At 37.9% G+C, this 102,143-nt stretch carries 93 protein-coding genes, 1 pseudogene and 1 riboswitch; of the genes and pseudogenes, 84 read left to right on the forward strand and 10 right to left on the reverse strand.

Features of this window, described 5'->3' with window-relative positions; translation table 11 throughout:
- Positions 1 to 325 precede the first annotated feature (325 nt).
- Positions 326 to 934 (forward strand): annotated as a pseudogene (gene fic / locus CUS89_RS01320) (protein adenylyltransferase Fic).
- Positions 935 to 1,005: 71 nt separating this feature from the next.
- On the opposite strand, the gene mprF reads toward fic, so the two are convergent.
- Both mprF and CUS89_RS01330 read right to left on the reverse strand, forming a co-directional pair.
- Positions 1,006 to 3,591, reverse strand: coding sequence for a bifunctional lysylphosphatidylglycerol flippase/synthetase MprF (mprF, locus tag CUS89_RS01325; protein WP_104870743.1), 2,586 nt, complete (start codon positions 3,589 to 3,591; stop codon positions 1,006 to 1,008).
- A gap of 24 nt (positions 3,592 to 3,615) precedes the next feature.
- Complete coding sequence (locus CUS89_RS01330; protein ID WP_104870744.1) at positions 3,616 to 4,332, reverse strand: alpha/beta fold hydrolase; 717 nt, start codon at positions 4,330 to 4,332, stop codon at positions 3,616 to 3,618.
- 210 nt (positions 4,333 to 4,542) lie between these two features.
- Here CUS89_RS01330 and CUS89_RS01335 point away from each other — a divergent pair, with 210 nt between their 5' ends.
- The 19 genes from CUS89_RS01335 to CUS89_RS01425 all read left to right on the forward strand — a co-directional run bounded on the left by CUS89_RS01335 (position 4,543) and on the right by CUS89_RS01425 (position 25,957).
- The gene (locus CUS89_RS01335) at positions 4,543 to 5,172 is read left to right on the forward strand and encodes a lysozyme family protein (RefSeq protein WP_104870745.1); all 630 of its coding nucleotides are present in this window, start codon (positions 4,543 to 4,545) and stop codon (positions 5,170 to 5,172) included.
- An 80-nt stretch (positions 5,173 to 5,252) separates the two neighbouring features.
- Entirely contained in the window at positions 5,253 to 6,110 is an 858-nt protein-coding gene (locus tag CUS89_RS01340; protein ID WP_104870824.1) for a DUF368 domain-containing protein, read from the forward strand.
- A 243-nt stretch (positions 6,111 to 6,353) separates the two neighbouring features.
- Complete coding sequence (locus CUS89_RS01345; protein WP_181055280.1) at positions 6,354 to 8,723, forward strand: cation-translocating P-type ATPase; 2,370 nt, start codon at positions 6,354 to 6,356, stop codon at positions 8,721 to 8,723.
- Positions 8,724 to 8,891: 168 nt separating this feature from the next.
- Positions 8,892 to 10,733: a DNA primase gene (gene dnaG / locus CUS89_RS01350; RefSeq protein WP_104870746.1), complete on the forward strand. Its 1,842-nt coding sequence runs from the start codon at positions 8,892 to 8,894 to the stop codon at positions 10,731 to 10,733.
- 23 nt (positions 10,734 to 10,756) lie between these two features.
- Complete coding sequence (rpoD, locus tag CUS89_RS01355; protein WP_010735787.1) at positions 10,757 to 11,866, forward strand: RNA polymerase sigma factor RpoD; 1,110 nt, start codon at positions 10,757 to 10,759, stop codon at positions 11,864 to 11,866.
- 288 nt (positions 11,867 to 12,154) lie between these two features.
- Positions 12,155 to 14,203: a cell division site-positioning protein MapZ family protein gene (locus CUS89_RS01360; protein WP_104870747.1), complete on the forward strand. Its 2,049-nt coding sequence runs from the start codon at positions 12,155 to 12,157 to the stop codon at positions 14,201 to 14,203.
- 298 nt (positions 14,204 to 14,501) lie between these two features.
- Positions 14,502 to 15,365, forward strand: a complete 864-nt coding sequence (locus CUS89_RS01365; RefSeq protein ID WP_104870748.1) for a CvfB family protein — start codon at positions 14,502 to 14,504, stop codon at positions 15,363 to 15,365.
- A gap of 105 nt (positions 15,366 to 15,470) precedes the next feature.
- Positions 15,471 to 15,944 (forward strand): ferric iron uptake transcriptional regulator, encoded by a 474-nt coding sequence (gene fur, locus CUS89_RS01370; protein WP_104870749.1) that lies wholly within the window; start codon positions 15,471 to 15,473, stop codon positions 15,942 to 15,944.
- Between the two features lie 96 nt (positions 15,945 to 16,040).
- On the forward strand, positions 16,041 to 16,928 hold the full coding sequence (gene xerD / locus CUS89_RS01375) for a site-specific tyrosine recombinase XerD (protein ID WP_104870826.1): 888 nt from the start codon (positions 16,041 to 16,043) through the stop codon (positions 16,926 to 16,928).
- Positions 16,929 to 16,947: 19 nt separating this feature from the next.
- On the forward strand, positions 16,948 to 17,316 hold the full coding sequence (locus tag CUS89_RS01380; protein ID WP_104870750.1) for a GNAT family N-acetyltransferase: 369 nt from the start codon (positions 16,948 to 16,950) through the stop codon (positions 17,314 to 17,316).
- Positions 17,313 to 18,083, forward strand: a complete 771-nt coding sequence (locus tag CUS89_RS01385; RefSeq protein WP_271553911.1) for a segregation/condensation protein A — start codon at positions 17,313 to 17,315, stop codon at positions 18,081 to 18,083. The genes CUS89_RS01380 and CUS89_RS01385 overlap by 4 nt, the downstream gene beginning before the upstream one ends.
- Positions 18,067 to 18,642 (forward strand): SMC-Scp complex subunit ScpB, encoded by a 576-nt coding sequence (scpB, locus tag CUS89_RS01390; RefSeq protein WP_104870751.1) that lies wholly within the window; start codon positions 18,067 to 18,069, stop codon positions 18,640 to 18,642. The genes CUS89_RS01385 and scpB overlap by 17 nt, the downstream gene beginning before the upstream one ends.
- A complete protein-coding gene (locus CUS89_RS01395) occupies positions 18,642 to 19,358 on the forward strand; it encodes a pseudouridine synthase (RefSeq protein ID WP_104870752.1) in 717 nt (238 codons plus the stop codon). Before scpB ends, CUS89_RS01395 begins: the two co-directional genes overlap by 1 nt.
- Positions 19,359 to 19,442: 84 nt before the next feature.
- Positions 19,443 to 19,565: riboswitch (FMN riboswitch) on the forward strand.
- 127 nt (positions 19,566 to 19,692) lie between these two features.
- On the forward strand, positions 19,693 to 20,304 hold the full coding sequence (locus tag CUS89_RS01400; protein ID WP_104775666.1) for an ECF transporter S component: 612 nt from the start codon (positions 19,693 to 19,695) through the stop codon (positions 20,302 to 20,304).
- Between the two features lie 538 nt (positions 20,305 to 20,842).
- Entirely contained in the window at positions 20,843 to 22,366 is a 1,524-nt protein-coding gene (locus tag CUS89_RS01405; protein ID WP_104870753.1) for a YfcC family protein, read from the forward strand.
- A 379-nt stretch (positions 22,367 to 22,745) separates the two neighbouring features.
- Positions 22,746 to 24,086 (forward strand): M20 family metallopeptidase, encoded by a 1,341-nt coding sequence (locus CUS89_RS01410; RefSeq protein ID WP_104870754.1) that lies wholly within the window; start codon positions 22,746 to 22,748, stop codon positions 24,084 to 24,086.
- A 219-nt stretch (positions 24,087 to 24,305) separates the two neighbouring features.
- On the forward strand, positions 24,306 to 24,542 hold the full coding sequence (locus CUS89_RS01415; protein WP_104870755.1) for an addiction module antitoxin: 237 nt from the start codon (positions 24,306 to 24,308) through the stop codon (positions 24,540 to 24,542).
- Positions 24,539 to 24,946: a type II toxin-antitoxin system death-on-curing family toxin gene (locus tag CUS89_RS01420; protein WP_104870756.1), complete on the forward strand. Its 408-nt coding sequence runs from the start codon at positions 24,539 to 24,541 to the stop codon at positions 24,944 to 24,946. The genes CUS89_RS01415 and CUS89_RS01420 overlap by 4 nt, the downstream gene beginning before the upstream one ends.
- A 279-nt stretch (positions 24,947 to 25,225) precedes the next feature.
- On the forward strand, positions 25,226 to 25,957 hold the full coding sequence (locus CUS89_RS01425; RefSeq protein ID WP_181055281.1) for an alpha/beta hydrolase: 732 nt from the start codon (positions 25,226 to 25,228) through the stop codon (positions 25,955 to 25,957).
- A 259-nt stretch (positions 25,958 to 26,216) separates the two neighbouring features.
- Here CUS89_RS01425 and CUS89_RS01430 read toward each other — a convergent pair whose 3' ends face one another.
- Positions 26,217 to 26,438 carry a ferredoxin gene (locus tag CUS89_RS01430; RefSeq protein WP_104870758.1) on the reverse strand — a complete coding sequence of 74 codons (222 nt, stop codon included), beginning with the start codon at positions 26,436 to 26,438 and terminating at the stop codon, positions 26,217 to 26,219.
- Positions 26,439 to 26,467: 29 nt separating this feature from the next.
- Between CUS89_RS01430 and CUS89_RS01435 the strand changes: the two genes are divergently transcribed.
- The 18 genes from CUS89_RS01435 (at position 26,468) to CUS89_RS01535 (ending at position 45,811) form a co-directional block, all read left to right on the forward strand.
- Complete coding sequence (locus tag CUS89_RS01435; RefSeq protein WP_104870759.1) at positions 26,468 to 27,487, forward strand: helix-turn-helix domain-containing protein; 1,020 nt, start codon at positions 26,468 to 26,470, stop codon at positions 27,485 to 27,487.
- A complete protein-coding gene (locus tag CUS89_RS01440; protein WP_104870760.1) occupies positions 27,474 to 28,865 on the forward strand; it encodes a RecQ family ATP-dependent DNA helicase in 1,392 nt (463 codons plus the stop codon). Before CUS89_RS01435 ends, CUS89_RS01440 begins: the two co-directional genes overlap by 14 nt.
- A gap of 84 nt (positions 28,866 to 28,949) precedes the next feature.
- Positions 28,950 to 29,585 carry an SAG1386/EF1546 family surface-associated protein gene (locus CUS89_RS01445; RefSeq protein ID WP_104870761.1) on the forward strand — a complete coding sequence of 212 codons (636 nt, stop codon included), beginning with the start codon at positions 28,950 to 28,952 and terminating at the stop codon, positions 29,583 to 29,585.
- 125 nt (positions 29,586 to 29,710) lie between these two features.
- Entirely contained in the window at positions 29,711 to 30,391 is a 681-nt protein-coding gene (cmk, locus tag CUS89_RS01450; RefSeq protein WP_104870762.1) for a (d)CMP kinase, read from the forward strand.
- Positions 30,392 to 30,524: 133 nt separating this feature from the next.
- Positions 30,525 to 31,757: a 30S ribosomal protein S1 gene (gene rpsA / locus CUS89_RS01455; protein ID WP_104870763.1), complete on the forward strand. Its 1,233-nt coding sequence runs from the start codon at positions 30,525 to 30,527 to the stop codon at positions 31,755 to 31,757.
- A gap of 212 nt (positions 31,758 to 31,969) precedes the next feature.
- The gene (gene der / locus CUS89_RS01460) at positions 31,970 to 33,280 is read left to right on the forward strand and encodes a ribosome biogenesis GTPase Der (protein WP_010735768.1); all 1,311 of its coding nucleotides are present in this window, start codon (positions 31,970 to 31,972) and stop codon (positions 33,278 to 33,280) included.
- A 246-nt stretch (positions 33,281 to 33,526) separates the two neighbouring features.
- Positions 33,527 to 33,802 carry an HU family DNA-binding protein gene (locus CUS89_RS01465; RefSeq protein WP_002290178.1) on the forward strand — a complete coding sequence of 92 codons (276 nt, stop codon included), beginning with the start codon at positions 33,527 to 33,529 and terminating at the stop codon, positions 33,800 to 33,802.
- Between the two features lie 260 nt (positions 33,803 to 34,062).
- Positions 34,063 to 35,109, forward strand: a complete 1,047-nt coding sequence (locus CUS89_RS01470; RefSeq protein ID WP_104870764.1) for a hypothetical protein — start codon at positions 34,063 to 34,065, stop codon at positions 35,107 to 35,109.
- Complete coding sequence (locus CUS89_RS01475) at positions 35,110 to 36,369, forward strand: tetratricopeptide repeat protein (protein ID WP_104870765.1); 1,260 nt, start codon at positions 35,110 to 35,112, stop codon at positions 36,367 to 36,369. It abuts the gene before it with no gap.
- A 5-nt stretch (positions 36,370 to 36,374) separates the two neighbouring features.
- Positions 36,375 to 36,935: a YpiB family protein gene (locus CUS89_RS01480; protein WP_104870827.1), complete on the forward strand. Its 561-nt coding sequence runs from the start codon at positions 36,375 to 36,377 to the stop codon at positions 36,933 to 36,935.
- Between the two features lie 287 nt (positions 36,936 to 37,222).
- Positions 37,223 to 38,557: a sensor histidine kinase gene (locus tag CUS89_RS01485; protein WP_104870766.1), complete on the forward strand. Its 1,335-nt coding sequence runs from the start codon at positions 37,223 to 37,225 to the stop codon at positions 38,555 to 38,557.
- A 13-nt stretch (positions 38,558 to 38,570) separates the two neighbouring features.
- The gene (locus CUS89_RS01490) at positions 38,571 to 39,281 is read left to right on the forward strand and encodes a LytR/AlgR family response regulator transcription factor (RefSeq protein ID WP_181055282.1); all 711 of its coding nucleotides are present in this window, start codon (positions 38,571 to 38,573) and stop codon (positions 39,279 to 39,281) included.
- A 448-nt stretch (positions 39,282 to 39,729) separates the two neighbouring features.
- Complete coding sequence (locus tag CUS89_RS01495; RefSeq protein WP_104870768.1) at positions 39,730 to 40,098, forward strand: DUF7006 family protein; 369 nt, start codon at positions 39,730 to 39,732, stop codon at positions 40,096 to 40,098.
- 850 nt (positions 40,099 to 40,948) lie between these two features.
- Positions 40,949 to 43,069, forward strand: a complete 2,121-nt coding sequence (locus CUS89_RS01510; RefSeq protein WP_104870771.1) for a BspA family leucine-rich repeat surface protein — start codon at positions 40,949 to 40,951, stop codon at positions 43,067 to 43,069.
- A 38-nt stretch (positions 43,070 to 43,107) separates the two neighbouring features.
- Complete coding sequence (locus tag CUS89_RS01515) at positions 43,108 to 43,635, forward strand: hypothetical protein (protein ID WP_104870772.1); 528 nt, start codon at positions 43,108 to 43,110, stop codon at positions 43,633 to 43,635.
- 66 nt (positions 43,636 to 43,701) lie between these two features.
- Positions 43,702 to 44,463, forward strand: coding sequence for a hypothetical protein (locus CUS89_RS01520; protein WP_104870773.1), 762 nt, complete (start codon positions 43,702 to 43,704; stop codon positions 44,461 to 44,463).
- A gap of 2 nt (positions 44,464 to 44,465) precedes the next feature.
- The gene (locus CUS89_RS01525; protein WP_104870774.1) at positions 44,466 to 44,783 is read left to right on the forward strand and encodes an LPXTG cell wall anchor domain-containing protein; all 318 of its coding nucleotides are present in this window, start codon (positions 44,466 to 44,468) and stop codon (positions 44,781 to 44,783) included.
- A 530-nt stretch (positions 44,784 to 45,313) separates the two neighbouring features.
- Complete coding sequence (locus CUS89_RS01535) at positions 45,314 to 45,811, forward strand: hypothetical protein (RefSeq protein ID WP_104870776.1); 498 nt, start codon at positions 45,314 to 45,316, stop codon at positions 45,809 to 45,811.
- Positions 45,812 to 46,086: 275 nt separating this feature from the next.
- On the opposite strand, the gene CUS89_RS01540 is transcribed toward CUS89_RS01535, so the two are convergent.
- The gene (locus CUS89_RS01540) at positions 46,087 to 46,968 is read right to left on the reverse strand and encodes a YitT family protein (protein ID WP_104870777.1); all 882 of its coding nucleotides are present in this window, start codon (positions 46,966 to 46,968) and stop codon (positions 46,087 to 46,089) included.
- Between the two features lie 242 nt (positions 46,969 to 47,210).
- Here CUS89_RS01540 and CUS89_RS01545 point away from each other — a divergent pair, with 242 nt between their 5' ends.
- The 14 genes from CUS89_RS01545 to lepB all read left to right on the forward strand — a co-directional run bounded on the left by CUS89_RS01545 (position 47,211) and on the right by lepB (position 60,482).
- Positions 47,211 to 47,582 carry a nucleotide pyrophosphohydrolase gene (locus tag CUS89_RS01545; RefSeq protein ID WP_104870778.1) on the forward strand — a complete coding sequence of 124 codons (372 nt, stop codon included), beginning with the start codon at positions 47,211 to 47,213 and terminating at the stop codon, positions 47,580 to 47,582.
- Complete coding sequence (locus CUS89_RS01550; RefSeq protein WP_104870779.1) at positions 47,569 to 48,774, forward strand: CCA tRNA nucleotidyltransferase; 1,206 nt, start codon at positions 47,569 to 47,571, stop codon at positions 48,772 to 48,774. Before CUS89_RS01545 ends, CUS89_RS01550 begins: the two co-directional genes overlap by 14 nt.
- A 267-nt stretch (positions 48,775 to 49,041) precedes the next feature.
- Entirely contained in the window at positions 49,042 to 49,497 is a 456-nt protein-coding gene (locus CUS89_RS01555; protein ID WP_010735761.1) for a hypothetical protein, read from the forward strand.
- Between the two features lie 298 nt (positions 49,498 to 49,795).
- Positions 49,796 to 50,071 carry a hypothetical protein gene (locus tag CUS89_RS01560; RefSeq protein WP_071866377.1) on the forward strand — a complete coding sequence of 92 codons (276 nt, stop codon included), beginning with the start codon at positions 49,796 to 49,798 and terminating at the stop codon, positions 50,069 to 50,071.
- A gap of 12 nt (positions 50,072 to 50,083) precedes the next feature.
- Entirely contained in the window at positions 50,084 to 52,180 is a 2,097-nt protein-coding gene (locus CUS89_RS01565; protein WP_104870780.1) for a cation:proton antiporter, read from the forward strand.
- A gap of 224 nt (positions 52,181 to 52,404) precedes the next feature.
- Entirely contained in the window at positions 52,405 to 54,291 is a 1,887-nt protein-coding gene (locus CUS89_RS01570) for an ABC-F family ATP-binding cassette domain-containing protein (protein WP_104775657.1), read from the forward strand.
- A 10-nt stretch (positions 54,292 to 54,301) separates the two neighbouring features.
- Positions 54,302 to 55,249 (forward strand): thymidylate synthase, encoded by a 948-nt coding sequence (locus CUS89_RS01575; protein WP_104870781.1) that lies wholly within the window; start codon positions 54,302 to 54,304, stop codon positions 55,247 to 55,249.
- A 14-nt stretch (positions 55,250 to 55,263) separates the two neighbouring features.
- Entirely contained in the window at positions 55,264 to 55,776 is a 513-nt protein-coding gene (locus tag CUS89_RS01580) for a dihydrofolate reductase (protein ID WP_104870782.1), read from the forward strand.
- A gap of 507 nt (positions 55,777 to 56,283) precedes the next feature.
- Entirely contained in the window at positions 56,284 to 57,126 is an 843-nt protein-coding gene (locus CUS89_RS01585; protein WP_104870783.1) for a DegV family protein, read from the forward strand.
- A 236-nt stretch (positions 57,127 to 57,362) separates the two neighbouring features.
- On the forward strand, positions 57,363 to 58,259 hold the full coding sequence (locus CUS89_RS01590; protein WP_104870784.1) for an SGNH/GDSL hydrolase family protein: 897 nt from the start codon (positions 57,363 to 57,365) through the stop codon (positions 58,257 to 58,259).
- Positions 58,252 to 58,908 carry a YpmS family protein gene (locus tag CUS89_RS01595; protein WP_104870785.1) on the forward strand — a complete coding sequence of 219 codons (657 nt, stop codon included), beginning with the start codon at positions 58,252 to 58,254 and terminating at the stop codon, positions 58,906 to 58,908. The genes CUS89_RS01590 and CUS89_RS01595 overlap by 8 nt, the downstream gene beginning before the upstream one ends.
- 32 nt (positions 58,909 to 58,940) lie before the next feature.
- Positions 58,941 to 59,459 carry a peptide-methionine (S)-S-oxide reductase MsrA gene (gene msrA / locus CUS89_RS01600; protein ID WP_104870786.1) on the forward strand — a complete coding sequence of 173 codons (519 nt, stop codon included), beginning with the start codon at positions 58,941 to 58,943 and terminating at the stop codon, positions 59,457 to 59,459.
- Positions 59,456 to 59,683, forward strand: a complete 228-nt coding sequence (locus tag CUS89_RS01605; RefSeq protein WP_104870787.1) for a YozE family protein — start codon at positions 59,456 to 59,458, stop codon at positions 59,681 to 59,683. Before msrA ends, CUS89_RS01605 begins: the two co-directional genes overlap by 4 nt.
- A gap of 247 nt (positions 59,684 to 59,930) precedes the next feature.
- Positions 59,931 to 60,482 carry a signal peptidase I gene (gene lepB, locus CUS89_RS01610; protein WP_104870788.1) on the forward strand — a complete coding sequence of 184 codons (552 nt, stop codon included), beginning with the start codon at positions 59,931 to 59,933 and terminating at the stop codon, positions 60,480 to 60,482.
- A 55-nt stretch (positions 60,483 to 60,537) separates the two neighbouring features.
- Here the strand turns inward: lepB and CUS89_RS01615 are convergent, their stop codons facing one another.
- On the reverse strand, positions 60,538 to 60,936 hold the full coding sequence (locus tag CUS89_RS01615; RefSeq protein ID WP_104870789.1) for a VOC family protein: 399 nt from the start codon (positions 60,934 to 60,936) through the stop codon (positions 60,538 to 60,540).
- An 88-nt stretch (positions 60,937 to 61,024) separates the two neighbouring features.
- Positions 61,025 to 61,477 carry a hypothetical protein gene (locus tag CUS89_RS01620; RefSeq protein ID WP_146103400.1) on the reverse strand — a complete coding sequence of 151 codons (453 nt, stop codon included), beginning with the start codon at positions 61,475 to 61,477 and terminating at the stop codon, positions 61,025 to 61,027.
- A gap of 227 nt (positions 61,478 to 61,704) precedes the next feature.
- Between CUS89_RS01620 and CUS89_RS01625 the strand changes: the two genes are divergently transcribed.
- The 12 genes from CUS89_RS01625 (at position 61,705) to CUS89_RS01680 (ending at position 75,004) form a co-directional block, all read left to right on the forward strand.
- On the forward strand, positions 61,705 to 62,349 hold the full coding sequence (locus CUS89_RS01625) for a helix-turn-helix domain-containing protein (protein WP_104870791.1): 645 nt from the start codon (positions 61,705 to 61,707) through the stop codon (positions 62,347 to 62,349).
- 764 nt (positions 62,350 to 63,113) lie between these two features.
- Positions 63,114 to 63,890: a phosphotransferase gene (locus tag CUS89_RS01630; RefSeq protein WP_104870792.1), complete on the forward strand. Its 777-nt coding sequence runs from the start codon at positions 63,114 to 63,116 to the stop codon at positions 63,888 to 63,890.
- Positions 63,891 to 64,010: 120 nt separating this feature from the next.
- Positions 64,011 to 64,871 (forward strand): ribosome biogenesis GTPase YlqF, encoded by an 861-nt coding sequence (ylqF, locus tag CUS89_RS01635; RefSeq protein ID WP_104870793.1) that lies wholly within the window; start codon positions 64,011 to 64,013, stop codon positions 64,869 to 64,871.
- Entirely contained in the window at positions 64,864 to 65,631 is a 768-nt protein-coding gene (locus tag CUS89_RS01640; RefSeq protein WP_104870794.1) for a ribonuclease HII, read from the forward strand. The genes ylqF and CUS89_RS01640 overlap by 8 nt, the downstream gene beginning before the upstream one ends.
- A 56-nt stretch (positions 65,632 to 65,687) precedes the next feature.
- Positions 65,688 to 66,545 carry a DNA-processing protein DprA gene (gene dprA, locus CUS89_RS01645; protein WP_104870795.1) on the forward strand — a complete coding sequence of 286 codons (858 nt, stop codon included), beginning with the start codon at positions 65,688 to 65,690 and terminating at the stop codon, positions 66,543 to 66,545.
- 126 nt (positions 66,546 to 66,671) lie between these two features.
- Entirely contained in the window at positions 66,672 to 68,750 is a 2,079-nt protein-coding gene (gene topA, locus CUS89_RS01650) for a type I DNA topoisomerase (protein ID WP_104870796.1), read from the forward strand.
- A gap of 22 nt (positions 68,751 to 68,772) precedes the next feature.
- Entirely contained in the window at positions 68,773 to 70,098 is a 1,326-nt protein-coding gene (trmFO, locus tag CUS89_RS01655) for an FADH(2)-oxidizing methylenetetrahydrofolate--tRNA-(uracil(54)-C(5))-methyltransferase TrmFO (protein ID WP_104870797.1), read from the forward strand.
- 236 nt (positions 70,099 to 70,334) lie between these two features.
- On the forward strand, positions 70,335 to 71,273 hold the full coding sequence (gene xerC, locus CUS89_RS01660) for a tyrosine recombinase XerC (RefSeq protein WP_181055283.1): 939 nt from the start codon (positions 70,335 to 70,337) through the stop codon (positions 71,271 to 71,273).
- A gap of 24 nt (positions 71,274 to 71,297) precedes the next feature.
- On the forward strand, positions 71,298 to 71,846 hold the full coding sequence (gene hslV, locus CUS89_RS01665) for an HslVU peptidase proteolytic subunit (protein ID WP_086283352.1): 549 nt from the start codon (positions 71,298 to 71,300) through the stop codon (positions 71,844 to 71,846).
- Between the two features lie 11 nt (positions 71,847 to 71,857).
- The gene (gene hslU, locus CUS89_RS01670; RefSeq protein ID WP_104870799.1) at positions 71,858 to 73,255 is read left to right on the forward strand and encodes an ATP-dependent protease ATPase subunit HslU; all 1,398 of its coding nucleotides are present in this window, start codon (positions 71,858 to 71,860) and stop codon (positions 73,253 to 73,255) included.
- Between the two features lie 15 nt (positions 73,256 to 73,270).
- Complete coding sequence (codY, locus tag CUS89_RS01675; RefSeq protein WP_010735738.1) at positions 73,271 to 74,062, forward strand: GTP-sensing pleiotropic transcriptional regulator CodY; 792 nt, start codon at positions 73,271 to 73,273, stop codon at positions 74,060 to 74,062.
- Positions 74,063 to 74,128: 66 nt separating this feature from the next.
- Positions 74,129 to 75,004: an aldose 1-epimerase family protein gene (locus tag CUS89_RS01680; protein WP_104870800.1), complete on the forward strand. Its 876-nt coding sequence runs from the start codon at positions 74,129 to 74,131 to the stop codon at positions 75,002 to 75,004.
- Positions 75,005 to 75,142: 138 nt separating this feature from the next.
- Here CUS89_RS01680 and plsY read toward each other — a convergent pair whose 3' ends face one another.
- The gene (gene plsY / locus CUS89_RS01685; RefSeq protein WP_010735736.1) at positions 75,143 to 75,778 is read right to left on the reverse strand and encodes a glycerol-3-phosphate 1-O-acyltransferase PlsY; all 636 of its coding nucleotides are present in this window, start codon (positions 75,776 to 75,778) and stop codon (positions 75,143 to 75,145) included.
- Between the two features lie 97 nt (positions 75,779 to 75,875).
- Here plsY and CUS89_RS01690 point away from each other — a divergent pair, with 97 nt between their 5' ends.
- From CUS89_RS01690 to CUS89_RS01720, 7 genes are all read left to right on the forward strand, one after another.
- Positions 75,876 to 76,301, forward strand: coding sequence for a CoA-binding protein (locus CUS89_RS01690; protein ID WP_104870801.1), 426 nt, complete (start codon positions 75,876 to 75,878; stop codon positions 76,299 to 76,301).
- A gap of 261 nt (positions 76,302 to 76,562) precedes the next feature.
- Positions 76,563 to 78,608, forward strand: coding sequence for a DNA topoisomerase IV subunit B (gene parE, locus CUS89_RS01695; protein WP_104870802.1), 2,046 nt, complete (start codon positions 76,563 to 76,565; stop codon positions 78,606 to 78,608).
- An 11-nt stretch (positions 78,609 to 78,619) separates the two neighbouring features.
- The gene (gene parC, locus CUS89_RS01700) at positions 78,620 to 81,070 is read left to right on the forward strand and encodes a DNA topoisomerase IV subunit A (protein WP_104870803.1); all 2,451 of its coding nucleotides are present in this window, start codon (positions 78,620 to 78,622) and stop codon (positions 81,068 to 81,070) included.
- Positions 81,071 to 81,342: 272 nt separating this feature from the next.
- On the forward strand, positions 81,343 to 83,574 hold the full coding sequence (gene pflB, locus CUS89_RS01705; protein ID WP_104870804.1) for a formate C-acetyltransferase: 2,232 nt from the start codon (positions 81,343 to 81,345) through the stop codon (positions 83,572 to 83,574).
- A 199-nt stretch (positions 83,575 to 83,773) separates the two neighbouring features.
- Positions 83,774 to 84,535 (forward strand): pyruvate formate-lyase-activating protein, encoded by a 762-nt coding sequence (gene pflA / locus CUS89_RS01710; protein WP_104870805.1) that lies wholly within the window; start codon positions 83,774 to 83,776, stop codon positions 84,533 to 84,535.
- 84 nt (positions 84,536 to 84,619) lie between these two features.
- Positions 84,620 to 85,546: a manganese-dependent inorganic pyrophosphatase gene (locus CUS89_RS01715; protein ID WP_104870806.1), complete on the forward strand. Its 927-nt coding sequence runs from the start codon at positions 84,620 to 84,622 to the stop codon at positions 85,544 to 85,546.
- A gap of 98 nt (positions 85,547 to 85,644) precedes the next feature.
- The gene (locus CUS89_RS01720; protein ID WP_104870807.1) at positions 85,645 to 86,496 is read left to right on the forward strand and encodes a DUF1803 domain-containing protein; all 852 of its coding nucleotides are present in this window, start codon (positions 85,645 to 85,647) and stop codon (positions 86,494 to 86,496) included.
- A 141-nt stretch (positions 86,497 to 86,637) separates the two neighbouring features.
- Here the strand turns inward: CUS89_RS01720 and CUS89_RS01725 are convergent, their stop codons facing one another.
- Together CUS89_RS01725 and CUS89_RS01730 are read right to left on the reverse strand one after the other, a co-directional pair.
- Complete coding sequence (locus tag CUS89_RS01725) at positions 86,638 to 87,249, reverse strand: hypothetical protein (protein ID WP_104870808.1); 612 nt, start codon at positions 87,247 to 87,249, stop codon at positions 86,638 to 86,640.
- Positions 87,250 to 87,387: 138 nt separating this feature from the next.
- Positions 87,388 to 87,936 (reverse strand): DUF2179 domain-containing protein, encoded by a 549-nt coding sequence (locus CUS89_RS01730; protein WP_104870809.1) that lies wholly within the window; start codon positions 87,934 to 87,936, stop codon positions 87,388 to 87,390.
- A 137-nt stretch (positions 87,937 to 88,073) separates the two neighbouring features.
- Between CUS89_RS01730 and CUS89_RS01735 the strand changes: the two genes are divergently transcribed.
- The 5 genes from CUS89_RS01735 to CUS89_RS01755 all read left to right on the forward strand — a co-directional run bounded on the left by CUS89_RS01735 (position 88,074) and on the right by CUS89_RS01755 (position 92,322).
- The gene (locus tag CUS89_RS01735) at positions 88,074 to 88,460 is read left to right on the forward strand and encodes a hypothetical protein (protein ID WP_104870810.1); all 387 of its coding nucleotides are present in this window, start codon (positions 88,074 to 88,076) and stop codon (positions 88,458 to 88,460) included.
- A gap of 8 nt (positions 88,461 to 88,468) precedes the next feature.
- Positions 88,469 to 89,230: an alpha/beta fold hydrolase gene (locus tag CUS89_RS01740; protein ID WP_104870811.1), complete on the forward strand. Its 762-nt coding sequence runs from the start codon at positions 88,469 to 88,471 to the stop codon at positions 89,228 to 89,230.
- Positions 89,231 to 89,390: 160 nt separating this feature from the next.
- The gene (locus tag CUS89_RS01745) at positions 89,391 to 90,359 is read left to right on the forward strand and encodes a LacI family DNA-binding transcriptional regulator (RefSeq protein WP_104870812.1); all 969 of its coding nucleotides are present in this window, start codon (positions 89,391 to 89,393) and stop codon (positions 90,357 to 90,359) included.
- 62 nt (positions 90,360 to 90,421) lie between these two features.
- Entirely contained in the window at positions 90,422 to 91,114 is a 693-nt protein-coding gene (locus CUS89_RS01750; protein WP_104870813.1) for a hypothetical protein, read from the forward strand.
- Positions 91,115 to 91,266: 152 nt separating this feature from the next.
- Positions 91,267 to 92,322 (forward strand): zinc-binding alcohol dehydrogenase family protein, encoded by a 1,056-nt coding sequence (locus tag CUS89_RS01755; RefSeq protein WP_104870814.1) that lies wholly within the window; start codon positions 91,267 to 91,269, stop codon positions 92,320 to 92,322.
- Between the two features lie 81 nt (positions 92,323 to 92,403).
- On the opposite strand, the gene CUS89_RS01760 is transcribed toward CUS89_RS01755, so the two are convergent.
- Entirely contained in the window at positions 92,404 to 93,069 is a 666-nt protein-coding gene (locus tag CUS89_RS01760) for a YitT family protein (protein ID WP_104870815.1), read from the reverse strand.
- Between the two features lie 514 nt (positions 93,070 to 93,583).
- Here CUS89_RS01760 and CUS89_RS01765 point away from each other — a divergent pair.
- The 8 genes from CUS89_RS01765 (at position 93,584) to CUS89_RS01800 (ending at position 102,097) form a co-directional block, all read left to right on the forward strand.
- Positions 93,584 to 93,799 carry a hypothetical protein gene (locus CUS89_RS01765; protein ID WP_104870816.1) on the forward strand — a complete coding sequence of 72 codons (216 nt, stop codon included), beginning with the start codon at positions 93,584 to 93,586 and terminating at the stop codon, positions 93,797 to 93,799.
- A 127-nt stretch (positions 93,800 to 93,926) separates the two neighbouring features.
- Positions 93,927 to 95,465 carry an ABC transporter permease/substrate-binding protein gene (locus CUS89_RS01770; RefSeq protein WP_104870817.1) on the forward strand — a complete coding sequence of 513 codons (1,539 nt, stop codon included), beginning with the start codon at positions 93,927 to 93,929 and terminating at the stop codon, positions 95,463 to 95,465.
- Positions 95,462 to 96,409: an ABC transporter ATP-binding protein gene (locus tag CUS89_RS01775; protein WP_104870818.1), complete on the forward strand. Its 948-nt coding sequence runs from the start codon at positions 95,462 to 95,464 to the stop codon at positions 96,407 to 96,409. Before CUS89_RS01770 ends, CUS89_RS01775 begins: the two co-directional genes overlap by 4 nt.
- Positions 96,410 to 96,826: 417 nt before the next feature.
- Complete coding sequence (locus CUS89_RS01780) at positions 96,827 to 98,311, forward strand: helix-turn-helix domain-containing protein (protein WP_104870819.1); 1,485 nt, start codon at positions 96,827 to 96,829, stop codon at positions 98,309 to 98,311.
- Between the two features lie 330 nt (positions 98,312 to 98,641).
- Positions 98,642 to 100,114 (forward strand): helix-turn-helix domain-containing protein, encoded by a 1,473-nt coding sequence (locus CUS89_RS01785; RefSeq protein WP_104870820.1) that lies wholly within the window; start codon positions 98,642 to 98,644, stop codon positions 100,112 to 100,114.
- Positions 100,115 to 100,491: 377 nt separating this feature from the next.
- Positions 100,492 to 100,830 carry an LPXTG cell wall anchor domain-containing protein gene (locus tag CUS89_RS01790; protein WP_104870821.1) on the forward strand — a complete coding sequence of 113 codons (339 nt, stop codon included), beginning with the start codon at positions 100,492 to 100,494 and terminating at the stop codon, positions 100,828 to 100,830.
- 41 nt (positions 100,831 to 100,871) lie between these two features.
- Entirely contained in the window at positions 100,872 to 101,474 is a 603-nt protein-coding gene (locus CUS89_RS01795; RefSeq protein WP_104870822.1) for a hypothetical protein, read from the forward strand.
- 98 nt (positions 101,475 to 101,572) lie between these two features.
- Entirely contained in the window at positions 101,573 to 102,097 is a 525-nt protein-coding gene (locus CUS89_RS01800) for a hypothetical protein (protein WP_104870823.1), read from the forward strand.
- Positions 102,098 to 102,143 lie beyond the last annotated feature (46 nt).

Below are 102,143 nucleotides of genomic sequence, written 5' to 3' on the forward strand. Positions count from 1 at the left end.
GCTTAATTTGACAAATAATAAAATATAAAACCTGTGGACAAGATATTTACTCGAATATCTTGTCCAATGGTTGTAATAGAAGTGTTAAGTACCGACAAATAAGCGAGCAAACTCGAAAATTTCTTTGAATTTTTGGGTTTCTCGCTTTTTTTGAGGGCGAAATCTTCGAACAACATTTTATGCGAATTTAGTAGGTACAAGACGACTAGTATCCTTGTTGCTTGTTTCCATCGCTTTTTCTTGTTTTTGCCATGCCTATAGATTTGTTATAATAGATTTATCTCTGTTTCTAAAAACTATGACAAAAAGTTAAGGAAGACATTTAATGATTTTAGAAAATAAATTAGGCTTGACTAGTCAAGTTGAGTTGGCAAAAGCTGAAGAAAAAATCAGTAAGCAAAAAGCAAAAAAATTATATGATTTTGGAAGGATAGATGAATTAGAAATTGGAACGTTCAAAGGGGTGAGCGAAATCCATGACTATTTATTTTCTGAAATCGATGATTTTGCTGGGGAAATTCGCTCAGTAAATATTGCAAAGGGAAATTTTCGTTTTGCGCCGGTCATGTATTTGGAGTATTCTCTCAAACATATTGACCAAATGCCACAGGCTACTTTTGAAGAAATCATCAAAAAAAATATGTAGAGATGAACATCGCTCATCCTTTTCGTGAAGGGAACGGTAGGAGTACTAGAATTTGGTTAGATATCATTTTTGAAATCGGAGATACAGAAAGTGGTTGACTGGAATCTAATTGACAAGTCTGATTATTTATCTGCAATGGAACGTAGTCCGATCAATGACTTAGAGATCAGCTATTTGATTTCTAACGCGTTGACGGATAAGATTTCCGATCGTGAACTTTATATGAAAGGGATCGATGTGAGTTATTTTTATGAAGGTTATTCTGAATATACGATTGATGATCTATAAAAGAAGGGAAAGGTTTGTGAATAAACAAAAAACGCCTGATTTTGACTAAAATAGCAAAATCAGGCGTTTTTTTATTTACGAAACCATTTTTTTAAGCCATTCAAAGGCTTTGTTTTTTGATCAACGGGCGCATTATCGATAATCAATAACGTGATCATCACATAAGCGATCCAGCTATCTCTTGAATAGAGTGTATAGCGAGACTTCCAGTTGGTGGCGTATTTATCTTTGTATTCTCTCAACCCTTGAAAAGAATAGAAATGGGAGCCAAACTCATAGACTAAATAAGCAATTCGTTCTTGGATGAAACTTTTCCTTGAAGTCCCAACATTAGACAAGGGAGCCATACCTAAATTGAACCATTGGATATTTTCTTCCTTCATATATTCAAAGAGGTGGATGAACAAATAGTCCATGCTGCCAGAAGGAGCAGTCTCTGGATCATAGCGCATCAAATCAATCGTTCCGATCTTATCGTTCGTATAAGTCGGCATGATCGAAGCAAAAGCGACCAGTTCACCCTGTTCGTTTTTGACGACTGCAATCGGTGCTCGCTGTAAATAGTCTTCTGAGAAGAAGCCTAATGAAAAACCTTTTTCTTTGCGGCTACCTAACCAACGATCAGAGATTTTTTTAAGCTCAGAAATTTGTTGGGAAGAAAATGGCGGTTGAAGCACATCAAAGGTAAATCCTTCTCGTTCGATCCGGTTTAATATTGCACGTGTACCTTTCATTTTTTTCCCAGAAGTCGTGAAGTCGGCTAATGAAACATGACCTTCTTCCCCCATTTTGATAAAGTCGTAGCCAAATTCATGAAGGATCATAACTAGTTCTTCGCTCGTTTCATAAAAGACTGGCAAGTAGCATAAGCGATCTGTTTCTGCGATAAATGCTTCGATAGCTTCTGGAAAATCTTCTTTTTTACCGGAAGGATCGCCCATCACCACACATTTATTGTTATAACTAGCAAATTGTAACAAGACGGTTGCTTCCCCGTTTTTTTCATAGGTAAACATTCGTTTATCTTTCAAGAAAATCAGCTGACTATCTGAATTACCGCCGTAAGTTTCCAAAATCGCGGAGGCAGCTGCTTCATCTAATTCTTGTCCGACTTGCGCTTTTTTACCTTGGAGATAGTGGACGAACAAAATCATGATAAAGGCCACTGCCAAGATTGCTAGAAAACCAGACAACCAAATTTTTTCTGACGGAAACAGAAAAAATGAAATAAACCGATGATTACGATGAGGGAAAGTGGGCATATTATAAACACCGATCACGATATATAAAACGGTCAACGCCCCTATGATCAACCCATCGATCGTCAACCATTCCCACGAGTAGATAAATTGATCTCTGAACAATTCATTACGTGAAGCGATCACGATACCTAATAGCAATAGCAAGAAAATAATACCAGTGGTACTTAGATCATTCAGCCCAACATAAACTAATGAAATAAGGATCAGAAAAATGGTTGGCCAGTAGACCCGTTTGACTCTAGCTGCGATGCCTCGTCCCATGATGACAAACAAGAAGCCTAACAATATGCTTGGAAATTGCATAATAAAATGCATCTTTATGGGATTGATATGATGCAACCAACGAAATTCAGTAAATGCTTGCGGGATCGTTGCAGAAAGAACCAACATGATACCGGAAAAATACATCAAGACCACTAAGATTTTCCGGGCAATCTGAGTCGCTAATTGCTTTGGAATACCAGAGTATCGTTGGTCGATCGATACACCGACATTTTTAAAGAAGAAAATCAAGCCAATGAAAAATGGAATAAAGTAATAGAAGATCCGATAAAGCAAGATCCAGATCACGACGGTTTCTTTAGGGATGCCCAGAGCCGATAGACCAAAGATCATCATCACATCAAAACTACCGATTTCTCCAGGGATCATTGAGATGATCCCGATAACTGATGCGGCAATGAATAAAGGAATCGTTTGCCATAGATCAATAGGGATCTCCATCAAATAGCCGACTGCAAGAAAAGTTCCTAAGACACCCGTCCATTCCAATAAGGAAACAAGTAACAACTGACCTTGAGATTTAATTGAAAGACCGCCGACGTAACCTTCTTTTTTGATTGTTGTAAAAAGAAAAACGATGGGGAAATACAGACCCCCAGCAATCAACCAAATCCAATACTGTTTAAGAAACGGAGCGACAGGTGTAAAGAAGACCATGAAAAACGAAACTAAACTATACAGAGATAAACCAGCCATCAGAAATAAAAAAACTTTAGATAAAGCTTGCATGACTTGTTTGCTGTCTTTTCTTTGACCATACAGTTCGGATCGTAATCCGATGCTGACGAATCCACCAAACCCAGCAATGTTATTGATGGTATTGATCATCCAGCTTGTTTCAAATAAACATAATGGCTTTTGCTTTTGGTCTAGTAACTTGTTAAAAATCAAATCATAACCAATCATTGGTAGAATGGAGATCAACCCAATCAAAAACATCAGTCCGATCTTCCAAAGTGGGATCGTGGAAAAAGTTTGAGCTAATTGGTCCGCAGACAACAAGGTACTGATGGTCATCAATTCACGAATAATAATTACTAATACGGAAATCAAAAAAATCGTTTTGATAAGTCTCAAGTGGCTTTTGAACCACTGTATGATGTGCTTGAACAAAAAATCACCTACTATTTTTCAAATTTATTTTGTCAAGAAGTCTAAAACTTCTTGATTGAAGCGTTCTGGGTTTTGCCGAGCTAATTGATGCCCTTGTCCGGAGACGAGGACAAATGAAGCATTAGGGATCGTTTTCGCTAAATAAAGCGAATGTTTAAGTTTGATGACATCTTTTTTGCCGACGATGATCAGTGTTGGGCAAGTGATTTTTTCTAAATGTTCTGTCGTAAGACCGATATCATGAAGCAATAAATCAATGACCAACAAATGCTGACGTAATTTTGGCTGAAACAATGAGCGCAACCAAACAAAGAAATAGTGAAAAGCACTGAGTAATCGAGAGGACCAAAGGACCCCATCCAACCGTGTGTTGCCCGAGTTCAAAATCAAGCGATTGACTCTATCTGGATAATTGCTTGAAAAAACTAAAGCAAGATTGGCCCCATCACTAAATCCCAAGATATTTGCTTGAGGGATCTGTTCTAGTAGCATGACAGTCAATAAATCATCTGCCATCAAACGAAAATTCAACGTTCCCGCTTGATTTGTCGAATGTCCATGTCCACGACTATCGATAAGATAGATCGTAAAATATTTTTCTAAAAGAGGAACTTGTTCTGAAAAAAAATCACCGCTCCCGTCATTTCCATGAAGTAGCAAGAGGGGAAACCCATGCCCACTTTTTTCATAATAGATGTCAGTTCCATCTGCCATTTTTGCAAATTTCTTTTCTTTTTTCACGTTTATCACCTACTATTTTGAATTATAACGCTCTTTATCTATTTTAGAAATCGAAACTCTGTAAAATGAACGATCATTTTCGTAAGATGAAAGGGAAAATGAAACATTCATTTTTTATTAAATTAAATAAGAAAAAACAGAGAAAAAATAGCCAAGAATGAAAAGAAATAGTAAGATAAAAAAAGATGTCAAATAGCTAGGTGGGTTTGGATGAAGAAAAAAAGAAAATCAATCTTCCGTATGATCGTAGGTCTATTTGTCTTCGCGATTCTGGCAATGATTCTTTTTCTATTAGGTAGAACGTATCAATCGATCAAACGAGTGGAAAACTATCAAACAGAGATTTCGACAGCATTAGAGAAGTACCACATGCAAGAACATGAGAATCTAGTGAAGGCAATCATACTTACTGAATCAAGAGGAAATGGTGTCGATTTGATGCAAAGTTCGGAAAGTGCCTATGGACAGATGGGTGCGATCACGACACAAGCGGGAAGTATTGACCAAGGGGTGAAATACCTCTCAGAAATGATAGCTGAAGCGCAAGCGTCAGGTTGCGATCTTGCGACAGCGATCCAAGCATACAATTTTGGCAAGGATTATATTGCTTACGTCAAAGAAAGAGGCGGAAAGAATACAGTCGATTTAGCTGAAGAGTATTCCAGAGATGTGCTGAGTCCGCTTTTAGGGAATAATGATAAAAAAACCTATCGCTATTGGCGAATCCAATCATTGCTTCATAATGGTGGGTATTTATACCATAATGGTGGTAATATGTTTTATGCGGATGTGGTGAAGATGAATCAGCAGTTGCTTGAATGGTACGAAAAAATCTTTTAAGTCTGTTGATCGAACCAACTGCAAATCAAAGTAATACAAAAAATGAATACAATGAAAAGAAAGAGGGAGTGCTTGGACGAGTGGAAGAAAATCAAAAAGTAATAGAGAGAAAAGAGAACACATCAAAAGATTGGGGACTACGATTCTTCAAGGGGATGTTTATCGGCTCAGGTTTTATTTTGCCAGGAGTGAGCGGGGGAGCTTTAGCAGCAGTGTTCGGAATGTACGAACGGCTGATTTCTTTCTTAGCCCATATCACTAGAGACTTTAAAGAAAACGTCTTATTCTTTTTACCAGTTGGGTTAGGCGGAGTCACTGGCGTGTTCTTATTGTCCTTTTTAGTCAGTTTTTTACTAGGTGCCTATGAAACAACGATTTTGTGGTTTTTTGTAGGATGTATCGCCGGAACGGTGCCTGCTTTATGGAAAGAGTCAGGAAAAAAAGGCCGAAACAACACAGATCTCATTATTATGGTCGTAACATTTATTTTAGGTTATCTTTTCTTGTTATATGGTGCCCGTTTATTTGATGGTCAAGTAGAACAAAACGTCTATACTTGGCTGATGGCAGGAGGTTTGATTGGTCTTGGAATGATCGTTCCAGGATTAAGTCCATCGAATTTTTTGGTTTACATGGGACTGTATAAAGCGATGGCTGATGGCTTTAAAGAAGTTCGTTTAGAAGTGATCATTCCTATTGCAATCGGTGGAATCGTTTGTGTTCTAGGTCTTTCAAAGGTAATGGACTTTATTTTCTCAAAAGCTTATAGCAAATTATTCCATTTTATTCTAGGTATTGTTTTTGCATCCACGATCATGATCATTCCTACAAATTATAGTGGTTTGGGAATTTTAGGCATTTTGGCATGCCCAGTGCTATTCATTGCTGGTGCTGCACTAGGCTGGTGGATGAGCCGTTTAGAAGAGCAGTATAAGTAAGGGAGTCACAAGAAGAAAAGTCACTTATGTTTTTTAGTCGATTGTTCAAGTCAAGGACAAATGACGATAGAGACTATCTTCGATCACCTCCAAAAGAAGCACAATATGAGATAGAAAAATAGAAAACAGATCCGCTGTTTTTTGATTTTTCTATCTTTTTTTAAAACTAAAAAAAACGAGTTGTTTTTAATCGTAGAAACAGCTAGACTAATTGAAGTGATTATTTTTGAAAGTTGGCGTGATATGGAAATGAAAGAATTAAAGGGACTTACAGAAAATGAAGTGAGTCAAAGATCTGCCTCTGGTCAGCAGAATGATTACCAAGAGGATGCAACAAAAAGTACGAAACAAATTTTCAGCGATAATATTTTAACATTATTCAATTTTTTGAACTTAGGTATAGGAATCTGTTTATTACTAGTTGGGGCTTATTCGAACATGGCTTACTTAGCCATCATTTTTGTGAATATCACCATGGGGATCTATCAGGAAATCCATGCGCGAAACCTTGTGCGACGTTTATCGATCGTCTCACAAGCGGAAGTAACCGTCATTCGTGATGGGAAAGAGAAGATGATCCCAACGAAAGAATTAGTTTTAGGCGATCTTGTGAAAATCGGTGCGGGTGAACAGATCCCCTCAGATTTACAAGTGATCAGTGGACGGGCAGAGGCAAATGAAGCCTTACTGACTGGTGAATCAGATTTGATCGTCAAAGAGTCAGGGGCTGAATTACTTTCAGGTAGTTACCTTACTAGTGGCTCTGTGTTTGCTACAGTTATCCGTGTTGGAGCAGATAATTATGCTGTCCGCTTGACCAACGAAGCAAAAACACACAAAGAAATTCGCTCGGAACTTGTGGAATCAATCCGCAAAGTATCGAAGTTTACAAGTTTTGTGATCATTCCTTTAGGGATCATCTTATTTTTGGAAGCTTTGTTCATTCGAAATGCATCGATCCAACTATCAGTCGTTGCTTCTGCGGCAGCCTTATTGGGAATGTTACCAAAAGGATTAGTGTTATTAATCAGTATTGCTTTGACGACTGGTGTAACGAAACTAGCGAAAAAACGGATCTTGGTCCAGGATATGTACTCCATTGAAACACTGGCACATGTAGATACATTATGTCTTGATAAAACAGGGACGATCACCGAAGGGAAAATGAGCATCCAACGAGTTGAACCTTTAAATGATGCTTACGAAAAGATGATTCCTACCATTATGGGCACATATTTAGCTGAAAGTAGCGATAACAATGTCACGATGCGCGCGTTGAGAGAGTATTTCGAGATTTCTAATCGCTATGATGTCGGAGAAAAATTAGCCTTTTCATCTGACCGTAAATGGGGCGCAATGGAATTTCCTGAACTAGGTGTGGTCTATGTTGGTGCTCCTGAACGGTTAGTGCCAGAAAATCGGCTGCCAGAGAGTTTAGTTGAAGCCCAAGCAAACGGATTTCGTGTATTAATGTTAGGACTTGCTCCTAATCAAACGTTGTCTTCAGGTGATCCTCAAGGGGTAGAACCGATCGCTTTGTTTGAGATCGATGATCCTATCCGAAAGAACGCGCAAGAAACCTTAGCTTATCTGCACGAAGAAGGGGTAGACTTGAAAGTGATTTCTGGAGACAATCCTTTTACAGTCTCAAATATTGCGCGACGTGCGGGACTGCCAAACTATCAGTCTTATGTTGATCTTTCCGATTTGACGGAAGAAGCAGAAGTCAGAAAAGCTGCTCATCAATATACAGTTTTTGGGCGAGTGAGTCCGCAACAAAAGAAACTCTTAGTCAATGAACTGAAAGCAAGTGGACGAACAGTTGCTATGACTGGGGATGGCGTGAACGATGTATTGGCTTTACGTGAGGCCGACTGTAGTATCGCTATGGCAGAAGGAGACGGAGCCACACGACAAATTGCTAACCTTGTCTTGTTGGATTCTGATTTTACGACATTGCCCGAAGTATTGTTTGAAGGGCGCCGAGTCGTGAATAACGTGACGAAAGTTTCTGGCATCTTCTTTATTAAAACGATCTACTCATTTATTTTATCGATTCTATGTGCAGTGACGGCTATTGGATTTCCTTTTATCCCGATCCAGATCACATTGATCGACCTTGCCATCGAAGGGTATCCATCTTTCTTCTTATCATTTGAGAATGACAAACGAAAAGTCGATTATCGCTATCTACCAACTGCGCTAGTCAATGCGTTACCTAATGCATTACTTGTTGCTTTCAATACCGTTGCAATTTATTTGATCGGTCATAGTCAAGGTTGGGCTGCTAGTGAAACAACGACCTTGATGTATTATTTATTGATCGGTATCAGCTGTCTGGCAGTGATCAAAGCCTGCTTGCCATTCAATCCACTACGGATTTTCTTAGCAGTCACCACAGTGGTCGGTATTTATGTTGCTGCGATGCTTTTCCATCATTTATTAGAAGTCAATCTTGGATTAGGGAATACTTGGCCTTACTTTGTTGGCTTTATGCTTTTGAATGTGCTATTACGTTTAGGTTATTGGAAATTAGGCATACAAAACAAATTATTGGATAAAGTAAATGCAAATAAAACTCCTCATACTCATGTGGAAGAAAATGTCATATAATCCAGTATCTATCACTTGAAAAAGTATAGGATTATGGTACAATGAAACATGTATAATTGTGTCCTTTAAAATCGCACTGATTTTCGTTAGTGCGATTTTTTACCGGTTATTCTCCTGAAATGTCTTGTCGCTGAGTATGAGATATCAACTAATGCAGGGGGTGAGAATATGGCTCAAAGGATCCCTCAAGAGACCATTGAGACGATTCGTAATCAAACGAATATCGTTGAGGTGATTGGGCAATATGTCCAGTTGAAAAAATCCGGGAAAAACTATTTAGGTCTCTGCCCTTTTCACGAAGAACGCACACCTTCATTTTCGGTTGCGGAAGATAAGCAGATTTTCCATTGCTTTGGTTGTGGAAAAGGCGGGAATGTCTTTACGTTTCTTCAAGAATTGGAAGGTTTGTCTTTTCCAGAAGCAGTGGTCAAGGTCGCTGATTTAGAACAGATCCAGCTCGAAGATCAGTGGCGACAACAAACGCTGACTGCTCAAACTGGAGATTCAGCTACCGGTAAACTGATCGCGGCTCATGAAAAAGCAGTAGAAGTTTATCATCACATGTTGTTGCACACAAAAGTAGGTGAGCCAGCGCTAAACTATTTACTCGAACGTGGTCTGACCACCGAATTGATCGAAGAATTCAAGATCGGTTTTGCGCCAAATGAACGCTCATTTTTACAACAAGTGTTCCAAAATGAAGACTATTCTGAGGAAGTACTCAAACAGTCCGGCTTGTTTGTTACACATGATGATGGCCGGATGTCGGATCGTTTTTATCAACGGATCATGTTTCCTCTTCGTAATGGTCAAGGTCGGACGATCGGGTTTTCTGGTCGTTACTTGGCTGGTGAACACGATACAAAAGATCAACCAAAATATTTGAACAGTCCTGAAACGGATCTGTTCAACAAAAGACAAGTTCTATTCAACTTAGACAAAGCGCGTAGTGAGATCCGCAAGTCGGGTGAAATCTTATTATTCGAAGGGTTTATGGATGTTATCGCTGCATGGCAAGCGGGTGTGAAGACTGGGTTAGCCTCCATGGGAACAAGTCTGACGACTCAACAGATCCAGCAGATGGAAAAACTGACAAAAGAATTAGTGTTTTGTTATGATGGTGACCGTGCGGGTGTAGAAGCTACGAACCGAGGAATCGAACTATTACGTCAAAATAGTCGAATGCAACTATCCGTCGTAGCGATCCCAGAAAAGCTCGATCCAGATGAGTACTTGAGAAAGTATGGGGAAGAGGCTTTTCAAGAATTAGTTTTGCACGGACGAGAGACCATTTTTGCTTTTAAATCGCGTTATTTGAAGCAAGAAAAAAATCTAGAAAATGAAAAAGATAAAATTGAATATCTTGAAGCGGTACTAAGTGAATTGAGTAAAGTTGTTTCGCCAATCGAACAAGACATGTATCTAACGCAGTTATCAGCAGAATTCCAGCTGAGTCGAGAAACGATGCAAAAGCAAATACGTGATCTGCGCCGAAAGAATCAACCAGCTACGCAAGAACAAGCACAACCATCGACAGAGCCAGTGTCTGTAAAATCTGGAACGATCAGACAAAAACGACCATTATCTCAGGTTGAAAAAGCAGAACAAATGCTATTGTACCGTGCGTTCAAAGAACTTGCTGTGCGTAATCTACTCAAGGAACAAGGCGTTCAATTTATTCATGATACTTATGCAGAAATCTATTTTTTGTTTGATGCGTTTGTATCTCAAAATGGAGAATTCAAACTTGCGGAGTTTTTAGACTTCTTGCAAGATGAAAATTTAAGGCGGATAGTGGTCGAGATCGAATACATGCGAATGGCTGAAGAAAGTACGCCGCGTGAGATCCAAGACTTACTGAGAGTGATCAGTAAATCGGGCTTAGCTGAAGAAATCATAACAAAAAAACAGATGCAGCAAGAAGCACGACGTACAGGGAACAAACAGTTGGAATTGGAATTGACGATTGAGATCATTAATTTAACGAAACAGTTAAAACAAGCCGAATAGCTACTTAAAGGGGGCCTTCTTTTATGGCAAATGGAACAGATGTTAAAAAATATGAAGCAGCAGTGGCAGCGTTCATTAAAGAAAATAAACCAAAAGGGCAAGTGATTTATGATGATCTATCAAATAAACTTGCGACACCATTCACTTTAAATGCAGACGAGATGGATAAGTTGATCCAAAAAGTAGAGGACGCAGGTATCAGCGTCGTTGACGAAAATGGTGAACCATCGATCCATAGTCTGAAAAGTGCTGAGAAAAAAGCAGAACAAGCAAAAACAGAAGATCTTTCTGCACCGACAGGCGTTAAAATCAATGATCCTGTTCGGATGTACCTCAAAGAAATTGGCCGCGTCTCCCTTTTAACTGCAGAAGAAGAAGTAGCATTAGCATTGAAGATCGAAGAAGGTGACCAAGAAGCGAAACAACGCTTAGCTGAAGCCAACCTTCGTTTAGTTGTAAGTATTGCCAAAAGATATGTGGGTCGTGGGATGCAATTTTTAGATTTGATCCAAGAAGGAAATATGGGATTGATGAAAGCTGTTGAAAAATTTGACTACCGTAAAGGGTTCAAATTTTCTACCTACGCCACTTGGTGGATCCGTCAAGCAATCACACGTGCGATTGCTGACCAAGCCCGTACGATCCGTATTCCAGTGCATATGGTGGAAACCATCAATAAATTGATCCGTATCCAACGTCAATTATTACAAGACTTAGGAAGAGAACCAACGCCTGAAGAAATCGGTGCTGAAATGGATCTTCCTACAGAAAAAGTACGCGAAATCTTAAAGATCGCTCAAGAACCTGTCTCATTAGAAACACCGATCGGTGAAGAAGATGATTCACATTTAGGTGATTTTATCGAAGACCAAGAAGCAACTAGTCCTGCGGAACATGCAGCGTATGAATTATTGAAAGAGCAATTAGAAGATGTCTTAGATACTTTGACAGATCGTGAAGAGAATGTCTTACGTTTACGTTTTGGCTTAGACGATGGTCGTACACGTACGTTGGAAGAAGTGGGTAAAGTCTTTGGCGTGACCCGTGAACGTATTCGACAAATCGAAGCAAAAGCATTAAGAAAGCTTCGCCATCCATCACGCTCAAAACAATTGAAAGATTTCTTGGAATAATCAAGAAACGATTTTTTAACGAAAAAACAGGTTATTTTGTCTAAATGCCTATAAACCCTCAAAGTGGAGCTTTATCCAACTGTTGAGGGTTTGTTTTTTATCGAACAATCCAAAGGACTTTCAACAAACGGTCGTTTAAATAGGATAGTTCATTACGTTCGTTATTTATTTTTTGTTAAATGACTTATTTGTTTTTTTATAAAATCCTTAGGATATCCTATTGGCGTGTGGATTAGATTATGGTAGATTTAATGGTAGCGAAAACCTAGTAAAGGAGCCGATCGCTAAGTGATAAAAAAATGTCCAAAATGTGGATCAGAAAAATTCAAAGATCAACCAAAATGTCCAGAATGTGACTTTGAACCACAACAAGATGAACTGACACAATTACCCCAAACAGATGACAATCAATCGTTAAAAGAAACAGCTGAGGAAGTTTATCCAGACAGTATCGTGAATGATCCAATCGAATGGTCAGAACTAAAAGATCTACCATTGGAATCTGTCATGGAACTATTTGACTCAACTGACACGAATAATGGATCACTGGATGAACAGGCAGAGAAAAAAGAAACTACTAGTCTTAACGAAGAAAAGACAGAAGCGGACGTCGCTGCTACATCTGAGCAAATAGAAAAAGAGCAACAGAAAAAACGAGTGGCTGAATTAAAAGAAGCAGTAAACAATGAAGAAGAAAATTCTATTCTAGCTGCTTACATCAAGGCACATCGTGAAGATACGACTGAAGAACACGCAAAAGAGCTGCTTCGAATGATCGAAACGGCGGCAGCAACGGGTGAGGATTCAGTCGATATTCGCTTGTCGGAAAATACAACTGAGCAAGTTTCTCCTGAAAAATCTCAAGAGGATGCAACAAAAGAGCCACCAGTTGAAGAAACAACAGAAGAAACAATCATTGAAGATACTTTGGTCGAAGATTCTTCAACAAGTACAGAAGAACAAATAGACGTAACTACAAATATAGAAGAAATCGCCCCAGTTTTTACGGAAGAACCTATAGAATCGACTGAACCGATCGAAGAGGAAAGTTCTAAGGTTGAGAGTACGAAAGCTGATTCAAAAGATGCATCGCAACCAAAAGAAGCTCCTGAAACAATTGAACTGGTGGAAACACAGCCGGAACAGACAAAAATTGAGGAACAAGAAGCAAGCAGTGCGTCCATCAAAAAAGAAGAATTGCCAAATGAACGAGGACCAAAAAAATCCAAAAAACGACTGTACCTGACGAGTGCAGTAGTACTTTTACTTGGTGCAGGTGGTTGGATGTATTATGATCATCAGCAAAAAGTCCAAGCAGAAATCGCTGCTGAGACCCAACGTAAACAAGATAAAATGGCTGATTTACAATCAGATTTAGCTGCGTTTTATTTAGATGATGATGAACAGTTCATTCGTACAAGTATGATCAATCAAGACTTGTCAAAATTAAGGGCATCATTGAATGAGGTCAAAGATGAAAAAGGTTATGCAGATCTGGAAAAAACCTTTGAAGATATCCAATCAAAGATCAAACAGGTCCAAACGGTCAATGAATGGTTTGTTACACCCGTTATCGCCGATGATCAACTGATCGCAGAACCAAAATTGAAAGCTGACCAAGCAATCCAAAGTTTGGAAACAGAAGATACAGCATTTGGTCAATTGATCGACAAAGCGACAAATGAAGCAACCACACAGTATCAACAACTTCAAACAGCAAAAGAAAAAACTGCTGTGGTTTATGCAGATGGTCAAGTTAAGGATTCAGCAACGAGAGAGCAGTATGACACAGCAAAAGCAGAAGTGGCGAAAGTAAAAAATGCAGAATTAGTCAAAACACTTGTGACCGAATTGGACAAAGTCAATGAAACTTTGTCGAAAAAAGAAGAAGCGAAGAAAGCAGAAGAAGCGAAGAAAGCAGAAGAGGCGAAAAAAGCCGAAGAAGCGAAACAAGCGCAGGCACAAGCTGAAGCACAAGCAGAGGCAGCTGCTCAACAAACTGAGTCGACACAGACAACGCCAGCGACTAACTCTGCAAACCGTCCAATCATGGAAACGAGAGCCAGTGATGTCGCAGATGCTTCTAATCCTGCTTGGAATTGGGCACCAGGAGTTAAAGAAAGTGTGATTGCGACAAGTATTGCACGAGGATACATCGTAGAGGGTGGCTATCGATTAGAGAAAGCTCGCATCGAAAACGGTGAAGGTTACTACAACCTTTATGCGACTTCAACTAAATCGTCATTGATGAGTGGCATCGGCGAAAGCGCACTACCATTTTATATTGTCACGATCAATTGTAAAACTGGTTGGTTTGGCGGAAACGGTAGTAACTAGAGCAGTCGTAGTTAGCCATAGAATGACATAGCGTTCTATCAAACTAGTTAACTATTCCCTCAAAGCGAATCAACAATGGTCCCGAAGCAATTTTTCGGAAATATAACTTTCTATCATAACGTCAAGAATAGGCCTTAGAATCCAAAAATATGAGGATATTTTCGGGTTTTATGGCCTATTTCAGTTGAATACTTGTATCTCAACCTTTTATAGAGAATCTCTATCCATAAACATGGCGTTATGTTATGATAGCAAAGAAATGTTGGGATACAAAGGCCTTTTAGAAAAGGAGAAAAAGATGAACGAATTATTAGCAAATGTCTTTACCGCAATGGTGATTGACGAAAATGAAAAAAATTATTTTGTCCAAAAAAATGGACAAACTTTCCGTTTGAGCAAAGAGGAAGGTGAGCATACGATCGGTGAAGCAGTCGAAGGGTTTGGTTACCAGAATCAAAAACAAGAAAATCGTTTTACAACGGTGATACCAAAGAGTCGCATCGGACATTATGCCTTTGGAACAGTCACTTCTTCAAGAAAAGATCTAGGTGTCTTTGTTGATATTGGTTTACCGGACAAAGATTTTGTTGTTTCATTGGATGAGCTACCTACAATGACTGAGTTGTGGCCCAAAAAAGGGGATCAGTTGATGATCGCTTTACGAGTGGACGCAAAAGATCGCATTTGGGGAAGTCTAGCAGAAGAAAGAATCTTCAAATCACTAAGTAAGCATGGCGCAGAAGACTTGAAAAATAAAAACATCTCAGGAATCGCTTATCGCTTGAAGCTGACTGGCACGTATCTGCTGACGGATGATTTTTATATTGGTTTCATCCATCCTTCAGAACGTTACCGCGAACCACGCTTAGGTGAAAAATTAGAAGGGCGTGTAGTTGGTGCAAGACCCGATGGTGTGTTGAATATCTCTTTGAAACCACGTGCACACGAAACGATTTCTGATGATGCGCAAATGATCTTGACGATTTTAGAACGTTCGGCAGATCAACAAATCGCATTCACTGACAAATCAGATCCAGAAGAGATCATGCGTGCATTTGGGATCAGCAAAGGGGCATTTAAGCGTGCAATTGGTAATTTATTGAAACAAGGATTGATCAAACAAGAAAATGGCGTGACGAAATTAGCAAAAAAATCTAATTGAGAATAACTTGCATGTTTTTCTCGTCTAGCTTATAATAATTTTAATCTAGAACGGTTGATCAGATATCTTAATTATAATCATTATAAATTGTTGGGGTTGAGAAAAATGGGCATGAACACAATGTCAGTAATGAAAAAAACAAAACAACAGCTACATGAATCTGGGTTTAAACTGACCCCACAACGCGAAGCAACCTTGCTCGTCCTCTTAGAGAACGAAAAAGAACACTTGTCAGCAGAAGAAGTGTTCTTCTTAGTCAAAAAGAAGAACTCAGAGATCGGTTTGGCTACAGTTTATCGAACGTTGGAGATTCTAACGGATCTAAAAATCATCGACAAAGTTAGTTTCAATGATGGTGTGGCTCGATATGATCTCCGAAAAGAAGGAGCCAAGCATTTTCATCATCATCTCTTGTGCTTAGATTGTGGAACGATCGAGGAAGTCGAAGAAGATTTACTGAGTGAAGTTGAACAAGTGATCGAACAGCGCTATCACTTTTTTGTCAAAGATCATCGTTTGACCTTTCATGGTATCTGCCAAGAATGCTATAATAAGAAAAAAGAAAGAAAGACCGTCTGAATTGATAGACGGCTTTTTCTTTGAAGTGTCTACTGAAAAATAGACTACCGAAACCAAGGGCTATCTGATATGATAAAGAAGCATGAGGTGAGAATGATGGAAGAAGAAATCAATGAATATCTTCGCTATTTAAGTATCGAGCGTGGATTATCGTTCAATACTCGAAAAAGTTATGAACGAGACTTGAATCAATACTTGCGCTATCTGAAAGAACACGAGATAACCTCTTGGCAAATGATTGATCGATTTGTTGTCATCCAATACCTAGAAACGTTGCACGAAGAAAATAAGGCTTCTGCAACGATCACACGTATGATCACAAGTTTAAGAAAATTCCATCAATTTTTGCGACAAGAACGGTACACAGAACAAGATCCAATGCAACATATCGAGACACCGAAGAAAGCCCAAAAGTTACCAAGTACGTTATCTTTAAAGGAAGTAGAACGGCTGATCGAAACACCTGATACAACGAAAAGTTTAGGGATCAGAGATCGTGCGATTTTAGAAGTCATGTATGCGACCGGGATGCGAGTGAGTGAGTTAGTCGGGCTAAAGTTAGGCGACTTGCACTTATCTTTAGGGCTGGTTCAGACCTTAGGTAAAGGCGATAAAGAGCGGATCATTCCTTTAGGCGATTATGCGATCCAATGGTTAGAACGATATTTGGATGAAGTCCGTCCTTTACTAGTCAAAAATCCATCTGAAACCCACGTTTTTTTGAATCATCATGGTTCAGGTCTCTCTCGACAAGGGATATGGAAAAATCTGAAACAACTGGTCCGTGAAGCGGGGATTTTCAAAGATGTGACCCCTCATACGTTAAGACATAGTTTTGCGACACATTTACTAGAGAACGGAGCAGATTTACGTACTGTTCAGGAACTATTAGGTCATGCAGATATTTCAACGACACAGATCTATACACATATCACGAAAAAAAGAATGACAGATGTCTACAAGCAGCATTTCCCAAGGGCTTAGTTTATAGGATGGTGAGAAAATGTTAACACATTATCGTAAAGAAAACCGAAAAATCGCGATGGGACTATTGAGCTTTCATAAAAAGTTGAACGCAGAATCAAGTTTACTAAAAGAAATCGATACGTACGAATCTGCTGAAGATTATGAACTTTTTTTCTATACACCAGAAGATTCTACAAATATCCAAGGAATCATTGGTGTGCATTGGAATGAAAAAGATCAGATGACGATTCACGATATTTCGTTGAATCCTTCATATCGGGGGGAGAATATCGGGTTTCAAATGTTGAATGAATTGCAAGAAAAATACCCCGATGTGTTGATCCATCCAACGGATATCACGGAAGCTTATTTAAGTAGATGGATCAAGGAAAATAAGAAAGAGTGAATGATGTGACAGAAATCAATATCAAGTTAGATGTCTTTGAAGGTCCATTAGATTTACTCCTTCATCTGATCCAAGATATGTCGATCGATATTTACGATATACCGATCGCCACTATTACGGAACAATACATGAATTATATCCATACGATGAAGACGCTTGAATTAGCTGTAGCAGGAGAATATCTCGTCATGGCAGCAACACTGATGGCAATCAAAAGTAAAACGCTGTTGCCTATCCAAGAAGTGCACCAGGACGAAGAAGAATTTTGGGAAGAAGATCCTCGTGACGAATTAGTCAATCAGCTGTTAGAATACCGCAAATTCAAGTATGCAGCAGAGAAACTTACTGAAAAGGCAGAAGAACGTAGCTTATATTTCACAAAAGAACCCTCTGCAATCGATGAGTTGTTGGGACAAGAAAAACCATTGAAGCGTGGGCAAGTGAAAAAAATCGATTTATTCCAAGCCATGCAGAAAATTTTAGAACGAAAGAAATTTGCTCAAAAAGAGGAAAAAACGATTGCACCTGATGATGCAACGATCGAAGAACGAATGACATTCATCCAGCAGCGGATCGTCTCTCAAAAAAATGGCTGTTTGTTTGAATCTTTTTTTGAAACACCTTCTAGAAACGAAGTCGTCACAACATTTTTGGCGATCCTCGAATTGATGAAAAACGGGCAGATCGTAGCTCAGCAAGAAAAAAATTATGAATCAATCATGCTTTATCCAGCAGTAGGAGATACACAACATGACGAAATTAAGTGAACTTGAAGCAATCCTATTTATAGTAGGTGAAGAAGGAACGACAATCGAGGAATTGAGTGCCTTATTGACCTATACAAGAGAAGAAACGACTGCTTTAGTGGCAGAACTGGCAGCTAGTTATGACGCAAATGACAACACAGCGTTACATCTTTTTGAAACTGAAAAACAAATCGTGCTGACGACGAAAAAGGAGTTAGCACCGATCGTCAAAAGATATGCGCAAGGGACATCGAATACCTTGTCACAAGCAGCCATCGAAACACTAGCAATCATTGCATACAAACAACCGATCACGAGAAGTGAGATCGAGTTGATTCGTGGTGTTCAAGTTTCTGGTGCGATCCAACGCTTGACTGCACACCAATTGATCGAAGAAAAAGGGCGAGTCGATGGACCAGGCCGCCCGATCCTTTACGGGACCACGAATCATTTTTTAGATTATTTTGGTCTGAGATCGCTAAATGATCTACCCGATATTCAAGATATCGAACGTTCACTGGAAGAAGACGCACCCCTTGATTTATTTTTTGATGGCGTGCATGAAGGAGAAAACGAATAATGGAAAGATTACAAAAAGTAATTGCTCACGCAGGAATTACCTCTCGCCGTAAAGCCGAGGAATATATTTTGGCTGGTCGAGTAAAAGTAAATGGTCAAGTCGTCAAAGAACTTGGCGTGAAAGTTGGCAAACACGATACAGTGGAAGTCGACCAAGTGCCGATCTATCAAGAAGAATATGGCTACTATATACTTTATAAGCCAAAAGGGGTCATTTCTGCAGTCGCAGATGACAAGGGTCGTAAAGTAGTGACAGACCTATTGCCAATGGTCAAAGAGCGCATCTATCCAGTAGGACGATTAGACTATGATACTTCTGGCATCCTTTTATTGACGAATGATGGTGATTTTGCGCAACGATTGACGCATCCGAAGCATGAAGTCGATAAAGTATATGTTGCCAAAGTCAAAGGGATCGCCACTAAGTCAGCGCTGAATCCATTGACAAAAGGAATCAAAATTGAAGGAAAGAAAACGTCACCTGCAAAGTATGCAATTTTATCTGTTGATCCTCATACGAACCATAGTATCGTAGAATTAACGATCCATGAAGGCCGTAACCACCAAGTAAAAAACATGCTTCAAGCAGTTGGCTTACCTGTACAAAAATTAAAAAGAGAAAAATATGGTGAATTGACCTTACAAGGTTTGCGTCCTGGTGAGTATCGTGAACTGAATAAAAAAGAAATCAGTCAGTTATTGAATCAATCAAAATAAAAAACTTACTTTTTGTAAGAGTAAATACCTTGCTTTTTTGTTATGATATAAGTATAATGAAATAGTAAACAAAAATTAGATATGGTTCGTCTTCAGGGGCAGGGTGAAATTCCCGACCGGTGGTTATAGTCCACGACCTACTTTTACGAGTAGCTGAATCGGTGAAAATCCGATACCGACAGTAAAGTCTGGATAAAGAAGATAGAGCTTATTTGGCATACGTGTGTACAAATGACTCTAACTCTATTTTCCCCTGCGAAAATAGAGTTTTTTTGTTTGTGTTTACGTGGTTGAATAGTTCGCTGAAGAGGAATCCCAACAGGAGGATTTCAACATGAAGAACACCCGAGTACAAAAAATGGTTGCGGTCGCATTATTTGCTGCAATCGGATTGGTTTTGCAATTTTTCTCATTTCCAATCATGCCAACATTTAGCTTTTTGAAAATCGATTTTAGTGATATCCCAGTTTTGATCAGCATGTTTTTATTTGGCCCGTTAGCGGGGATCGTTACAGCGTTTTTACGTTCGATCTTACATTTGATCATGACCGGTTTTAGTCCAGAAAATCTAGTTGGCGACGTAGCTAGTTTCTTTTCAACAGCGGTCTTTACTTTACCGATTTTCTATATCTTCAAAAGAAACAAATACCAAAAAGGAAAAAATCAAATTTTAGGCGTGATCAGTGGAACACTTGCACTAACTGTTTTCATGAGTATTGCGAACTATTTTGTGATCACACCTCTTTATTTAACATTTTTAGGCCTAAACGCAACACAAATGTTAGGTATGCCACTGGCAAATTACATTCTGATCGGTATCGTACCATTTAACTTGATCAAAGGCTTTATCGTTAGTGTAGCATTCCTTGTCTTACACGCGAAACTGCTACCATGGTTGAGCAGAAAACAACACCAATTAGAAAAACGGCATAGCGTTGTAAAATAAAATAAACGACTCTTTTAAAAAGAGTGCGATATAGTTTAATATTGAAAATAAAAGACTTGAAAGTGGTAATCACTACTTTCAAGTCTTTTTATACTTTTTAGTTATTTATATAGAGTCTAATCAAGCTAATTTAAACGATAAAAGGTGATCAATTGAATGTATTTTCTTAAATCACACCTATTTTTTAAAGTTTTTCTTAATATTTTGTTATGAAAAAAAATTCAATAACTGACATTGTGTAAGCGTTTTATAAATCGTGTCTGAGTATTTTTTGGCTTTTTGTATAAAAATGTATTTTATACGTTTTTGCGTGAAATTCTTCTCCTTTTGTTTGTTAGATGGACCTGATATAATAGACGACGGAAACGCTACAATTAGTATGAATAAAGCATTTCAACTAAATAATCAAAGGAGGGACAATAAACGAGGGTTTTGAATAAAACTTCTCGAATCTACTAGTTATTATTTTTGTTCTTATCATCTTTTTGATAAAATACCGATGTGTCAAAGATTTTTGAAACGAGAAAGGAAGAAGAAAATGGAACAAACAACGAAGAAGAAATTTCAAATGCCTTCAGCGTACTCGGTCTTATTCATTATTATTGCCCTTATCGCTGTACTCACATGGTTCATCCCGGCAGGACATTACAGTGTGGATGAAGCAGGTAATATTATTGCAGGGTCTTACGAAAGAGTCCAACAAAACCCACAAGGACTTTGGGATATATTTATGGCGCCAGTCAACGGAATGTTGGGTGTACCAGCGGGTGAGTTAACGAAAGAAACACCTGCGGCAATCCCAATTTCATTCTTTATCTTGATTGTTGGTGGTTTCTTAGGGATCATCAATAAAACCGGCGCATTAGATGCTGGGATCGCAACTGTTGTGAAACGCTTCAAAGGAAAAGAAAAAATGCTGATCCCTGTATTGATGCTTTTATTCGCTTTAGGTGGATCAACTTATGGAATGGCAGAAGAAACGATTCCATTCTATGCCTTATTGATCCCTGTCATGATGGCAGTTGGCTTTGATACAGTCACAGCAGTAGCCATCGTATTGGTCGGCTCTCAAGTGGGTTGTTTGGCATCAACAGTTAACCCATTTGCAACAGGAGTTGCCTCACAAGCCGTTGGTATTTCAATGGGTGAAGGAATCGGTCTACGTTTCTTTATGTTCGTTGTCTTACTAGCAATCTCTATTGTTTATGTTTATCGTTATGCGTCGAAAATCGAAAAAGATCCAACCAAATCTTTAGTATATAACCAACGCGAAGAAGACATGAAACATTTTGATATCGAAGCAATCAATCGTCAAGAAATGATCACGAAGAAACAAAAACATGTCAATGTATTGTTCTTCCTTACTTTTGGTATCATGATCATTAGTTTGATTCCTTGGACAACATTGAATGAAAACTTCACTATTTTTGAATCATTGACAAACTGGTTGACTGGTCTACCAGTAGTTGGAACTGTTTTAGGTAAAAACATGTTGCCTCTAGGTGATTGGTATTTCCCTGAAATCACAATGTTATTCTTAGTAATGTCAATCGTTGTGGCAATCACTTTTGGTATGAAAGAATCTGATTTTGTCAAAGAATTCTTAGCAGGTGCTTCAGACTTGATCGGTGTAGCAATCGTTGTTGCTGTTGCTCGTGGTATCCAAGTAGTAATGAACAATGGTTTGATCACAGATACGATCTTACACTGGGGAGAACAAGGATTAAGCTCATTGTCATCAAGTGTCTTCTTGATCCTTACATTTATCTTCTACATCCCTATGTCATTCTTGATCCCATCAACTTCAGGCTTAGCAGCTGCTACAATGGGAATCATGGGACCAATGGGAGAATTTGCTGGTGTTGGTAAAGATCTAGTAATCACTGCTTACCAATCAGCATCTGGTTTAGTGAACTTGATCACGCCAACTTCTGCTATCGTAATGGGTGCAATCGCCATTGCCCGCTTTGATATTTCCGTTTGGTGGAAATTCACTGGGAAGTTGATTGCCATCTTATTCGTTGCCATCTGTGTGATCTTAGGTGTAGCAGCAATGTTCTAACCCTAGACAAATGACAGACAAAGTTCTATGATAAATGAAGAAGCAATAGTTATTGATTGAATGAAGACACATTGATCCTTTATTCATCATGCACGATGTATCACTTGTATGTAAGAGATCGTCGGTAGAAACAAGGTCTTTGAAAAAATGAGTTACCCTGTTGATGGAATGGTGACTGATGTGTTCAGCTCCAAGAAATAAGCGACAAAACCCGAAACTAGGTTTTTGGGTTTTGTCGCTTATTTCCGAAGGAGTTGGCCTTTGCACAGAGAGTTTTGCAGATACATTAGTGTGTTAGCGACATCAAACAGTTGAACCTGTGGATCAAAGTTATAGTTTCTGCCACAATCTTTTTTTAAATAATGAGGAGGCAAAGTTGATGAAACAATTTGTAACAGAACAACATCATGAACAAGCATTAGAATCATTAAGTGAGTTGATCAGAATTCCTTCTGTATTGGATGAATCTGATTCTGGTGAGGGACATCCTTTTGGGAAAAAAGTTGTAGAAGCTTTAGATAAAGTGTTAGAAATCAGTGAAGGATTAGGATTCAAAACATTTAAAGACCCTGAAGGCTACTACGGTTATGCAGAAGTTGGCTCAGGAGATGAGTTATTTGGGATCTTATGCCATATGGACGTTGTTCCTGGCGGCGATGAAAAAAACTGGGAATCTAAACCTTTTGATCCAACGATCAAAGATGGTTGGTTAGTTGGCCGTGGCTCCCAAGATGATAAAGGTCCGTCAATTGCTGCAATGTATGCAGTCAAAGCATTGATGGATGCCGGGGTAGAATTTAATACGCGTATTCGTTTTATCTTCGGAACGGACGAAGAAAATCTTTGGCGTTGTTTAGATAAATACAATGAAAAAGAAGAAGGAATCACACAAGGCTTTGCACCAGATGCAGAATTTCCTTTGATCTATGCAGAAAAAGGCTTGCTACAAGCTTACTTGACAGGTCCTGGCACAAATGAATTCTCTGTAAATGCTGGTGGGGCGTTAAACGTAGTGCCGGATTCAGCACCATATTCAGGCGAAAAATTGGCAGAAGTCAAAGCAGCGTTAACGAAACACAACTTCGATTTTGACGATCAAGGTGACTCGATCACAGTGCTAGGAAAAAGTATCCACGCAAAAGATGCCGCAGAAGGTGTCAATGCCATTTCTCGTTTAGCGATTGCTTTATCAGAAGTCTTTGATTTTGCGCCAATCGCGTTTTTAGGACAATTAGTCCAAGAAAATGCAACCGGTGAAAATGTAGTCGGAAAGACTGTTGACGAACAATCTGGTGAGTTGACGATGAACTTCGCTAGTCTAGAAATCACACCTGAACAAACAAAAATCGGGGTGGACATGCGTATTCCTGTAACTTTCAAAAAAGACGAGCTTGTCGAAAAATTGACAGAAAAAATCAAAGCATACGATTTATCGTATGAAGAATTTGATTTCTTGGATTCATTATACGTTCCTTTGGAGAGCGAATTGATCCAAAACTTATTAGGAACGTACCGTGATATCACAGGGGATATGACTGAGCCATTTGTTTCTGGTGGAGCAACCTTTGCGCGTACGATGAACCAATGTGTCGCTTTCGGTGCAATGTTCCCTGATACACCAGACTTCATGCACCAAGCCAATGAACGATGGGAATTGAGCAGCATGTACAAAGCGATGGAAATCTATGCAGAAGCGGTTTATCGCTTGTGTGGGAAGTAAAACATAGTTAGTCAAGAAACGAATAAGAGTCATAAAAAATATCCGCCACTATTTTGAGAAACTTTGTCAGAATAGGGGTGGATTTCTTTACCATCTAAACATCCATAATTAAGCAACAAGAGTAATAGCTATTTCTCATACTCAGAAATTTTTTGGAATGTAGATACTATGATAATATGTATCTACATAAAATATATTATAAACAGAAAGGAAAAAATAATGGACAAAATTCGTAAATATAAAATCAGAAAATCTGGAAATAGTGATGTAACAACAATACCAAATGAAGTAAAAGAATATATTGGAGTTAAAACTGGAGAGTCTATTAGTTACATGTTTGATACAGATGGGGCAGTTAGGATAGTAAAAGCACAAGAGGAAATTGATATTGATACTATTGTCGACTCTGTGATGAATCAATATGATCAAGCATTGAAAGATTTGGTCGACCTATGATATATTTGACTTCAAAACACATCATAAAGATAAATGCTAAAGTAATTTTAGCATATTCTCAAGGTGAAACAATCGGTATAAAAGATGCAACTGCACTAGATATGGCAATAAATCGACCTGCACAGTCAGTTTTTGGCAGAGATTTTTATCCTACGATATTTGATAAAGCATCTATACTTACAATCAATTTAGCTACAAAGCATCCTTTTCATAATGGTAACAAACGTACAGCATTTGTATCGATGATTACATTTTTGCAAGCGAATGGATATACAACAACTTTTACCCAGCAAGAGGCAGTTAAATTCATTTTAGATATTACTACTAGTAAAAAAGAATTTGATGAATTAAAACGAACTGTCTCGACTTACCTAACTCGGTCAGGAAAAGTTAATCCAAAGTAGTTTCCACATCGATTTTTCAGTTGATTGATCGTTTTCTAGAGTAAATGAGGCGAGTTCATGCACAACAGTGAATACATAAATTGAGTTTAATATAACAATGTAGGAAACCACCCCTATTTTGAGAAACTTTGTCAAAATAGGGGTGGATTTTCATTGTCACTTGTTCCTCTTTTCAAAGATAACCAATAATAACATCTTACATAAAATCATTTGCAATTTTACCGTATTTTATTTAGTGTTATAGAAGTATCAAATGAAAGATGACGGAAGGTGATGTTTTTGAAAATATTCAAAAGAGTCCTGATAGGATTAGTGATCGTGCTTGGATTGGGTGCTGTTGGGGGTTATTTTTATTGGCAACAAAGTGTGTATGAACCATCAACTCAAGCAGAGCAATCATTTAAGCAAGGAGTAGATAAAGACGATTATTTATTATTCGAATCGCAAAAATCGACGGAACATCCAATGGTGATTTTTTATCCTGGTGCGCTCGTTGAACCAGAAAGTTATAGTATATGGGCAGAGCAACTAGCAGAAAATGGCTATACGGTAGCCATTGCTAAGATGCCTTTTGAACTAGCGATCCTGAGTGGCAACAAAGCAGATAAAATCAGAGAGGACTTCAAAGATCAAGATTTTGTGATTGGAGGACATTCTTTAGGTGGGGTAATGGCAAGTCGTTATGCGAATGCGAACATGGATGATGAACGATTAAAAGGTGTTTACTTCATGGCAAGTTATCCAGATGAAAAAGGCACGTTGTCAAAAACTGATTTACCGGTCATCAGTATTACCGGAAGTGAAGACGAAGTGATGAACCAAGAAGCAGCTGATGAAGCAAAAGCTTATTTACCTGAACAAACAGAATTTGTTTCCATTGCTGGGGGAAACCATGGCGGATTCGGTAGTTATGGTCATCAAAAAGGTGATGGTGAAGCAACAATCAGTAATAAAGACCAACAAACAGCAATCGTTACGACTATGATGAATTGGCTGAACCAAATCAAGTAAGAGCGTCACTTTTCGAAACGACGAAAAGGAATGATCAGCTAGTGATAGAACATGTTACAAGCTGATAGACGGATCTAGACGACGCAAAGTAAGCTCATAGAAAAATAAGGCATCGTCCACAAAAATTTCAAGCAGCATTTTCGTGGATGACGCCTTATTACTTGAGGATAAATACGATTACCTCATCTATTTTTGGTGTGATCGAAATAACAAGTAGGTCATCGGACAGTCTCGCTAAAAGTTTGTTGTAAGAAAGCGATCAATTTTCTCTTTCCAATAAGATTGCTCGAACCGGACATTTTTGATAAGCTTTGGTTACATTAGCTTCTTCTAAAGGCTGAACGAATTGTTGATGTGCTTCTGGCTCTTGTGCAAATAGGACGATTCCTTCTTCATCATAATCAAAGATATCAGGCGCCTCGATTTGACAGAGACCACATGCGATACAACGTTCAGGAACTAATTTACATAATAATGACATATTCACCATCCTAACGTAAGGGGATTACTATGACTGAGTTTATTTTATCTTTATTTTCTTCAAGTGACAAGTTACGAGCAAGCTCACTCTATCAATTATTAAGTGGGAAGCGTACTTCCTCGGTACTACTTTTTGGCTTTTTTCAGCGCTTATTAGTTGTTCATGGCTGTTTTCCTTTACTTGAACAAGCAACGTTTGATAAACAGATCCAACAGATGATAGATGAGGGATTATTAAAGTGGGAAGAGCAAGAGTTGCAATTGATGGAAAAAGGGAAAATGGGAAGAAAGAAAGAATCCCTCACCGGACTACACTACGATAAGTATGGACGTACAGCTACTACTAGTTGGCGTTTGCTGAAATTCTCTGTACAAGTCGTCTCTCATTTATCCGCAAATGAAACAGCTTATTTACCAGTAGAGACGGGACCTTTTTATTCTTATCAGGTTAAAAAATGGTTGAAAGAAGCAACGTGTACCAAAACGGAGCTGGTGGCTCAAATATCAAAGGAACTTTCTACTATTTTTGCTCTGATGCCAGACGAACAAGCGAACTTCTTAGCAAACCAATTTTCTGGTAAAAACCAAACAGGTTTACTCGCGTACCAGCTGACTACCCTTGAAGATGGCGTAGCACAGCAACTATTCCAAGATCGATGTATCCATCGCTTATTAGCGATTATCGAACAGCATGCAGATTTCTTGTTATACGATTTGCTGGCACCATTGCTTAGACAAAATTATAATCAAAGCATGTTGACGACAAGAGCACTGATTTTATCTGGGGATTCAGTGGAGCAGGTGATGATGAAACGAGGACTGAAGAAAGGGACGATCAATGATCATTTGATCGAGTGGGCCATTTTTTTTGATGATTTTCCTTTTGAACGTCTGATCCATTCGGAGACAAGAAGATCTTTAGCTTCTTTGGATCGATCGCTTCTCACGCTAAGATATAAAGACCTTGTAGGACAAGCGGTCGATTACGGAGAATTCCGACTGGCACAAATCGAGACATTTAAAGGAGGGGATAATAATGGAATTGCTTGATCCATTAAAACAGTACTTTGGGTTTCCCTCTTTTCGCCAAGGGCAGGAAGAGATTATTTCTACGTTATTGAATCAAAAAGATGTTTTAGCGATCCTGCCAACTGGTAATGGCAAAAGTTTATGTTATCAGTTGACTGGCTATTTGCAAGATGGGATGGTACTGATCGTTTCTCCTTTACTCTCTTTGATGGAGGATCAAGTAGGGCAATTGCAAAAACGAGGAGAGAAAAGGGTGGTTGCCTATAATAGCCTACTTTCCAAAAGTGAAAAACAGTACGTGTTAACACATTTATCCAAATATAAATTTGTTTTTGTCAGTCCCGAGATGTTGCATCAACCAGAAGTACTTCAAGCGCTGAAGCAACAAAATATTTCGTTATATGTAGTCGACGAAGCCCATTGTGTCTCACAATGGGGCATTGATTTTCGACCTGAATATCAATCTCTCGGAAGAGTTGCAAAAGAGTTAGGTTCACCAACTACCTTAGCCTTGACTGCAACAGCCACACAACCAGTACAAGAAGAGATCGAAAATATTCTCTTTCGCACAAAACCTGTTCTCGTCAATCATTCAGTAAATCGAGAAAATATCTCGTTATTTGTTTTTCATACAGATGAAAAAGAGCAGCAATTACGAGAGTTGATGGCACAAGCTGATGGTGCGATGATCATTTATTGTGCGACTAAAAAAGAAGTCGAACGTCTTTATCAATTGTTCCGCAAAGACTATGCTGTGGGGTATTATCACGGAGGGCTAGATGCTTCACAACGCCGGCAACTCCAACAACAATTCAGTCAAAATCAATTGCAATTTTTGATTGCGACGAATGCATTTGGTATGGGGATCGATAAAGCAGACATCCGATATGTCATCCATTATGATCTACCGGATAGTCTGGAAAACTATATGCAAGAAATTGGTCGAGCAGGCAGAGACCAGCAACCCAGTAGCGCCGTGTTGCTTTACCAACCAGGAGACGAAAGAATCCATTACTTTTTCCAACAATTGTCTAAAGAACAACGCCAGATTTTCGAGGAACATGTGTCAACTGGACAGTCAGAGGCGACTCATTTTGATGAGATCCAACAAAAATGGCTTATGGTAGTAAACGAAATGCAAAGTCCTGATACGTGGCTTCGACAATTAAAAAAACAAGAGCAAGTGAAAATCAAGCAACTACAACAGATGCTTGATTATATCCATGAAACGACCTGTAGACGAGAACGACTGATGGCTTATTTCGGTGAAACTCTCAAAGAGAAACCTAAAGACTGCTGTGATCGAGATGGCGCGTCATTATTTCTAACTGAAACAGGACAAATAAGTCCAACCGTAGAAGCAAAAGACTGGCAAACGATTTTACTAAATTTATTTTAAAAAAATGGTGCGAGGTATTTTTTTCGTACAATCAAGATTATCCTATGGTATAATAACTAGGAAAGAATTTAGGAGGTCAATAAGGTGAGTAGAAAAGATAGACATCAATCATCAGAAAATAACGAAACACAAGAACCATGGGAACAACCAATTTACGATACAGAGGATGAAGCATCTTCAAGAAGTACGCAAAGACAGCAAAAGAAAGGGAATACCCTGTTCTTATCGCTATTTTTGATTTTGTTAGTTTTATGTATTGCAATCCCAGCAGGAGCTTACTTCTGGATCAGAAACGGATCAAGTAACAGTGCTACCGCTGCATCTTCTTCCTCTACGACTTCATCGATCGTAGAAAGTTCGACTGTAGAATCAACTGTAGAATCGACGACAGTTTCTAGTGAACCGACTGCTGATACACAATCAGTTGCTGGAGAAACAACACCAACAAGTGCTGTGACACCAGAAACGACACCAACTTCAACAGTGACGGAACCAGAACAAACGACACCAACTACTGTTGCACCAGAAGAAACAACTCCTACTTCAACACCAGAAGCAGGTGCAGGTGTTTCAGGTTCAACAACAGTTGTTCAAGCTGGTGAAGGTCCTAGACAAGTAGCAGAACGCGCAGGCATTACAGTCGACCAATTGTTCCAATTGAACGGAATCGATCCAAACAACTACATGTTATATCCAGGACAAGAACTTAGAGTCCAATAATTGGAGTTAAAAAGATAATACTGAAGAGTTGTTTTTCCTCAGAGTATCTTCATAAAATGTAATTAAATAAGGAGCAGTGGCTTGAGCCACAGCCCCTTTTTTTTGAGAAAAGGGAGTTATGAAAAATGACACGAATTAGTATCGCAATTGATGGTCCTGCCTCTTCAGGTAAAAGTACGGTAGCTAAAATCATCGCAAATGAATTGAACTATATCTATACAGATACGGGAGCGATGTATCGTGCAGTCACTTACTTGGCCATCAAACATCACATTGCTTTTTCAGCTGAAACAGAATTAGTCGATTTGATCAACCAGAATCCTATTTCATTTGAGCAAATGGCGGATGGTCAACATGTCTTTGTAGCTGGACAAGACGTTACTTCAGATATTCGACAACCAGACGTTACACGAGCGGTCTCTGAAGTTGCTGCGCATTCAAAAGTACGCGAAGCTCTTGTTGCGATCCAGAAAAAAATCGGTGAAGATGGTGGTGTCGTGATGGATGGACGAGATATCGGTACCGCTGTTTTACCAAAAGCCGAAGTGAAAATTTTCTTAGTAGCCAGCGTGTCTGAACGAGCACAAAGACGACACAAAGAAAACCTCGAGAAAAATATTCCGACAGACTTAGAAGAATTGACAAAAGAAATACAAGCCCGTGATGAATATGATTCTACTAGAAAAGTTTCGCCCCTGAAGCAAGCAGAAGATGCGATACGGATCGATACGACCGGTAAATCGATTCAAGAAGTTGTCCAAGAGATCAAAGAAGTGATTCAACAAAAAGGATATTCTCTTGACTAAATAGAAAAAAAGCGAAGAATCCGACCATTTTAAGGGAAAACAAACGAAATCGCTTTATTTTTTTTTAATAATCAATTAAACTATAGGCAGTACCGTAGTTAACGGCAGAATGTTGGTTAGGAGGACAAGTGTTATGACAGAATTTGAACAAAATCAGACAGATAACAACCAATCTATGGAAGATGCAATGAATAGCGTTCAAGAAGTGAGCGTTGGCGATGTCGTCAAAGGAGAAGTTTTAGTCATTGAAGACAAACAAGCCATCGTTGGAATCGAAGGAACGGGTGTTGAAGGCGTAGTTCCTGCAAAAGAATTATCTACTTTACCAGTTGAAGATATCAACGAAGTGGTAAAGGTTGGCGATACGTTAGATCTAGTCGTGATCAGCACGATCGGTAAAGACAAAGAAAACGGAAGTTACCTTTTATCAAAACGACGCTTAGATGCGAAAAAAGTTTGGGAGGATATCGAAAAAGATTTCCAAGCTGGCAACATCATCGAAGCACCAGTGACAAATGTAGTTAAAGGTGGTTTAGTTGTCGACGTCGGTGTTCGTGGGTTTGTTCCGGCATCAATGGTAGAAGATCATTTTGTCGCTGATTTTTCTGAATACAAAGGAAAAACGATGACATTCAAAATCGTTGAAATCGAACCATCAGAAAATCGCTTGATCCTTTCACACAAAGCAGTCGTTGAAACAGAAAAAGAAGCACAGAAAAAAGAATTATTATCAACTATCCAAGAAAATGACGTGATCGAAGGACGCGTTGCTCGTATCACAGATTTTGGTGCGTTTGTTGATTTAGGCGGTATCGATGGATTAGTACACGTTTCTGAGATCTCTCACGGACATGTCGCTAAACCAGGTGATGTTTTAGCTGTCGGGGATGAAGTGAAAGTAAAAGTTCTTTCAATCAATCCAGAACAAGGTCGTATTTCATTATCGATCAAAGACACGCTGCCTGGACCTTGGTCAGACATCGAAACAAAAGCTCCAGTAGGCGCTGTGCTTGAAGGTAAAGTGAAACGACTAACTAGCTTTGGTGCATTTGTTGAAGTGTTCCCAACAGTTGAAGGACTTGTTCACATTTCACAAATCTCACACAAACATATCGCGACACCACATGAAGTGTTACATGAGGGCGATGATATCCAAGTGAAAGTTTTAGAAGTCAATCCAGAAGAGCATCGGATTGCATTAAGTATCAAAGCATTAGAAGAAAAACCTGCTTCTGATAAAGAACCAAAAGAAGTTGAGTCGTATGAATTACCTGAAGAAAACACAGGATTTACGATGGGCGACATCTTAGGCGAAGCTTTAAAAGGGGAAGTAGAAGAAACAGCAACAGATGATTCTGAAAAATAAATGAATGATCGTTCCCAAAACGCGAATTTACAGTGTCAAGGGAAGTTGTACATGTGTAAAACAAGTGGTCTGGGGATTACGCCCCAGACCATTTTCTATTGTAATAGGCAGTGATCCAGAAAAATACTGGAATGTTCACCGATCTAAGCTTGAAAGTTCGTGAAGTATTCGGTACACTAAGTGAGATTGGAAACATGTGAGGAGGAAAAAATATGGCAAATCCAACAATTGCAATCGTTGGTCGCCCAAACGTCGGTAAGTCGACGATTTTTAACCGTATCGCCGGTGAGCGTATTTCGATTGTCGAAGATACTCCAGGAGTTACTCGTGATCGTATTTATGCTAAAGGGGAATGGTTAGGTCGTGATTTCAGTATCATTGATACTGGTGGGATCGACTTAGGCGATGAACCATTTATGGATCAAATCAAGCACCAAGCAGAAATCGCAATCGATGAAGCAGATGTGATCGTCTGTGTGGTGAGTGGCCGCGAAGGCATCACTGATGCAGATGAAGTCGTAGCAAAAATTTTATATCGCAGCAATAAACCGGTGATCTTAGCCGTTAATAAAGTCGACAATCCTGAAATGAGAAATGATATCTATGAATTTTATGCACTAGGTCTAGGTGATCCATATCCAGTATCTGGAAGTCATGGATTAGGGATCGGGGATATCTTAGATGAAGCAGTGAAATTCTTTGATGAAGAGGCGGAAGAAGAAGAGGATGATACCATCAAATTCAGTTTGATCGGTCGCCCGAATGTAGGGAAATCTTCCTTGATCAATGCGATCCTAGGTGAAGACCGAGTGATCGTTTCGGACATCGAAGGAACGACGCGTGATGCTATCGATACGCACTTCGTCTCAGAAGACGGTCAAAAATTCATGATGATCGATACAGCTGGTATGCGAAAACGTGGAAAAGTTTATGAAACTACAGAAAAATATAGCGTGATGCGTGCAATGCGTGCGATTGACCGTTCAGACATCGTTTTAATGGTCTTGAACGCAGAAGAAGGCATACGTGAACAAGACAAGCGAGTCGCCGGCTATGCCCATGAAGCGGGCCGTGGCGTGATCATCGTTGTCAATAAATGGGACCTAGTCAAAAAAGAAACGAACACGATGCGTGACTTCGAGCAAGAGATCCGTGAAGAATTCCGTTACTTAGACTATGCACCGATTCTATTTGTTTCAGCAGTGACTAAGCAACGACTAGAACGTTTGCCTGAAATGATCGAAGAAGTCAGCATGAACCAAAACTTACGTGTTTCTTCAGCAGTCTTGAATGATGTGATCATGGATGCTGTAGCGATCAACCCGACGCCGACGGATAAAGGTAAGCGATTAAAGATTTTCTATGCAACACAAGTGGCTGTCAAACCGCCGACCTTTGTTGTTTTTGTCAATGAAGAAGAATTGATGCATTTTTCTTATGAACGCTTTTTGGAAAATCAAATCAGAAAAGCATTTACGTTTGAAGGAACTTCGATCCGAATCATTCCACGTCGAAGAAAATAGGCATTTTACCATAGTGTACCGTTTTTTTCAAAAAAAATAAGCATATTTTTGTATTACGTTTTTATGACTAAAAAAAGCGGTTAAATAATGCCAAAAACCTTGCTATTAAGCGGTTCATATGATATCGTGATAACAGAATATTGAAACTTAATCAATATTTCTTATAAACTTCTGGACCACTCAGAAAGTTTTTAAACTAAAATGATGTTCCTATCATATCTCTTGTTGGAGGAGGTGAATCTATCCATGGCAAATAAAGCAGAATTAATCGAAAAAGTTGCTTCAGCTACAGATTTAACTAAAAAAGACGCAACTGCAGCAGTTGACGCTGTATTTTCAACTATTCAAGATGCTTTAGCTAACGGCGAAAAAGTTCAATTAATCGGTTTTGGTAACTTTGAAGTACGCGAACGCGCGGCTCGTAAAGGACGTAACCCACAAACTGGTGAAGAAATCGAAATCCCAGCTAGCAAAGTACCTGCATTTAAACCAGGTAAAGCATTGAAAGACGCTGTTAAATAAGACAGTTGACAAAAGCGCTTGTGGCTAAGGCTACAGGCGCTTTATTTTTATCTGATTGGATAAAAAAAAGGGCAAAAGAGGGACAAAAAGTAGCAAAAAAGTAGCAATCAAAGGTTTCAACATACATATTGAACGCCTATACATATCAAAAAAATGAAATGAATTTGGTCGTAAGGTGCTATCCATTACTTTACTCAGTTTCCTTATTCTTTTTTTATTTTACTTACTAATGGTAAAATAAAAGAAAAGGGGAGGGCAACATGGAGTTATCCTATCGCTACCAACAAGAAGACACAACGATCTTTTATGGTGAGACGTTTGTTAGTCAGTTAAAAAAAGAAGCCATCGATCAATCGATCCTATTTTTGACGAACCAACGTTATTATGATCTATACGCTGAGAAAATGACACAGTCATTCACGAACAAGTTAGCTATCGATTGGTACATTTGTGGAAATATACAGTCTAATAAGTTATCTGAATTGCATAGCCTCTTGTCATTTGCTAGACGCTACCCCGAAAATCAACCACTTTTAGTGATTGGTTTTGGCAATGAAGGGATCATGGACTTGGCGGGTTTTTTTCAAAAACACACGTATCTTCAGACCACACTTTGGTTGATCCCCGTTTCGATCCGTTCCATGGCACGAGCACTAAATCCACTATGCGAGATTTTACATGAGCCTAACCAAGTGGCTCTTCAAACGACGAACCTTCCAGAACGGATCATTTACGATCGAACAATCAGTGAAAAACAAACGGAAGGGAAACAAATCGACTTTTTGATTTTAATTTGTTGCGGATTAGTCTGTGATCATCCGTTTCTTCAGAATCTTTATAAAAATTATCCTACTCGCGAAAAACTATTCAATCGTCCTTTTGCCGGTATGCTAGAAGAAATCATTTATTTTTATCAAGAAGACGCTGAACAAGTGGCAAATTATGGTAAACTATTTGAGCAAGCTTTTTATCTGACTGAAAATAGTCATTTGCTTTCCGCCAGTATGAAAAAATTTCTAGGTATCTTGATGCAACTTATATGGAATTCAGAAATCAAGCCGCTTTCTTTCCAATTGAAGAATTTCTTTATCTGGTTGCAACATCTAGGCTATCCGATTACCTGGCCGGAGGAGCTATCCAAAATGGATTATCTTGAAAATGTGCTAGTTTTAGCAGAAAAGAGCAAAAAAATTCTCGTTTTGGAAAAAATTGGTATAATAGGTGGATATCAATTGCCAAATGAGCAAGAACTATTGAAAACAATGGCGACCTATGAACGGATCGTCCAAGAGATTAGAGGGATTTAGATGATAACGAATAGTGAAAAAATGCTACAAGCATTAGCAGACGAAAATTTGACAGAAGCAAATGAATATTTGGCAAAGGCGCTCCAAGAAGATCCAGCTGATGTCTTACAGGAATTAGGAGAAGAATTATTAGCCATCGGTTTTTTAGAAGAAGCAAAGGCAATTTTTGAGCATCTGCTAACTGTATCGCCTGAAAATGATGAATGGAATATTCCGTTGGCAGAGATTGCCATTGAAGACAATGAGATCGATCAGGCATTTGACTATTTAGAAAAAATCCAACAAGATAGTGAATACTATCCGCAAGCGTTACTAGCAATCGCCGACTTGTATCAAGTAATCGGTATTCCTGAAGTAAGTGAAGCTAAATTGAAAGAAGCCGCAAAATTATTACCTGAAGAACCATTGATCCAATTTGCATTAGCTGAATTGTATTTTTCAGTTGACCGCTTTAATGAAGCTTCCGCCCTTTACGAAATGTTGTTAGCGAATGGTATAGAAGAAATTTCTAGTATTTCCATGCAAGAACGCTTAGGACAATCGTTGAGTATGCAAGGGGATTTTGAAGCAGCAATCCCACCACTAGAAGCTGCTTTAGCTGAAGAACGGACAGATGATCGTTTGTTCCAATTAGCGTTCACGAATCTACAATTACATGAGAACGAAAAAGCTATCAATTATTTGCAAGAATTACGGGAATTGAATCCACAGTATCAATCCTTATATCTGTATCTAGGACAGGCGCTTCAAGAAGAAGAGATGATCGAAGAAGCACAACAAGTCTTAGAAGATGGTATCAAAGAGAACCCATTCCAAGTGGAACTTTATCACTTGGCTTCTGAAAATGCGTTCCGTTTACATGATAAGGAAAAAGCAGAGAAGCTACTACTTGACGCATTGAACGTTGGTGATAAGCAAGATGAAACGTTGCTGACGTTAAGTAATCTTTACTTGGATCAAGAACGCTATGAAGAGGTTGTTCAGACAGTCAACCAAATGGAAGAAGTTGCTAATCCATATGCAGAATGGAACCTCGCTCATGCCTATAATCAATTAGAAGATTTTGCGGTAGCAGCAGTCCATTATGAACAAGCAGCCAATGAATTAGATCATGAACCAGATTTCTTGAAAGAATATGCTTTATTCTTACGTGAAGAGGGTCAATTAGCGAAAACACGGGAATTATTGGAACGATATTTAACTTATGAACCAGGAGATATGGAGGTATTGTCGCTATTAGATGATTTAACAGAGAGGTGATGAAAATGTTGATTGATGTTAAAGAAAAGAAGAATTTCTTAACTTGGATGGTTAACCATGTCTCTTTCAGTCGCAGAGAAGTATTTTGGATTTTGAACTATCTGGCAAATCATGAAGCAATCTTACACAATGTACGTTTTGTTGAAGGTGCAAACTTAACAAGACGTGGTTTACAGATCACCGATCTTTCATATGAAGGTGAGCCGATGAAGCTATTTTTAGATGGAAAGGAATTTACTGATACTGATCAGATTTTCCATGAAATCCGTTTGAATTGGAAAAATCCACTCTATGTCGAATGCCTTTTTGAAAATGCGTGGCAAACGAAAGAATATTTAGCAATCATCGAAGATAACCCGTTAGCCTCATGGGAAGATGCAATCAGTGAAGAATCAACAGAATTAGTCGAGCATTATTTCCAAGAAAAAGAGCAAGCAGCAAAGCTAAGCATGCTTTACCAACAAATCGATCAGGCACTAGAGGAAGGCAATAAAGATGCGTTTCTTGAACTATCAGATGAAGTGAACCGCATGATCCTTCAAGCGCCGCAGAAGAGTAAGAGCTGAGTCATTAGAAAAATAACTGATAGTAGTGGGTAAGGTATTCGTTGAATACTTTATCCACTATTTTATAGTTTTATTATCTGTTGAATATATGGTATAAAGATTTACTTTAGGAAATCAATAAATCGAAAAATTAATAAAAGCCCCCTATGAAAATCGCTTCCTTAATTACTTTCGTGTATACTATCGGTAGATTCGTTCATACGTACAAATAATCTTGATTAGATGCTGAGAAATTGTATAGAATCTAGTCAAAGTAAACAATATTTAAAATTAAGGGAGTATCAGCCATGGATTATTTATCATTTTTCTTTTGGTTTATTGAGAATGGATCTTGGGTAGCAGGGATCTCAATCTTAAGTGAAAGAAAATTAGGATGGAAGTTAACAGGTATAATGACCATCAGCTTTATCCCAATGTTCTTTTTGAGAGTATTATCTCCAATGACTAAAACTAATGGAATTGGTACTATTATGTCACTATTACTTTTTGTTATTTTTATTTTACTTGTATTTTATAAAACAAAAAAAATAGTCACAAGTATTTTTATTTGTTCAATACCTATGATTTTACAAATGAGTTTTATTTTTGTTGCTAATTTATTATTATGGCTATTATATGATGTAAATAGTATTCAAGAATCTTCTCAGATATTAATAATTACAATCGTAGAAGTTTGCTTATCAGCTTTAGCTTCAATAGGAGGCTGTTTAATTGTTAAAAACCTAATGAAAAGATATTTAATCAATGAGTTATTAGAAGGAAAGTACGGTCCTCTATTTATTTTATTTCCAATGTTAGGTGTCATCATATTTTCAATGAATTTCTATTTTGTAAAAAGTACGAATTTCTTAGGTGACAGTAGTATCAGAGGAAACATCATCCTATTTACAATTTTTAGCATCGTTCTATTACTCGTTGTGTTCATTCTTTTTAGAGTGATTTTCAATAACTTGAAAATTGAAAATGAACGAAAACAGAACCAGCAACTCAGTATATACATGAAAGAGTTGGAAAAACAAAATGATGAAATTCGAAAGATACGACATGATTATCTCAATATCATGACAACGATGTCTGGATATTTAGAACAAGAAGATGTAAAAGGATTGCAAGTCTACTTTTCTGATAAAATCAGACCATTGGGAGAAAAAATCGAAAAAAATGATGCACAACTAGGACGTTTGACTTATATAAGAATCCCAGAAATCAAAGCTATTTTAGCAACCAAACTATTGCAAGCACAAAAATCAGAGATTCGTTTGATCGTTGATATAGTTGATCCAGTTGAAAATTTTCATATGGATACACTGAAATTAAGTCGTGCACTTGGTATTATCTTGGATAATGCCATTGAAGCAGCGAGAGAATCCGAGATACCTCAATTGGACATATCTTTTGTAGAAAAAAAGAATGAGCATTTTATTCTCGTTAAAAACACGTATCGAGAGACTCCCCCTATACATTTGATCTTTAAACAAGGCTTTTCTACAAAAGGGGAAAATCGAGGGTTGGGATTAAGTAATCTTAGAGAAATCTTCTCTGATTGTGAGAATGTGAGTCTTAATACGTATGTGGACGATGAAAAACATTTTTTCTTTCAAGAAATTTCGATTAACTACTAAAGAGGAGCAACCCATGATAGAAATTTTTATTTGTGAAGATGAAAAAGATCAGAGAAGAAAATTAACAAATTTCATCCATGACTATATAAATGCTGAAGGATACGATATGAGGATTTCCTTAGCAACAGCCAATCCACAGGAGATTTTAGCCTATGTAGAAAAACATCAGCCCAGTGGCCTATACTTTATTGATATTGATTTGAATACGACAATCAATGGCTTACAGATGGCTTCAAAAATCAGAGAAAAAGACAAGGATTCGTTTATCGTATTCGTCACTACACATGTTGAATTGATGCAGTATACATTCAAACACAAATTAGAAGCATTAGATTTTATCAACAAAGGTGAATTTAAAGAAATGAGAAAACAAATAGTTGAAAATATAGACTATGTCCACTCGTACCAAAAGTCAGTCAATGAAGCATTGACGTTCAAAATCGAAATGAACAACCGAACGATCACAGAAAAACTAGACAATATCATGTTTTTTGAAACATCAGGTAATAAGCATCGCGTAATCATGCATGCGCAAAATCGACAAATCGAGTTTTACGGTAGCCTAAATGAAATTGAAAAACAAGTAGATGTATTTTATCGCTGTCATCGCTCTTTTCTTGTCAATAAAAACAATATTAAAGAAATCGATAAAACCAATCGTGAGCTTATCATGAAAAACGGGGAAGTCTGTTTAGTCTCATCTAGAGTAATCAATAAATTGTAATACGAATAACAAATCAATTACTTAGTCAAGCACTTAGGAATTCCTGAGTGCTTTTTTTTATTAATTGGGTTTCTAGTTTTTGTGCTTTGGGAAATAACATATTTTATAAAAAAAATTCTACTATAAGATAGTACAGTATATGAAGATGAAGACAGATTCTATCTGTTGAAAGTAACCAGTAAAGTGAGGGAAGAAGATGACAAATTTTATTAGCAGAATTTGGGTATTATTTATGATATGTGTGTTTTATACAACTTTTTCTGCGTTTATTTTAGTTTCAACTTTAATTTCTTTGATAAGTAGTTTTTTCTAGTTCTAGATAGCGTGGATCAATACTAGAAAAAGTCGATTTTTTAAATCATATAGTTTCATAAAAACAAAAAGCAGAGGGGAGCATAATGTAAGAACAGAATAGAAATATTCTTATTCTACGTTGTGAAGAAAATACATGGATCAATTAACATTTGAAAATTACATAAATTACTATACTGGAGTTTTAAATAAATACAAGGCAAACTGTCCGATACTGTGCCAATATGCCGAGGAGAGGTTGGAAGAATTGAATCGAATAATGAATCTGCCAGTAAATGATACATTACAATCTGCTTTTTTTAAAGCAATCACTTTAGATGTAAAGATACAATTGACAGATATATGGTTAAGTGGAGAGCGATTCGGACATACAGATACGGAAATCATTCATCTGATCGAAAAAGAATATGTATCTTTTAATCTGGAAATATGCGGATATGAGAGAAAAGGAGTGCCACCATACTCACTGATTTTTATGAGTGAAACATCGGTTAAGAAATTTTAAGGATACGCAACAATGGGTTTAGTTTAAATGACTTATGAAATAAAAAAGGATGTATTATATGAAAAAATTATTAATCATTTGTAGTGTGCTGTTTCTTCTCTTTGTAGGCTGTCTGATTTTATCTTTTCTATTATTTAGCAATAATCAAGAGGTTGCGATAGCAGAAATCCAGAAGATGGATATTCTAATAAATCAAGAAAATAATCGGTTTACAGCAATTAAGGAAGTAGTCACGAACACTAAATAAATGGTGGCTGTTGTAATCTATTTATTAGGGGCTGTCTTGGTGGGGTTAATGATCTATAAACAAAAAAATAAAGGTTAAAGTGTTGTTCAAAAGCTATTGTTTGGATGACAACGGAATTTTATGAATAAAGTGGAAGATACGTTTAGGATGTCCTGAGCGCATCTTTTTTTTTATTTAGGAAGACTTCTTCGTTGTTTGTGTAGGTAAGAGAGGATAAATAAAAAAAGGTGTTAAGATTTCAAATGTGAAACGAGCAATGGGGGAGTAATAAAGAATGAAAATCAAAAGATTACAAAATATAGTATTCCTAATTCTAATGTTTGTTGGGGTATTTTGTTTAAGTTGTATCATTGTTTCCCAACTAGATTTTTACCGGGCGATTACTGAAATTTTAAGGATAAAAGGATCAGACGAGAGTAATTATGGAATACTGTTTCACTATTTCGATATGTGGAAAATTATTTGGCTGTTTGCGACAACATATATCACAAGTTTTGGCACTGTCTATGTGATCAGTTATTTGTTGATCATAAGCTACAATAAATGGCAACGTATAAAGTAAAACATTATGTGTAGGTGAACTTTCGGAGAGGAGACCGATGAATGATGGATAAGAAGAGAAAAAACACATATGAGGTTGCGATTATTGGGTTCGTACTCATGAATCTTTTACTTTCTAACTTTACACCGATCGTAGTGTCTCTGGAAGAAAATCTCACACAATCTACATTGGATTCCTCAGAAGAAAGTACTACGGATTCCTCAGAATCCTTAGATGAAAGTATGCAGCCATCTGAAGAAGAGGAGAACTATGAAGAAGATTCTACTGAAAAAGTAGAAGAAGAACCTCCGACGATTTCGACGACAGAAACAAGTGAACTTAGTAGTACACAAGAAGTATTTACACAAACGACGCAAATCGCAAGCGGAACTATTGGTACTTCCACTTGGCAACTTGATGACTCTGGTGAAGTATCTGTAGGAGATGGTGATTGGACAAATTGGACACCTGGAGCTACATCGCCATGGATTAGTTATGCTAGTCAAATCAAGAGTATTAATTTTTCGGGACAAATAGTGGCAGGCAAGTATATATCAAATTTATTTAGAGATTTAAGCGAATGTATGACGATATCAAACTTAGGTAATTTGAATACTATCAATACGATTTCTATGTCTAATATGTTTTACGGTGCTAGAAAATTAAGCAATCTTAGTTTAAAAGATTTAGAAACTGAGAATCTACAGTCTATGTCTAGTATGTTTAGAGATACCGGCAGTTTAGTAGAGATTGATTTAAGTATGTTACAGCTTACAAATGTAACAGATATGACAAGCATGTTCCAGGATGAAGATAAAAATGGTTCGAGTAAATTGGAAAAAGTGACATTTGGCATATTAAATACAAAAAGTTCTGTGAAGATGAATAGTATGTTTAGAAATGCTAGAAAGCTAAAAAAAGTAAATTTAAGTTCTTCAATCATAGGCATAGGAAAAGAAAAGAAGGTTTCTGTCGCAAATATACATCATATGTTTAAAAATAATAATTCGTTAACTTCTGTGAATCTTAGTGGTTTAGACACTAGTAAAGTAACTGATATGAGTGAGCTGTTCTATGGGACTAACTCATTAAAAAAAATAATTACCAGTAGAGAAGAAATAGAAGACATAGATCTTGAAGGTTTAAATACTAGCAATGTAACAGACATGAACGGTATGTTTTATGGGATGAGTGCAGTGAGAAGTTTAGATTTGAGTAATTTTATTACAAATAAAGTGACAAATATGAACAGTATGTTTTATGGGATGAGTACATTGAAAAGTTTGGATTTAAGCAAATTTGATACTGGTGAAGTAATAAATATGAACGGTATGTTCTATGGAATGAGTGCAATGAAAACTTTGGATTTAAGTAATTTTAATACTAGTAAAGTGACAAATATGAACTATATGTTTTGTGGAATGAGTTCATTAACAGAAATAAATTTAAGCAGTTTTTACATTGATACAATGATGACTATGGAAAATATGTTTTTCGATACTAATATTCAAATATTAAGGCTTAGTAAACATTTTTCCTTTAAAAAAACCGCACAATTACCCTCGATACAACAAACTAATGAATATACGGGTTATTGGCAAAATATCGGTAGCGGAACAGTTGACCGCCCTACAGGTACACACGTGCTAACATCAGACCAATTAATGGATAAATATAATGAAGAAATCAGTGACACATATGTGTGGCAAAAACCAACTACATCAGATTGGATCAATGTGACATTTCCTCTTAAAGTATCGTATGGTACTTCTGATAAAAAAGAAGATGGATATCACATTACCTCCGATGATTTTCAGATCACGAACCATTCTGAGTTGCCTGTGAAAGTATCTGCAAGTCGTTGGGACACGGATAGTGATAGTGATAAAAAGGTAGAAGAAATACAGTCTTTAAATATTGCAACTTCGCAAGGCGTGTCTATTGGTCTAGTACAAGATGGCGGAGATGTTTTGAGTAATATGAGTTCTATGTTAGTTTTATCCTCGCCTAATCCACAAGAAGGTGATTGGTCAGATGAGGATGATATAGGTACTTTCCGTTTTACAGGTAGGCTTAGTAATTTATTCGACGCTACGGAAACGAAAAAAACTAATGGCCAGCTTACACTTGAATTTGAAGTTTTAAATCCAGGAGGACCAGATGCGAAACCGCTAGAAGAATAACTTATGTCACTAGGAATCAATTTGAAAAGAGGAGAACCATGATTCATTCACAAAATGCGAATAATAAAAACAAAGTACGAAAAACACTCGACAAGTTGTTGTTACTGCTACTTTTTCTAACAATTGCTGGAGGGCTATATTGGTATTTATCTATTAAGCCTACAACTATTGTAAGTGGGATTTTTCCAAGTGCAAAAGCAGCTCAAAAGATTACCCCTGATGAAATGAAAGACTACGCCCAAAAAGAGGTTGATAAAAGTAATGTAACAATCAATGTTCATCCCAAAGTGAGTGTACAGGAGAATGGAACGAGTGCGACCATGTGGGTGCAAAACATTCCAATCAATATGACTGGACAACAAGCAATACTACAAGATAAGGAAACTGGCGAAGTTCTTGCTGAATCTGGTTTGATTGAACCTGGTGAAGAAGTAAGAACGATCGAACTTACTAAAAAAATGACCAGTGGAACTTATAACGGTGTGATTTTAATTGAGTTTTATGATCTAGAAAAAAAAGAGCAAATCGGAGAAACTTCTGTAAATGTTCAGATCAATGTGGAATAATTTTCTCTTCATAGAAAATTAAATAAATATATATATATTAATACAGGCAAGCAAAGGAGAATAGTAATGAAAAAAGTAAATTTAGTCGCAAGTTTAATGGTAGGAGCATGTTTAACAACAAGTTTGATCAATAGTTTCGAAGTAATGGCAGCTTCAAATGAAAACAATATCAATAATAATGGCGATGGCGATAATAAAACGGATGGGAAAATTGCCGTAGAAGGTACTCTTGGTCCAGATAATACAAATCCAGATATTGAGGAGCCTGGTGAAAAAGATGATTTAATCAATGTTACTATCCCAATAAAAATAGCTTATTGGACTGTAGAAGACACAGAGGACGTGACTAATAATCACAACTCAATTGTGTCAAGCGAGCATACAATAACTAATAACTCATCCAACCCAGTAAAGATTGATGTGTCAAATTTTGAGTTTGAATCTGACCCAGAGTCTCAAAGCAGGCCAGAGAAAAATTTTGCTAGTTTAGGAATTATGGCAACGTACGAAAAAGGAAAAGAAGTAAATGAAGATGAAGGGGAAGAAGAAGGAAATGAGCAAGTTAAAGCTGATATTAACTTGGTGTCTGCTGGCGTTTTACAAAATGTGAAGGGTAAAGCATTTATGGTTTTAGCATACCGTGATGCTTCTGCGAATAGTCAATGGTATCAAGGTTCACATATCGGTACTTTTAGTTTTAATGGAGAGGTTTCTCAATCTGAAGAAATTGAAGAAAAAATATTTAATCGTGCATCTATACCGACTGTTATAAAGAGTGATTTGCAATTGTCGTTCACAGCATTGGAAAAAAATGGTCAAGAATATTAAATATGAAAAAAATTGTATATGTTTTGTTAACTATTGTGATTATCTTTCAACTAGGAATTACAAAGGTTCAGGCAGAGATACAGTCAGAAATACAAGTCATTGGACGAATAGGTAGTAAGGAAGAAAGTCTAAGTAAACAAAATGATGAAAATGAACTAAAAGAGACATTGATTATTAATAGTGGTAAAGCTAATAGTAAATATTTGCCTAAAACAGGCAGTGATAGTAGTTTCTTTTTAATATTGATTGGTGCCATCTTTTCGTGGCTTGTATTATTAAATAGAATTAAGAATGATACTCACTCATACAACAAAGTATGACAATATTTCTTCTAAAATTGTTGTATCGATCTTTAAAAAATAATCCTATCTTCCACCAAAGAAAATCCAGCTTACGAGACAATGTTTAAGTTGGATTTTCGATTGATTAAAAAGGGTACAAGAGGTCATTTAGTGACTCTTTAAGAAAACGGCTGATAGAATTCTAGGTGAATAGTTCAAAAATGAAATAGAATCCCATAAATGGAGCATGACATTATGAAGGAAAATATACATAGATTTAAAAAAATAAAAACTTTTCATTTTAAGCACTGGATCAATTACTTGGTTATATCTACACTTTTTATATACACAGTGGTGTCTTGGCTTTTGAATGTCTATGGCGCAAATTTTTCGTATTTTCTGGTAATGAAGGTGAATTTAAGAAAATATTTTTCGGGGAAGCGTATAGGGGATACAAATAATACTGAGAAACTTATATCCGTTTTTTGATCATCAAGGAACTTATTTTTATCATAGTAACAGGGTTATCGATTTAATAAAGTAAATGAACAACTATTACGGAGGACAAAATGAAAAAATTATTTGGTAGTCTATTTATACTTGGATTTTTGATGTTGATTAGTGGATGTGGGAATCCTGGAACAGCGAAGGATCTCAAAGTAAATGATGAAGTGACAGTAACAATCAGAGATCTTCAAGCGAATGATTGGGTGGTGGAAGGGTTAGATGATAAAGCAGATTATAAGCTGATCGCTTCTTTTTCGGATCATGTGATTACTTTTAATATTGATACATCTACGGGTAGGTGGAAAGAGATAGAGAAAGATTTAGCAAAATCAATGGCAGAAGAACTGACATTCGAATTTGAATATAGCTTAAAAGGAAATAAACTAATTAGAAAAATTGATGATAGTGGTGAAAAAGTGGAATATAAAGTAGCAAAAGAAGATGACAAGATTCTGTTAGTACCAGTTAAAGAAAGTGAGAATAAGATTACGCTTTCCTACAAGGAGAAAGAGACAGACTCTCCTAAAAACTGTTTCTCATTAAGTGGAAATCAAATCTAACAATATCTGGATAAATAAAAGCTTGTAAATTTACTTTTTGGGGAGTAAATTTACAAGCTTTAAGTACCTTGCTTAATTAATAATTTTAAAGGTAAGCTTGTCGAATAACATATATTCGGTTTTAGGAAGCACAAAATAACTAATCGCCTAGGTACTTCTGAATGTACTGAGGATATCTCTAAGTAGACAGTTGCAACTCCTTGATCACGAAGTACGCAGAACTACGTTATTCTATATACGTAGAGAGCTTCAGTATCAGGTTGCTTGATTCAAAATCATTCTGTTATTTTTTTAAATCGCTTCGTTTGTGGTTTGAGATACGTAAAGCCTTCTCCTTCCACTTCATGGACATTTAGAATTGAAAGAAAGGCATGTTCGTCAATTTCATGAATGATCCGTTTTACTTCGTTCAGTTCCCTTGCACTTACCACCATATAGATCATTTTTTTGTCCACACCAGAAAAGCCGCCTTCTCCGTGCAAGAATGTGACGCCACGTTGTAAGCCAGTCATCAATAAAGGCGCGATTTCCTCACTTTTATTTGAGACCACCAGAATTCCTTTGGCGGAGTAGCCGCCATCAAGGATAAAATCGATGACACGACTGAAAACATAGGAAGCGATCAAGGTGTACATCATCCGTTTCAAATCGATATAAGTTAATGAAGCAAGTAAAACCATGACATCAAAAGCTAAAAGGGAGCGTCCCATAGATATCCCATGATTTTTTTCAAGGATTCGAGCGATGATGTCACTTCCTCCTGTAGTACCACCCATACGATAAACGATCCCACTGCCGACACCGGCAATCAGTCCTGCAAGTAAAGAGACGATCAACAAATCATGTTCTAAGTTGACTTGTAAGGGAATTCTTTGCCAAATCCATAAGAAGACAGAGAGCGAGACAGTACCTAAGATAGTATAGGCGAGGGCGCGTTTTCCTAAGATTTTTCCGCCTAGCAAGATCAACGGAATATTGATCAATAAATTAGAATAAGCCGGGTCGACATGAAAAAGAGCATGCAAAATTAGGGTAATACCTGAAACTCCACCCTCAGCTAGATGATTTGCGATATTCAAATAGACTAGCCCAAAAGCGTAAATACTTGTTCCTAAAATAATAAGAAAAATTTCTTTCATTGTTTTCAATGATGTCATCGAATCCCCACTTTCTACTATTGATATGATTCATTAAGCAACAAGCGGAAAACCCTAGACATAAACCTAGGGATTAGGAAACTGAGCCTTCTTTTTTTATATTTATAGACCGAGTTGGCTTGATGCTAATAATTTATTAAGTATACCTAACATAATGTAGCATGTATTCTTTGTTTTCACAATTGCACTTCTTGCGGTTTTGCTGTAAAGTTTTTTAGGAAGAGATGATTGGAGGGTTCTTGATGAAAGAAGAGCGTTCGCTAAAAAGTATGCAAGAAGAGGTCGATGCGTACATCCAGCAATTTAAGGTTGGCTATTTTTCGCCATTGGCGCAAATGGCACGTTTGACCGAAGAAATGGGTGAGTTGGCACGAGAGGTCAATCATTCGTATGGGGAAAAAAGTAAAAAAGCAACAGAACCTAGTAATTCAGTGGCAGAAGAGTTGGGTGATGTCTTGTTTGTGACAATGATCATGGCAAACTCGTTAGGGATTGATCTGACAACAGTATTTGAAAAAAATATGGAGAAGTTCAATCAAAGAGACCATCATCGTTTTGCTCGAAAAGATGAGGAACAGCCAGAGGATAGAAGGAGTAAAAATGAGACTAAGTGAATTACCGATCGAATATAAAAAAGCAATCCCAGTATTAAAAAAAATCGAGGCAGCTGGATTTGAGGCGTACTTTGTTGGTGGTAGCGTACGGGATACGTTACTCGGACAAAAAATTCACGACGTAGATATTGCTACTAGTGCGTTTCCAGAAGAAATCAAGCAGTTGTTTCCAAAAACGATCGATATCGGGATCGAACATGGAACGGTTCTCGTCTTACATGAAGAGGAGCAATATGAAATCACGACGTTTCGTACGGAATCGACTTACCAAGATTATCGACGTCCTGACAGTGTTTCATTTGTTCGTACATTAGAGGAGGATCTAAAACGCAGAGACTTCACGATCAATGCTTTTGCTTTGAAAGAAGATGGTGAGATCATTGATTTATTCGACGGGTTGGCTGATTTGGAAAATCAGGTCTTACGAGCAGTTGGACGACCTTTTGAGCGATTTCATGAAGATGCTTTACGAATGATGCGTGGGATCCGTTTTGTGAGTCAGCTAGGGTTCAAATTGGAAGAAGAAACGGCCAAGGCGATCGAAGACAACCATGCGTTATTGGACAAAATCTCTGTTGAGCGAATGAATGTTGAATTTATCAAAATGCTTTTAGGGGATTTTCGTAAAAACGGCTTGATGGCATTTGTCGAAACAAAATGTTATATCTATTGTCCGCAATTAAAAGAAGATGGTGAAGCATTATTACGATTTGCTGATTTACCGTCTGTGCCATTAAAAAAAGAAAGTCAAGCTTGGGCATTATTACTCAACCAACTCGGCAGATCAGAGCAAGAGGTGGCGCCTTTCTTAAAAGCATGGAAATGTTCCAACCAAATGATTCGAGAAGTCCAACGTTTGGTTAAAGGATTGGCGAAGCGACAAGAACGCCGGTTAACACCTTTAGAGATCTATCATCTTGGAAAAGACGCCTCGCTGGATGTGGAAGAATTGATGATCTACTTTAAGCAAAACCCCGATATGACAAGTGTGCTAGATATCTATGATGCACTTCCTATCAAGACAATGGGTGAGTTGGCGATTGATGGCAAGGTATTATTAGCTACAAGTGAGAAAAAACCAGGTAAATGGGTCAGTGAAGCATTAGCACTCGCGGAGTCAGCGGTAGTAAATGGCTTGGTAGAGAATGAACAAACTGCATTATTAACCTATCTGAATGAACAACAAAGCTAGACAACTGAATCGAAACAGTGGGTGAACAAGATTTGTGTGCATATCATTTATTTGCTCACGTCGATAAAATGAGGGGCAAGAGAGTTATCTATAGGAGCGTCTGTCTTTTTTACAAGACGTTTTTCATGTCCCTTTTCTCCTTTGGATGAGGATTGTTATCAAAAAAAGCTGACAGAAAAGCAAACATGAGAGATGACCGCTTTTGTTGTTTTATGCTAAACTAGTAATGAAACAGAATATAATGCGTCAAAAAAGGAGATTTTTTTAATGAGCAAAGAAATGACAGCGCTAAAATTTTATTTCCGTAACGGCGAAACATGGACGATCAATCGTCGTCATATCGGCGACCTTTGGATCAAACAAATCACTACAAGTTTTGGTCGTATCAATGGGAGCGAATTTATCGAGATCCATCCATGTGCCGGTTTTAAAATCGAGATCTTCCATGAGGGAGATTCAGTAGCTACTCATGATATCAATCTAGGTGGTTTAGAGATGGGTATGTTCAATCGTGCATTGAAATATGAAGATATCGAACGTATGGAAATCTTGTATCGCAACGGTACACCTGATCTTGTATATTTCCCTTACTTGGACAAAGGAACAGAGGGATTAGATAATCAATACCAATCAACAAAAATCAGTGAAAAAACTGGTAACTTATACATTGTGATCAACCCAGAACAACGTGTTGACGATGTTTATGGCGAATACTTCGAATAGGATCGAAGGACATTGTACAAAGTAGTTTTTTTAGAAATAAAACAGGGAAGTCTGTGGCATAAATCATAGGATCTCCCCTGAATTGAAAAGGAGCACATACAAAACTGTTGAACAGATTTTGTATGTGTTTTTCTTTGCCATTATTTATATAATTACAGTTGATATTTTAAAGTGATTGGACTAGAATGAGTCTCTGGGATTGAAACAAATACTTCACTGCAAAAGTAAAAAGGTTTTAGTTGCATTCTTAAAACTTTTTGCTATAATTGGTGCAGTTTGAATATAGGAGATCTTGAAAATGAGAGAGAGTTTTGAAGAACAAAAGAAACGACTGGTTGAACACTATGGTACTTTTTCAATGGAAGATCGTCGTCAAATCTTATGTAAGTTGCGTAAAAGAAATATCTTGATGTATCGTCAATTGGGACGCTTGAAACACGAATTGCTCCGTTTAGAATCAAAACGTGTGCAATGTGAGTTGGATGGTCGAGTGACCCAAGCGGAAGTTGTTGAAAACAAAATTTTAAAGAAAAAAGAGCAGTATCTGAAAGTTCTTGCACAAAATAAAAAATAAAGGGGATCAAGCATGGAATTTGCAGAGTTAGTGATTGTTTTTGCAGTCACGATCACGCTATCCAACATAGCAAGTCGTATCTTGCCGATGATCCCTGCACCACTGATCCAAATATTTCTTGGCGTGGTTTTAGGATTGACCGAATGGGGTGAATCCATCAATTTTGAACCTGAATTATTTTTAGTGATGATCATTGCCCCCTTGCTTTTTAGAGAAGGAGAAAAAGCGGATATCGCCTCGATCTTGAAAAATTTCGATACGATATTGTTTCTCGCTTTTGGTGGGGTGATCTTGACTTTGATTGGCGTCGGAGCAACGTTGTCGTTTCTATTGCCAAGTGTTCCTTTAGCCGCTTGTTTTGCTTTTGGTGCAGCTTTAGGTCCGACAGATGCGGTGGCAGTCAGTTCGCTGTCCAATCGTGTGAACATTCCCAAAAAAGCTATGCATATTTTGGAAGGTGAAGGGTTACTGAATGATGCATCTGGCGTTACAGCCTTCCAATTTGCCTTAGCCGCTTTGATCACTGGGACGTTTTCTGCGGTAAACGCAGGCGTGACATTGATTTTATCAAGTATTGGCGGGGCAGTCGTCGGCTTTTTACTTGTCTGGATGAAAAGAAAAATCATTGGTCTGATTGAGAAAGCATCTGCACGTGACGTGACAGGCTACTTGTTGATTGAATTGTTGTTACCTTTCTTAGCATATGTTTTAGCCGAAGTATTTCATGTTTCAGGAATTATTGCAGCAGTGGTTGCAGGGGTATTACAAGCCTCAGGATTTAAAAAAATCTCAGTCTTTGATGCGGAGTTGTCAACTTTGTCGAATAGTACATGGACAACGATTGCCTTCACATTGAATGCACTGGTATTTATATTTTTAGGAATCGAACTGACACAAGTGTTTACACCTGTTTGGGGTGATGGCTTGTATTCGAATAGTTTGTTGCTAATGATCATCTTATTGATTTCGATCATGCTGTTCGTCATTCGCTTCGTTTCAATCAGCTTGTTTTATATATTCAAGGGCGGTTTCCAAAGTCTCAAGAAACAACTGAATGAAGTGTTGATCTTAACATTTGGAGGAGTAAAGGGAACTGTCAGTTTAGCAACTATTTTTATTTTGCCATTTACAATCAACCAAATGGCATTCAATCAGCGTTCATTACTCTTGTTTTTGACTGCGGGGGTTATCTTAGTCACATTGATTATCGGGATCATTGTCTTGCCGATGTTGACCGAAACAGAAGAAGCAGCAACGACTGATCTAAAAGCCTTGATGATCTTGGAAGAAGTGATTGAAACATTACGCTTAGAAAAAGAAGCGGAAGAACCAGGATCAAAAGCATATTTAGCGATAGAAGCAGTGATTGAGACCTATCAAGACAGAATCAGTGAACTCTACTTATCTGATTTGAGTGGAGATGAAAAGCAAGAAGTCCAAGAGATCCAAGCGTTGATTCTATCGATTGAACGGGATGGCTTGGATGAAAGATATCGTTCTGGGAAGCTATCTTCTAATGGTTATCGTTTTTATTCAAGATTCCTTGCTAACTTTGAACAGTCGATCACAAGTCAAATTTTATCGTTCATTGGTTTTTGGTTCATTGTAGTACGTCGATTGATGCGGATCATTCTCCATCCAAAAATGTTTTGGCAAAGACGGCAAAGTGATCGCCAAACCATGATTTCTGAGAAAGATATCCAAGAAATTCGAGAGACGTACCAAAAAAATACGCAATTGATCATCGAAAGTTTGGAGAATCTAACGGACGTGTATGATGAATCAATGATTGGCTTTTTCATTGAACAACGAAAAGCTCAAGGAATTCGGATGATGAGTGGTAATCTGATTTCCTCTTGGATGATCCAACAAGATCGTTTGTTTACGAAAAAAATGCTAAGAGGTTATTATTTAGAAAGAAAAGTCATCGATGAATATGAAGTAGCAGAAGAGATCACGACTTTTTCTGCGAATCAATACAGAAGAAATATCAACCTGTTGGAGTCTTATACGATGAATCAGCCAACAGATCGTTTTTCATTCCGGTTTGCTTTCCAAGCGAAGGCGAAAAAATTTCAATTAAAGCAAAACCATGAGAGGAAGTTGTGATAAAGCACAGCTCCTCTTTTTTTGATGAGGTGAGGACAGAAGTGTTTTAACTTAACAACTAAGTTCCAGATAGAAAGTCATTTTTTGAATACCGTGTATCCACTTTTATGAAGTGAGAGAAGACGTATCGTAAACTCTATACCAAAAAATAGAATAATCGAAAAAAAAACTATCTGTTAAACAATTGTTTTATGTTACAATATCCAAGATAAGGGGGAGTACTGTTGAAAGAGCTAAAAATAACTGACCTCAAAAAAACATATGGAGAAAAAGAATTGTTTGATCAGATTTCCTTTTTGATCCATGAACATGATCGCATTGGGTTGATCGGTACTAACGGAACTGGTAAAACAAGTCTTTTGAATATCATTGCTGGACTTGACAGTGGAGATGGCGATCAACAGACGGTTTTTTATCCAAATGATTACCGTATCGGTTATTTGTCACAAACCGATTCTTTTTCAGAAGAAGATACGGTTTTACAAGCTGTTTTTCAAGGGAACAGTCCGTTGATCCAGACTGTACGACTCTACGAGGAAGCTTTGATTTCCTTGGCTGAAAATGGCGATGATGAAGCAGTCCAAAAACAGTATGCGTTGGCAGAAGAGCGAATGAATAAAGAGGATGCTTGGACAACGGATACAAATGCCAAGATCATTTTACAAAAATTAGGGATCAACCAACTAGAAAAGAAAATCGGTGAGCTTTCTGGTGGGCAAAAAAAACGTGTGAGCTTAGCGCAAGTTTTGATCGATGAACCGGATCTTTTATTACTTGATGAGCCGACGAACCACTTAGATTATGCAGCGATCGAATGGTTGGAATCTTATTTGAAACAATATCGGGGTGCCTTATTGATGGTGACCCATGATCGTTATTTCTTAGATCGTGTCACGAATCGGATCTTTGAACTTGCCTTTGGGAATCTTTATGAATATAAAGGCAATTATGAAGCCTATCTTATTGAAAAAGCCGAGCGAGATCGTGTCGAAGTCGAACAAGAAGAAAAGCGCAAACGTTTGTATAAGCAAGAACTTTCTTGGATGCGAGCGGGAGTACAAGCTCGTGGGACGAAACAGCAGGCACGTATCAATCGCTTTGAAGATTTGAAAGAAAACTTATATCAAGTCAATCATGATACGGATATCGAACTAAATATCGCGACCCAACGCTTAGGTAAAAAAGTGATCGAGATCAAGGATGGTTCGTATTCGATTGAAGGAAAACCATTGCTCCAACACTTGGATCTATTGATCCAATCAAGAGAGCGACTAGGAATCACCGGAGAGAACGGTGCTGGGAAGTCGACATTGTTGAATATCTTAGCAGGGAAATTATCTTTAGATAGTGGTGTCTATACGATTGGTGAAACCGTTCGGTTAGCTTACTATACACAGGAAAATGAAAAAATGTCTCCGGACAAACGAATGATTGCTTACCTGCAAGAAGCAGCAGAAGAAGTCCAAACTGCGGATGGGACACAAATTGGTGTCGCTGAACTTTTGGAGCGGTTCTTGTTTCCTCGGTTTATGCACGGAACATTGATCCGTAAACTATCCGGAGGAGAAAAGCGTCGGTTATATCTACTCAAATTATTGATCCAACAACCTAATGTTCTATTGTTAGATGAACCAACGAATGACTTAGATATCGCTACTTTAACGATCTTGGAAGATTATTTTCGCACATTCCCAGGGGCGGTGATCACTGTTTCTCATGACCGTTATTTCTTGGATAAGGTAGTTGACAAACTATTGGTTTTTCTAGGGGATGGCAAACAAGAGCTTTATTATGGTGATATGTCTAGCTATTTGGTCAAACGCAAAGAAGACCAACAAGCGCAACCAGACAAAGTCAAAACGAAGATCGAAGAAAAAAAATCTGAGTCAAAGAAAAAACTCTCATACATGGAACAAAAAGAATGGGCAACAATCGAAGATGATATTGCAGAACTAGAAAATCGTTTGGATGAATTGCAAGAAGAGATGAACCATCAAGGGGATGATTTCACACGATTGCAAGAATTACAAAAAGAAGTAACCGCAACTGAGGAACTGCTAGAAGAAAAAATGTCACGTTGGGAATATCTAAGTGAATGGGCAGATAATTAGGAGGGATAAGATGGAGCAAGCATATCTTGATTTAGGGAAAAAGTTGTTATCTGAAGGACATGTAAAAGGTGATCGTACGGGAACAGGTACATTTAGCTTATTTGGTTATCAAATGCGGTTTGACCTTCAAAAGGGCTTTCCATTATTGACGACAAAACGTGTTCCTTTTGGTTTGATCAAAAGCGAACTGTTATGGTTTTTAAAAGGAGATACGAATATCCGTTATCTTTTACAAAATAATAACCATATTTGGGATGAGTGGGCATTTGAACGATATATCAAGAGTGAGGACTATCAAGGACCTGATATGACAGATTTTGGACATCGTAGCTTGACTGATCCAGAATTCAATAAAGTCTATCAAGAAGAAAGTAAAAAATTCTGTGAAAAAATAGTAGCCGACGAAGAATTTGCAGAAAAACATGGAGATCTTGGTCATATCTATGGGTACCAATGGCGCCATTGGGAAACCAAAGAAGGTGGCTTCATCGACCAAATCAAAGAAGTGATCGAAGCAATCAAACAGACACCTGATTCAAGACGCCTGATCGTTTCAGCTTGGAATCCAGAAGATGTACCAAGTATGGCTTTGCCTCCTTGTCACACAATGTTCCAATTCTATGTGAATGACAATAAACTAAGTTGTCAGCTGTACCAACGAAGTGCCGACGTATTTTTAGGTGTACCATTCAATATTGCTAGCTACGCTTTACTGACACATCTTATTGCACATGAGACTGGATTAGAAGTTGGCGAATTTATCCATACTTTAGGCGATGCACATCTTTACTCAAATCACGTAGAGCAAATGAAAGAACAATTGTCTCGTGATGTACGTCCATTTCCGACGTTAGTGTTGAATACAGAAAAAGAGTCTGTGTTTGATTTTGAAATGGATGATATCAAAGTTGAAGGATATGAGCCGCATCCTTCAATAAAGGCACCTATCGCGGTCTAAGAAAGGATGAGAAAATGTTCGCTGCAATCTGGGCACAAGATGAAAATGGCCTGATCGGAAAAGAAGATAAACTTCCTTGGCATTTGCCGAATGATTTGAAATTTTTTAAGCAAATGACCGAAGCGAATGTATTGATCATGGGACGAAAAACATTCATGGGGATGGGCGGTAAGCCACTCCCTAATCGTCAAACGATTGTTTTGACAAGAGACCGTGAGTTTACAGCCGAGGGCGTACTAGTGATGCATGATGTCAACGAAGTATTAGCTTATGAGAAAGAAACAGATGGGATTTTATTCGTTGCTGGAGGATCAGCAATCTATGAAGAGTTCTTACCTTACTGCACGATTTTGTATCGTACAGTGATTCATCATTCTTTCGAAGGAGATACGTATTTTCCTGCTGTTGACTGGGAAGCATGGTCATTGATCAATATCAGTCCGGGAGAAATAGACGAAAAAAATAGTTATGCGCATCAGTTTGAGACATATAAACGTAAAGAAGAACACGCAACAGAAGAAATATAAATGCTTGTTTCAGATATAGATCCAAAGCAGAAGAAACCTCAAAGGATTTTTTGATCATCCAGGTTTCTTCTGCTTATTTTGTCGTTCCACAAAAAAGAAGAGGAATAAATAAAAATTGACTAGTATCATTTTGTTATAAGGTTGTGACATTAATTCTCTCATGCCACCTGAAACCGAGCAAATGGTGTTTTTTTAAGTTGACCTTCAATATTAAGCTAAAAATGGTGAAATATGAAAAACTACTTTTTAATTTTCTATCTTACTACTCAAGTCAAAACGCTTCTGGCACAACCTAAATAAACGGTATTCCAACAGCAACCTTTCAAAAATAAGCATGAAATCCCAAAATATGAAGAATCATTTCGTTTTTTTCACGCTTATTCTCGGAGCTGACAACTTCTATCACAACCTCAACGAATTTGATGAAAAAACAGAAGTTCTTTGGTATACTGAAAGAGGACCAGCCTGAAAATGCTAGGCACTTTGTGAAAGAAAGAGTGTGAAATAATGACAAACGTAAAAATAGTAACAGATTCTTCTTGTACAATGGAAAAAGCAGTACGAGATCACTTGAATATTCATGTTATGCCATTATCAATTATGATCGATGGCGTTGTGTATCCTGATGACGATCAACTAGGTGGAGAAAAGTTCATGGAAATGATGGCCAAATCGAAATCATTACCTAAAACAAGCCAACCGCCGATCGGTGAATTCATTTCAACGTACGACGAATTAGGTCAAGATGGTAGTGAAGTGATTTCCATCCATATGACAAAAGGATTAAGTGGAACGGTTGAAGCCGCAAGACAAGCAAGCAACTTAACAAAAACAAATGTGACAGTCATTGATAGTGATACGACTGACCAAGGCTTATCTTTCCAAGTGATCCGTGCGGCTGAGATGGCCAAAGAAGGTAAATCAGCAGACGAGATCCTTGCTGAGATCGAGAAGATCAAAAATAATACAAAACTTTATATCGGTATCTCCACCTTGGATAACTTGGTAAAAGGTGGAAGAATCAGTCGTGCGACTGGTTTATTATCAAGTATGTTGAACATTCGTGTGGTGATGAATTTTGCTCATTCAGAACTGATCCCTGTGACAAAAGGTCGTGGGAAAAAGACTTTCGACAAGTGGTTCGATAGCTTGAAAAAAGAACTAAAGGCTCTGCCGAACGTTCGCCAAATTGGTATTTCTCATGCAGGTGCGACAGACCTTGCTCGAGAATTTGAAGAAGGCTTGAAACAATTGTTTCCCGATATGGATATCCCAGTATTGCATACAAATCCAGTGATTGCTACCCATACAGGGAAGAATGCTTTTGCAATCATGTATTATGTGGATTGATAAATGTAAAATAAGTAATCAAAAGGCAGATCATTTGAAGACAAAAAAATGTGTTTTTTGATCTGTCTTTTCGTTAAGCGTTACTAGCGTAAGGAAGTGAGGAGGAGAAGACATGTTGAGATGCCCCACTTCCTTTAGCAGATGAGAAACAGCCTCTTTCTTTTTTCAGAAAAGGGCTATTTTTTTAATCGAATTTTTGGTAATATAAGAAACAATCATGGTCTAGAGGTGAAACAATGAAACGAATAAAACAACAATGGTTGATTGTTTTGATCCCTTTGTTCACCGCAGTTTTTCTCTTTGTCGGACTCTCCTTGAGTGTACCCAAAGCACAGCCTTTGTTAAAACCGGCAGCATCGGTTACTTCTGAAAGCAATCAAAAAGAAAAGTTACACTATGTAGCAATTGGCGATTCTTTGACTGAAGGAGTAGGCGACCAGACGAAACAAGGTGGTTTTGTTCCGTTAGTCGCAAATGATATAAAAGACAGATATGGTTTAACAGCCATTGAAATTGAAAACTACGGTGTAAATGGCGAACGAAGTGATCAAATCTTAAAAAGATTGAAAAAAAATGAAGAAATCCAAAGCAATATCAAAACCGCAGACATTATTACCTTGACTGTCGGTGGGAATGATTTAATGAAAGTGATCCAAAATAATCTTTTTGGTATCAGTATTCGCTCATTCAATAAACCAATCAAAAATTATCAAGAAAACGTCCAAGCAATCATTGAAGAGATACGAGGGTTGAATAAACAGGTACCGATCTATATTTTAGGGATCTATAATCCATTTTATTTGAACTTTCCTGAAATCACGGATATGCAAACGATCGTGGATAACTGGAATGAAGGAACACAGCAAGTAGTTAATGAATCAGAAAATAGCTATTTTATCCCGATCAATGATCTACTTTATCAAGGATTGAATCAAGAGGTCGGAATCACCGAAGCTTCTGAACAGTCCACTTCTAGTGATAGTTCGAACGGGACAAGAAATAATGTGTTATATGAAGAAGATCATTTTCATCCTAATAACTTAGGCTATCAATTGATGGCTAATGCCGTGAGAGATCAATTGATCGAAACGCATGAAAAATGGCTGGTCAAGGAGGGAAACAAGGATGAATAAACGAAATTCATTAGCAAAAAATCCAAAGAAGCATAACTACTGGAAATACGCATTTCTGATTTTATTAGGTCTTATCATTGGTTCAACGATTTTCTTAGGCACGCGGATATTCGCCAATCGTGAACCTGATTTGCCGGAAGTACCAGCTATCACAGAAAGGCAAGGCGATCCGGTATTGACGATCAATACTCAAAAAGAAAAGGTTAACCAACTGATCAGCTTTTTCTTGACAGATTTTCAAGAAGGACAAGATATCAAGTATAAATTTTATTTAGAAAACGAAGCATTGCTTAATGGGACATTTGAAGTGTTAGGATTTCCCATCGACTTTTACTTGTATTTTGATCCTTATGTGATGGAAAATGGCAATGTTCAATTAAAAGCAAAAAGTTTATCCATCGGTACATTGAACTTACCGATCAGAGATGTGATGAATATGATCAAACGAAATTACAAACTACCTGAATGGATCGAGATCAATACGGACGACTTAACGATCATGTTACGCTTGGATCAATTCCGTATGCAAAATGGGATGTATATCAAAGCGGATAAAATCGACTTAGTCAATGACGATATCCGATTTAGTTTGTATTTACCAAAAGATTCCTCAACGACGGAAGAAACGACCGAATCAAGTACCAATTAAGCAACATTTCGATATTAAGGGAGGAATCAAGCATGGAACGAGCAATATTTGCAGGCGGATGTTTTTGGTGTATGATCCAGCCTTTTGATACATTACCAGGCATCCATACGATCATGTCCGGTTACACTGGTGGGCATGTACCAAATCCAACGTACGAACAAGTGAAAGCCAAAACAACAGGACATACTGAAGCAGTAGAAATCTTGTATGATCCTGAATTGATTTCATACGAAGCATTACTTGAGCTTTATTGGCAACAAACGGATCCTACAGATGCTTTTGGTCAATTTGAAGATCGAGGCGATAATTATCGACCTGTGATTTTTTATACTACAGAAGAACAATGTCAAAAAGCTGAAAAAAGCAAACAGCAACTTGCTGCAAGTGGTCGCTTTATTGATCCAATCGTTACGACGATTGAGCCGGCGAAGACCTTTTATTTAGCAGAAGATGAGCATCAAGATTACTACAAAAAAAATCCTGAAAACTTTGAGCGTAATCATGCGCGACGTGCGGCATTTATTGCTGCCAATTGGGAGGGGAATGAATGAATCGCAGTTTCTACCACTATCTGATGACTCTTCGTGGAGGGAAACCTTCAGATGCACTGTCAACTTTTGCAACTGAAGCTGGAAAAGATATCCAGTTTCCAAAACATAGTACAAGTTATGAAGAAATCTCTGATTATTTAGAAATGAATGTTGATTATTTGCCCTCTATGGATATCTTTGATACTGCTTGGGATCATTATTTAGAGAACAATCATCTCACCTGATCATTTGATCGTGCAGAGACAACGACTGAAAAAGAGACGAGACAAGTACTGCTTTAGAAAAATTTTTGAATAGTCCGATTTGATCGAGTGATTTTTGACTATTCAATTATTTCTAAAACAGTGTACGTTTGTCCGTCTTTTTTTGCACCTGTTTACAGATGACTATTGAACCATTCGCTTTTTCTGTGTTTATTCTATATAATGAGAATAATAGGTTAAGATTTTACGAGGGATGGATTGATGGGCTTTGACAAAGAAGCAGCGTTATATTGACCGTTTTTGGTTATTTATTAAATTTTTACTTTGTTCCATAGTGATTGCATTTATTTTGCGTGGGTTTATACTGATTCCAGTACCAGTGGAAGGAAACTCGATGGAGAATGTCCTCAAACAAGGGGATATGGTCGTTATGGAAAAATTTTCAGAAATCAGACGATTTGATGTGGTCGTTTTCCAGCTTTCAGATGGAACGATCTATATCAAAAGAGTCATTGGTCTACCGGGAGAAACCGTTAGTTATGAAAAGGACCAACTAAAAATCAACGGCCAGCCAGTCGAAGAACCTTATTTAAGTAAAAATATCCGTTCGGACCATGAAAATGCACCTTATACCACCGATTTTACTTTGGAAGAATTGACAGGGTATGCAGAATTGCCTGAAGATAGCTACTTTGTTTTAGGGGATAATCGCCGTGTTTCAAAAGATAGTCGTTCATTTGGGACAATAGCTAGAAATGAAATATTAGGAAAAGCGAGATTCGTGTATTACCCATTGAGTGAGATCAAATGGATCAGATAAAATAAAAGAAGAAGACTTTCCAATAATAACATGCTGGAAAGTCTTCTTTTTTTGATTACATTTTCATCCACATTGGTTCCAATGTATTTCCATCAGGATCCTGTACTTCAAGGGAGAACATTTCTTCTTCTGGCATACCCATATCGACTGTATGGTAGCTACCGCCGTTTTCTTTTGCGATCTCACCAAAACGTTTGACCTCGGCAGCATTTGTTAAACTAAAAGCGATGAGTGCGCCACTTGTTGTTTTTGTGTCTGCGATTTCTTTATCTTTCAAGAATTTTTTGTAAAAGTCATGTGTTAAGAGCATGATCCAAAATGTGTCATCCCAAACCATGGCACTTGCTTCCTCAGTTGAAAACTCTTTATTTTGTTTGAACCCTAATTTTGTATAGAATTCGACAGACCGACCAACATCTTGCACAGGGAAATTGACAAAAACCATTGTGTTCATCTTGCTACAGCCCCTTTCAATTTTCCTCTATCATGCGCTCATTGGTAAGCGTTGTCAAAGTATTTAGCTTGGGGAAGAATTTCTTATTTTATTGGACGTATCCGCTAAAAGTATAATCAACAGTACTATAAAACTCATAATAAAATCTTGAACTTTGATCTGTCATACTAAGAGTACTAGAAATCGTAGAGTTCGCTGGAACGAAATGTGTTTTTAAGACGGCATGATTGGCAGAATTTCTCATTCGAATTTCTAAGGTTCCGCGACCTTGATTGTGGAAGTAATAATTATACGTATTTCTTCCTAATATATTGTAGTTAGAATATAAATAATATTTGCCACTATAAGTGCCAGACATTGAACAACGTCCTGACGAAGCTACGTTCCAGTTTGCCGTTGGCACATTGGCTCCTCTGACCAGGGAAGGGGTCAAGTTGATTAAACTAGATTCTGGTTGTGCGGCTTCAACACTTAACTGACCTGCATCTACTGACTGTTGTGGAGTGGACAAACCAAATAATAAGAAAATAGTAGAGAACATAAATATTTTTTTCATAAGTACTCCTTTTTTGTTATTTTTTAGTGAACGTTCACCTCTTGATAATAAGTGTTTTGTTTCACATTTTCAATAGCAAGAATCCTTGTTTTACAAGGTGTCACAGATTGTGACATCAAATAATCAGAAATATATCGATTCGTTTCAATAATTCGCTTTTAAGTTCTTTTATGAAATGGTTATAATGAGAGATAGAATAAGGAGGCGATGTTGTGGATTTTGGTAAAATATTAAAAGAAAAAAGGCATCAAGCAGGAATTACACAGGAAGAATTGGCAAAGAGATTAAATGTTAGTCGTTCAGCTATTTCTAATTGGGAAATCGGTAGAAATTACCCAGACATACATACACTAGTGGAAATATCGACAAGCTTAGGTGTGTCTTTAGACGAACTATTGGAAAATTCGACTATGACTGACACGATGATTGATACTACTAAAGAAATTGAGGTGAATCAGAAAAAAAAGCGAGGGAAATTGTTTTTTGTAGTAGCACTTTGTTCAATTGTGTTAGTCATGTCGCTTTTATTTTTTTCATTTTCTAAGCAGCCGAGGATTGTCTTGAATGCAGTTGAAAACGCCCATTCAGAAGATGTAGCGCTCTTTAATAAAGAAGACATCAAAGATATTACTCTCAAAGACAAGAAAATGACTGTTCTTTTTACTATGCCTAAAGACAGTGAATATGTTGGCTACTATGTTGACGGAAGTGATCAAAAAGGACTTGTAAATCTTGATATATATAAGACTTCTAATTCTGATGTAAACCAGCGGAAATTGGTACATGATGGACTGATTGAAGTAGATTTAGATATGTTTTCAAAAGTGAATACAATCAGTGTGAATTATAAAAAATAAAGCGTACTGCAAGAAGTAAATAAAAAATAGCTGTATGAGGAGAAATGAAGGAATTCTATCAGTAAAAGGTCAGTATTGAAAAATAAAAATCTTCTAAAAAACTTTTAGAAATCAGGTGGATCTTCTTGTCAACGAGCTGTGTACTTCGAGTCGGATCAAGTTAGAAAGTAGGCTTCATGAAACGAATCGTTCAGTCGATTCTTTTGCGAAGCTTACTTTTTTTGTTTACTAAAGTTATTTTTCTATTGGTTTCTTTCTATCATGCGCTGATTACTCGTTTAACTATTTCAAAAACTGATTCATGACGTACGTCAAAAATCGACTAGGAATCAGAAACATGAAGTATTCCTCTTGTGGGTAAAACCTATAAAATATTTTCACATGGTTACGGTATTCGATATTCCATCCTCAGCAAATATTTTTGTCCATTTTACAACATATTCAGGCTTGTACTAAGCATTCCATCAGTCAGTTCCTTGATTTCAACTTCTGTAGGACGGCTTTCTTGAATAAATTTTCCACAAATTTAGCATGAATTTCTTCCTTTAGGATCTCGCATCATAGGTAGTTACATTTTCTGAGATGAGTATGAATAGAAGAATTGAATCAATAGTAAATTTTTTTGGGGGTCGTAAACATTCTCTTTGTTTGACTTTCATAAAGGAGAAACTGCTAGTTAAGTGAATGTTTATCTTCCCAATTATGGAACATGAGGTGGGATCAATATGGTAAACTGAGAAAAAGAGTCGAAAGCGAGGCGCTAGATGATCGAAAAGAAACCAAAAGGAAGAGACGGTGTAGTGATCCAAGAAGAGCAAGTGATCCGTCCTAAAAAAGTCTGGTCGGAGGATGTTCAAAAATTTTTAAGTTACCTAAGAGACAAGGGCGTAACTTATGTGCCAGAACCATTAGGCTATGATGGGGAGGGAAATGAAGTGGTATCTTATCTCGTAGGTGAGGTCTATGATTACCCATTACCACCTCAATTATTGACGGATAGTGCCATTTGTTCCGCTGGTCGCTTGCTAAGAGATTTCCACGACCAAAATCGAGCATATCTTACTTCATTAAGTGGCGCAGAACCATGGATGCTCCAGTCCTTCGGTGAGCGTGAGGTAATGTGTCACAATGATTTTGCGCCATATAATGTGACAACGGAAAATGGTATAGCCATTGGCATCATTGATTTTGACACGATCACACCGGGATCAAGGATCTGGGATGTAAGTTATGCAGCATACCGCTGGGTACCTTTAGAGATGAATCAAGGAGAGCCAATCACGGATGAAACGTGTCATCGTTTGAAAAAATTTATAGAAGCATACAGACTAGATGAGTCCGAGTATCCAAATTTGATTCCTACGATGATCGAGCGACTTTCTTATATGATGGACTTCATCACTAAAGCAGCGAGTCGCGGGGAAGCGAATTTTCAAAAAAATATTCAAGAAGGCCATCTAAAAAAATATGAGCAAGATATTCAATGGTTGCTCGATAATGAGAAAAAAATTCTTAGAAAGTTGCAAAATGAAAAAACTTAAGAATAAGCCGTTTGATTTTTAGTTTTTTTCTTGTATACTCCTAGAAGTGTAGTTCATTCAAGTACTGTATAAGTAAAGAGCAACTTTTTTAGATTTTAAGTTTTAGAGGAGGAAACACCAATGACTATTCAATGGTTCCCAGGACATATGGCGAAGGCCAGACGTGAAGTTTCAGAAAAGATGAAATATGTTGATATCGTCTTTGAGTTAGTTGATGCACGACTACCTTTATCTTCACGTAATCCAATGTTAGATCAGATCATCCAACAAAAACCAAGACTTGTTTTATTGAATAAAGCTGATCTAGCTGATCCGCAACAAACAAAATTATGGCAACAATACTTTAGAAAACAAGGGCATCAAGCCTTAGCGATCACTGCTCAAGAAAGTAAAGGAATCAAAGCGTTGATTCCGGCGGCAAAAGAAGCATTGAAAGAAAAGCGAGAAAGAGATGCAGCTCGTGGTATCAAACCTCGTGCAATCCGTGCGATGGTCCTAGGGATTCCCAATGTAGGAAAATCGACACTGATGAATCGTTTAGTTGGCAAAAAGATTGCACAGACAGGGAATAAGCCTGGGGTCACCAAAGGACAACAATGGCTTCGTTTGGGAAGTGAATTAGAATTATTAGATACGCCCGGTATTTTATGGCCTAAGTTTGAAGATGAAGAAATCGGTAAAAAACTAGCTTTGACTGGTGCGATCAAAGATCAATTGGTACACCTTGATGATCTAGCAATTTACGGCTTAGATTTCTTTGCCCGTTACTACCCTAACAAAATCAGCGAACGCTATGGATTATCAATAGAAGAAGAGCAACAAGTTGCACCTGAATTATTGATGACGATCACGGAACGAAGAGGGTATCGACAAGATTATGACCGTGGAAGCGAGCTCGTCGTTTTTGATATCCGACAAGGGAAACTAGGACGCTATACTTTGGATCGTTGTGAAGAAATGGAAGAAACTGCTCATGAGTGAATCCATCCAAAGTATCAAAGAAAAGCTGAAACAAATCACAACGATCGATGATCCGTTACTTGCACAACTAAGATTAGACACAAGAAAAGGTGTCCAACAAGCATTAGGGTCTTTTGAAAAACGTATAGCAAAAGAAGCTTTGCTGCGTGAAAAATATGAAACGATGTCCTTCTATGAAAATGAAGGATACGCTCAAGGCCATGAACTGATTGCAGGGATCGATGAGGTAGGTAGGGGTCCACTAGCTGGCCCTGTTGTGTCCGCAGCTGTTGTCTTGCTTAAAGGTGTAGAAATTTACGGATTGAATGATTCCAAGCAATTATCTGAAAAAAAACGCGAAGAGCTGTATGAACAGATTCAAGAAAAAGCCCTCTCCATCGGTATTGGGGTGATCGATGAACAGACGATCGATCGTGTCAATATTTACGAAGCAAGTAAATTAGCGATGTGTGAAGCTGTAGAACAATTGACCCCTCAACCAACGTATTTATTGATCGATGCGATGACTTTAGATTTACCAATCGCACAAAATAAGCTGATCAAGGGTGATGCTCGTTCGATCTCGATCGCTGCAGCAAGTATCATTGCAAAAGTCTATCGTGATCGTTTGATGAAAGAATACGAGTTACAATATCCTGGTTATGGTTTTGCGAAGAATGCGGGCTATGGTACAAAAGAACATCTCTTAGGGTTAGCACAACATGGCATCACGCCCATCCACCGTAAAAGCTTTGCACCAGTCAAACAATATTTATCATAAGCGATGCGCCTCTTTTCACGTATCTTATAAAAAAAGATTAGAAAAGGTGGCGCTTTATGATTATACGAAATGAATTTATTACAAAATTAGCACTGGTCAAAGGACTAAGTGGGCAACAAAAATGGCGTGTGATCCGTCATCTATTGATTGAAAAGAAGGAATGGTTGTCGGTTGCTGAAATGCTGACAGTTTCTTCCTTCAATCGTTCTAAAACGAAATTTTATGAAAGTTGGACCCAGATCAATAATACTTGGAAAAAGAAAGTAGGAGAGAATCCATACATAACTTTTCTTGATCCAATCTACCCAGCGCAGTTGCTTCATTTGGCAAATCCTCCCATACTGCTTTTCTATCGAGGAGATCCTTCATTGTTGGAACAGAAAATGATTGGTGTCGTTGGTGGCAGACAAACATCTGGCTACGCCAAAAAAATCGTTGAGCGAGTTGTCAGTCCTGTGATCGACCAACACTATGTAGTTGTTAGTGGGTGTGCGAAAGGCATAGATGCATATGCGCATCAATTAGCGATGGACCGATCAGGCAGAACGATCGCAGTGATCGGTACGGGGATCAATCATAGTTATCCTAAAGAAAATCAGCAGTTACAACAAGAGATTGCTCGAGATCATCTTTTAATGAGTGAGTTTTTACCAGATGATGGGCCACAAAAATTTCATTTTCCTATGAGAAATCGTCTGATTGCTGCTTTATCAGGTGGGATCTGTGTCATTGAGGCAAAAGCAAAAAGCGGTTCATTGATCACAGCAGAGCAAGGCTTAGAGATTGGACGTCCGATTTTTTCTGTCCCTGGGAATATTTTGACAGGTCAATCTACTGGTTGTCACCAATTGATCCAAGATGGAGCGATATGTACCTTTTCAGGACAAGATATCCTGAATGAATTGGAATCATAACGATTGATTTATTATTGCTTTCCTTGACAAAAGATTTCTGAATGGATATGATAAGCTACGATTTGTAAAAGTCCTTGTAACATATATATAGTAGGAACCCGAAAATGGAAAGGAGTCCATTCAGGAATGGCATATAAATATTTAGTGATCGTAGAATCACCTGCAAAAGCCAAGACGATTGAAAAATATCTTGGCCGTAATTATAAAGTAATGGCTAGTGTAGGACATATTCGTGACTTACCTAAAAGTAAGATGGGGATCGATTTTGAAAATAATTATGAACCGCATTATATCTCGATTCGAGGAAAAGGCGATGTCATCAAAAGTCTAAAAGCAGCGGCAAAAAAAGCGCAAAAAGTTTACCTCGCAAGTGACCCGGATAGAGAAGGGGAAGCAATTGCTTGGCATTTGGCTTATTTATTAGGTTTGGATCTAAACGATAAAAATCGTGTTGTTTTCAATGAAATCACCAAGGATGCAGTCAAAGCGGCATTTAAAGAGCCACGTACGATCGATGTGGATCTGGTCGATGCGCAACAAGCACGTCGAACGCTTGACCGTATCGTTGGTTATTCGATTAGTCCGATCTTATGGCGTAAAGTAAAAAAAGGCTTGAGTGCTGGTCGAGTCCAATCGATCGCATTGAAAATCATTATTGAACGCGAAAAAGAGATCCGTGATTTTACACCGGAAGAGTATTGGAGTATTGACGGAAACTTTAAGAAAGAACGTAAGAAGTTCAAAGCAAACTTTTGGGGCGTCGATGGTAAAAAGAAAAAATTGTCTGATGCCGAAACTGTCAAAGAAGTGACTGACCGCATCACTGGCAAAGAATTTGCCGTGACAAAAGTTGAAAAGAAAGAACGTAAGCGAAATCCAGCAAATCCATTTACTACAAGTAGTTTGCAACAAGAAGCGGCTCGTAAATTGAATTTCAGAACACGTAAAACCATGATGGTGGCACAACAGTTGTATGAAGGAATCTCACTTGGCAAACAAGGCACGATCGGATTGATCACGTATATGCGTACCGATTCTACGCGGATCGCCGATACTGCTAAAGCGGAAGTAGCAACGTTCATCGAAGAAACTTACGGAAAAGAATTCTCCAGTCATTCGGAACGTAAAGCAACAAATTCTAAAGGCGCACAAGATGCCCATGAAGCGGTGCGCCCAACAAGTGCATTACGGACACCAGATGAGTTGAAACAATATTTGGATAAAGATCAATTGAAATTGTATACGTTGATCTGGTCTCGATTTGTTGCTAGTCAAATGACACCAGCTGTATTGGATACGATGAAGGTGACGTTGGAACAAAATGACGTAAGATTTATTGCAAATGGTTCTAAAATCAAGTTCAAAGGATTTATGCAAGTGTATGTTGAAGGGCGCGACGATGGAAAAGAAGACAAAGAAAACATTTTGCCGGAGTTAGTAGAAGGCGATACAGTACAGTCTGTCGATATCGAACCGAAACAACATTTCACGCAACCACCTGCACGTTATAGTGAAGCGACATTGATCCGTGCGTTGGAGGAAAATGGGGTAGGTCGTCCATCGACTTATGCACCAACGTTAGACACGATCCAACGACGTTACTATGTGAAGTTGACACAAAAACGTTTTGAACCGACCGAACTAGGTGAGATCGTCAATTCGTTGATCTGTGAATTCTTCCCGCAAATCGTGGATATCCATTTTACTGCCGAAATGGAAGATGATTTAGACAAAGTCGAAGAAGGTAAAGAAGAATGGATCGAAGTCGTCGATCGTTTCTATAAGCCATTTGAAAAAGAATTATCGAATGCCGAAGAAAAAATTGAGAAAATCCAGATCAAAGATGAGCCAGCTGGGTTTGATTGTGATTTGTGTGGGCATCCCATGGTGATAAAATTAGGGAAGTATGGTAAATTCTATGCATGTAGTAATTTCCCAGATTGCCGAAACACAAAACCGATCGTCAAAGAAATCGGCGTCACTTGTCCTGTTTGTCATGAAGGACAAGTCATCGAACGTAAATCGAAGAAAAATCGCCTTTTCTATGGCTGTTCTCGTTTCCCTGAGTGTGAATTTACCTCATGGGATAAACCAATCGGTAGAAACTGTCCGAAATGTGACCACTATCTAGTGGAGAAAAAAGTCAAAGGTGGCAAACAAGTTGTTTGTACCAATGGGGACTACGAAGAAGATATTCAAAAATAAAGAAATGAGAAGAGGTTTTTAGTTGAAAAACGTCAATGTTGTAGGTGCAGGTTTAGCTGGAAGTGAGGCAGCATGGCAAATCGCTCAAGCAGGTGTACCTGTAAAGTTATATGAAATGAGACCAGTCAAAAAAACAGAAGCCCATCATACAGATAATTTTGCTGAATTAGTCTGTTCAAATTCTCTAAGAGGGAATAGCCTTGCGAACGCAGTTGGCTTATTGAAAGAAGAAATGCGTCGCTTAGATTCAGTGATCATCCATTCAGCAGATGAAACAGCTGTGCCTGCGGGTGGTGCGTTAGCAGTTGACCGTGATTCATTTTCTGAAACGATCACTCGCAAGGTCAAAGAGCATCCTTTAGTTACAGTAGTGAATGAAGAAATCACTGAAATACCAGAAGGAATCACAGTGATTGCTACGGGACCTTTGACTTCTCATCCTTTAGCAGAAAGCATCAAAGCATTCAATGGCTCAGACGGCTTCTATTTCTACGATGCTGCTGCACCGATCGTCGACAAATCTACGATCGATATGGACAAGGTGTATTTGAAATCACGTTACGACAAAGGCGAAGCGGCTTACTTGAACTGTCCGATGACGGAAGAAGAATTTAAAGCTTTCCATGATGCTTTAGTAAATGCTGAAGTCGCTGAATTGAAATCCTTTGAAAAAGAAAAATATTTTGAAGGTTGTATGCCGATCGAAGTGATGGCGCAACGTGGCTTTAAGACAATGTTGTTTGGTCCAATGAAACCAGTCGGTCTTGAAGATCCAAAAACAGGGAAAAGACCTTATGCAGTCATCCAATTAAGACAAGACAATGCAGCCGCTTCTCTTTACAATATCGTTGGCTTCCAAACGCATTTGAAATGGGGCGAACAAAAGCGCGTATTCCGCATGATCCCAGGATTAGAAAATGCAGAATTTGTCCGCTATGGTGTGATGCATCGCAACAGTTTCATGAATTCACCAGAGCTGTTGAAACCGACTTATCAATCGACTAGACGTGAAGATCTATTTTTTGCAGGACAAATGACGGGTGTAGAAGGGTATGTTGAAAGTGCGGCAAGTGGCTTACTTGCAGGGATCAACGCTGCTCGCTTGGCTAAAGAACTGGAACCTGTGACGTTGCCGCAAGAAACAGCAATGGGAAGTATGGCCTACTACATCACGCATGCGGAAGGCAAACATTTCCAACCAATGAATGCAAACTACGGATTATTCCCAGAATTACCTGAACGAATCCGTGATAAGAAATCTCGTTATGAAGCAATTGCACAACGTGCCTTAGCAGCGAATGAAAAAGTGAAGCAAGAATTATTGAATAAAGAATTTGCTTCTCGTTAAATGGATGTTATGTAATAAGTCGAAGTCTCTCTGGATGGTGTCAGCCATTTTCGAGTACTTCGGCTTATTTCTCGGTCGTTGACTGAACGCACGCCAATTTATATAATAACTATGGTTTTTTTAACGCTCATTTAGGTCAGCTTATCCCTTAATTGTCAAGCAAACAAATTGAATTGTGAACAAACTTAGAAATATTAGTTAAATTCTGACAATTTGTTTGTTTTTTCTCTAGGGCTATGCTAAATTTATTTTGGGATCAAAAGGTAGGTGTAAAAAGAATGAAGCCAACTTTACAAGAAGATTTTTTGCGTTATTTAATCATAGAGCGTGGGTATTCGGAAAAAACCAAATCTGCCTATGAAGAAGATATCAATGATTTTCAACGATTTTTGGTAGAATCAGGTGAATCTGACCTATTGAAAGTCAGCTATTTGGACGTAAGAGTCTATTTGAGTTATCTATCGGATAAAACATACAGTCGGAATTCAGTAAGTCGAAAAATCGCTAGTTTACGTTCGTTTTATCAATATCTTTTGCGAGAAGAAAAAATTGCTGAAAATCCATTTTCTTATGTTCACTTAAAGAAAAAAAATGTCAAACTTCCTCGCTTTTTTTATGAGAATGAGATGCAAAGCTTATTTGAAAGTGTGACTGGAGATAGTCCATTAGAGCTAAGAGATCGGGCATTATTAGAAGTACTTTATGGATCAGGTATCCGTTTGAGTGAATGTAGCCAATTGACGATGTCTGCCATCGACTTTGGCTCAGAGGTGATGTTGATCCATGGAAAAGGAAACAAAGAACGCTATGCGCCGTTGGGTTCATTTGCGCAAGATGCTTTGCAAGAGTATTTTGCCAAAGGGCGCAGCGTCTTAATGACGAAATACCATAAGTCACATGACCATGTCTTCGTGAATCATCACGGAGAACCGATCACACCTACTGGTATCGAATACGTATTAAACCAAATCATCAAAAAGAGTAGTTTGGATAGTGATATCCATCCTCACATGTTGCGTCATACTTTTGCGACACACTTATTGAATAATGGTGCTGACATGCGTACAGTGCAAGAACTTTTAGGTCATGCAAATCTATCAACGACCCAAATCTATGCGCATGTCACAAAAGAAAGCTTACAAAAAAATTATCGCTCTTTTCATCCACGAGCGTGATCACATTATTAGGAGGAAATATCTATGGTAGAATCACAGTTTCATTCAACAACCATTTGTGCAGTTGAAAAAAACGGTAAATTCGCAATGGCAGGTGATGGCCAAGTAACGATGGGCGAATCTGTCGTGATGAAAGGCAGTGCGAGAAAAGTACGTCGCATATACAATGATGAAGTGGTCGTCGGCTTTGCTGGGAGTGTCGCTGACGCGTTTACTTTGGAAGAAAAATTTGAAGGTAAACTAAATGAATACAACGGAAATCTCCAACGTGCAGCCGTTGAATTAGCTCAAGAATGGCGTACACAACAGTCGATGCAAAAACTAGAAGCGATGTTGATCGTGATGAATGACAAAGAAATGTTACTCGTTTCTGGTACAGGTGAAGTAATCACACCAGATGATGGGATCTTAGCCATCGGTTCTGGTGGGAACTTTGCACTAGCTGCCGCACGAGCAATGAAAAACTATGCACAAAACGACATGAGTGCAAAAGAGATTGCTGAAAATGCGTTGAACATTGCCGCAGACATCTGCGTCTTTACTAATCACAACATTATTGTGGAAGAATTATAGAGGTGAATGACATGTATGAATTAAAACAAACACCAAAACAAATCGTCAGTGAGTTAGATCAATATATCATTGGCCAACAAACAGCAAAAAAATCAGTGGCTGTTGCCCTTAGAAATCGTTATCGACGTCTTCAATTAGATGAAAAAATGCAACAAGATATCACACCTAAAAATATGTTGATGATCGGACCAACTGGGGTCGGTAAAACAGAGATCGCTCGTCGTTTGGCAAAAATCGTCAACGCACCTTTTGTTAAGGTTGAAGCAACGAAGTTTACTGAGGTGGGTTACGTAGGACGTGACGTGGAATCAATGGTTCGTGACCTTGTCGAAAATGCGATCCAGATCGTTGAAAAAGATCAGTATAATCGCGTTCGCCCACAAGCTAAGAAAAATGCGGAAAAACAATTAGTGAAGATCCTTGTACCAGGTATCAAAAAAGAGCAAAAACAATCAGGCAACCAGTTTGAACAAATGATGAATATGTTCAATGCTTCGCAACAACCCGCAGAAACACAGGAAGAAGTAACGGAAGAGATTCGAGTAAATCGTCGCACAGTATTAGAGCAATTGCAAAAAGGCTTGCTTGACAACCGAGAAGTGACGATCGAAGTACAAGATCAAAAGAAACCGGCACCGATGATGAACAATGGACTGGAACAAATGGGCATCGATTTGAATGAAACTCTAGGCGCATTGACGCCAAAGAAAAAAATCGAACGTACAGTGACCGTCAAAGAAGCCTTAGAATTATTGATCAAAGAAGAATCAGCAAAATTAGTCAATGATGCGGATATCCATAGTGAAGCGATCAAATTGGCGGAATCAAGCGGGATCATTTTCATTGATGAAATCGATAAAATCACTTCAAAATCGCAACAATCTGGCGAAGTATCAAGAGAAGGTGTCCAAAGAGATATCTTGCCGATCGTTGAAGGTTCACAAGTCAATACAAAATACGGTACATTACAAACAGATCACATTTTATTTATCGCCTCAGGAGCGTTCCATTTATCAAAACCAAGCGATTTGATTCCTGAATTACAAGGACGTTTCCCAATCCGTGTCGAGTTAGATGACTTGACAGCTGAGGACTTTGTCAAGATCTTGACTGAACCTAACAATGCGTTAGTCAAACAATACATTGCATTGATCGGTACTGAAAATGTGACAGTCACGTTTACTAAAGAAGCAATCGAACGCATTGCCCAAATTGCTTATGATGTGAATCGTGATACCGATAATATCGGTGCACGACGTTTACACACGATTTTAGAGAAATTGTTGGAAGACTTGTTATTCGAAGCACCAGAAATGCAAATGGGAGAAATTACCATTACTGAAGCCTATGTCAATGATAAATTAGGATCAATTGCGGCAAATGAAGATTTAAGTCGCTATATATTATAAAATCGGAGGAAAACAATGACGGATTTGTTGACGAACACTCGAAAGATAAACAAATTATTGCAACAAAAAAATACGTTTGATATGCAGGCGGATTTACCTTACGATAAAATGGCGGTCACTTTAGGTGCTGTTTTAGACAGCAATACGTATATCATTGGCAGTGAAGGGGTTTTACTTGGTTATAATGAGCGGCACGATGTGAACAATGATCGTGTGAAAACAATGTTTGTGCAAAAACAATTTCCTGATGCCTACACAGAAACAGTGGATATGATCACGAAAACAGAATCAAATATCCCAATCACTAGTGATATGACAGCATTTCCATTTGAAAGTCGCGAAAAATATCCTTTTGGGTTGACGACAGTTGTGCCGATCTTTGGTGCAGGAGAACGCTTAGGAACGATCATTTTAGCAAGAATGGAACAAGCCTTTAATGATGAAGACCTTGTTTTAGCAGAATACGGCGCGACCGTAGTAGGGATGCAGATCCTTTATCAAAAATCACGAGATATCGAAGCGGATGTTCGTAGCACGACAGCTGTCCAAATGGCGATCAATACATTGTCATATAGCGAATTAAAAGCAGTTCAAGCCATTTTTGATGCTTTAGAAGGTAACGAAGGGCGGTTAACTGCCTCAAACATTGCGGACAAGATCGGTATCACTCGTTCGGTCATCGTAAATGCTTTACGTAAACTTGAATCAGCTGGTATCATTGAATCTCGCTCTTTGGGGATGAAAGGCACGTATTTAAAAGTATTGAATGCTCGTTTTAAAGATGAGCTAACGAAGCATAGTTATTAAAAGGAAGTTTTTTCAGATGCTTGCTCTTTCAAATTGCGAGTATCTGAAAAAAGATGGAGGATGACGATGACTGTTATTATTCAAAATGATCAGCTGATTGCTGAAATTTCCGAACATGGAGCAGAATTGATCAGTTTGAAATCGAAAGAACATGATCTAGAATATATTTGGCAAGGCGACCCTAAGTACTGGGGAAGACATGCGCCCGTTCTTTTTCCTATTGTTGGGCGTTTGAAAAACGATCAATATACGTACCAAGGAAAAACATATTCAATGGGGCAACACGGTTTTGCTCGCGACATGGATTTTGAAGTGGCGGAGCACGAACAAGAACGTGCGAAGTTTGTCCTGAAAAGTACTCCTGAAACAAAAGAGAATTACCCATTCGATTTTGAATTGGTACTTGTTTATGAATTAGGGGGAGACGGGATCACTGTTCATTATCAAGTTGAAAACATCGGAGAAGAAGAGATGTATTTCTCGATTGGCGGTCATCCAGCATTCAATGTGCCATTAGAAGAAGGTTTGACTTTTGAAGATTTTTATTTGGCTTTTTCTCCGAGAAAATCACGTTTGCGTCTACCACTAGCTGGACCATTCATCGATATGGAGCAAAAAACGATTGGACAAACGAATACCAACCTTGCGTTGTTTCGTGATTTGTTTGACCAGGATGCGTTGGTATTTGAAACGAGAGGTTTGAATGCTTACAGTATCCGTAGTGAAAAATCTAGTCATAGTGTCACTCTCAGCTACAAAGATATGCCTTACGTTGGGATATGGTCACCGTATCCAAAAGAAGCACCATTTGTTTGTATCGAACCTTGGTTTGGGATCGCAGATACTGTTTCTAGTAATGGGCAGTTGAACGAAAAAGCAGGAATCAATCAATTAGGTGCTCACGAATTATTCAAGACAAAATATTCGATCACTGTTAAGTAAACACTAGTAGATTTACTGCATTATCTTGATTTAGTTCAATCAAACAAAGAATGCCTTCTGAACAAATGAGCGACTTGCTGAGCAATCGATCAGTCATTTGTTTAGAAGGCATTGTTTTTCTATCATTCATCGAAAAGATTATTTCTTTTTACTACTATTTAAACCGAATGGAATCCGGCTTTCTGTTTTATTTTTGATTCGTTTGATATTGTCTTTATGACGGTAAAAAATAAAGGCGGAGACACCACAAGCAATCAGTGTCAACAGTAAATTTGGTTCTGGCAAGATCGCTGGCGCAATATATGGTAAGAAGATGGTGGATAATGTGATCAAGACCGCACTGATCATGCTCGTTAAGCTTACCATGCTCGTGCAGTATAAACTGATCACGAAAATTGCTGATGAATAAAGAAAGAACAGTGGATTAAAACCTAACAACATACCGGCACTTGTCGCCACTGCTTTGCCGCCTTTGAACTTAGCAAAGATCGGAAATGTATGTCCTAAGATCGCACAGACACCAAACCACAATGGATTGACAGAAGTGACATGGAAAATGACAGGCAAGGCGGTTGCTAATGTTCCTTTTAAGATGTCCATGAATAACACGACTGTTCCAGCAGTTTTACCTAAAACACGGAATGTATTGGTTGTACCCATGTTCCCACTACCATGTTCGCGGATGTCTTTTTTAAAAAAGATTTTACCAACCCATACTCCAGATGGAATGGAACCCAAAAGATATGCTACAATAAACAATAAGATTATTTTCATTTTTTAACCTCTTTCAAGTTGAAACTAATGTATATTTTAGCATGAAAGAATGCTTCAAACAATCGAAAAAATCGAGCGAATGAAAGGAGCTATCCTCATGTCATTTAAAAATCCAGAACAAGCGAATATTTTTCGCTATCTCCAAGAAGCAAAAACGATCGCGGTCGTTGGTTTAAGTAATAAACCCGAACGGACAAGTTATCAGATCGCACAATTACTACAAGAACACGGCTATCGTATCATCCCAGTCAATCCCGTATTAGCAGGGGAAGAAGTGTTGGGCGAAACTGTTGTCGCACAGCTGACAGATATCAATGAACCCATCGATATCGTGGATATTTTCCGCCGTAGTGAGTTTTTACCAGAAGTAGCGGTAGATTTCCTGAAAACTGATGCGAAGGTCTTCTGGGCACAGCTAGGCATTGAAAATGAAGAAGCGGCTGAAATGCTCCAAGCAGCTGGAAGAAATGATGTCGTCATGGATCGCTGCATCAAAATCGAACTAGCAAAGATGGAACAATAAAAAAATACCAGAAGCGCAGATCCTGATACTCAGTGACGCTTCTTGTGGAGACTGTTTTGTTAGATTGTGAAAAGACCTGTTATCCATTAAAAAAAGAGTAAGTGATCGTCGCCACAGACATGCTGAGAGAAAAGAATGAAAAAAGCGGGAGAGTTGGTTGTTTCTTGTAATTCTGACCTTCCCTCTTTTTTTTTGAGGACTTTTCTAGTATGATAAGCGTGGTGCGGTTATATCGCAAGTATTATTGAAGGAGCGTTTGCCTTGGCAAAAAAAATTAAAAATGAATACAATGATGCCTCGATCCAAGTTCTTGAAGGATTAGAAGCAGTAAGAAAACGACCAGGTATGTATATCGGGTCGACTGATAGCCGAGGCTTGCATCATTTAGTCTATGAAATCGTTGATAATGCCGTAGATGAAGCTTTATCAGGCTACGGAAATGAAATCGCTGTGACGATCCACGAGGACAACAGCGTGACTGTTACTGATAGTGGACGTGGCATGCCTGTTGGGATGCACGCTTCAGGAATCCCAACGGTCGAAGTTATTTTCACTGTGTTACATGCCGGCGGTAAATTTGGCCAAGGAGGATATAAAACTTCTGGCGGACTTCATGGTGTAGGTGCCAGTGTCGTCAATGCTTTATCTAAATGGCTGACAGTGACGATCGTGCGAGATGGTATCGAATACCAACAAACATTCAAACAAGGTGGTAAACCAGACGGAACATTGAAAAAAATCGGTAAAACGAAGAAAGCCAATGGCACGTCTGTCCATTTCTTACCAGATGATAGTATTTTCTCAACGACGAAATTTTCCTATGATACGTTATCTGAACGTTTAAGAGAGTCTGCATTTCTGTTAAAAGGTGTGAAAATCACTTTGACAGATCTAAGAGGCGACGAAACAGTTCAAGAGGTCTTCCATTACGAAGAGGGAATCAAAGAATTTGTTGCCTATCTGAATGAAGAAAAAGATACGTTGACACCAGTAGTCTATTTCTCTGGTGAAAAAGAAGGAATCGAAGTAGAAGTGGCCTATCAGTATAATGATGGCTATTCTGAAAATGTGCTATCGTTTGTCAATAATGTGCGAACAAAAGATGGTGGTACGCATGAAGTCGGCATGAAAACAGCAATGACCAAAGCCTACAATGAATATGCCCGCAAAGTAGGTTTGTTGAAAGAACGAGATAAAAACCTAGAAGGCAGCGACTTCCGTGAAGGATTAGCAACGGTCTTATCCATTCGTGTGCCGGAACATCTGCTACAATTTGAAGGTCAAACGAAAGAAAAATTAGGCACACCGATTGCCCGCTCAGTCGTTGATAATGTCATGAGTGAACAAATGGGCTTTTACTTGCAAGAAAACAGTGAGATGAGCCAAATGCTGATCCGTAAAGCAATCAAAGCGAGAGAAGCACGTGAAGCCGCTCGTAAAGCCAGAGAAGAAAGCCGTAACGGAAAGAAACGTAAAAAGGGTGAATCTTTGCTTTCTGGAAAATTGACACCTGCGCAATCGAGAAACCCTAAGAAAAATGAATTGTATCTTGTCGAAGGAGATTCAGCCGGTGGATCAGCCAAACAAGGTAGAGATCGGAAATTCCAAGCGATATTGCCACTTCGAGGTAAAGTTATCAATACCGAAAAAGCAAAAATGCAAGATATCTTAAAAAATGAAGAAATCAATACGATGATCTATACGATCGGTGCCGGCGTCGGCCCTGAATTTTCACTTGAAGATTGCAACTACGACAAGATCATCATCATGACCGATGCGGATACCGATGGTGCCCATATCCAGGTCTTATTGTTGACATTTTTCTATCGCTATATGAAACCATTGATCGAAGCAGGAAAAGTTTACATTGCTTTACCGCCGCTATATAAAGTATCTAAAGGTCAAGGGAAAAAACAAGTAGTCGAGTACGCTTGGACCGATGACGAACTAGCTGCAGTCATCAAGACTGTTGGAAAAGGGTATATGTTGCAACGTTACAAAGGTCTTGGAGAGATGAATGCGGAGCAGTTATGGGAAACGACGATGGACCCGACCTCTCGGACGCTGATCCGAGTGAGAATCGATGATGCTGCCCAAGCAGAGCGACGTGTGACCACCTTGATGGGGGATAAAGTCGAACCACGTCGTAAATGGATCGAAAACCATGTCCAATTCAGCTTAGAAGAAGAGCGCAGCATTCTAGACAAAAAAGAAGAAACTGAGACTTCTGCCTCTGTCTCTAATGACCTATTAGAGGAAGAGCGCGCAGAAGAAAATAAAAATGAACAATCAGTTGATGTAGAATAGGAGGTCACCTAATGGAAGAACGTCAAGAAATCCAAGAATTAACGTTAGAAGAAGTGATGGGTGACCGCTTCGGACGTTACTCGAAATATATTATTCAAGAACGTGCTTTGCCGGATATCCGTGATGGTCTGAAACCCGTTCAACGTCGTATTTTATTTGCGATGAACAAAGATGGCAATACGTTTGATAAAGGATTCCGTAAATCAGCTAAATCCGTCGGGAATATCATGGGTAATTATCATCCCCATGGCGATAGCAGTATCTATGACGCAATGGTTCGTATGAGTCAAGATTGGAAACTACGAGAAGTACTCGTAGAAATGCACGGAAACAACGGAAGTATGGATGGAGACCCACCAGCGGCGATGCGTTATACAGAAGCGCGCTTATCGAAATTGAGTGGTGAGATGCTTGCTGATATCGAAAAAAATACGGTCGACCTTGTGTGGAACTTTGATGATACTGAAAAAGAGCCGACTGTATTACCAGCGAGATACCCCAATCTATTAGTCAATGGATCAACCGGTATCTCTGCGGGCTATGCGACTGAGATACCAACGCACAATCTAGCGGAAGTCATTGATGGAACGGTCTATATGATCGACCATCCACAAGCCAGTTTAGACAAATTGATGGAATTCATTCCTGGTCCTGATTTTCCAACTGGGGGCATTTTACAAGGAAAAGATGAAATCAAGAAAGCCTATGAAACTGGTCGTGGGAAAGTGATCTTACGCTCGAAAACGGCGATTGAATCTATTAAAGGAAACAAGCAACAAATCGTGATCACTGAGATTCCTTACGAAGTGAACAAAGCGACTCTTGTCAAAAAAATGGATGAGATACGTTTGAACAAGAAAATCGATGGGATCGCAGAAGTTCGTGACGAAAGTGATCGTACGGGACTACAGATCGTTGTGGAGTTGAAAAAAGACGCTAACGCTCAAGGGATCTTGAATTATTTATTCAAGAATACCGAATTACAGATCAACTACAACTTCAATATGGTGGCAATCGATCATATGACGCCTCACCAAGTAGGTTTGAAGGATATTTTAAGTAGTTACATCGAGCACCGCAAACAAGTGATCACTAAACGTAGTCAGTTTGACTTGGAAAAAGCCCAAAGAAGGCAACATATCGTTGAAGGTTTGATGAAGGCTCTATCGATTTTAGATGAAGTCATTGCAACGATCCGTGAAAGTAAAGATAAAAAAGATGCGAAACACAATCTAGTCCAAATGTTCCAATTTACAGAAGAACAAGCGGAAGCAATCGTTACCTTGCAGCTTTATCGTTTGACGAATACAGACATTACTGAACTACGTCGTGAATCGCAAGAATTGATTGCTCTGATCACTGAATTAAATAAAATCCTTTCAAACGATAAAGAGTTGTTTTCTGTCATGAAAAAAGAACTCCGTGAAGTCAAGAAGAAATATGCTTCCTCTCGTTTGACGATGATCGAAGATGAAATCGAAGAAATCAAAATCGATACACAAGTATTGGTAGCGCAAGAGGATGTCATTGTCAGTGTGACACGTGAAGGCTATGTGAAACGAACAAGTCTCCGTTCATACAGCGCATCAAAACCAGAAGAAATCGGCATGCGTGAAGGTGATTACCTTTTATATGCTGGGGAACTGAATACCTTGGATCATCTATTATTGGTCACTAATAAAGCCAATGTGATCTATCGCCCAGTCCATGAACTGCCAGATTTGAAATGGAAAGATGCCGGTGAGCATATCTCACAAACGATATTGAATCTAGCTGTTGATGAATCGATTTTAGCGGTATTCCCATATCAGAAGATCGATTCAGAAAAAACATTTGTATTTATCAGTAAAAATGGCTTGATCAAACAGACGCGGATGACAGATTTTGAACCATGGCGTACGTATAAGAGTCGCCCATTGAGCGGCATGAAACTTAAAGCCAGTGAAGATGAATTAGTGGCTGTTTATCTAGAAAAAGAACAGACAGATCGTGATGTTTTCCTTGTTACGAATCAAGGAATGGGCCTACGCTATCCACTGACTGAAGTACCAGTCGTCGGCACGAAAGCCGCAGGCGTCAAATCCATCAACTTGAAAGAAGAAGATTTTGTCGTTAATGGTTTACTTGTTTTGGCAGAAGGGGATACGCCTATCGTTATCGTCAGTCAACGTGGGGCAGTAAAACGAATGCTGGCACAAGAAATCAGTCAGACTTCTCGTGCCAAGCGAGGTGTGACTGTATTGCGAGAATTGAAGAAACAACCACATCGAGTGGTCTATATGTCAGAAGGTCACGCTAAAACGATGACATTGATCAACCAAAAAGGACAAGAATTACCAATCGACCCGACGGATTATCCAATCGGTGATCGTACGTCCAACGGTTCATTTGTTTTAGATGAGAAAAAAGGCGGAGAAGTACAGATGGTGGTTGATTCTCCGACAATGGATATCCAGGAATAACTGTTATAGTTTTTTATGAAATAGCCGGCAACTGTATTATTACAGTTGCCAGCTATTTTTGTTTATTAAAAGAAAATTAATACTTGCACAAATGAAATATGAATAGATTCACAATACATAAATGCTAATATATCAACTTTAATAACGGTTATTATTTTATATTCGCCTTATTTGTTAACAAAAAAACAAGAAAACCCTTGCATTGGAGGTGACATGTGTTATACTTATCACGTAAAAACTGTTACATAAAACAGAAACGGGAGGTCCATACGATGGAACAATGGAATGGATTTAAAGGAACCAAATGGAAAGAAGGCGTGGATACACGTGACTTTATCCAAAATAACTATACAGAATACCGCGGTGATGACAGCTTTTTAGAAAAACCGACTGAAGCGACAGAAAACTTGTGGGAAAAATTACAAAAACTGAATGATATCCAATTCGAACGTAACGGTGTTTACGACATGGATACAGATGTCGTATCAACGATCACTTCTCACGAAGCAGGATACCTAGACAAAGACTTGGAACAAATCGTCGGTCTACAAACTGAAACACCATTGAAACAAGCATTCATGCCATTCGGCGGCATCAACATGGCGAATCATGCGTTGACAAGTAATGGCTATGAGCCAAAAGATGAGTTAACACATATTTTCACAGACTGGAGAAAAACACATAACCAAGGTGTATTCGATGCTTATACAGCTGAAATGCGTGCTGCACGTAAAAACAAAATCATCACTGGACTTCCTGACGCTTACGGACGTGGCCGCATCATCGGTGACTACCGTCGTATCGCATTGTACGGAATCGACTATTTAATGGCTCAAAAGAAAAAAGACCATGACAATACAGGCTACCATACGATGAGTGAAGACGTGATCCGTCTTCGTGAAGAAATTTCAGAACAATATCGTGCTTTAGCTCAAATGAAAGAAATGGCTGCTAAATATGGTTATGATATTTCAAAACCAGCGGCAAACGCAAAAGAAGCGGTTCAATGGTTATACTTTGGTTATCTAGCAGCAATCAAATCTCAAAATGGTGCAGCGATGTCTATCGGACGTATCTCAGCATTCTTAGATATTTATATCCAACGTGATTTAGACAATGGTGTGATCACTGAAAGAGAAGCGCAAGAATTGATCGACCATTTAGTAATGAAACTACGTATGGTTAAATTTGCACGTACGCCTGAATACAACCAATTATTCTCTGGCTTCCCGATCTGGGCAACTTTATCAATTGCTGGTATGGGCTTAGACGGACGTTCATTAGTCACAAAAAATGATTTCCGTATGTTACACACATTGACGAATATGGGACCTTCACCAGAACCAAACTTAACTGTCTTATATTCAGAAAACTTACCAGAAGGCTTCAGAACTTATGCAAGTAAAATTGCGATCGAAAGTTCTTCGATCCAATTTGAAAATGATAACTTGCTTCGTGAGCAATGGGGATCAGACGACTGTGCGATCGCATGTTGTGTATCTGGAACTGTAGTTGGTAAAGATATGCAATTCTTCGGTGCTCGTGCAAACTTAGCGAAAGCTTTGTTATACGCGATCAACGGTGGTGTTGACGAAATGACAGGCGCACAAGTAGGTCCTGAATATCGTCCGATCACAAGCGACACATTAGACTTTGAAGAAGTAAAACACAACTTCATGAACATCATGGACTGGTTAGCTGAGCTTTATGTCAATACGCTAAACATCATCCACTATATGCACGACAAATATTCTTATGAAGCAGCACAATTAGCTGTCATGGATACTGACTTGAAACGTACATTTGCGACAGGTATCGCTGGTATCTCTCACGCAGCAGATAGCTTGTCTGCTATCAAATATGCACAAGTTAAACCGATCCGTAATGAAAAAGGGATCACAGTTGACTTTGAAGTTACTGGAGATTTCCCTAAATATGGTAATGACGACGACCGCGCCGATGAAATCGCGGAATGGGTATTAGAATACTTCATGGGTCAAATCAAACGCCATAAAACATACCGTAACTCAACTCCGACAACTTCATTGTTGACGATCACATCAAATGTGGTTTACGGTAAAAATACAGGGAATACACCTGACGGACGTGAAGCTGGTAAACCATTAGCGCCTGGTGCAAACCCAAGTTATCAAGCAGAACAAAATGGGTTACTTGCAAGCTTGAACTCTACAGCGAAATTCAACTATGCACATGCTCGCGATGGTATCTCTAATACTCAAACAATCAATCCTTCTGGTTTAGGGAAAGATGAAGAAACAAGAATCGACAACTTGCGTAACGTCTTAGATGGCTACTTCTCTAGAGGTGCGTACCACTTGAACGTGAACGTATTCAGTAATGACTTATTACGTGATGCAATGGAAAACCCAATGAAATATCCAAACTTAACGATCCGTGTTTCTGGATATGCGGTTAAATTCCGTGACTTGACAAGAGAACAACAATTAGACGTATTAATGAGAACGTCACACGACAGAATGTAAGACACTCAATGCAGTGTAAAAAGGAAAGGCAAAAGTTCCGCATGAGCTTTTGTCTTCCTTTTTTACAACTAGCTTGTGAGCAAAGCATCTCTCTAATACTTGTGGTCAGCCGATAGACCTCATCATTACCGATTAGTGAGAAGTTGCAACATTGTCCGTGGCTCATGACGAAAGAAACTAAAGAAAAGAAGTGATTAAGATGGAAGAACAAACAAAAGGCTATGTCCATTCAATTGAAACATTTGGATCTGTAGATGGACCAGGCGTTCGCTTTGTCGTCTTCATGCAAGGTTGTCGAATGCGTTGCGAATTTTGCCATAACCCAGACACTTGGAATATTGGTGGAGGAAAAGAATATACCGCAGAAGCAATTTTAGACCAAGCAGAACGTTACCGTTCTTATTGGGGAAAACAAGGAGGGATCACGATCAGTGGTGGTGAACCTTTATTGCAGATCGACTTCCTGATCGAGTTATTCCAAAAGGCGAAAAAACGCGGGATCCATACAACAATCGATACATGTGGGAAACCATTTAGCCACGATGAGCCTTTCTTTTCTCGTTTTGAAGAGTTGATGAACTATACGGACTTACTACTATTCGATATCAAACATATCGATAACGAAGCGCATAAAAAATTAACTCATTGGGGCAATGAAAATATCTTAGAAATGGCACAGTATCTCTCAGACATCAAGAAACCAGTCTGGATTCGTCATGTGTTAGTCCCAGAACGTAGTGACTACGATGAGTATTTGATCCGCCTTGATGCATTCATCAAAACACTTGAGAATGTCGATCGCGTGGAAATCCTTCCTTACCATACAATGGGTAGATACAAATGGGAGACACTTGGTTTAGCGTACCCATTAGAAGGAATCGAGCCACCGACAAAAGAACGAGTAGAAAATGCTAAAAGGCTTCTTCATATTGAAGATTACAAAAAATATTTAACCAGATAGCTACTAACGGAAGGAAGATAAGTATTGCTTCTTTCCGTTTTTTTGCTATTATTGAATAGGAGAAAACAAAAAGGAGCGAGTCAAATGTCAAAAGTTTTAGTTTTTGGTCACCAAAATCCTGATACGGATGCAATTGGAGCAGCGATTGCATTTTCATATTTGCAAAACCAATTAGGAGTAAACGCTGAGCCTGTCGCTTTAGGCACGCCAAGTGAAGAAACACAATTTGCACTAGATTACTTCAAATTAGAGGCGCCACGAGTGATCACATCGATCAAAGAGGAACAAGCAGATGTTATGCTTGTCGATCACAATGAATTTCAACAAAGCGTGGCAGATATTGCAGATGCAACGATTTTAGCAGTGGTTGACCATCATCGTATCGCGAACTTTGAAACAGCGAATCCATTGTACTACCGTGCAGAGCCAGTAGGTTGTACAAGCACGATCATCCTAAAATTATTTAGAGAAAATCAAATTGAGATCCCTAAAGAAATTGCTGGGATCATGTTATCAGCGATCATTTCAGATACATTGTTGTTCAAATCACCAACTTCAACAGAAGCAGATCAATTGGCTGCAAAAGAATTAGTTGAAATCTCCGGCGTAGACTTAGAAGCGTATGGTTTAGATATGTTGAAAGCAGGTACAAATCTAAGTGATAAACCAGCAGAAGTATTACTAGATCTAGATGCGAAAAGTTTTCCTATGGGCGAAGCAAATGTTCGTATCGCTCAAGTCAATACAGTGGATCTAAATGAAGTAATGGATCGTCAAGTTGAACTTGAAACTGCCATGCAAGCAGAGATCTTAACGAATGGCTATGATCTTTTTGTTCTTGTTGTAACAGATATTTTGAACAGCAACTCAGAATTATTGATTGCTGGCGAAAGAAAAGAACAAGTTGAACAAGCTTTTGATGTGAAATTAGAAAACAATCGTGCATTTTTACAAGGGGTCGTTTCACGTAAAAAACAAGTGGTACCTCAATTAACAGAAGTTTTCAATTAGGAAATGAGATTGAAAGAAGGGAGTGGGAGTGTAACCAGTTGACTGGGACCTCCCGCTTTTTTCATTCAAGGTTTCACATAGAAAGCAGGTAAACAGACATGCAATATTTTTATTCTTTAGAGGACAAACGAAAACTACTTGATCATCCTTTATTCCAACCGATGATCGACTATTTGATCGGTCATGAATCACAAGAGGTGATTTTACGCCAATTAAAAAAAGAATTTCCCCAAAAGAAAATGGAACACTTTCTTGATCAAATGATCGATAGTGGGTTGATCATCCGAGAAAATCGCCGTTACCGCTGTGCGTTTCCGGTGTATGACCAAGGAGACTTTCAAGAAGAGATCAATCAACTGACCAAAGAATTGATCAATGAAGTAATGCAACAACCGGAAAGTCAAAGAAATCTCTTTTTAGCAGAAGATATCTGGGATTTCTGTCATGAAACTGGGGCAGCTTATTTTTATGCCACGTCTTTTTCAGTCCCAACGATCAACCGATTGGAAGCAGGAAATGAAAATTATCGTTTTATGACGCTCACCCAAGGAGAAGATAGGATTTCTTTGCCGACGTATTTTCATCTTCAAAAGCAGCAAACACCTCTATCTGAGCAATTTCAAGCTCTAGGCCAGTTGATTGGCGATGTGAACGAAACCTATTTTTTTGACCAAATAGAAGTGATTCTCGAACGGATTTGTGAAAACAAATACAAAAAACGACGTGAGTCGATTTTCTTAGATGCTTTAATATTAGCGGGGGTTGTTGCTCAAGAAGATCAATATCGATTGCTCCTACCTATAATGGAAGATAGGAAAGACTCATTGTTACAAAAATATGAACCTCCGACTGAAACGCCTGTTGAAGCTGCCTTTATCAAAGAGCAGGCATTGATAGCAGTGATGGGGCAATTAGACTTGACCTCTTATTCCTATATCAAAAAAATGTGACCTCCATCTGAATAAATGGTGGGAGCGAAAGTAGACTCTAAAAAAAATAAGGCACCATCCACAAAAAAATCAAAGAACGATTTTCGTGGATGGCGCCTTATTTCTTGAGACTAGACACTGCTGGCTCGACCTCGTTTGGGATTATGCTGTTTTGCGAAAATGCCACATCATATAAGCTAAATTACCAATAAACAAGATATCTAGAATATTACTAGTGATTTGGATATTAGCAGAATTGATCGATGGCGCAAAGGCTAGGATGAATAGGGAAACGATACTATAGCAAAAACAGAAAAAAGTACTAGTTTGAATAATCATCGGCATTCTTAATTGCTTAGTGATCAATGAAAAAATAAAGAAAGTAAATATCGTTAAAATCACAACTAAACCGTTGATAATGAAGAAAAAAAGCGAATCTTGATTAAACGTATAGAGCATAGCTGTTAAAAGATTCAGTGATTTCAGTATCACGAAAATGACGTTTACTTCATTAAATGTATTCATCGTTTTTTTAGCAAAATAGGCGGCGAAACATAACGAGAAAATCAAACCGCACAAGGTAGAAAGAATCAAGAATATTGGATTGTCAGAGGATTGGTTTAGCTCGGAGTGGTCAAGCAATAACCAGCCAAATGAGTTGCAAGGTATGCTTGAGGTCTTGAAATAAGCATAAAAGAAAAAAAGCAAAGCATTCAAAACGGCAAAAACAGATCCCCATTGTAGATAGGTCGTTGTTTTTTGTTGTATTTCCATAAGTACTCCCATAAATTTAATGATATACAATATAATAACAAAATGATGAGGAATTGTCGATGATTTTTAATAAAACAAATAAAAAGACGAGGACCTGATGAAATAAATCCATCGGATCATCGTCTATTTCGTGTTCATTCATTTCGCATTGTTTCGACGTTTGCGGACTTTCTTTGTCCAGAATCCGCCCGAAATATATTTTGGTTCATAAGAGATGATAAAAGCGCGCTCTTCGACTTCTTTGATCAAACGATAAAGCTCACGTTCATTTTTTCGTGGAGAAAGAATTTCTAAGACTAAGCGTTCGCCTTCTAGACCATTAGCTGAAGTTTGGGTCACACCAAACCCATTTTCCCTAAGAATGATCGGCAAGTTCTTATCCTCCGAAGTATTTGCTGGTAGGATCGTCGTCACCATGATATAACCCAGTGCTAATTTATCCTCGATAGCAATCCCAACACTGATACCCACGGCATAGCCTAACGCGTAAACGAATAAATTCAATGGATTATCTAAACGATCTAAAACTAGCGATAAGCCAACGATATAAATAATGATCTCAACCATACTAACTAATGGGGCGATGTAGCGATAGCCTTTCATAGTCAACATAAAGCGTAAAGTATTTAATGTAATGTAAGCGAAATTGATGAAAAAGATCATCGCTAACATTTTTGGATCGAACATATAAAGAACTCCTTTCAGTAGCGTCTATGTTCATCATATCAGAAATAAGGCAATTGAAGAAAAGATTAAACGTTTATTACTTTAAAAAAATGATAAAATGATTATAATAGAATTATAAAGAGAGTCAGGTGAGCGCGATGAAGCGAATGAACAGGGTCATTGGAGTCAGTCATATATGTAGTATTTTTCTGAGTATGTATTTAGGGACCCATGCGATCCAACAACCCATTGAAGCGAATTCCTTGTTATTCCCAATCTCACTAACTGATGGGGTAATATTAAGTATTTTTCTTTTTTTAATGGTGTTTATTGGTAATATTTTTGGTAGTGTGGCTAGCTTCTTTAAAATGTCGATATACCCAGCCTTGTCTATAGGATTAGGGATCATAGGGATATTCGCCATGCTATTCTTTGTTAAAAGGATGGATTTTTATACCATTACATTTGGGCTATTATGCCTTGTACAAATCATGTTAAGTTTATGGTTGTCCTTACGTTCAGCCAATCTAATGAAAATCAGGTGAATCAATCAGTGAATCCAATTATCTTGAAACGAACAATCAAAAACATACCCGTATTAGAAGTTGTCCAAAAAGAGTTGAAGACAGAGAAAATTCCAGTAGTGATCTACTATCACGGCTGGCAGACAAGCAAGGAGCTTGTATTGACACAAGGAAGAAAAATGGCGAAAAAAGGGATGCGAGTCTTGCTTCCAGATGCGATGAATCATGGTGAGCGTAAACAACCGGTCTCAAAAATTCCTTCCTTTACTTTTTGGAGCAGTATCTACGGTAATCTATTCGAATTCGATACATTGATCGAACATTTAAAAAAACGTGAACTTCTATCAGATAAGTTGGCTGTGGGTGGTGTGTCAATGGGCGGGATGACGACCTGTGCTTTGTTGGCAAAGCACCCTGAGATCACTGGTGGAATCTGCTTGATGGGGTCACCGGCACCACTTGAATATGGCAAAGAAATCTCACGCAGAGCGCAAGAATTTCAATATAAGTTGCCAGATGATTATTTCGACTTGATTTCATGGGTCAACCATTACGATCTATCTTTACAACCAGAAAAACTAGCAGGCCGTCCCTTATTTTTCTGGCATGGAGAAAAAGATGAAAAGATTCCTTATCAACAAGTATCTAAATTTGTCGAAAAAAACAAAGACGAGTCTTATGGTAAGGGAATCGTCTTTCGTGCTTCTTCGGAAAAACGTCATATGGTAGAAGTCCCATTGATGGAAGAAGCAGCGGATTTTTTGAGTCAAATGATGGAAATGCCCCAATAGGTAGCTGTAGATCTAAATAGGAAAACGTCTATCAAATGAGGAAATGATTTTCTCTTTTGATAGATTTTTTTTTAGAACAATTTGAGAGCTGCTCTTTTTTAGCACAAATCTTTGCTATAATGACTATAGTTATGTAATTAGGCATGGAAGGGGAGATTTTATGCCAACATTGGCAGATGTAGCTAAACGAGCAAATGTCTCAAAAATGACGGTTTCTCGGGTGATCAATCATCCAGAACAAGTCACTGATGAACTAAAGGAACTAGTTTTTACAGCCATGGCTGAATTGGATTATCGTCCGAATATTGCAGCAAAAGCGTTAGTTTCGAACCGCTCACAAATCATCAAGTTGTTTATTCTTGAGGAGATCGATACCACGGAACCTTATTATATGAATTTACTCATGGGAATCGCCAAAAGAATCGGTAAAGAGCACTATTCCTTGCAATTAGTGACCAACGATGCCTTTGACGTTGGTTCCTGTGATGGTTATATCATCACAGGGGTGCGTGAAAGAGATTTTGATTGGATCAATCGCTTAGAAAAACCGGTCGTCTTGTTTGGTGAAAATCGTATGGGCTATGATTATGTTGATAGCGATAATCAATATGGAACCGCCAAAGCGACGCAATATGCTTTAGAAGTTGGTTATCAAACGGTCGTTTATATCGGCATCGATGAAGCAGAACCTTTTGAACTATCTAGAGAAGCGGGCTATCTAAAAGTGATGAAAGAGGCTGGACTAACTCCGAAAATGTTACGTTTTGATAATCATTCCACCACACCAGAGAAATATATTACAGAACATTGGGACGAATTCTCAGATAAAACGTGTTTTGTTTGCAGCTCTGACCGCTTGGCGCTTGGTATCGTTCGTGGCATCACACAAGTTGGCGGGCAGTTACCCGATCAATTTGGTGTCATTGGTTTTGATGGCGTATTTCTTGATCAAATCAGTTCACCTAAACTGACTACCGTTAAACAAGACATCATTCGTATGGGGGAAGTTTGCGGAGAAATGTTACTTAAAAAAATCACCGAAAAAGGAGCAAGCCAAGGATACCGCCACTTTTTCCCAGAACTGATCATTCGTGAAACGACAAGAAAGTTAAATAAGACTAACGCTTAGCTATTGAAAATACACGATTTGTGCTATTATAAGAGAAAGTCCACTTAAAAAGGATGGTTTACATGACAGAAATCAAACGAAAACATTTTCGCTTTCCTGCATACGATGATCACATTGGTGTCAAGTTAAAAAATGAAAATAGACGCGTGCTGTTTGACGGTCAAGATGACCTGATGACCGATACAAGCGACAAACCATTATTTGAGCAAATCAATGAATTTCATTTTGAGGATTATTCAAAAAATGAAAAAAATCCTCATTCGACAGTCAATGTTCGGCATGCTTCGACACAAAAGGAAAATCTAGCGAAACATAAACAAAATTTGCCAGATTATAGACAAAGTAAAAAAACACAAACAAAACGAAACAGCCAGGCGAATTTCGGTTATACTCGTCATGCCAGCCCTTCAGAGCAAAGACCAACACAAGAGAAAACAAGCCAAGCGCGTAGTGTGTTCAATCGTTCTGGAAGAGAACGTTCTTATTTTGTACCTAAGTACGTGCCAGCTTCGATCATTCCTGATCAGAAGAAGAATAAAATCTCTGAAGAAGAATTGCTTGCTTCAATCAAAAAAGAAAAAAATGCGTATCTTTTATTTGAATCAGAAAACACACCCTATGATGGAAAACAAGGTGTAACAATGAACCAAGAGAAAAATTCAAGTAAGAAAACTCATGGGGTATTGGATCGTTCGTTGGAAGGACTGATCAATGACCAAGGTAATTCCTTGAAAGGCAATGGTTATTTCCAATAAGTAGTAATCAATTGTTAGAAAAAGTTGATTCCTTCAAACATTCAGACAAATGAGAAGCAGGCTAGCCTTGTGAAAAAAATGTCTGAATGTTGGAACGGGACAGCTTTTTTTGTTGGCTGACTATATCACTTCAATAGAAAAGAGTGGAAAAAATGGCGAATGTACCTCTAACGATGAAAAGGTTTGGTTTTACTCGTGAAACACCTTATCCGCAATTGATTGAAGAAGACACTGTGACACCTGAACCTGAAGAACACGACTTATTGATCGAAGTCGTTGCACTTTCGATCAACCCAGTCGATATAAAGAGAAGAGAAATCGTCAAAGAAGAAACATTCACTGTCTTGGGCTATGACAGCGTAGGATATGTTCGGAAAATGGGATCGGCTGTGACGGATTTCCATCTGAACGACCGTGTCTATTATGCAGGAACGACTCAACGTGGGGGAAGTCAACAAGAGTATCAATTAGTTGACGCACGGATCGTGGCGAAAGCGCCTGAGAATCTTAGTGACGAAGCAGCCGCCGCAATCCCATTGACTGCACTCACTGCGTATGAATTACTATTTGAAAAATTTCAATTAGTTCCCGAAGAAAAAGCGAATGAAGGGAAAGAACTATTGGTCATCAACGGAGGAGGTGGCGTCGGTTCGATCATGACACAGCTAGCGAAATGGGCGGGGATGACAGTGTATGCTACCGCTAGTCCACAAAACTTTGGCTGGCTTGAAAAAAATGGTGTAGATCTTTCATTAGACTATCACCATTCGCTTCATGATCAATTGAAACAGGTTGGGATCAATGGGATTGATTATGTTGCTGTATTGTATGATATTGAACCATACCTCTCGGAAATCAAAAAAATCATTCAACCGCTGGGGCATATCGGAATGATCGTCAATACCAAAGAGAAAATCGACTTGAATGAGTTTAAAAATAATTCAATCAGTTTCCATTGGGAATATGTCTTCACAAAAACAGATCATGACAAAGAGATCGAGACACAAGGCGCGATCTTAAAGACGTTGACACAGTTATTTGAAGAAAATAAACTTCATAGTCACGTAACAACCGTGTACTCAGATGGTATCAACCAAACTTCACTTGAACATGCAATGAAGGCAGTTAGTGAAGGCAAACAACAAGGGAAAATGGTTCTATCAGGTGGCTTCAAAACCAGTAGACCACTAGATTGCCAAGACGATTAGCAAGAAAGACTACAAAAAAGCAGCTACTCTCTCAAAATAGGATAACTATTTGAAAAAGTAGCTGCTTTTTTGTGGAACGATTTAATCTAAATAAGGCTCTTCCAATGGTTCTAATTGATTCACTGCTGGGGTAGTATGTGTGATTTTTTTGAATGGATTAGCGAAGCGGAAGTACTTCACTTTATTCAATGTGTAAGATAAAATGGAGCAACTCAAAAGAGTATACGCAAAATGCGTGAAATCCAGATACAACAAAGACACAACTAAAATCCCGAACGTGATAACAAATAGGCTTTTACCAATATTCACATGATAATATTTTTCAATTGCTTGATAAACAATATCTGTTCCACCTGTACTACCCCCAAAACGAAAGACCAAGCCACAACCGATCCCCGAAAGAATACCAGTCATGAGGCTATTCATCAAAAGGTTTCCAACAGCGAAGTGAACATTTAGATTTTCCCATACATGCAAGAAGAAGACCAGAGAAAAAGTTCCGACGATCGTTCGAATAAATGCATGTTTTCCAAAAATAAACAAGGAAACCAGCAATAAAGGTAAATTTATGATCAGTGAGGTGATGGAAGGCGCAAAGCCAAATAAATGATTAAGTAAAAGAGCAATTCCTGTGACACCACCGTCAGCTAATTTTGAAGGGAGATTGATTCCGGTTACCGCTAATCCGTAAAGAGCAGCTCCCAAAATAATTCCACATAAGTCTAATAAAAATTTGATTTGTTTCATCTCTAACCTCTTTTCTTTTTGAAAATTTTCAGCAATCTTTATATTACACTGAACGACTCTATTAATTCAATAGGAAAATGGAAAAAAATATACATAATAAAGTGTATTTAATTTTGTTCAATAATTTCTAGAAAAAACATTCATTTGAATAATGCAAAAAGTTCTCTAGGAAAATAGGTCGGGCATCATTTTAGCGGATAAAAATTAGTGAATAGTAGAGATTGATGGACAGAAAAAATACATTTTCCGTTAAAGAACACATCTTATTTTATTAAATTTAACGATTATGATGTTAAAACAACCGATTTTTACTTTTTTGGTCACAGACACACAACTTAAAGTATAATAATTATTGAACAAGCCAGTAAACAAGTATCTCCCCCACGAGATTTTAAAAGTTACTGGCTGTTTTTTTTTGCCCAAAAATCAAACTTCTACTTTACAACGGGAACGATTGTTCGTATAATAGAATAGCGAACGGTTGTTCGGTATAAAATGATAGAGGTGATCAGAGATGCAATCAATGAGACGTTTTGGTGCAATGTTGTCGATTTTATTTTTTGGAATTATTATAGGTAATTATGGGTTACAAACAGCATTATTGATTTTTTTACCTTCGTTTGTATTGTGGTTTGTGATGTGGGATGAAAAAAAGTATCGACAAAATGAACGAAAACGCAGGTATGAAGAAACCTTCTATCAGCATAGAGCTACGTATCATTCAAAATAACTAAATACAAAAACAACACTTGCAATCACTTCTCACTAATTAGTCGATTGCAAGTTTTTTTAAACAACTTAGTTGGGGATTTACTTCGCTATGTTTATACTTAAGGGAGAACAGAAAGGAAGGTCATATGAATACGTTTATCGAAACGCTCAGTGAGAGAAAGGAAGAATTATTTGCAGCAACATTTCAGCACTTATCTATTTCATTGATTGCATTGTTGATTGCTGCAGTGATTGCGATCCCACTTGCTATCTGGGTAGTGAACCATAAAAGAATGGCAGAATTCTTATTACAAGTAACGAGTGTCTTGCAAACCATTCCCTCACTTGCACTATTAGGATTATTGATCCCATTTGTAGGGATCGGGACATTACCGGCGTTGATCGCTTTGATCTTATATGCCTTATTACCTATTTTTCAAAGCACGTATATAGGGTTAGCAGAAATCGATCCATCAATCGAAGAAGCCGCAGTTGCTTTTGGGATGTCTCGTTTTAGGCGGTTGATCAAAGTAGAGTTACCCATCGCGCTTCCTGTCATTATTTCAGGTATTCGCACAGCGTTAGTATTGATCATAGGAACAGCAACATTAGCAGCCTTGATCGGTGCGGGCGGGCTAGGAACATTTATCTTGTTAGGAATCGATCGCAACACACCTGTTTTGACTTTGATCGGTGCAATCAGTTCCGCATTATTAGCCATTATTTTCAGTAGCCTGATCCGACTATTACAACATTTGAAACCACGTTATACCATGATCACTTTAGGCTTGATTTTGACTTTAGTCGCAGGTGCTTCCATTTATCAAGCTGGTTTCTTGAAACAAGAGAAAATCACGATTGCTGGTAAACTCGGTGCAGAACCAGATATATTGATCCAGATGTATAAAGGATTGATTGAGGAAGAAACGGATGCAGAAGTCGAGTTAAAACCGAATTTTGGAAAAACTAGTTTTTTATTCAGTGCTTTAGAAAATAAACAAATCGATATTTATCCAGAGTTTACCGGAACAGTATTAGAGAGTTTGGTTACAGTTCCAGAATCAATCAAAGACCAAAAATTAACAAAAGAAGAAACTTATCTCGAGGCCAATAGATTGTTAAATGAACAGTTCACAATGACACTTCTAAGTCCAATGGCTTATCAGAACACATATGCTCTTGCTGTCAAACGTGATTTCGCGGATGAACACCAACTAAAATCAATTTCTGATCTAGCTAAAATCGAGAACCAAATCAAAGCAGGGTTCACATTAGAATTTATCGACCGTGCGGATGGTTACAAAGGGATACAGGAACTGTATCAGTTGAATTTTCCGAGTGTTCAAAGCATGGAACCTAGTTTACGTTATCAAGCAATTGATAATGGTGATGTGAATGTCGTTGATGCATATTCCACCGACAGTGAACTAAAACAATACGATTTAGTTGTCCTAGAAGATGATCGAGGATTGTTCCCGACCTATCAAGGCGCACCATTGATGAATGAAGATTTTGCAAATGAACATCCAGAAGTGGTGGCTGCTTTAGAGAAACTTAGCGGTAAAATAACCGAAGAACAGATGCAAACAATGAATTATCAAGTCAATGTTGAGAAAAAACAACCAGCAGAAGTGGCACGACAATTTTTGGTTGACCAAGGTTTAGTGAAGGAGGATAACAATTGACCGAACTGATTGAATTTAAAAATGTCCATAAAATCTTTAACGACAAGTATGCAATTAGACAATTAGACCTTTCGATCAATGAAGGAGAGATCTTCGTGTTGGTAGGTCCTTCTGGAAGTGGAAAGACGACTTCGCTAAAAATGATCAATGGACTCTCCTTACCGAGTGTGGGTGAGGTATATTTCAAGGGTAAATCTTTAAAGAACTATAATTTACAAAAAATGCGTTGGCAAATGGGCTACGTATTGCAACAAATCGCATTGTTCCCAACCATGACTGTGAAACAGAATATTGAAGTGATCCCTGAAATGTTAGGGTGGGAAAAACAAAAACGATCCGAGACTTCGGATCAGTTGCTGACAAAAGTTGGTTTAGATCCAGAGGTTTATCGTGATCGAATGCCTCAAGAATTATCTGGAGGCGAGCAACAGCGTGTAGGGATCGTTCGGGCACTAGCAGCCAATCCTGAAGTAATCTTGATGGATGAACCTTTCAGTGCGTTGGATCCTCTTTCAAGAACTTCCTTGCAGGAGCTTGTTTTATCGCTTCACAAAGAATTAGGTACAACAATTGTTTTTGTTACGCATAACATGGAGGAGGCAATCAAATTAGGGGATCGGATCGCTGTGATGAAAGAAGGTGTATTGATTCAATGTGATACACCGGAGCGATTATTGATGCATCCTGAAAATGACTTTGTTCGTAGTTTCTTCGAGGAATCGATCCAAGACAATGACCAGACAGTTGAACAACTTATTCTTGCTGGCTTTTTTGAGAAAGAGATCACTGAACAACGAGCAGTGATTCAGTTCGATGCACCATTGAAACAATTATTTGCTCAACTAGAAAAAGACGACAAAGTCAATATCTATAAACACGAAATACTGATCGGTGAGATTTCTAGAGAAAATGTCTTTGCATTTTTAAGTGGTAAGCACATTTGATTGTCTTAGACCATACTAGACAGACATGTGAGTCATGAGTTGTTAGTATAACTCTTATCGAAAAAATACTAAATCAGTTAAAGTTATTTAAAAATCATTAGAATAACAAATATACGAATGATCGAATAAAAGCATTGATTTCCCTGTGCTTTTACTCGATCATTTATTATTACTAATATTATTTAATTAAAAAATTAAAAATATCTCACGTTATCTTCATTTTCTTATAGACATAAGGTGATTTATATTTTAAAATTATGATTAAGTAATAGTACATACATTTTTTATGAAATCGTGTTTCAAAGATAACTTTAAAAAAAATTGAATATTAATATCAGAAAAAAAGCAAGAAGATACAGACGGGGTGTTATTTTTTTGTTTATTACTGTGCTTTTTTATTAGATTTGGGGGAGTAAAATGAAAGGAATATTAAATAAACAAAGTACAAGGCAATTAGCATTATTAGAATTGCTATGGGAGAATGAATGGTTGACCGTGTCGAAAATTGTCCAAGTCATCGGGGGAGTCGAAAAGACGATACGAACGGATATCAAACATTTGAATGAAATAATCAAACCGCTTAAAATCGAAACATCTTTTAAACACGGTGTTTTCTTGGATAAAACACTTGGGGTCTCAAAGACACATCTTTATTCGTTGTTTTTACAAAACTGCATCGAATGTCAGATCATCGAAGAGATTTTTATCAATCCGAATCTTTCTAAAGGGGAGTTATGTGATCGCCTGTTTATCTCGGAGACACAGTTGAATCGCTTGCTGACAAAGCTAAATTCAGTTTTAGATAAATTTTCAATACGAATCAGTCATGAATTGACGATTGAAGGTTCAGAGATAAATATTCGTAAATTATTTGCTAGTTTGATGTATGAAAAATATCTTTCACCGGAAACCCTTCTTTTAAAGGAAGAGTTCGAATTGATCGATCGATTGATCCAATGTTTTTATGAGGAAAACGTAACGATTATTGAAGTGAACGACCAGCATCATTTTTTGTTGAATAAAATACATTTAAAAGTACTAGCTGCGTTATACCGATGTAAGCAAGGAGTTTTTATAGAAAGAAAAGAAACTGTTTTTAACTATAAAACTATTTTGAATGACGGAGAGTTAAAACGTAAATGTCAAGAATGCTTTGAAATAGAACTAAACGAAGACATATTATACAACTTGTTTGCTAACTATTGCGAACCTTTCAAAGTGACCAGTGCTTGTCAACAGCTAGGTATTGAGCAATCATCATTACATAGTAAAATTGAACGGCTGATCAAAGATTTATCTAAACGATTCAATATTGAATGTTCCTATAGTGATACATTGATTGAAGACATTTTATGGAGTAGTTTTCGAATCACTGGTCCAACGTTCATTTTGAACAACGTGATCGAAGAATTTGTTTTAGAATTAATGGGTGAGAATCAAGCGATCATGGTTGAACTAAGAGAGTGTTTTGCAGAAATCTATGAAGATCTTGAACTTAAACCCTTTGATATAAAAAATATGGTGTATCAATCGATATATAGTTTGGTTACTCAGTGGTCTGATTTTCGCATTGAGATGAAAAAGTCCCATCAGATCAAAGCAGCTTTGATCTTGGATGTCCCGATCGGTCATTTGCGTATGTTAAAAGAAGAAATCGAAATGCATTTTAGAAGTACATATTCCGTCGATATCTTGTCACCATTTGATTTGTTTAGCCAAACTAAATTAGAACAGTATGACTGTGTGTTGACAGATGTTTTTACCATACGAGGGTCCATCGAACAATCGAGGGTCATTGGGATTCCACATTATTTCGATAATGAGTTCATTAATAAATTACATACTTTTATTATAAACAGAAAAGAAAGTATCCAGTTATTTAGAAAAGAACTAGTGATGTAATATTTTTTTTAATCCAATTTATTAGATATGCCTAAACTGGCATATCTTTTCTTGTTCTTAAGTGATAAAAAGAGGATAAAGTTATTGGTAAATGAACACTTTGAAAACGATTGTAACTATATGAGTCACTGGAAAAAAGAAAATAATTTATTTTTTTAACTATACCAATTTTTTTAATGTTAGAATTCTTGACATTATCAACACATTTCTCTTTGAGTTTTAGCGTTATTTTACCAAGCAGTCGGTAGATAGAGATTATTTTTAGATAAATCACTATGTTAAAAATAATGTAGATGTTCAATATTTTTTGTTTGGAGAGGTGGAAATGAAATGAGAGAAATCTTAGATGGACGTCTGAAACGTCAGTTGAAGATTTTGGAAATATTATGGGATACTCAGTGGATGACGACAGCTGAATTGGCCGAAATAATCGAAAGCTCAGAAAAAACAACCAGAAATGATCTTTCACAAATCAATGAGATGATCGCACCACTAACGATTGAAACCTCCTTTAGATCAGGAGTATTGCTAAAGAAAAATCTGAAGACACCGAAAGCATTCATCTATTCAAAAATTTTGAGTAAAAGTTTAGAGTATACATTACTTGAAACATTGTTTTTTAGGAAAGTAAGTTCAAAAGACGATCTAAGTGATAGTTTATATATATCTGAAACACAAGTATCACGTATTATCAATCGAATCAACCAAGTGATCAGTAAATATGATTTTAAAATCAATAATCATCTCGAAATTGTAGGCAATGAAGGGAATATTAGGGATTTTTTTTCTGCTTTCTTTGCAGAAAAATATAATTTACCTGAGAATTTAATGGAAATCGATGATATTGCTCTGATCACTGATATCATCGAAGTATTTGTAAAAGAGAATACGATTTGGGCATTAGTCAATAATGACAACCATTTGTTTTTAGGAAATATGAAATTCCACTTGTTTATCTGTTTTATCCGTTTGCAACAAGGGTATAAATTGATAACGAGGAACGTCCCTTTTATTTTTCAACATTTCGCAAATGAAACAGAACTATTAGGACGTATCAATGAAAATTTTGCTGTCCATTTAAAAGAAGAAAACCTCCAGCAACTTTTCTATGAGTTTTACCAACCGATTCATCCAACTTTACGGCTACAGTATTTAAACGTCCAAGTTGATGCAGTAAATCAAAAAAATAAACTTAATCAAGTAATAGGATACTTAGAAAATAAGTTTGGTATAGTTTGTGAGAATCGCGATCAATTGATTCATGACATTTATTGGACCACCATGAATATGGTAAAACCGACCTATATTTTACATAATAAGAAACGAGAATTTTTTCAAAACGTAAAAAGAGACAGTCCGACACTGGTCAAAGATTTAGAAGAGCGATTTTTTGAGATTTATCAGACGTTAGGATCTGCCTTTCATAACTATATAGATGAAATGATCCATCAATCCGTCTTCAAGTTATTAACTTCTTGGTCAGATCTATGGATACAAGTACGTAAACAAAAAATAAAACTTCATGTCGCATTGTTATTAGATAGCTCTTATGACCATATGCGTATGCTCAAAGAGGAAATCAAGTTTTATTTTCGCCATAATATCAACATAGAGATTCTCAACCCTGCGACAAAAATACAAAATGATTATTTACAAAAGTTTGATTGCCTCCTGACAGATATCTATTCCAATGACTATTTTGAAGTACCTACTCTTGGAATTTCCAACTATTTGGACGAAGCGATCATTGATAAATTAGTCGAGTACTATCACATCAAAGTAGACGAACTTGCTGAGATATGATCGGCTATGTAAAAAATCAGTAAGCAATTGTATCCAGATCGTTTATTCTATTCCGAGATACATTACTCAATTATTTCTTTTGTAGGGAATTATTAGGAAAAGTTCAAACTGATTGGTTAAAATAATATGTTATTAAAAAAATACCCTCTTCTTGAGAACGCTATAATGCTATCTTATCACTGTTATATATGGGAGAATGGTTAGTTATCGTAAGCGTAGTTTGTATTTAGCACTAAAATAAATAACTACATATTCTTATTTTATTTACCAAACTGGCGGTAAAACTTGGTTTTAAAAGTGCTGGTTTTTTAAGGATAATTGTTTTGTGGGAATCGTGTCGTTTACATTAGGAGGTGAAGGGTAAGATAAAAAAGACGATGTATTACATGATAGGTGTGTTGATGTTATGCGTTATGAGCCCAACTGTCTATCATGCTCAACAATCAGAAACACAAACAGTTCATGTCGAAGCAACGATCGGTGATTTAGGTAATAGTTCCGAAAATCAAGACGACACAGGGCAGAGTACCCAAAATGAAGAACAACAAGCTACAGGTCCAGTATCAAACAAAAGTAAAGGTTCTTCCTCTAATTTCCCACAAACTGGGGAACGTTTGACCAATGGAATTGCTCTGATCGGTTTATTGCTTACTCTTTTTTCGATAGGATCGTTTTATACATTCAATCAAAAAGAAGAACGACTACAAAAAATTTAGTGAAATAATATAGATTATTTCAGCAAGGAGAGAAATTTAATATGAAGAAGCTAAGTAATTTAGCGATTGTATCTACTATCTTATTAGGCGGCTTGGGACTTGGGTCATTGAATGCTGCCGCCAACGACTTAGGGTGGATCCCTGGACAACCAGACAATACACCGGGTCAAACAATCAAAGGTGATGACCAAGCAGATGTTCAAGTTTCAGGTTGGATCGGAGAGTGGGATCCTGTTGATCCGGAAGATAAGCGCTATATCGATATCACGATCCCTACGACTGTGAGATATGCGAATACGATGGCAGAAGATGGTACCCCGCAACCAGAGATCGTTTCACCTTTATATGCAATGACAAATAATTCAACTTCACATAGAGTGATGATCGAAGTAGATAGTTTTGCGGAGACAAGCTCAACTGGAATCACTCAAGACTTGTTCTTTACACCATTAAATGAAGCGGCTGTTCGTCTACAAAGCTCTTCCGGACAATTCTTGAATACTCGTACTTACTTGACAACGATCGAAACAGGGCAAACAAAATCCTTGAAATTTGAAGGAGCGATCACTTCGGCATTCCAACAAGATGTTATTGTGACACCTGCATACACGATGTCATTCCATTTTTCTGCACTAGCTAACTGATCTAAACACAGTTAATGAGTATCCCATTACCTAGTTTAGCAGAAAGAGTCTGAATGACAGACTTTTTAGTTATAAATTGAGAAAGGAGGTTGAGAAAAATGGCACATAGTAACAATATTGATAAAAAGAATCATAGTAAAAAGAAGAGAACTTATATCTTATTTTCCTTGCTTCTCGTATGTCTTGTAGCAGGGATTGGCGGATATTTTTATTTTAATCAATCTCCTCCTCAAGTAGTGACAGGATTGCCTGATTTAGATGATAATCTGACAAGATTGAGTAATGAAGATATTTTGAAAGCAATGCAAGACCAAGTGGATAAAGATAAAATGCGTATTCTTTTAAAACATGATATTGAAGTCGACGCAGAAGGAAAAGCAAGTGTCGATGTTCGTAATAATGGCCAGAATGCTTTCAGTATCCAAGTAGAATACTATCTAGCATCAAACAATAAACAATTGTATAAATCAGGATTGATTCCTCCAAACAACCGAATAGACTCTATCTCTTTTGAGAATCTACCTGATGATGGCAGCCATGATGTTAGGATTTTATACAATATTTATAACGAAGAAAAATTGGTCAATACAACAACGATCGACGGTACGATAACCGTTAGTTGATCGCTGATTGAAGTTAACATAAAATAAAAACTGGAAGGCTTCGAAA

Origin of the sequence: Enterococcus mundtii, assembly GCF_002947535.1 — a bacterium.
GTDB classification, from domain to species: Bacteria; Bacillota; Bacilli; order Lactobacillales; family Enterococcaceae; genus Enterococcus_B; species Enterococcus_B mundtii_B.

Excerpts from the sequence above, each read along its gene's own strand:
- CUS89_RS01335 (WP_104870745.1), top strand. The coding sequence starts at position 4,543 with ATGAAGAAAAAAAGAAAATCAATCTTCCGTATGATCGTAGGTCTATTT.
- CUS89_RS01345 (WP_181055280.1), top strand. The coding sequence starts at position 6,354 with ATGGAAATGAAAGAATTAAAGGGACTTACAGAAAATGAAGTGAGTCAA.
- dnaG (WP_104870746.1), top strand. The coding sequence starts at position 8,892 with ATGGCTCAAAGGATCCCTCAAGAGACCATTGAGACGATTCGTAATCAA.
- rpoD (WP_010735787.1), top strand. The coding sequence starts at position 10,757 with ATGGCAAATGGAACAGATGTTAAAAAATATGAAGCAGCAGTGGCAGCG.
- CUS89_RS01365 (WP_104870748.1), top strand. The coding sequence starts at position 14,502 with ATGAACGAATTATTAGCAAATGTCTTTACCGCAATGGTGATTGACGAA.
- fur (WP_104870749.1), top strand. The coding sequence starts at position 15,471 with ATGGGCATGAACACAATGTCAGTAATGAAAAAAACAAAACAACAGCTA.
- xerD (WP_104870826.1), top strand. The coding sequence starts at position 16,041 with ATGGAAGAAGAAATCAATGAATATCTTCGCTATTTAAGTATCGAGCGT.
- CUS89_RS01380 (WP_104870750.1), top strand. The coding sequence starts at position 16,948 with ATGTTAACACATTATCGTAAAGAAAACCGAAAAATCGCGATGGGACTA.
- scpB (WP_104870751.1), top strand. The coding sequence starts at position 18,067 with ATGACGAAATTAAGTGAACTTGAAGCAATCCTATTTATAGTAGGTGAA.
- CUS89_RS01395 (WP_104870752.1), top strand. The coding sequence starts at position 18,642 with ATGGAAAGATTACAAAAAGTAATTGCTCACGCAGGAATTACCTCTCGC.
- CUS89_RS01400 (WP_104775666.1), top strand. The coding sequence starts at position 19,693 with ATGAAGAACACCCGAGTACAAAAAATGGTTGCGGTCGCATTATTTGCT.
- CUS89_RS01405 (WP_104870753.1), top strand. The coding sequence starts at position 20,843 with ATGGAACAAACAACGAAGAAGAAATTTCAAATGCCTTCAGCGTACTCG.
- CUS89_RS01410 (WP_104870754.1), top strand. The coding sequence starts at position 22,746 with ATGAAACAATTTGTAACAGAACAACATCATGAACAAGCATTAGAATCA.
- CUS89_RS01415 (WP_104870755.1), top strand. The coding sequence starts at position 24,306 with ATGGACAAAATTCGTAAATATAAAATCAGAAAATCTGGAAATAGTGAT.
- CUS89_RS01420 (WP_104870756.1), top strand. The coding sequence starts at position 24,539 with ATGATATATTTGACTTCAAAACACATCATAAAGATAAATGCTAAAGTA.
- CUS89_RS01430 (WP_104870758.1), bottom strand. The coding sequence starts at position 26,438 with ATGTCATTATTATGTAAATTAGTTCCTGAACGTTGTATCGCATGTGGT.
- CUS89_RS01435 (WP_104870759.1), top strand. The coding sequence starts at position 26,468 with ATGACTGAGTTTATTTTATCTTTATTTTCTTCAAGTGACAAGTTACGA.
- CUS89_RS01440 (WP_104870760.1), top strand. The coding sequence starts at position 27,474 with ATGGAATTGCTTGATCCATTAAAACAGTACTTTGGGTTTCCCTCTTTT.
- cmk (WP_104870762.1), top strand. The coding sequence starts at position 29,711 with ATGACACGAATTAGTATCGCAATTGATGGTCCTGCCTCTTCAGGTAAA.
- rpsA (WP_104870763.1), top strand. The coding sequence starts at position 30,525 with ATGACAGAATTTGAACAAAATCAGACAGATAACAACCAATCTATGGAA.
- der (WP_010735768.1), top strand. The coding sequence starts at position 31,970 with ATGGCAAATCCAACAATTGCAATCGTTGGTCGCCCAAACGTCGGTAAG.
- CUS89_RS01465 (WP_002290178.1), top strand. The coding sequence starts at position 33,527 with ATGGCAAATAAAGCAGAATTAATCGAAAAAGTTGCTTCAGCTACAGAT.
- CUS89_RS01470 (WP_104870764.1), top strand. The coding sequence starts at position 34,063 with ATGGAGTTATCCTATCGCTACCAACAAGAAGACACAACGATCTTTTAT.
- CUS89_RS01475 (WP_104870765.1), top strand. The coding sequence starts at position 35,110 with ATGATAACGAATAGTGAAAAAATGCTACAAGCATTAGCAGACGAAAAT.
- CUS89_RS01480 (WP_104870827.1), top strand. The coding sequence starts at position 36,375 with ATGTTGATTGATGTTAAAGAAAAGAAGAATTTCTTAACTTGGATGGTT.
- CUS89_RS01485 (WP_104870766.1), top strand. The coding sequence starts at position 37,223 with ATGGATTATTTATCATTTTTCTTTTGGTTTATTGAGAATGGATCTTGG.
- CUS89_RS01490 (WP_181055282.1), top strand. The coding sequence starts at position 38,571 with ATGATAGAAATTTTTATTTGTGAAGATGAAAAAGATCAGAGAAGAAAA.
- CUS89_RS01495 (WP_104870768.1), top strand. The coding sequence starts at position 39,730 with ATGGATCAATTAACATTTGAAAATTACATAAATTACTATACTGGAGTT.
- CUS89_RS01510 (WP_104870771.1), top strand. The coding sequence starts at position 40,949 with ATGATGGATAAGAAGAGAAAAAACACATATGAGGTTGCGATTATTGGG.
- CUS89_RS01515 (WP_104870772.1), top strand. The coding sequence starts at position 43,108 with ATGATTCATTCACAAAATGCGAATAATAAAAACAAAGTACGAAAAACA.
- CUS89_RS01520 (WP_104870773.1), top strand. The coding sequence starts at position 43,702 with ATGAAAAAAGTAAATTTAGTCGCAAGTTTAATGGTAGGAGCATGTTTA.
- CUS89_RS01525 (WP_104870774.1), top strand. The coding sequence starts at position 44,466 with ATGAAAAAAATTGTATATGTTTTGTTAACTATTGTGATTATCTTTCAA.
- CUS89_RS01535 (WP_104870776.1), top strand. The coding sequence starts at position 45,314 with ATGAAAAAATTATTTGGTAGTCTATTTATACTTGGATTTTTGATGTTG.
- CUS89_RS01540 (WP_104870777.1), bottom strand. The coding sequence starts at position 46,968 with ATGACATCATTGAAAACAATGAAAGAAATTTTTCTTATTATTTTAGGA.
- CUS89_RS01545 (WP_104870778.1), top strand. The coding sequence starts at position 47,211 with ATGAAAGAAGAGCGTTCGCTAAAAAGTATGCAAGAAGAGGTCGATGCG.
- CUS89_RS01550 (WP_104870779.1), top strand. The coding sequence starts at position 47,569 with ATGAGACTAAGTGAATTACCGATCGAATATAAAAAAGCAATCCCAGTA.
- CUS89_RS01555 (WP_010735761.1), top strand. The coding sequence starts at position 49,042 with ATGAGCAAAGAAATGACAGCGCTAAAATTTTATTTCCGTAACGGCGAA.
- CUS89_RS01560 (WP_071866377.1), top strand. The coding sequence starts at position 49,796 with ATGAGAGAGAGTTTTGAAGAACAAAAGAAACGACTGGTTGAACACTAT.
- CUS89_RS01565 (WP_104870780.1), top strand. The coding sequence starts at position 50,084 with ATGGAATTTGCAGAGTTAGTGATTGTTTTTGCAGTCACGATCACGCTA.
- CUS89_RS01575 (WP_104870781.1), top strand. The coding sequence starts at position 54,302 with ATGGAGCAAGCATATCTTGATTTAGGGAAAAAGTTGTTATCTGAAGGA.
- CUS89_RS01580 (WP_104870782.1), top strand. The coding sequence starts at position 55,264 with ATGTTCGCTGCAATCTGGGCACAAGATGAAAATGGCCTGATCGGAAAA.
- CUS89_RS01585 (WP_104870783.1), top strand. The coding sequence starts at position 56,284 with ATGACAAACGTAAAAATAGTAACAGATTCTTCTTGTACAATGGAAAAA.
- CUS89_RS01590 (WP_104870784.1), top strand. The coding sequence starts at position 57,363 with ATGAAACGAATAAAACAACAATGGTTGATTGTTTTGATCCCTTTGTTC.
- CUS89_RS01595 (WP_104870785.1), top strand. The coding sequence starts at position 58,252 with ATGAATAAACGAAATTCATTAGCAAAAAATCCAAAGAAGCATAACTAC.
- msrA (WP_104870786.1), top strand. The coding sequence starts at position 58,941 with ATGGAACGAGCAATATTTGCAGGCGGATGTTTTTGGTGTATGATCCAG.
- CUS89_RS01605 (WP_104870787.1), top strand. The coding sequence starts at position 59,456 with ATGAATCGCAGTTTCTACCACTATCTGATGACTCTTCGTGGAGGGAAA.
- CUS89_RS01615 (WP_104870789.1), bottom strand. The coding sequence starts at position 60,936 with ATGAACACAATGGTTTTTGTCAATTTCCCTGTGCAAGATGTTGGTCGG.
- CUS89_RS01620 (WP_146103400.1), bottom strand. The coding sequence starts at position 61,477 with ATGTTCTCTACTATTTTCTTATTATTTGGTTTGTCCACTCCACAACAG.
- CUS89_RS01630 (WP_104870792.1), top strand. The coding sequence starts at position 63,114 with ATGATCGAAAAGAAACCAAAAGGAAGAGACGGTGTAGTGATCCAAGAA.
- ylqF (WP_104870793.1), top strand. The coding sequence starts at position 64,011 with ATGACTATTCAATGGTTCCCAGGACATATGGCGAAGGCCAGACGTGAA.
- CUS89_RS01640 (WP_104870794.1), top strand. The coding sequence starts at position 64,864 with ATGAGTGAATCCATCCAAAGTATCAAAGAAAAGCTGAAACAAATCACA.
- dprA (WP_104870795.1), top strand. The coding sequence starts at position 65,688 with ATGATTATACGAAATGAATTTATTACAAAATTAGCACTGGTCAAAGGA.
- topA (WP_104870796.1), top strand. The coding sequence starts at position 66,672 with ATGGCATATAAATATTTAGTGATCGTAGAATCACCTGCAAAAGCCAAG.
- xerC (WP_181055283.1), top strand. The coding sequence starts at position 70,335 with ATGCTAAATTTATTTTGGGATCAAAAGGTAGGTGTAAAAAGAATGAAG.
- hslV (WP_086283352.1), top strand. The coding sequence starts at position 71,298 with ATGGTAGAATCACAGTTTCATTCAACAACCATTTGTGCAGTTGAAAAA.
- hslU (WP_104870799.1), top strand. The coding sequence starts at position 71,858 with ATGTATGAATTAAAACAAACACCAAAACAAATCGTCAGTGAGTTAGAT.
- codY (WP_010735738.1), top strand. The coding sequence starts at position 73,271 with ATGACGGATTTGTTGACGAACACTCGAAAGATAAACAAATTATTGCAA.
- CUS89_RS01680 (WP_104870800.1), top strand. The coding sequence starts at position 74,129 with ATGACTGTTATTATTCAAAATGATCAGCTGATTGCTGAAATTTCCGAA.
- plsY (WP_010735736.1), bottom strand. The coding sequence starts at position 75,778 with ATGAAAATAATCTTATTGTTTATTGTAGCATATCTTTTGGGTTCCATT.
- CUS89_RS01690 (WP_104870801.1), top strand. The coding sequence starts at position 75,876 with ATGTCATTTAAAAATCCAGAACAAGCGAATATTTTTCGCTATCTCCAA.
- parC (WP_104870803.1), top strand. The coding sequence starts at position 78,620 with ATGGAAGAACGTCAAGAAATCCAAGAATTAACGTTAGAAGAAGTGATG.
- pflB (WP_104870804.1), top strand. The coding sequence starts at position 81,343 with ATGGAACAATGGAATGGATTTAAAGGAACCAAATGGAAAGAAGGCGTG.
- pflA (WP_104870805.1), top strand. The coding sequence starts at position 83,774 with ATGGAAGAACAAACAAAAGGCTATGTCCATTCAATTGAAACATTTGGA.
- CUS89_RS01715 (WP_104870806.1), top strand. The coding sequence starts at position 84,620 with ATGTCAAAAGTTTTAGTTTTTGGTCACCAAAATCCTGATACGGATGCA.
- CUS89_RS01720 (WP_104870807.1), top strand. The coding sequence starts at position 85,645 with ATGCAATATTTTTATTCTTTAGAGGACAAACGAAAACTACTTGATCAT.
- CUS89_RS01725 (WP_104870808.1), bottom strand. The coding sequence starts at position 87,249 with ATGGAAATACAACAAAAAACAACGACCTATCTACAATGGGGATCTGTT.
- CUS89_RS01730 (WP_104870809.1), bottom strand. The coding sequence starts at position 87,936 with ATGTTCGATCCAAAAATGTTAGCGATGATCTTTTTCATCAATTTCGCT.
- CUS89_RS01735 (WP_104870810.1), top strand. The coding sequence starts at position 88,074 with ATGAAGCGAATGAACAGGGTCATTGGAGTCAGTCATATATGTAGTATT.
- CUS89_RS01745 (WP_104870812.1), top strand. The coding sequence starts at position 89,391 with ATGCCAACATTGGCAGATGTAGCTAAACGAGCAAATGTCTCAAAAATG.
- CUS89_RS01750 (WP_104870813.1), top strand. The coding sequence starts at position 90,422 with ATGACAGAAATCAAACGAAAACATTTTCGCTTTCCTGCATACGATGAT.
- CUS89_RS01755 (WP_104870814.1), top strand. The coding sequence starts at position 91,267 with ATGGCGAATGTACCTCTAACGATGAAAAGGTTTGGTTTTACTCGTGAA.
- CUS89_RS01760 (WP_104870815.1), bottom strand. The coding sequence starts at position 93,069 with ATGAAACAAATCAAATTTTTATTAGACTTATGTGGAATTATTTTGGGA.
- CUS89_RS01765 (WP_104870816.1), top strand. The coding sequence starts at position 93,584 with ATGCAATCAATGAGACGTTTTGGTGCAATGTTGTCGATTTTATTTTTT.
- CUS89_RS01770 (WP_104870817.1), top strand. The coding sequence starts at position 93,927 with ATGAATACGTTTATCGAAACGCTCAGTGAGAGAAAGGAAGAATTATTT.
- CUS89_RS01780 (WP_104870819.1), top strand. The coding sequence starts at position 96,827 with ATGAAAGGAATATTAAATAAACAAAGTACAAGGCAATTAGCATTATTA.
- CUS89_RS01785 (WP_104870820.1), top strand. The coding sequence starts at position 98,642 with ATGAGAGAAATCTTAGATGGACGTCTGAAACGTCAGTTGAAGATTTTG.
- CUS89_RS01790 (WP_104870821.1), top strand. The coding sequence starts at position 100,492 with ATGTATTACATGATAGGTGTGTTGATGTTATGCGTTATGAGCCCAACT.
- CUS89_RS01795 (WP_104870822.1), top strand. The coding sequence starts at position 100,872 with ATGAAGAAGCTAAGTAATTTAGCGATTGTATCTACTATCTTATTAGGC.
- CUS89_RS01800 (WP_104870823.1), top strand. The coding sequence starts at position 101,573 with ATGGCACATAGTAACAATATTGATAAAAAGAATCATAGTAAAAAGAAG.